Annotated in this window: 79 protein-coding genes and 1 pseudogene; 23 read left to right on the top strand and 57 right to left on the bottom strand. The window is 70.9% G+C overall.

The genetic code is table 11. The annotated features are described in order from the left end of the window. The first annotated feature begins 270 nt into the window (after positions 1–270). Entirely contained in the window at positions 271–891 is a 621-nt protein-coding gene (locus tag C6N31_RS33915) for a TetR/AcrR family transcriptional regulator (protein WP_138354863.1), read from the top strand. A 34-nt stretch (positions 892–925) separates the two neighbouring features. On the opposite strand, the gene C6N31_RS33910 is transcribed toward C6N31_RS33915, so the two are convergent. Then, a complete protein-coding gene (locus C6N31_RS33910) occupies positions 926–1,156 on the bottom strand; it encodes a hypothetical protein (protein ID WP_138354862.1) in 231 nt (76 codons plus the stop codon). A gap of 164 nt (positions 1,157–1,320) precedes the next feature. Further along, positions 1,321–1,719, bottom strand: a complete 399-nt coding sequence (locus C6N31_RS33905) for a hypothetical protein (protein WP_138354861.1) — start codon at positions 1,717–1,719, stop codon at positions 1,321–1,323. Positions 1,720–1,774: 55 nt separating this feature from the next. Between C6N31_RS33905 and C6N31_RS33900 the strand changes: the two genes are divergently transcribed. Then, positions 1,775–2,023 (top strand): hypothetical protein, encoded by a 249-nt coding sequence (locus C6N31_RS33900; RefSeq protein WP_187144811.1) that lies wholly within the window; start codon positions 1,775–1,777, stop codon positions 2,021–2,023. Here the strand turns inward: C6N31_RS33900 and C6N31_RS33895 are convergent. The 4 genes from C6N31_RS33895 to C6N31_RS33880 all read right to left on the bottom strand — a co-directional run bounded on the left by C6N31_RS33895 (position 2,005) and on the right by C6N31_RS33880 (position 5,839). After that, entirely contained in the window at positions 2,005–2,535 is a 531-nt protein-coding gene (locus C6N31_RS33895) for an NUDIX hydrolase (RefSeq protein WP_138354859.1), read from the bottom strand. The two genes, C6N31_RS33900 and C6N31_RS33895, sit on opposite strands and share 19 nt — an antisense overlap. A gap of 52 nt (positions 2,536–2,587) precedes the next feature. Further along, positions 2,588–3,925 carry an NsdA family TPR-like regulatory protein gene (locus tag C6N31_RS33890; RefSeq protein ID WP_138354858.1) on the bottom strand — a complete coding sequence of 446 codons (1,338 nt, stop codon included), beginning with the start codon at positions 3,923–3,925 and terminating at the stop codon, positions 2,588–2,590. Between the two features lie 386 nt (positions 3,926–4,311). Next, entirely contained in the window at positions 4,312–4,506 is a 195-nt protein-coding gene (locus C6N31_RS46000; RefSeq protein WP_138354857.1) for a YegP family protein, read from the bottom strand. A gap of 112 nt (positions 4,507–4,618) precedes the next feature. Beyond that, entirely contained in the window at positions 4,619–5,839 is a 1,221-nt protein-coding gene (locus C6N31_RS33880) for a PP2C family protein-serine/threonine phosphatase (protein ID WP_232485982.1), read from the bottom strand. Positions 5,840–6,133: 294 nt separating this feature from the next. Here C6N31_RS33880 and C6N31_RS33875 point away from each other — a divergent pair, with 294 nt between their 5' ends. Beyond that, positions 6,134–6,496 carry a YybH family protein gene (locus tag C6N31_RS33875; RefSeq protein WP_138354856.1) on the top strand — a complete coding sequence of 121 codons (363 nt, stop codon included), beginning with the start codon at positions 6,134–6,136 and terminating at the stop codon, positions 6,494–6,496. Between the two features lie 102 nt (positions 6,497–6,598). Here C6N31_RS33875 and pheT read toward each other — a convergent pair whose 3' ends face one another. From pheT to infC, 7 genes are all read right to left on the bottom strand, one after another. Beyond that, on the bottom strand, positions 6,599–9,124 hold the full coding sequence (gene pheT / locus C6N31_RS33870) for a phenylalanine--tRNA ligase subunit beta (RefSeq protein WP_198358959.1): 2,526 nt from the start codon (positions 9,122–9,124) through the stop codon (positions 6,599–6,601). Next, on the bottom strand, positions 9,124–10,260 hold the full coding sequence (gene pheS / locus C6N31_RS33865; RefSeq protein ID WP_138354854.1) for a phenylalanine--tRNA ligase subunit alpha: 1,137 nt from the start codon (positions 10,258–10,260) through the stop codon (positions 9,124–9,126). The genes pheT and pheS overlap by 1 nt, the downstream gene beginning before the upstream one ends. 123 nt (positions 10,261–10,383) lie before the next feature. Next, entirely contained in the window at positions 10,384–11,514 is a 1,131-nt protein-coding gene (locus tag C6N31_RS33860; protein ID WP_187144812.1) for a sensor histidine kinase, read from the bottom strand. Between the two features lie 41 nt (positions 11,515–11,555). Then, positions 11,556–12,419 (bottom strand): TrmH family RNA methyltransferase, encoded by an 864-nt coding sequence (locus C6N31_RS33855; protein WP_164297062.1) that lies wholly within the window; start codon positions 12,417–12,419, stop codon positions 11,556–11,558. A gap of 149 nt (positions 12,420–12,568) precedes the next feature. Continuing rightward, positions 12,569–12,952 (bottom strand): 50S ribosomal protein L20, encoded by a 384-nt coding sequence (gene rplT, locus C6N31_RS33850; RefSeq protein WP_138354852.1) that lies wholly within the window; start codon positions 12,950–12,952, stop codon positions 12,569–12,571. 111 nt (positions 12,953–13,063) lie between these two features. After that, the gene (rpmI, locus tag C6N31_RS33845) at positions 13,064–13,258 is read right to left on the bottom strand and encodes a 50S ribosomal protein L35 (protein WP_138354851.1); all 195 of its coding nucleotides are present in this window, start codon (positions 13,256–13,258) and stop codon (positions 13,064–13,066) included. Positions 13,259–13,366: 108 nt separating this feature from the next. Next, positions 13,367–14,155, bottom strand: coding sequence for a translation initiation factor IF-3 (gene infC / locus C6N31_RS33840; protein ID WP_138354850.1), 789 nt, complete (start codon positions 14,153–14,155; stop codon positions 13,367–13,369). Between the two features lie 354 nt (positions 14,156–14,509). Between infC and C6N31_RS33835 the strand changes: the two genes are divergently transcribed. Continuing rightward, positions 14,510–14,863 (top strand): DUF1844 domain-containing protein, encoded by a 354-nt coding sequence (locus tag C6N31_RS33835; protein ID WP_138354849.1) that lies wholly within the window; start codon positions 14,510–14,512, stop codon positions 14,861–14,863. Positions 14,864–14,894: 31 nt separating this feature from the next. On the opposite strand, the gene C6N31_RS33830 is transcribed toward C6N31_RS33835, so the two are convergent. Together C6N31_RS33830 and C6N31_RS33825 are read right to left on the bottom strand one after the other, a co-directional pair. Further along, on the bottom strand, positions 14,895–15,668 hold the full coding sequence (locus tag C6N31_RS33830; protein ID WP_138354848.1) for an MIP family channel protein: 774 nt from the start codon (positions 15,666–15,668) through the stop codon (positions 14,895–14,897). Positions 15,669–15,811: 143 nt separating this feature from the next. Further along, positions 15,812–16,546: an SseB family protein gene (locus C6N31_RS33825; protein ID WP_138354847.1), complete on the bottom strand. Its 735-nt coding sequence runs from the start codon at positions 16,544–16,546 to the stop codon at positions 15,812–15,814. Positions 16,547–16,666: 120 nt separating this feature from the next. Here C6N31_RS33825 and C6N31_RS33820 point away from each other — a divergent pair, with 120 nt between their 5' ends. Then, a complete protein-coding gene (locus C6N31_RS33820) occupies positions 16,667–17,599 on the top strand; it encodes a serine hydrolase (protein ID WP_198358957.1) in 933 nt (310 codons plus the stop codon). A 14-nt stretch (positions 17,600–17,613) separates the two neighbouring features. Here C6N31_RS33820 and mycP read toward each other — a convergent pair whose 3' ends face one another. Further along, entirely contained in the window at positions 17,614–18,834 is a 1,221-nt protein-coding gene (gene mycP / locus C6N31_RS33815; protein ID WP_198358961.1) for a type VII secretion-associated serine protease mycosin, read from the bottom strand. Then, positions 18,828–19,955: a hypothetical protein gene (locus tag C6N31_RS33810; protein WP_244809095.1), complete on the bottom strand. Its 1,128-nt coding sequence runs from the start codon at positions 19,953–19,955 to the stop codon at positions 18,828–18,830. Before C6N31_RS33810 ends, mycP begins: the two co-directional genes overlap by 7 nt. Positions 19,956–20,368: 413 nt before the next feature. On the opposite strand from C6N31_RS33810, the gene C6N31_RS33805 reads away from it, so the two are divergent. Further along, positions 20,369–21,571 carry an amino acid deaminase/aldolase gene (locus C6N31_RS33805; RefSeq protein WP_138354845.1) on the top strand — a complete coding sequence of 401 codons (1,203 nt, stop codon included), beginning with the start codon at positions 20,369–20,371 and terminating at the stop codon, positions 21,569–21,571. Between the two features lie 57 nt (positions 21,572–21,628). On the opposite strand, the gene C6N31_RS33800 is transcribed toward C6N31_RS33805, so the two are convergent. Further along, the gene (locus C6N31_RS33800; RefSeq protein ID WP_138354872.1) at positions 21,629–22,564 is read right to left on the bottom strand and encodes a DUF2510 domain-containing protein; all 936 of its coding nucleotides are present in this window, start codon (positions 22,562–22,564) and stop codon (positions 21,629–21,631) included. 168 nt (positions 22,565–22,732) lie between these two features. Then, positions 22,733–23,677 (bottom strand): LysR family transcriptional regulator, encoded by a 945-nt coding sequence (locus C6N31_RS33795; protein ID WP_138354844.1) that lies wholly within the window; start codon positions 23,675–23,677, stop codon positions 22,733–22,735. A gap of 71 nt (positions 23,678–23,748) precedes the next feature. On the opposite strand from C6N31_RS33795, the gene C6N31_RS33790 reads away from it, so the two are divergent. Then, on the top strand, positions 23,749–24,870 hold the full coding sequence (locus C6N31_RS33790; protein ID WP_138354843.1) for a TDT family transporter: 1,122 nt from the start codon (positions 23,749–23,751) through the stop codon (positions 24,868–24,870). On the opposite strand, the gene C6N31_RS33785 is transcribed toward C6N31_RS33790, so the two are convergent. The 3 genes and pseudogenes from C6N31_RS33785 to C6N31_RS33775 form a co-directional block, all read right to left on the bottom strand. Then, positions 24,839–25,552 (bottom strand): helical backbone metal receptor, encoded by a 714-nt coding sequence (locus tag C6N31_RS33785; protein WP_307811574.1) that lies wholly within the window; start codon positions 25,550–25,552, stop codon positions 24,839–24,841. The genes C6N31_RS33790 and C6N31_RS33785 overlap by 32 nt on opposite strands. A gap of 94 nt (positions 25,553–25,646) precedes the next feature. Then, entirely contained in the window at positions 25,647–27,470 is a 1,824-nt protein-coding gene (locus C6N31_RS33780; protein ID WP_138354841.1) for an ABC transporter permease/substrate binding protein, read from the bottom strand. Between the two features lie 10 nt (positions 27,471–27,480). Further along, a pseudogene (locus C6N31_RS33775) lies at positions 27,481–28,347 on the bottom strand (quaternary amine ABC transporter ATP-binding protein); the annotation flags it as partial. A 212-nt stretch (positions 28,348–28,559) separates the two neighbouring features. On the opposite strand from C6N31_RS33775, the gene C6N31_RS33770 reads away from it, so the two are divergent. From C6N31_RS33770 to C6N31_RS33725, 10 genes are all read left to right on the top strand, one after another. Continuing rightward, on the top strand, positions 28,560–29,507 hold the full coding sequence (locus C6N31_RS33770) for a 5'-3' exonuclease (RefSeq protein WP_138354839.1): 948 nt from the start codon (positions 28,560–28,562) through the stop codon (positions 29,505–29,507). Positions 29,508–29,714: 207 nt separating this feature from the next. Beyond that, on the top strand, positions 29,715–31,130 hold the full coding sequence (locus tag C6N31_RS33765; protein WP_138354838.1) for an ATP-binding protein: 1,416 nt from the start codon (positions 29,715–29,717) through the stop codon (positions 31,128–31,130). Further along, the gene (locus tag C6N31_RS33760) at positions 31,127–31,549 is read left to right on the top strand and encodes a roadblock/LC7 domain-containing protein (RefSeq protein ID WP_138354837.1); all 423 of its coding nucleotides are present in this window, start codon (positions 31,127–31,129) and stop codon (positions 31,547–31,549) included. The genes C6N31_RS33765 and C6N31_RS33760 overlap by 4 nt, the downstream gene beginning before the upstream one ends. Beyond that, the gene (locus tag C6N31_RS33755) at positions 31,546–31,902 is read left to right on the top strand and encodes a DUF742 domain-containing protein (protein WP_138354836.1); all 357 of its coding nucleotides are present in this window, start codon (positions 31,546–31,548) and stop codon (positions 31,900–31,902) included. The genes C6N31_RS33760 and C6N31_RS33755 overlap by 4 nt, the downstream gene beginning before the upstream one ends. Next, positions 31,877–32,491: a GTP-binding protein gene (locus tag C6N31_RS33750; RefSeq protein ID WP_138354835.1), complete on the top strand. Its 615-nt coding sequence runs from the start codon at positions 31,877–31,879 to the stop codon at positions 32,489–32,491. The genes C6N31_RS33755 and C6N31_RS33750 overlap by 26 nt, the downstream gene beginning before the upstream one ends. Beyond that, positions 32,488–33,732 (top strand): cytochrome P450 family protein, encoded by a 1,245-nt coding sequence (locus C6N31_RS33745; protein ID WP_187144813.1) that lies wholly within the window; start codon positions 32,488–32,490, stop codon positions 33,730–33,732. Before C6N31_RS33750 ends, C6N31_RS33745 begins: the two co-directional genes overlap by 4 nt. Next, complete coding sequence (locus C6N31_RS33740; RefSeq protein ID WP_138354834.1) at positions 33,729–34,961, top strand: cytochrome P450 family protein; 1,233 nt, start codon at positions 33,729–33,731, stop codon at positions 34,959–34,961. Before C6N31_RS33745 ends, C6N31_RS33740 begins: the two co-directional genes overlap by 4 nt. A gap of 171 nt (positions 34,962–35,132) precedes the next feature. Beyond that, positions 35,133–36,218, top strand: a complete 1,086-nt coding sequence (locus C6N31_RS33735; protein WP_198358955.1) for an alpha/beta fold hydrolase — start codon at positions 35,133–35,135, stop codon at positions 36,216–36,218. 100 nt (positions 36,219–36,318) lie between these two features. Further along, the gene (pgeF, locus tag C6N31_RS33730; RefSeq protein WP_138354833.1) at positions 36,319–37,035 is read left to right on the top strand and encodes a peptidoglycan editing factor PgeF; all 717 of its coding nucleotides are present in this window, start codon (positions 36,319–36,321) and stop codon (positions 37,033–37,035) included. Positions 37,036–37,223: 188 nt separating this feature from the next. Then, positions 37,224–38,075 (top strand): siderophore-interacting protein, encoded by an 852-nt coding sequence (locus tag C6N31_RS33725; protein WP_138354832.1) that lies wholly within the window; start codon positions 37,224–37,226, stop codon positions 38,073–38,075. A 103-nt stretch (positions 38,076–38,178) separates the two neighbouring features. Here the strand turns inward: C6N31_RS33725 and C6N31_RS33720 are convergent, their stop codons facing one another. From C6N31_RS33720 to C6N31_RS33650, 15 genes are all read right to left on the bottom strand, one after another. Next, the gene (locus C6N31_RS33720) at positions 38,179–38,958 is read right to left on the bottom strand and encodes an ABC transporter permease (RefSeq protein WP_198358953.1); all 780 of its coding nucleotides are present in this window, start codon (positions 38,956–38,958) and stop codon (positions 38,179–38,181) included. Further along, entirely contained in the window at positions 38,955–39,974 is a 1,020-nt protein-coding gene (locus C6N31_RS33715) for an ATP-binding cassette domain-containing protein (protein WP_138354830.1), read from the bottom strand. The genes C6N31_RS33720 and C6N31_RS33715 overlap by 4 nt, the downstream gene beginning before the upstream one ends. A 197-nt stretch (positions 39,975–40,171) precedes the next feature. Next, a complete protein-coding gene (locus C6N31_RS33710) occupies positions 40,172–40,858 on the bottom strand; it encodes a PadR family transcriptional regulator (protein ID WP_138354829.1) in 687 nt (228 codons plus the stop codon). Positions 40,859–41,035: 177 nt separating this feature from the next. After that, positions 41,036–43,852, bottom strand: a complete 2,817-nt coding sequence (locus C6N31_RS33705; protein WP_198358951.1) for a DEAD/DEAH box helicase — start codon at positions 43,850–43,852, stop codon at positions 41,036–41,038. A 105-nt stretch (positions 43,853–43,957) separates the two neighbouring features. Further along, on the bottom strand, positions 43,958–44,845 hold the full coding sequence (locus C6N31_RS33700; protein WP_138354827.1) for a diacylglycerol kinase: 888 nt from the start codon (positions 44,843–44,845) through the stop codon (positions 43,958–43,960). Between the two features lie 78 nt (positions 44,846–44,923). Then, the gene (gene tatC / locus C6N31_RS33695) at positions 44,924–45,850 is read right to left on the bottom strand and encodes a twin-arginine translocase subunit TatC (protein WP_138354826.1); all 927 of its coding nucleotides are present in this window, start codon (positions 45,848–45,850) and stop codon (positions 44,924–44,926) included. Positions 45,851–45,911: 61 nt separating this feature from the next. Further along, positions 45,912–46,193 carry a Sec-independent protein translocase subunit TatA gene (gene tatA / locus C6N31_RS33690; protein ID WP_138354825.1) on the bottom strand — a complete coding sequence of 94 codons (282 nt, stop codon included), beginning with the start codon at positions 46,191–46,193 and terminating at the stop codon, positions 45,912–45,914. 279 nt (positions 46,194–46,472) lie between these two features. Further along, on the bottom strand, positions 46,473–46,676 hold the full coding sequence (locus C6N31_RS33685) for a hypothetical protein (protein ID WP_138354824.1): 204 nt from the start codon (positions 46,674–46,676) through the stop codon (positions 46,473–46,475). 112 nt (positions 46,677–46,788) lie between these two features. Next, the gene (locus C6N31_RS33680; protein WP_138354823.1) at positions 46,789–47,049 is read right to left on the bottom strand and encodes a hypothetical protein; all 261 of its coding nucleotides are present in this window, start codon (positions 47,047–47,049) and stop codon (positions 46,789–46,791) included. 9 nt (positions 47,050–47,058) lie between these two features. Continuing rightward, positions 47,059–48,006: a helix-turn-helix transcriptional regulator gene (locus C6N31_RS33675; protein ID WP_138354822.1), complete on the bottom strand. Its 948-nt coding sequence runs from the start codon at positions 48,004–48,006 to the stop codon at positions 47,059–47,061. 14 nt (positions 48,007–48,020) lie between these two features. Next, positions 48,021–48,962 carry a helix-turn-helix transcriptional regulator gene (locus C6N31_RS33670; RefSeq protein WP_138354821.1) on the bottom strand — a complete coding sequence of 314 codons (942 nt, stop codon included), beginning with the start codon at positions 48,960–48,962 and terminating at the stop codon, positions 48,021–48,023. Between the two features lie 109 nt (positions 48,963–49,071). Then, the gene (locus tag C6N31_RS33665; protein ID WP_138354820.1) at positions 49,072–49,443 is read right to left on the bottom strand and encodes an FKBP-type peptidyl-prolyl cis-trans isomerase; all 372 of its coding nucleotides are present in this window, start codon (positions 49,441–49,443) and stop codon (positions 49,072–49,074) included. Between the two features lie 41 nt (positions 49,444–49,484). Beyond that, positions 49,485–50,498 (bottom strand): FKBP-type peptidyl-prolyl cis-trans isomerase, encoded by a 1,014-nt coding sequence (locus C6N31_RS33660; RefSeq protein ID WP_138354819.1) that lies wholly within the window; start codon positions 50,496–50,498, stop codon positions 49,485–49,487. Positions 50,499–50,654: 156 nt separating this feature from the next. Continuing rightward, entirely contained in the window at positions 50,655–52,016 is a 1,362-nt protein-coding gene (pafA, locus tag C6N31_RS33655) for a Pup--protein ligase (protein WP_138354818.1), read from the bottom strand. Between the two features lie 9 nt (positions 52,017–52,025). Next, complete coding sequence (locus tag C6N31_RS33650; protein ID WP_138354817.1) at positions 52,026–53,273, bottom strand: MFS transporter; 1,248 nt, start codon at positions 53,271–53,273, stop codon at positions 52,026–52,028. Between the two features lie 113 nt (positions 53,274–53,386). Between C6N31_RS33650 and C6N31_RS33645 the strand changes: the two genes are divergently transcribed. Continuing rightward, on the top strand, positions 53,387–54,406 hold the full coding sequence (locus C6N31_RS33645) for a LacI family DNA-binding transcriptional regulator (RefSeq protein ID WP_138354816.1): 1,020 nt from the start codon (positions 53,387–53,389) through the stop codon (positions 54,404–54,406). Between the two features lie 184 nt (positions 54,407–54,590). On the opposite strand, the gene prcA is transcribed toward C6N31_RS33645, so the two are convergent. The 6 genes from prcA to arc all read right to left on the bottom strand — a co-directional run bounded on the left by prcA (position 54,591) and on the right by arc (position 60,648). Next, entirely contained in the window at positions 54,591–55,340 is a 750-nt protein-coding gene (gene prcA / locus C6N31_RS33640) for a proteasome subunit alpha (protein ID WP_138354815.1), read from the bottom strand. A 64-nt stretch (positions 55,341–55,404) separates the two neighbouring features. Then, positions 55,405–56,250 (bottom strand): proteasome subunit beta, encoded by an 846-nt coding sequence (gene prcB, locus C6N31_RS33635; RefSeq protein ID WP_198358942.1) that lies wholly within the window; start codon positions 56,248–56,250, stop codon positions 55,405–55,407. Continuing rightward, positions 56,202–56,792, bottom strand: a complete 591-nt coding sequence (locus tag C6N31_RS33630; RefSeq protein ID WP_198358932.1) for an endonuclease VII domain-containing protein — start codon at positions 56,790–56,792, stop codon at positions 56,202–56,204. The genes prcB and C6N31_RS33630 overlap by 49 nt, the downstream gene beginning before the upstream one ends. A gap of 9 nt (positions 56,793–56,801) precedes the next feature. Further along, positions 56,802–57,020, bottom strand: coding sequence for a ubiquitin-like protein Pup (locus C6N31_RS33625; RefSeq protein ID WP_138354812.1), 219 nt, complete (start codon positions 57,018–57,020; stop codon positions 56,802–56,804). A gap of 108 nt (positions 57,021–57,128) precedes the next feature. Continuing rightward, positions 57,129–58,640, bottom strand: a complete 1,512-nt coding sequence (dop, locus tag C6N31_RS33620) for a depupylase/deamidase Dop (RefSeq protein ID WP_138354811.1) — start codon at positions 58,638–58,640, stop codon at positions 57,129–57,131. 241 nt (positions 58,641–58,881) lie between these two features. After that, positions 58,882–60,648, bottom strand: a complete 1,767-nt coding sequence (arc, locus tag C6N31_RS33615; RefSeq protein ID WP_138354810.1) for a proteasome ATPase — start codon at positions 60,646–60,648, stop codon at positions 58,882–58,884. Between the two features lie 252 nt (positions 60,649–60,900). Between arc and C6N31_RS33610 the strand changes: the two genes are divergently transcribed. After that, positions 60,901–61,200, top strand: a complete 300-nt coding sequence (locus C6N31_RS33610; RefSeq protein WP_138354809.1) for a ferredoxin — start codon at positions 60,901–60,903, stop codon at positions 61,198–61,200. A 45-nt stretch (positions 61,201–61,245) separates the two neighbouring features. On the opposite strand, the gene C6N31_RS33605 is transcribed toward C6N31_RS33610, so the two are convergent. The 3 genes from C6N31_RS33605 to C6N31_RS33595 form a co-directional block, all read right to left on the bottom strand. Beyond that, the gene (locus tag C6N31_RS33605; RefSeq protein ID WP_138354808.1) at positions 61,246–61,806 is read right to left on the bottom strand and encodes a hypothetical protein; all 561 of its coding nucleotides are present in this window, start codon (positions 61,804–61,806) and stop codon (positions 61,246–61,248) included. A 203-nt stretch (positions 61,807–62,009) separates the two neighbouring features. Continuing rightward, the gene (locus C6N31_RS33600; protein ID WP_232485981.1) at positions 62,010–63,002 is read right to left on the bottom strand and encodes a tRNA (adenine-N1)-methyltransferase; all 993 of its coding nucleotides are present in this window, start codon (positions 63,000–63,002) and stop codon (positions 62,010–62,012) included. A gap of 191 nt (positions 63,003–63,193) precedes the next feature. Next, the gene (locus tag C6N31_RS33595) at positions 63,194–64,405 is read right to left on the bottom strand and encodes a site-2 protease family protein (protein WP_244809099.1); all 1,212 of its coding nucleotides are present in this window, start codon (positions 64,403–64,405) and stop codon (positions 63,194–63,196) included. A 138-nt stretch (positions 64,406–64,543) separates the two neighbouring features. On the opposite strand from C6N31_RS33595, the gene C6N31_RS33590 reads away from it, so the two are divergent. The 4 genes from C6N31_RS33590 to C6N31_RS33575 are packed head-to-tail and all read left to right on the top strand — an operon-like array spanning position 64,544 to position 67,779. Further along, entirely contained in the window at positions 64,544–65,404 is an 861-nt protein-coding gene (locus C6N31_RS33590; RefSeq protein ID WP_138354807.1) for a RecB family exonuclease, read from the top strand. Between the two features lie 40 nt (positions 65,405–65,444). Then, positions 65,445–66,116 carry a response regulator gene (locus tag C6N31_RS33585; RefSeq protein ID WP_138354806.1) on the top strand — a complete coding sequence of 224 codons (672 nt, stop codon included), beginning with the start codon at positions 65,445–65,447 and terminating at the stop codon, positions 66,114–66,116. 52 nt (positions 66,117–66,168) lie between these two features. Further along, positions 66,169–66,744 (top strand): GNAT family N-acetyltransferase, encoded by a 576-nt coding sequence (locus tag C6N31_RS33580; protein WP_198358930.1) that lies wholly within the window; start codon positions 66,169–66,171, stop codon positions 66,742–66,744. A 51-nt stretch (positions 66,745–66,795) separates the two neighbouring features. After that, positions 66,796–67,779, top strand: a complete 984-nt coding sequence (locus tag C6N31_RS33575; protein WP_138354804.1) for a sigma-70 family RNA polymerase sigma factor — start codon at positions 66,796–66,798, stop codon at positions 67,777–67,779. Here the strand turns inward: C6N31_RS33575 and C6N31_RS33570 are convergent. The 11 genes from C6N31_RS33570 to C6N31_RS33520 all read right to left on the bottom strand — a co-directional run. Further along, entirely contained in the window at positions 67,690–68,118 is a 429-nt protein-coding gene (locus C6N31_RS33570; protein WP_187144814.1) for an STAS domain-containing protein, read from the bottom strand. The genes C6N31_RS33575 and C6N31_RS33570 overlap by 90 nt on opposite strands. Positions 68,119–68,221: 103 nt before the next feature. Then, complete coding sequence (locus C6N31_RS33565) at positions 68,222–69,340, bottom strand: MerR family transcriptional regulator (protein WP_138354803.1); 1,119 nt, start codon at positions 69,338–69,340, stop codon at positions 68,222–68,224. 155 nt (positions 69,341–69,495) lie between these two features. After that, positions 69,496–71,094 (bottom strand): ABC transporter substrate-binding protein, encoded by a 1,599-nt coding sequence (locus tag C6N31_RS33560; RefSeq protein WP_138354802.1) that lies wholly within the window; start codon positions 71,092–71,094, stop codon positions 69,496–69,498. 28 nt (positions 71,095–71,122) lie between these two features. After that, a complete protein-coding gene (locus C6N31_RS33555) occupies positions 71,123–72,724 on the bottom strand; it encodes an ABC transporter substrate-binding protein (RefSeq protein ID WP_138354801.1) in 1,602 nt (533 codons plus the stop codon). Positions 72,725–72,831: 107 nt separating this feature from the next. Beyond that, positions 72,832–74,172, bottom strand: coding sequence for an oligopeptide/dipeptide ABC transporter ATP-binding protein (locus C6N31_RS33550; RefSeq protein ID WP_232485980.1), 1,341 nt, complete (start codon positions 74,170–74,172; stop codon positions 72,832–72,834). Then, complete coding sequence (locus tag C6N31_RS33545) at positions 74,156–75,217, bottom strand: ABC transporter ATP-binding protein (RefSeq protein ID WP_138354800.1); 1,062 nt, start codon at positions 75,215–75,217, stop codon at positions 74,156–74,158. The genes C6N31_RS33550 and C6N31_RS33545 overlap by 17 nt, the downstream gene beginning before the upstream one ends. Further along, positions 75,214–76,317, bottom strand: coding sequence for an ABC transporter permease (locus C6N31_RS33540; protein ID WP_232485979.1), 1,104 nt, complete (start codon positions 76,315–76,317; stop codon positions 75,214–75,216). The genes C6N31_RS33545 and C6N31_RS33540 overlap by 4 nt, the downstream gene beginning before the upstream one ends. After that, positions 76,317–77,327, bottom strand: a complete 1,011-nt coding sequence (locus C6N31_RS33535) for an ABC transporter permease (protein WP_138354799.1) — start codon at positions 77,325–77,327, stop codon at positions 76,317–76,319. The genes C6N31_RS33540 and C6N31_RS33535 overlap by 1 nt, the downstream gene beginning before the upstream one ends. 73 nt (positions 77,328–77,400) lie before the next feature. Next, positions 77,401–78,960, bottom strand: coding sequence for an ABC transporter substrate-binding protein (locus C6N31_RS33530; protein ID WP_138354798.1), 1,560 nt, complete (start codon positions 78,958–78,960; stop codon positions 77,401–77,403). Between the two features lie 373 nt (positions 78,961–79,333). Then, positions 79,334–80,035 (bottom strand): HAD family hydrolase, encoded by a 702-nt coding sequence (locus tag C6N31_RS33525; RefSeq protein ID WP_138354797.1) that lies wholly within the window; start codon positions 80,033–80,035, stop codon positions 79,334–79,336. Between the two features lie 121 nt (positions 80,036–80,156). Next, positions 80,157–81,114 (bottom strand): vitamin B12 dependent-methionine synthase activation domain-containing protein (locus tag C6N31_RS33520; RefSeq protein WP_306665048.1); only part of this gene is annotated, 958 nt, incomplete at its 5' end.

The raw sequence follows: 81,114 nt of genomic DNA, 5'->3' as shown, positions 1-81,114 counted from the left end.
CGCCGAGGCCCGGCCGGGCACCGCTGACCGACAGCCCGTACTTCGCCGCCAGCTCAGCGGCCGACAGCCCGCCGTCCGGGCTGTCCAGGTCCTGCGCCGCCGCGGGGGCGTCCGTGTGCAAGGTCATGTGACGCGCTTTCGTTCGAGGCGAAAACGGGGAGTGAACACGACACGACGGAACGGATCCGTCTCGTCGTGTGGTCCGACGGTAGAGCATCCGTTGAATGGAACGCAACCGTTCCGTCGCCACGTCACGCTAGGCTCGGTGGCATGCCAACGGAGCCCCGAACCCCTCGTCGCGCCCCCGCGGGAGCCGCCGTGCTCCGGGAGGACGTGACGGACGCCATCCGCAGCGCCGTCTTCGACGAGCTGGCGGCGGTCGGCTACGGCCGGATGTCCATCGAGGGGATCGCCCGCCGGGCCGGCGTCGGCAAGGCCGCGGTCTACCGGCGCTGGCGTTCGAAACTGCCGCTGGTCCTCGACACGGTGTCCGCCGTGGCGGTCCAGGGCATGCCCGCACCGGACACCGGCTCGCTCCTCGGTGACGTCCGGTTACTGCTGGAGGTCACCGCGCGCGCCCTGCGGCATCCGGTCGCGTCGCAGATCATCCCGGATCTGCTCGCCGAGGCGGCGCGCAATCCGGAGATCGCCGCGGCCCTGCAGACGGCGCTGCGCGACACCCAGCGCGGTATCTCGGCGGCCGTCGTGCGCAAGGCGGTCGAGCGCGGCGAACTGGCGGCGGGAACCGACGCGGACCTGTCCCTTGACCTGATCGCGGGCCCGCTCTACTGGCGGCTCGCCGTGATCCGCTCCCCGCTGCCCAAGGGGTACCTCGACAGCCTCGCGGCGGCCACCGTGACCGCCCTGAAGGCGGCCGGGGCGGCGCGCTGACCGCGCCGCCCCGGCCCGCGGCCCGGCCGCCCGGTCAGTGCTCGGGCGACCGGATGGACACGATCTCGCCCTTCCAGAGCTGGAACCAGTGCCCTGCCGCGAGGAGCTCCTCGGAGGCGCTGTTGAGGGCCGCGACTCCGTCACGGGTGTGATGGCGGTCGGAGAGATAGACCTCGACCCGGCCGCGGCGTTCGCGGACGACCGCGCCGACATCGGGTTCGAGAGGGGCCAGGAGATAGACGATCCGGATCACGGTATTCCCCATCGATGGCACGCGCGGCCGGCCGAATCCAGGCACCGGATGCGCGTCACAGGGCAACGTACCGCCGGGTCCGCACCCCGACAACAGCTGTACCGGCCAACAACCGCAAGGGAATCCGACCCCGCGAGCGAGCCTCCGCGACCGCCCCGCAGCGCACCTTCCGGCGGCTACCGCTCCTCGGCCCGCGCCCGCTCCCACGCCTCGACCGTGGCGCGCAGCCGTCGGCGCTCCGCGGGCGGCATGGCCTCCGCGTAGGTGACGATGACGCGCATGTCGTCGTCGTAGCCCTGCACCTCGTCCGAGACCCAGCCGAGGAACTGCTCGGCGGCGGCCCGCTGCACGAGGGCGGCCGGCCGGCGCAGCGCGGCGGCGATGGCGCGCAGCTGGACGGGGCCGGGAGCGGTGGCGACCTGGCCGCGGGCGAGCTTGTGCAGATACGGCTTGGAGACGGTGGCCCCGGTCACCGGGTCGATGGCCCGGTCGGCGAGGTCCTGGTACGAGTCCCCGGCCGTCTGCGCCTCCTGGACCAACCGGGACAGCTGATCGTGGCGTTCACTGCCCACCATGCCCACCGTCCCAATTCGTAGACGAAACGTCTCTCAAGTGCTTCACTATTTTTACATGAGACCGGACCATCCCCATAGAGCACTCTCCCCCGTGATCCTCAGCCTCCCTCTCAGCACGCTCACCATCGTCGTCGGTGGACGCCGCGCGCTGGTGCCCGCGGTCGCCGTCGCCGCCCTCTCCCTCCTGCTGCTGATCGGCGCCGCCGCACCCGCCGTGTGGTCCCGCAGACCCGCACGGCGGGCGGCCGCACTCCACGTCCTGAACAGCCTGCTCGGCCGCGAACATCACCCCAGGCGCAGATGATGCAGCATCAGCAGCGCGGCGGCCATGTTCGACGCGGGGACCTCACCCCGCGCGACCATGTCCGGCACGGTCTTGAGCGGCACCCACTCCCGCCGGTCCGACTCGAAGTCGTCCTCCGGATGACCGACGTACTCCGCCTCCTCCGACCAGTAGACGAAGTGGCGTGCGTCGGTCAGGCCGTTGGAGGGTTCGACGGTCAGCAGGTGCTGCAGCCGCCCCGGTCGCCAGCCGGTCTCCTCCAGCATCTCCCTGGCCGCCGCCGTCTCGATGTCCTCGCCGTCCTCGACGACCCCGGCCGCGAGCTCCCAGCCCCAGCTGTCGGTGATGAACCGGTGCCGCCACAGCAGCAGCACCTCGTTCGCCTCGTTGACGGCGGTGGCCAGCGCGACCGGCCGCAGCCTGATCAGGTAGTGGTTGAGATGACGCCCGTCGGGGAGTTCGACATCTGCGAGATTGACGCGCATCCAGCGGTTTCTGTACACAGTTCGCTCACTAAGGTTCTTCCATTGCACGATTCCGCCACCTTCCTTTCGGATGGTGACAACATCGCAGCTCGCGTGAGCGTCACAACGGAACGCGGAGCAGCTCGTCGATGAGCCCTGCGGCCTGGACCGCCAGCACGCTGTCGTAGGCGGCCAGATGGCCGCGGACCGCCGCGAACCGGTCGCGCAGACGCTGCGATTCCATACCCCGCCCCTGCTCCACCATCCGGACCGCCAGCGTCGCGGCGTGATCGGCCTCGCCCCGGCGCAGCTCCACATGGGTCAGCACGGCCAGCCGGTGCACCCGTCCCCGGGCGTGCGACGGGGAACTCACCGCCTGGACGGCGTGTTCGAGGGCGGGCCGCAGCTCACCGAGGCTCAGGAACGCCTCCGCCAACTGCACGTCCACCAGCCCCGGTTGGACGTAGGCGGTCTCCGCGGGCTCGTCCTCGGTCCTGATCCGCTGCTCCGCGGTCTCGGCGAGCCGGCCGCAGCGGTGGGCGCTGGGCCGGTCGCCGAGCCGCCCGTACGCCTTGGCCTGCATCGCGTACAGATCCGCCGCCAGCGCGGGAGTGGCGTTGTGGCCCGCCGTGCGCAGCGCCGCCTCCGCGAACGCCACCGCCTGCCGGTAGTCCCGCAGATGGAGCGACTGGTAGACCAGCATGCCCACCACGCAGGCGCCCAGCCCCCGGTCCCCGGACGCCTTGGCCAGCCGCAGCGACTGGTGGAAGTAGCGCTGCGCGAGCCCGTGCGCGTCGGTGTCGTAGGCGCAGATCCCGGCGATCCCGACGAGCGCCCCGACCGCGCGGTGCAGCTGCCGGCCGAGGGGATCGGAGTAGCGGCCGCGCAGCAGCGGCGCGGCCTGGGCGTTGAGGAACCCGACGACGCGGTCCCGGGTCGCCACGCCGCCCGCTCCCCGGTACAGCTCCTCGTAGTGCGCGCGGGCGGCGTGCAGCATGGCCACGTCCGCGCCGGTCACCCGCTGCACCCCGGTCCGGGAGACGTCCATGTCCTCGGGCGGGTTCTCCCACTCCCACAGCGGCATGACCGCCTTGGGCCCGGTCAGTACGGGCGCGGTGCGCACATGGGGTCGCTGCTGTTCGTCGGCACGCCATAACGCCGTGGCGCGTTCCACGAAACCCGTCAGCGGGGTACCCGCCGTCTGGGCCACGGCTCCCCGGTCCATCCCGATGTCGGCGAGGGTCAGCGGGCGTTGCACCAGGCCGCCGAGCACCTCGCGGATCAGATCGGGCACCTCGCCGCGGGGCCGCTGGCCCTTGATCCAGCGGGTCACCGCGGTGCGGTCGTAGCGGAGCGGCATTCCCCGGGCCCGGCCGAGTGCGTTGATCCGGGCGGCCAGCCCCGCATGGGAGGCACCCGCCTCGTCGAGGACGGCGTCGAACAGCGTGTTGGGTTCCATCCGGTCCCCCTGGTTTCGCCCACTGCGCGCAGCGTAGTACCAGCCCGTTCACACGGGGTGTGAGCGGAGCACCCGCATATGCCGGTCGCACACGCTCCCCCGGGAGTTGGCGGCGGGATTGACTGTGCCCCGGGTCGCCGACTCCCCCTCGTGCATTGGCGGCGGCCCACCCCGCACCGCCCGCCCTGCGTTGCCAGGCACACCGCGGCAGGACGGGTGGTGCGGTCCGCGACGATCTCTGGGAGGCCGACCGTGACCGGTACATGCTTCCGCTGCGCGGCGAGCGGCGCCGAGACGACACGGGTCGGCACGCTGCGCCCGCGTGAGGGCGGCGACTATCCCGTCTGGGCCTGTGCCGAGTGCCTGCCCGCCGCGCCGGACCCCGACTACTGCTTCTTCGTGCCGGCGACTTCCTGCACCGCGGCGTCACCGGCGTTCCGCTTGACGGAGTCCACCCCGTTCATCGCGCCGGACGTGGACTCGTACGCCTCACCCACCGCGATGATCTCGCCGTTGCCCGCCTTGAGACGGAACCTCCACTTGTCGGCCTTGTCCTGGTAGACCTCGAACTCACCGGCCACTGCGAACACCTCGTTCCGTTGCGTCCCTGGCGTCCTTGCGAAGACGAGAGATATCCGCAAAGTACGACTTACCGGGACCACCCGCCACCGTAGCCCGCGGCCCTGGAGCGGCTCAGCGGCGCGGCGTTCCCGACAGTGCGGCGGAACGGTTCCGCAGCGGGACGCGGGCCACATCGCGGAGCAGGACGAGCAGGGCCATGTCGTCGGCCGGCCGGCCGCCGGTGTGCCGCAGGGCCGCGGCGCTCAGCGCGCGGGCGAAGGGCGCGGCGGCCAGTGCGCCGCCGATCCGCGCGGTGGCGGCCGCGGCCGCCACGGCTTCGGGGAGCGGGAAGAACGTCCCGGACGCGTTGCGGGCGTCCTGCAGCCCGTCGGTGTAGAGCACCAGGGCCTGGCCGGGCAGCAGCACGCCGCGATGGGCCGGCGCCGCCCGGTCGCCGTCGTCCAACAGGCCCAGCGGGGGCAGCGGTTCCCCCACCGCGAGCGGCCGCGGGCGCTCGCCGGTCGCGTACGGCCCGGTCACAAAGGGCTGCGGATGACCGCAGTTGACCGTCTCCAGCTTCCCGTCGTCGCCCAACTGCACCAACAGCAGGGTGACGAACTCCTCGGCGACCGGGTTCTGCGACTCGGTGTCCGCCACCGCCGGGTGCTCCGCGCACGAACGCTGCCGCAGATGGCGGTGGAGCGAGCGGTCCAGCCGGGACAGCACCCCGGTCAGCTCGGGCTCGTCGTGCGCGGCCTCCCGGAAGCTGCCGAGCAGCGCGGCGACCGAGTCGATCGCGGCCAGCCCATGGCCCCGGACATCACCGAGCACCGCGCGCAGCCCGTACGGCGTGGCCAGCACCTCGTACAGGTCGCCGCCGACCCGCGCGCCCAGGCTCGCGGAGAGGTACTCGCCCGCCACCGCATAGCCGTTCACCCGCGGCGGCAGCGGCCGCAGCAGCACCCGCTGGGCGGCGACGGCGATCTCCCGGGTGCGCTCCAGCTCCGCCGCCAGCACCGCCCGGCGGCCGGCCATCCAGAAACACAGCGCCACCACGGCGAGCACCGCCACCCCGGTGCCGAGCCGCTCCTGCACCTCACGGACGCCCTGGCCCACCAGCCCCGCCACCAGCGCCACGAGCGCGATGACACCGCTGACCAGTACACACTGCCGCTGACCGCTGCCCACGCACGCGATGGCGGGCGCCACGGCGAGCGCCGGCAGCGGGCTCACCCCGTCGGGCGCCACCACCGCGACCACCAGCACCAGCGCGATCCAGACACCGGGCAGCACGTACATCAGCACGGCCGGGGTGCCGTACGGCACCCCGAGAACTGCTCTGATACGGATCATCCCGCCGGCTCCCCCTCGCAGCCGTTTGGCGCGGTCGGCGACGGAACCGCCCCCACAGGGATCGGGCCCCCGCGTCGCGACCGATTCTGTCGATCCGTGCACCTCCCACGACACCCAGCCCTGCAGAATCACCCGATCGAGCGAAGAAACCTCCGCACGAGGACAAGCGCTTACCCATAACCGATACTTCTGCCGCTCATACGATCCATCTCTTCGACTTCTGCTCGATGGCGTCGCACCATGGGAGAGGAGAAACCAATCGACCAGTGACCCACGCGAAGAGAGCGAGCGACCATGACCACCACACGCGAAGCCGCCGCACAACCGGAGGACCTGGCCCGGCTGTTCGTGGAGCGGGCGAACGCGGGCGACGCCGAGGGAGTCGCCGCGCTCTACGAGCCGGACGCCGTGCTGGGGTTCCCGCTCGGCAGCGAGACCGTCGGCCGGGAGGCGATCCGCGGCGTCATCGAGCAACTGCTGCGGCAGGCACCGCGCTTCACGCTGGAGGAGTCGCTGCCCACCCTGGTCAACGGCGATCTGGCGCTGACCGCCACCCGGTCCGCCGACGGGACCGGCGGCCGCGCCCAGGTGGCGCGCCGCCAGCCGGACGGCAGCTGGCTGCGCATCCTGGACCGGCCCGAATCCCGTGAGCGATAACCGTACGACCGTGCCCCCCGCCGGGCCCGGACCGACGAATGGGGCGCACCCGGAGATCCGGGTGCGCCCCATCGGCGTTCGGTCAGGCCCGAAGGGCCACTGTCACGCGCCGCGCAGCACCGCGCCGGTGGCCGCGGTGGCCGCGGCGACGGCGGCGTCGCGGGCGGTGGTCGTCTCCTCGGCCGTCAGCGTGCGGTCGGCGGCCCGGAAGCGCAGGGCGTAGGCCAGGGACTTCTTGCCCTCGCCGACCTGCTCGCCGGTGTAGATGTCGAACAGCCGCAGCGATTCCAGCAGTTCACCGGCACCGGTGCGCAGTGCGGCCTCCACCTCGGCGGCCGGTACGGACGCGTCGGTGATCAGGGCGACATCCTGGGTGGCCACCGGGAAGGTGGACACCCGGGGTGCCGGCACCGGGCCGGAGGACGCCCGCTCCACGCGGTCCAGGTCGAGCTCCATCGCGGAGGTCTGGTCCGGCAGGTGCAGCGCCTTGACGACCCGCGGGTGCAGTTCACCGGCATGGCCGACGAGGAGCTCCTCACCGTCCACGACGGCGAGCAGCGCCGCGCAGCGGCCCGGGTGGAACGGGGCGTGCTGGTCCTGGCGGACGATCAGCTCGACCCCGGCCTCGCGGGCGACGGTGCGGCCGGCCTCGATGGCGTCCGCCCAGCTCGCGGCGGTGCCCTTGCCCCACCAGCCGGCCTGCTCGCGCGCGCCGGACAGGGCGACGGCGACCCGGCGCGGCTGCTCGGGCAGCGCGGCGTTCAGGGCCGCGATCTCCTCGTCGGTGGGCCGGCGGTCGACCGGCAGCCGCGGCGGCGCCGGCTCGGCGCCGGTGGGCCGGAAGACCAGACCGGTCTCGAACAGGGCCAGGTCGTGCGAGCCCCGTCCGATGTTGCGGCGCAGCGTGGCCAGCAGCCCCGGCAGCAGCGTCGTGCGCATCGCCGGTTCCTCGTCGGAGAGCGGGTTGACGAGCTTGACGGTGCGGCGGCGCGGGTCGTCCGCCTCCAGGCCGAGCTGGTCGAAGGCGGCCTCGCCGAGGAACGGCGTGTTCTGCACCTCGACGTAGCCGACTCCGGCCAGCGCCCGGCCGGTCCGGCGGCGCAGCTGCTGCGATCCGGTCAGACCGCGGCCGGACGGCAGCTTGGGCAGCGTCGACGGCAGGTTCTCGTACCCCTCGAGCCGGATGACCTCTTCCGCGAGGTCGTTCGGGTCGGTGAGGTCCGGGCGCCAGCTGGGCACGGTGACGACGAGCTCGTCGGAGCCGTAGACGTCACAGCCGACCTGCTGCAGCCGGCGCACCACGGTCTCGCGGCCGTACTCGGTGCCCGCGACGCGGTCCGGGTGGTCGGCCGGGATGGAGATGGTGCGCGGCGCGGACGGGGAGATGATCTCCGTGACGCCGGCCTCCGCGGTGCCGCCCGCGAGCAGCACCAGCAGGTCGGCGGTGCGCTGTGCGGCGGCCGAGGTGGTCTGCGGGTCGGTGCCGCGCTCGAAGCGCTTGGACGCCTCGGAGGACAGCTTGTGCCGGCGGGCGGTGCGGGAGATGGCGACCGGCTCGAAGTGCGCGGCCTCGATGACGACGTCGGTGGTGCCGCGCACCTCGCCCGTCGTCTCGTCGCGGACCGCGTCCGCGATCTCGGTGTTGGCCCCGCCCATGACACCGGCCAGGCCGATCACACCGCTGTTGTCGGTGATCACCAGGTCCTCGGCGTCCAGCACCCGCTGGGCGCCGTCGAGCGTGGTGAGCTTCTCGCCGGGCTGTGCGCGGCGGACGCCGATCGGTCCGTCGACCTGGGTCCTGTCGTAGGCGTGCAGCGGCTGGCCGAGCTCGAGCATCACGTAGTTGGTGACGTCCACGGCCAGGCTGATCGGCCGCATGCCGGCTTTCTGCAGCCTGCGCTGCAGCCAGATCGGGGAGCGGGCCTCGGGGTCCAGGCCGACCACGGTGCGGGCGGTGAAGCGGTCGCAGCCGAACGGGTCGCCGACCTGGACCGGGTAGCCGAACGCGTTCGGCGGCGGCACGTCGAGGAGCGCGGGGTCGCTGAGCGAGATCCCGTAGGCGATGGCGGTCTCGCGGGCGACACCGCGCATCGACAGGCAGTAGCCCCGGTCCGGGGTGACGGCGATGTCGAGCACCTCGTCGACGAGCTCCAGCAGCGCGATCGCGTCGGTGCCGGCCTCGTGCTCCGGCGGGAGCACGATGATGCCGTCGTGGTCGTCGCCCATGCCCAGCTCGGCGGCCGAGCAGATCATGCCGTGCGAGGTCCTGCCGTACGTCTTGCGTGCGGCGATCTTGAAGTCGCCGGGCAGCGTCGCGCCGGGCAGTACGACGACGACCTTGTCGCCGACGGCGAAGTTCCGGGCGCCGCAGACGATCTCCTGCGGCTCACCGGTGCCGTTGGCGGTGCCGACGTCGACCGTGCAGAAGCGGATCGGCTTCTTGAAGCCCTCCAGCTCCTCGATGGTGAGGACCTTGCCGACCACCAGCGGGCCGGTGAGGCCGGCGCCGAGCTGCTCGACGGTCTCGACCTCGAGGCCGGAGGAAATGAGCTTGGCCTGGACGTCACGGCCGGTTTCGCCGGCGGGCAGGTCGACGTACTCCCGCAGCCAAGAAAGCGGGATCCGCATCAGATCTCCATCCCGAACGGAAGGGTGAAACGCACGTCACCCTCGATGATGTCTCGCATGTCCGCGATGTTGTGACGGAACATCAGCAACCGCTCGATGCCGAAACCGAACGCGAAACCGCTGTACTTCCGGGGGTCGACGCCGCACGCGGTGAGCACCCGCGGGTTGACCATGCCGCAGCCGCCCAGCTCGATCCAGCCCTCGGAGGAGCAGGTCCGGCAGGGGCGGTCCGGGTTGACGGCCGACTCGCCGCGGCACGCGAAGCACTGCATGTCCATCTCGGCGGACGGCTCGGTGAACGGGAAGTACGCGGGCCGCAGCCGGGTGGTGAGGTCACTGCCGAACAGCGCACGGACCATGTGGTCCAGCGTGCCCTTGAGGTCGGCCATGGTCAGGCCCTCGTCGATGGCGAGCAGCTCGACCTGGGCGAAGACCGGGGTGTGCGTGGCGTCCAGCTCGTCGGTCCGGTAGACCCGGCCGGGGCAGATCACGTAGACCGGCGGCTCGCGGTCGATCATCGAACGGATCTGCACCGGGGAGGTGTGCGTGCGCAGCACCACACCCGACTCCGCGGAGTCCCCGTCGGAGCCGCCGGCCAGCGGCTGGACGAAGAAGGTGTCCTGCATCTCGCGGGCCGGGTGGTCCGGCGGGAAGTTCAGGGCGTCGAAGTTGAACCACTCGGCCTCGATCTCGGGGCCTTCGGCGACCTCGTAGCCCATGGCCACGAAGATGTCCTCGATGCGGTCCGAGAGCGTGGTGAGCGGGTGCCGGGCACCGGCCGGGACCCGGTCGTAGGGCAGCGTGACGTCCACTGCCTCCTCGACCAGCACCCGGGCGTCGCGCTCGGCCTCCAGCTCGGCCTGGCGGGCGGCCAGCGCCTTGTTCACCCCGCCGCGGGCCTGGCCGACGCGCTTGCCGGCCTCCGCCTTCGCGTGCGGCGGCAGCGCGCCGATCTCACGGTTCGCGAGGGCGAGCGGCGACCGGTCACCGGTGTGTGCCACCTTGACCTCGCGCAGCTCGTCGAGGCCGGCGGCCGCGGCGATGGCGGCGAGCGCCTCGTCCCGCATGCGCTCGATCTCTTCGGGTTTCAGTGCCTCGACCTCGACAGGGTCGTACGACTTGTTCGGTGCCGACATCTCTTCCCGTTCCGAATTGGGTGCTGTGAGCGGCCTGCCCGACCGGACACATGCCAAGGGTCGAGTCTACTGGGGCCGCGCTGATTGGCCGGTCACGCCCATCGGACCGAGCAGGGCCATGGCTCAGGCCATGAACGCCGGCGCCCCGACGGGCAGAATAAACCGGAACTGGGCGCCGCCGCCGGGAGCCCGGCCGACCGCGATCGTCCCGCCGTGCGCCTCGACGATGCCCTTGACGATGTACAGGCCCAGGCCGGTGCCGCCGCGCTTGCTCCCCCGCCAGAAGCGGGTGAAGACGCGGCTCATCGACTCCTCGGGGATGCCGGGGCCCTCGTCGCTCACCGTCAGTGCCGTACCTTCCGCGCGGTCCTTGTCGGGGGCGCCCAGAACGGCGGGTGCCACCTCGATGGTGACCTGTCCCTCGCCGTGCCGCACCGCATTTTCCAGCAGGTTGCCGAGGATCTGGTCGATCTTGTCGGGATCGGCCCACAGGGCGGGCAGCGGCTGGGTGACGTCGACCCGGAAGCGCTCCCTGGACTGCCCGGCGGCCACATGCGAGTCCACATGCCGCTGGACCATCGCGGCGATGTCGACCGGCTGGCGGCGCACCTCCAGGCGGCCGGAGTCGATCCGGGAGATGTCGAGCAGCTCGGCGATCAGCCGGGTGACGCGGTTGGCGTCCTGGTCGACGGTCTCCAGCATCAGTTTCTTCTGGTCGTCGGTGAACCGCTCCCACTTGGCCAGCAGCGTCGCGGTGAAGCCCTTGACCGAGGTGAGGGGCGAGCGCAGCTCGTGCGCGACGGTGGCGATCAGCTCCGCGTGACTGCGCTCGGTACGGCGCCGCGCCTCGGTGCCGCGCAGGGCGACGACGAGCCGGCGGACCGGACCGGTCGGGTGGGTGCGCACATAGCGCGCGGAGACCAGCACCTCACGGCCGCCGGGCAGCAGCAGATTCCGTTCCGGCTGGCCCACCCTGATCGCGAGCCCCTGGTACGGGTCGGTCAGCGACCACCAGCGGCGGCCTTCGAGGTCCTCCAGCGGCAGCGCCCGCTCGATCGGCGCGCCCAGCACATCGGCCGGGTGCAGCGCGGTGATCCGGGCGGCGGCGGAGTTGAAGCAGATGACCCGGCCGTCCTCGTCCGCGACGACGAGTCCGTCGGGAAGGTCGTCCGGTGTGAGTCCGTACTCGCCCAGGCCCGCCGCCCAGCCGGCGAGCATGGCAGGCGTGGTGCTCTCGGTAGCCGCGACGTCCATCTCCGCACCCCCCTTCTCAGGGCCCCCGGGCCGCAACCCTACTAGCTGGATGTGACGGAGCGGCACCCTCCGGGCGCACGCTGCGCCCGGGCGGAGGCATAGAGGCACACCGCGGCGGCCGTCGCGAGGTTGAGACTTTCGGCCTTGCCGTGGATCGGGACGCGCACCACCTCGTCCGCGAGTGCGCGGGTCTCCTCCGGCAGTCCCCAGGCCTCGTTGCCGAAGATCCAGCCGGTGGGGCCGCCCATGGTGCCCTCGTCGAGTTCGGCGTCCAGGTCCCGTACACCGGCGCCGTCGGCGGCGACCAGCCGCACTCCGGCCGCGCGCAGACCGGCGACGGCCTTCTCGACGGGCACTCCGACGGCGACGGGCAGATGGAAGAGACTGCCGACCGAGGCACGCACGCACTTGGGGTTGTACAGGTCGACGGAGGCGTCGGTGAGGATCACCGCGTCGGCCCCGGCCGCGTCCGCGCAGCGCAGCACGGTCCCGGCGTTGCCGGGGTCCCGGACGTGCGCGAGGACCGCGACGAGCTTCGGGGCGGACGCCAGGATCTCCTCGAACGGGGAGTCCAGGAAGCGGCAGATGCCGACGATGCCCTGCGGGGTGACGGTGTCGGAGATCTCGGCGACGACCTCGTCGGCCGCGGTGAGCACCGGGGCGCCGATCGCGCGGGCGGCCGCGACGATGTCGGCATGCCGCTCGGCGGCCTCGAGGGTCGCGTACAGCTCGATGAGCGTCCGCCCGGCGGCGCCGCCGGGGTGGCTGATGGCCTCCCTGACCGCCTGCGGGCCCTCGGCGATGAACCGTCGCTCCTTGCCGCGGAAGCTGCGCTTGGCCAGGCGGTGGGCCGCGGTGACACGCGGGGATCGCAAGGAGGTCAGCTCGGGCTCGGGGCTCGCCATGGGGAGTGCTCGCTTCTGGGGTGGATCCGGGAGGTGACGTAGTCCCTGGGCGCCGGGACAGCACACGGACCCGCAGGCTCAGCCTGCGGGTCCGGGGACTGCGTGGGGGTCACTCGGGGCGACCCCGGCAGCACCCCGTCGCGTCGTTCTCAGGCGGCCTTGGGCGCGTTGACGTCCGTGGGCAGCGCCTTCTTGGCGACCTCGACCAGCGCGGCGAAGGCGTTGGGGTCGTTGACGGCCAGCTCGGCGAGGATCTTGCGGTCCACCTCGATGTTGGCGGCGTTCAGACCCTGGATGAGGCGGTTGTACGTCATGTCGTTCTGGCGGGCAGCGGCGTTGATGCGCTGGATCCACAGACGACGGAAGTCGCCCTTGCGCTTCTTGCGGTCGTTGAAGTTGTAGACCAGGGAGTGGGTGACCTGCTCCTTGGCCTTGCGGTACAGGCGCGAACGCTGACCGCGGTAACCCTTCGCCGCTTCGAGGATTGCCCTGCGCTTCTTGTGGGCGTTTACAGCCCTCTTGACGCGTGCCACTTGATAACTCCTTGTAGGGGACCGCGGGGGGACTCACGCGGCCCGAAAGCGATGGGATCCCGGTTGGACGTCGCGCCCCTCGTTGTCCTCACGGACGATGGGGCGCGGCCGTCACAGGCCGAGAAGCTTCTTGATCTTCTTGGTGTCGGCCTTGGCGAGCTGGACCGTGCCGGCGAGGCGGCGCGTCTTGCTCGACGGCTTGTGCTCGAGCAGGTGACGACGGCCGGCGCGCTCACGCATGATCTTGCCGCTGCCGGTGACCTTGAAGCGCTTGCTGGCACCGCTGTGCGTCTTGTTCTTCGGCATGTCGCCGTAGTCTCCTCGTCGCTGGCCCTCCCGTCCGCAACAGGTGCGGACGGAGAGCGTCAGTACTGTCTTCCATCCCGGAACGGTGCCCCGGGGCCTTACGCGGTCTCAGTTGTCCTCGACCGGCTTGTCGGCAGGCTTCTCGGCCGATTCCTCGGCCGCCTCGACGACCGGCGCCTCGGCGGACTCCTCGGAACCCTCGGAGTTCTCGACGGTGCCGTCGAAGGACTCGTCGTGCTCTTCCGACTCGTCGTCGGAGCCGTAACCCTGACGCTCGGCCTTGCGAACGGCCGCTGCCTCGCGGGCTTCGGCCATCGCTTCGGTCTTCTTCTTGTGAGGACCGAGAACCATGATCATGTTTCGGCCGTCCTGCTTCGGATTCGACTCGATGAAGCCGAGTTCCTCCACGTCGGACGCCAGTCGCTGCAGCAGCCGGAAGCCCAGCTCGGGGCGGGACTGCTCGCGACCACGGAACATGATCGTGATCTTGACCTTGTCGCCCTGCTTCAGGAAGCGGACGACGTGGCCCTTCTTGGTGTCGTAGTCGTGCGGGTCGATCTTCGGCCGGAGTTTCATCTCCTTGATGACCGTGTGCGCCTGGTTCTTGCGCGCCTCACGGGCCTTCATGGCCGATTCGTACTTGAACTTCCCGTAGTCCATGAGCTTGCACACGGGCGGACGTGCGGTCGCTGCGACCTCGACCAGGTCGAGGTCGTATTCCTGCGCAAGCTCCAGGGCCTTGGCAAGCGGCACGATGCCGACCTGCTCACCACTGGGACCGACGAGTCGCACCTCGGGGACGCGAATGCGGTCGTTGATGCGAGGCTCGACGATGCGGGGCTCGGCGCTGATGGGGCCTCCTCGGTTGCACCACGCGGCCGCCTGGCGGACAGCCACGTAACGTCTGTGTCGTCCGACCCCTGCACGAGGAACGCAAAAAACGCCCCATACAGGTCACAGGCAGGGCTCCTCAAAACCGGGAGCACCGCCACGGAACACCGCGGGGCGCATCGGGCAGCACGTGCCTCACTTCGGTGTCCGGAAGAACCATCCACCGAAGAACGCTGCCTGACCGGACCCGCCAACCTCTCGGTCGGTCGGGTGGGAGATCGGAGCCTCCACTTGTGGGCCGGGCACAGGTGTGTCCGGCCGGTCGATTTGCAAGCATACCAGTGACCTGGGGAAGCCCGTAATCGGCGGGATCGTACCCGTCGACATCCGGCTGTGTCGCGGTCGCCTATCGTGAGGCCCATGAGTGACGAGAACCAGAACCCCGACTTCGACGCGATGACCCGCGACATCGCGGACGTCCCCGCCGTCGAGGTCATCACGACGGTGGCGGTCCACCTGATGAGCGCGGCGGCCGTCAACCTGGGCCTCGCCGAGGAGGGCCCGGAGCACAAGGACCTGGACGAGGCCCGGAAGCTGATCACCGCGCTGGCCGGCCTGGTCACCGCCGGCGCGCCGGAGATCAGCACCTACCACGCCGCCCCGCTCAAGGACGGTCTGAAGTCGCTGCAGCTGGCCTTCCGCGAGGCTTCCCTGGTGCCGGACGAGCCCGGCCACGGGCCCGGCGAGAAGCTCACGGGTCCCGTCTACAGCTGAACCGAAGCCGGGCGCGCCGCCCCGGGTCGCGTCAGGCAGGCTCCGGCCGTTCCGTCCCGGCGTCCCCGGCGGCATCGTCGACCTGGTCGGCGAGGTCGTCCACCCGGAGGCCGCCGTGCCGCGCGGCCGTCGGCGGGTGGGTCACATGGTGCACCAGAGCCGCCAGCGCGCCGCCGATCAGCGGCGCCACGATGAACAGCCACAGCTGCGACAGCGCGGCCCCGCCCGCGAACAGGGCGGGGCCGAGGCTGCGCGCCGGGTTCACCGAGGTCCCGGTCAGCGGGATGCCGACCAGGTGGATCGCGGCCAGCACCAGGCCGATCGGCAGGCCGTCGAAGCCGAACACCGCCACCTTGTGCGTGACCGAGAGCACTACGAACACCAGCAGGAACGTCAGCACCACCTCGACGACGAACGCGCCGCCGATGTTGATGCCGACCGCGGACCGGCTGCCGTAGCCGTTGGTGCCGAACGCCCCGCTGGTCTTCAGCCCCGGCACCTGCTTGGCCACCAGGAAGAGCAGCGCGGCGCCCGCGATGCCGCCCAGCAGCTGGGCGATCCAGTACTCGACGGCCGTCCTGACGCTGACGCGCCCGGCGACCAGCATGCCGAGGGTGACGGCCGGGTTCACATGGCAGCCGGAGATCGGGCCGAGCGCGTAGGCCAGCGCCAGCAGCGTGAAGCCGAAGGCGAGGGCGATGCCGAGGGTGCCGATGTACTCGCCCGCCAGCACCGCGGATCCGACGGCGAAGAAGACCAGCAGCAGCGTTCCCAGGAATTCACAGGTCACTGTCCGCTTGTCCATGGGGCCTCCTGGCGTCGATTACTGCCCGTATGCGTGCGCTGTCGGTCTGCTCTCGCATTCTCGGCCCCAGGACCACATCGCACACTTCGGCAGACAGTGGGGGCCTACCGGATGTCACTTGGCCGTCGGCCTGACCGGTCCGCTCAACGCGTGAAGAGCGGCTCGCCCGACACCTCGGCATCCGGCCCCAGCAGCGCGAGGTCGAGCCCGCGGACCAGCCGGGACCGCAACACCTCGTCGGCCGACAGGGCGGTAGCGATCCGCCGGGCCACCTCGGCCACGGCCGCGTCCGGGGCGAGGACCAGGCCGAGGGTGCCGTCCGAGGTGCCCGCCGGGGAGAGATACGCGCGCAGCACACCCGGTTCGGCGGCGACGGCCGCGCGTAGCGCGCCGAGCACCTCCGGATCACCGAGCGGATCCACGTGCTCGCGCCCCAGGGCGACGGCGCGCAGCGCCGGGCCGGTGAGGGCGTACGGGGCCGGGCCCGCCATGTCGATCAGCAGGGTGTCGGCCTTCTCGTGCGCGAGGGCCTGGAGCGCCTGGTGCAGCGGGACCGCGACCGGCCGGGCGTCGGGGCGCCAGCGGGCGAGGGATTCCACCGAGGTGAAGGCGGGCAGCGCCCGCCGTCCGTCGGCGGCCTGGATCGTGGGCACCGCCATGTCGCTGGTCTTCTCACGGCGCAGGCCGTCAGGGCCGGTCTCCACCTCGCCCAGTACGGCCACCACGGGGACCAGCAGACGGGCGCCGGGCAGCGCGGCGAGTACACCGGGCTCGGCCCGGCTGTCGTCGGCGTAGGCGGCGAGTGCGGTGGCCAGCGCCGCGTCGGCCGAACCGTCGTCGTCGGCGAAGCCCGGGTCGGGGATATTCTTGAGTGACACGCTGGGCAGCGTATCGGGACCCGGTCGGCAGCCGTCGACGGGCTCGTACGGCCCGCTTTCTCACGGTTTGTTCATCCGTGTCTCAGCGTGCCCGCAGGTTCGATTCCAATGCTGGTGGGAATGCGACCTCACAACCGGCACCGGACCCGTCATACCGGCCGCACCGTCATCATCGCGACCATCGCGGCCGTCGTACTGGCGGGCGGCGGGGTGGTGGCGGGCGTCCGCGCGATGGCGCGGCCGCCGGCCCAGGCACACGTGCGGCCGGCCGCCTCCTCCGACGCGGCGCAGCCGGCCGGGGAGGGTGGGGAGAGCGTGCAGACCGGGGCATCCGCGGCGGACCGCGACCAGGAGCTGAGCGACGCGCTCGGCACCATGGCCGACGCGACCGACGCCGACTTCTCCGTCGCCGTGCTGGACACCGCGTCCGGCGCGCAGGCGGTGTACGGGGACGGGACGTACGACACGGCGAGCATCGTCAAGGTCGACATCCTCGCGGCGCTGCTGCTGGCGGCGCAGGACGCCGGGCGCGGTCTCACCGCCGGGGAGAAGGCGAACGCCACCGTCATGATCGAGCAGAGCGACAACGACGCGGCGACCGCGCTCTGGCACTCCGTCGGCCGCGCGGACGGTCTCGCCGAGGCCAACGAACGCCTCGGGCTGACCGGGACCGAGGGCGGCGACGGCGACCTGTGGGGGCTCACCAGGACCACGGCCGCCGACCAACTGCGGCTGCTGCAGGCCGTGTTCGGTGACGACTCACCGCTGGAGGCCGCCTCGCGAACGTATCTGCAGGAGCTGATGGGGCGGATATCCGACGGCCAGGACTGGGGCGTCACGGCCGCGGCGGTGCCGGCCTCCGACACCGCGCTCAAGAACGGCTGGCTGCAGCGCAGCACGACCGGGCTGTGGGACATCAACAGCATCGGCCAGGTCGCCACGGACCGGAGCACCTATCTCGTCGCGGTCCTGAGCAGTGGGAACACCACTCAGGCCGCGGGGATCGCGCTGGCCGAGGACGTCGCGCAGGCGGCGGTCGGGGCGTTCGAGTAGGGATCGTCAGGTGTTCAGGTAGGGATTCCGTGCGTCGCCCGGCGTCGTGACCGGCCGAGGCGGGGGCGGAACCAGAGCAGCGCCGCCGCGCCGACCAGGACCCCGCCCAGCAGTGCGCAGGCGACCGCCACCCCGTCGCCGAGTCCGCCGCCGTCCGCGGCCGGCGAGAGCGTGATCGTCGGGCCGGCGCCGAAGTACCGCCGCGCCGAGGGTGCCGGGGTCGGCGCCTCGCCCGGGGGTTCGAGCTTCGCCGCCGCCTTGAGCGCCGCGGCCGGGTCCATCAGACCGGTGCCGACCGCGTCGCTGCGGCCGCCGGCCGGCCGCTCACGGGTGGTGCTCTCCAGGAGCTGCTTGATCTGCGCGGGGCCCAGCTTCGGGTAGGCGGAGCGGATCAGGGCCACCGCGCCGGAGACGTACGCCGAGGCGGGGCTGGTCCCCCACCCCTCGTAGTACTTGCGGTTGGGGTCGGCCAGGATGACGTCGACACCGGGCGCCGAGACGGAGGCGTACCAGCGCCGGGTGGAGAACGAGGCGTGCGCGCCGACCCGGTCCACGGCCGCGACCGCGATCACCCCCGGGTAGGCGGCCGGGTACGAGGCGCGGTCCGCCTGCTCACCGCCGTTGCCCGCCGACGCGACGACGACCACGCCCTTGCCGAGGGCGTACTGGATCGCGTTGTCGTAGTCCGCGGTGGGCGCGGCGGTCGCGCTGTCGTCGCCGAGCGACAGGTTGATGACGCCGGCTCCGTGGTCGGTGGCCCAGCGGATCCCGTCCGGAACGGCCTTTCCCCTGCTCGCGCGGGCTTCGTCGCGCCGGGGGTCCTTCTCCTCCAGGATCACCCGGACCGGCAGGATCTTGGCCCGTGGCGCGATGCCGAGGACGCCCTGCGAGTACCCCGGGCCGTGGCCGTGGCCGGCGATGATGGCGGCCATGCCGGTGCCGTGCTTGGCCCACGTGCTGTCGCCCGGACCGGATCCGAAGCCGATGAGGTCGTTGCCGGGCAGTACCTGTCCCGCCAGGTCGGGGTGGGTGCCGTCGACACCGGTGTCCAGTACGGCGACGGTGACGCCGGCGCCCTGGGTCGTGCGCCAGGCGTCGTGCGCGTGCAGGGCGTCCAGCGTCCATTCTGCGTCGCGGACCGAGTCGGCGCGGGCGGACGCGGCCGGCAGCACGGCGAGCAGGGCTCCCAGCAGAGCGGCGGCGGTACGCCCGAGGGCGGCTGATCTTCTCACGATGCTCCCTGGGAGGACGCGGGGTCGGTCGTGACGGCCTTGCGCAGCCGGGCGTCGAGGTCGGCGGCGAGGACGAGGACGTCGGTGCCGAGGCCGGCCTGCGCCGGGGCGGAGGTGGCGCCCGGCGCGGTGGCCGCGGCGGCCGGTTGTGGTTCGGGCACCGGACGGCCGTCCGCGAAGCCGCTCACCGCGTAGACCACGACGGGGAGGGTGGCGGAGACGCTCACCGTCCAGCTGGCCCGCTGCGCGTCGCTGAAGGAGGCCGCCGCGGTGCCGGGGAACGCGACCGGATGAGGCATCAGATCCAGCCGGGAGCCGAGGTGTTCGCTGTTCCAGCGGTGGTTCAGCGCGCTCATGCCGGCAGCGTCGCCGCCGGTGACGAGCAGGCCCACGGTGGTGACGCGGCTGGACGTGGCGTCGACGTAGGTGGCGCGCAGCACCTGCACGCAGCCCACCGGGGCCAGCACCTTCGCCAGCAGCGGGTCGAAGGCGCCCGCGCAGCCGGCGGCCGGGGCGACCCCGATCCGCGTGTAGGTGCGGTCGGCGCCACCGGGTCCCGCGCCCGGCCGGCTGACGACGGGCGGCAGGAGCGTGTCGACCGGCACGCTGTGCCACAGGTCGCCGGCGCGGGCGTAGGCGCCTTGGGTGGTCCCGACCGCCGCCGGGTCGTGGTTGATCAGGGCGCCGGTGGCGGCGCCCGTGAACAGGCCGAGGCCCAGGACGAGGCAGAGCGCCGACGCGGTCCGGCCGGCGGCCGTACGGGGACGGCGGGCGGGCGGCGCGGGCACCGCGAACGGCTCGGGTACGGCGGGTGGTTCGGGTTCCGAGCGCGTCCATGCCTGTTGCTGCGGTGCCTGCTGCGGCGGAGTGCCGGGGCGCGGTGGTTCCGGGTGCCGCGCCAGGAACGGTGACGCGGCGGCCGGTGGTGCGGCGGGCGGCCGCGGCACGGTCGGCGGTGCGGGCGTCCACTCCGCCGGCCGCTCCTGGGGGCTGCGCGCGGCGATCGGCTCACGGGCCGCCGGGCGGTGCACGGGCCGCGGCGGGGTTGTCGGGTAGAGCGCGGGGAAGGCGGGCGGCTGCGGAGGGGACGGCTGCCCCGCTCCGTTCTCGACCCCGGTGCTCACCCGTGCCCCCTCGCAATGTGCCTACGTGGTCCGGACCGTGTCTGCCGAATCTCCCCCAGCTACCGCTGGGAGGTGCCCCCACAACTACCGCTGGGAGGTGCCCCAACGGCTGCCGCTGGGAGGTGCCCCAGCCCGGGGCAGGTCCTGCCCTCCGGGCGGACGCCGCTATTCGTCAGAAACGGTCTGGCGCCACTCTACGGGCTCCGGCGATGCCGTGGATCGGGAGCGGCGCAGGTCGCGGGGGGTACTGCGGGACGGGTGCCGCGGCGGGTACCGCCAGACCCGGCGGTACCGGGATGATCCGCCCCGGAAGTGCCGTGGAAGTGCCTCCCGCCCGGCCGTGCGCAGCCCGGGACCTGCCCGTGACCCGCGACCCCTACCGTTCGGTAGTCACCGTCTGGCAAGCTGCGCGCATGTCTGATCCCGCAGCCGACCGCGTCCGGTACGACCGGGCCACCGCCCATCTCGATGCCCCGGTCGCCATCGTCGACCTGGAGGCGTTCGACGCCAACGCCGCCGATCTGACCCGCCGGGCCGGCGGGAAGCCGATCCGGGTGGCGTCCAAGTCGGTGCGGTGCCGGGCGCTGCTGGAACGGGTGCTGGCCCGTGACGGGTTCGCGGGCATCATGTCGTTCACCCTGGACGAGTCGCTGTGGCTGGCGCGGGCCGGCTTCGAGGACGTGCTGCTGGCGTACCCGTCCGCCGACCGCGACGGCTTCGCGGAGCTGGCCGGGGATCCGAAACTGGCCGCCGCCGTGACGGTGATGGTCGACGACATCTCCCAGCTGGACCTGATCGACGCGGCCCGCCACGGCGGCTCGGAGCGGATCAGGGTCTGTCTGGAACTCGACACGTCCCTGCGGATGCTGGGCGGCCGGGTACGGATCGGCGCGCTGCGCTCCCCGCTGCGGGAGCCCGAGCAACTGGCCGAGCTGGCACGGGCGATCGCCCGCCGGCCCGGCTTCCGGCTCGCCGGGATCATGGCGTACGAGGGCCATGTGGCCGGGGTCGGCGACGCGGTGGCGGGCCGGCCGCTGCGCTCGCGCGCGATCCGGCTGATGCAGGCCGCCGCGCGCAAGGAACTGGCGGTCCGGCGGGCCGAGGTGGTGCGGGCGGTGCGCGCCGTCGCTCCCGAGCTGGAGTTCGTCAACGGTGGCGGGACCGGCAGTGTGCAGCACACGGCGGCGGAGGACGCGGTCACCGAGATCGCGGCCGGCTCCGGGCTGTTCGTGCCGCGGCTCTTCGACAACTACACGTCGTTCCGGGGGCGTCCGGCGGCGCTGTTCGCACAGCCGGTGGTGCGCCGTCCCGGGGTGGGCATCGTGACCGTGCTGGGCGGCGGCTATCCGGCGTCGGGCGCCGCGGGCGCCGACCGGCTGCCCGTGCCGTACCTTCCGCAGGGGCTGCGCTACGACCCGCAGGAGGGTCCCGGCGAGGTGCAGACGCCGCTGCTCGGATCCCCCGCGGACGATCTGCTGATCGGCGACAAGGTGTGGTTCCGGCATGCCAAGGCCGGGGAGCTGTGCGAGCGTTTCGCCGAGCTGCAGCTCGTGGAGGGCGACCGGGTCACCGCGACGGTGCCGACCTACCGGGGCGAGGGCAAGACGTTCCTGTGAGCGCCCCGGCTCCGCCCGCCCCGCCGGCACCGTTTCCGGCGGCCGGCGGGCGCGCGGTCAGACGCCGGTGCCGCCCGTGCCGCCGGAGCCGCCGGAGCCGCCGGAGCCGCCGGCGGCCTTGATGCCCTTGGTGATCTGGTCCATGACGTCGAGCCCGGGGGCCTGCGCGTTGATGTCGAAGCCGTAGCGGACCACGACGAGCTGCTGCGGGCCGGCCGGTGACGGGAAGACCAGCGACTGGACGTAGCCGTCGTCGCCGACCTTCGTCACGACCTGCCAGCGCACCAGGTACCCCTGCTGCCCGGCGACGGTGACCGGCTGCGACAGCAGCTCCTTGTGGGAGGTGAGCCCGCCCTCGTAGGACTGGTCCGCGTTGAGCGGGATGTCCTCCTTGGCGGCGGCCTCGGGCGTCGTGCTCTTGAGCTTGTACGCCACGGCCGGCACGGAGAACACACCGCCGCGGACGCAGTTCTTGGCCGGGTCGGAGACGCACGGGTAGCCGCCGATGGTCAGGCCCGCGCCGCCGGCGCCGGTCTTGCCCTGCCAGCCGGGCAGGATCGGTAGACTGATCTTGTCCAGGGCGTCCACGACCACACCACTGGTCCGGGGCGCCTGGTCGGGACCCTGCGACGGTCCGTCCGAACCGCTCGGCCCGTCGCCCGGGGTGGTCGGCGCGCTGGTGGCCGCCTGGTCGGAGCCCTTGTCACCATCGCTGTTCTTCAGCATGACGACGCCGCCGACCACACCGCCGACGAGGACGAGGACCGCGATGATGCCGATCGCGATCACGCCTCCCCTGCGGGCCGGCCGGTCCGGCACGCCGCCACCGGGATAGGCCGCGTAGGACGGGATGCCGGGGGCCGCGGCCTGGTCGGCCGGGGCCTGGGCGGTCCGCGTGTACTCGCTCCACGCGGCGCCGTCCCACCACCGTTCCAGGGCCGGGCCGTTGCCTGTGTGCCCGGGCTCTGGATACCAGCCGGGCGGGGTCGTCATGGTCACGGCCGTCACCCTAAGGCCACAGCATGAGAATCCCGTAAGTACGGCGGTTACAGGCAGGTCACATGACCGGCAGGGCGGTGTGCCGGGCGGTGCCGCCCGCCCGGCACCCGTCCGCCGCAGGTCCCGCCGCTCGTCCTGTCGTGTATCCCGCCGTAGGTCCCGTCACGCCGGCCGGCGGGTGAGCGACAGCAGGTCGCGGGCGGGTCCCGTCGGGCGGTGGCCGGTGGGCCAGACGGCGCGCAGGACGCGTTCCAGCGCGATGCCCTCCACCGGGACCTCGACGAGCCGGCGGGCGGCCAGCTCGTCGGCCACCGCCAGTTCGCTGAGCACCGCCGGACCCGCGCCGCTCAGCGTGGCCCCCTTGAGCGCGGTGGTCGAGGCGAGTTCGAGCAGCGGTACGGCGAGGCCGCCGTGTCCGGCGAGGGCGGCGTCCAGCACCTGGCGGGTGCCGGAGCCCTGCTCGCGCAGGATGAAGGCGGTGGCGGAGAGCTCGGCCGCGGACAGCGGCTTGCGCCGCCGCGCCCAGCGGTGCGACGGCGCCACCACGACGACCAGCCGGTCGTGCGCGATGACCGCCGCGTCCAGACCGCCCGGCACATCCGTCCCCTCGACGAATCCGAGGTCGGCGCCGCCGCTGATGACACGTTCCGCGACGTCCGCCGAGTTCCCGGCGAACAGCGACACGGCGGTGTCGGGGTGCCGGCCGTGCAGCACGATCAGCCACCCCGGCAGCAGATATTCGGCGATGGTCATGCTCGCCGCGACCCGCAGCCGGGAGTCACGGCGGGTGCGCAGCGCCCGCGCTCCGGCGTCGAACGCCTCCGCCGCCTCCACGACCCGCCGCGCCCACTCGGTGACCAGCGCGCCCGCGTCGGTGAGGGTGGAGCCGGTGGGCGAGCGGTTCACCAGCGCGACGCCCAGCTGCCGTTCCACGGCCCGCACCCGGCTGCTCGCGGCCGGCTGGCTGATGCCCAGCTCGCGGGCGGCCCGGCCGAGGCTGCCGAGCCGGGCGACGGCGAGCAGCAGCTCCATCGCGCCGAGGTCGGGCACCCGGTGGCCCAGGCCCGCCCGGGGGACGCGGTCACCGGTGTCACTGTCTGAACTCATAAGCCCAGGTTATGCCCCCATAGACCTGCGCCGCCTTCCGGCCGGGCCGCCGGGCGGGGAACGTGGACAGCATGGCAACCACCCTCGCCCCTGTACGGGCCCGCGCTCTCCACGATCTGGAGATCCGCTCCGGCGCCCTGCGTCACCTCGGTCCCAACTGGTACGCCACCGTGATGGGCACCGCCATCGTCGCCACCGCGGGCGCCGCCCTGCCGGTGCGCGTCCCCGGTCTGCACACCGCCTGCACCGTCGTCTGGGCGCTCTCCGCCGGACTGCTGGCCACGCTGCTCACCGCCCGTGCCGCGCACTGGCTCCGCCACGGCGACCAGGCCCGCCGGCATCTGCTGGACCCGGCCGTCGCCCCGTTCTACGGCTGTCTGCCGATGGCGCTGCTCGCGGTCGGGGGCGGCACTTTGAGCCTGGGCTCCCCCGTGATCGGGCGGACCGCCGCGGTCGCCGCGGACTCCGTGCTCTGGACGGCGGGCACCGTCAGCGGGCTGCTGATCGCGGCGACGGTCCCGTATCTGATGATCACCCGGCACCGCGTCGAGCCGGGCAGTGCCTCTCCCGTCTGGCTGTTGCCGGTGGTGGCGCCGATGGTGTCGGCCGCGCTCGGCCCGGCGCTGATCGCGCATCTGCCCGCCGGCCAGTGGCAGGAGGCGATGCTGCTGGGCTGCTACGCGATGTTCGGGCTGAGCCTGCTGGGCACCCTGGTGATGCTGCCGCTGATCTGGGGCCGGCTCGTGCAGCACGGGCCGCTGCCGCTCGCGCTGACCCCGACGCTCTTCCTGGTCCTCGGCCCGCTCGGCCAGTCCACGACGGCCGTCAACCAGCTCGCCGACGCCGCACCGGGCGTCGTCCAGGCACCGTACGCGGCGGCCATGAGCGGGTTCGCCGTGCTGTACGGGGTGCCGGTGATGGGCTTCGCCCTGCTCTGGCTGGCGCTGGCCGCGGCGCTGGTGGTGCGGGCGGCACGCCGCGGGATGCCGTTCGCGATGACGTGGTGGGCCTTCACCTTCCCCGTCGGCACCTGTGTCACGGGCGCCGCGGGCCTGGCCCGGCACACCGGCCTCGACGCCTTCGCGTGGCTCGCGGCCGCGCTGTACGTCGTCCTCGTGGCGGCCTGGGCGGTCGCCGGTACGCGGACGGTGCGCGGGCTGCTCAGCGGATCGCTGCTCGCAGTGCCGCGCTGAGCGCGGCGGGCGCGGCCGTGAGCGAGGGGCCGTACCAGGTGAGGTGACGGCCGCCGACGAGCGCGGCGGGCAGGCCGGGGAAGGCTTCCGGGCCGTCGTCGGCGGTGAAGGCGTACGGCTCGTCGGGCAGCACCACCAGATCGGCGCCGGCGGCGCGCAGCTCCTCGACGGGGATCGCCGGATAGCGGTCGGCGTGCTCCGTGTACACGTTGTCCACGCCCAGCCGGGCGAGCAGATCGCCCGCGAAGGTGTCCCGGCCGAGCACCATCCAGGGCCGCCGCCAGATCGGGACGACCGCGCGCAGCCGCCGCCCGGGGACGGGCAGCGCGCGCCAGGCGGCCGCCGCCTCGTCGAGCCAGCCGGGACGTTCCAGGCCGCAGCCGTCGACCAGCACCCGGTGGAGTTCGGCGAAGGCCTGGTCGAGGTCGCGGATCTCGGTGACCAGGACCGGCACCCCGGCGGCTCGCAGTTCGGCGACGTCCGGTGCGCGGTTCTCCTCCTCGTTGGCGATCACGAGGTCGGGCGCGAGGGCGGTGATCCGGGCGATGTCCGGGTTCTTGGTCCCGCCGATCCGGGTCACCTCCAGACCGGCCGGGTGGCTGCACCAGTCGGTCGCGCCGACCAGCAGCCCGGGGGCGGTCCCCGCCACCGCCTCGGTCAGTGAGGGGACAAGCGAAACCACGCGCCGTACGGCAGGACGATGAGTCACCGGCCTACCGTACGGCGCGTGGTCGGGGCCCGGCGCGCACCGTCAGGTCGCGCGGCCGGGCAGCCGGTCAGCCCTTGGCGGCCGCCGCCGGCTTCTTCACCGGCGCGATCTTGTCGATCAGGCCGGGGTTCTTCTTGAGCCAGGCGCGCACGCCGTCCTGCTCATGGTTCTGTCCGGCGTCCTGGATGGCCGCCTCCAGACTGCTGAGTTGCGGCTCGGTGAGCTTGAAGTCCTTGAGCCACTGGGCGACCTGCGGCTCCTTGGCCGCGAACCCCTTGTGGGTCAGGGTGTGCAGGCCGTCACCGGCGCCCCAGGCGCCCATCGGGTCCTTGAGCTTCTTCAGGTCGTACTTGCTGTAGGCCCAGTGCGGGGACCACAGGGTGACGACGACGGGCTCCTTGGCCTTCAGCGACCGGTCGAGCTGGGCCAGCATGCTCGCGGTGCTGCCGGTGGTGACCTGGTACTCGCCCTCCAGGCCGTACTGCTTGAGGACCTTGTCGTTGAGCGCCTTCATCATGCCGGCGCCCGGCTCGATGCCGATGATCCGGCCCTTGAACTTGCCGCCCTGCCCCTTGAGGTCGGCCAGCGAGTCGACGCCCTTGACGTAGGAGGGGACGGAGAGTTCGAGGGAGGTCGGGCCGTACCAGGAGCCCAGGTCGTCCAGGCTGTCCTTGTACTTGTCCCAGTACGACTGGTGGGTGGTCGGCAGCCAGGCGTCGGTCTGGAAGTCCAGCTTCCCGGCGGACAGCCCGGTGTAGAGCGCACCGACGTCGTACTGCGAGAGCTTGGGCTGGTAGCCGCGCTCCTCCAGCGCTTCCTTCCACAGGAAGCTGGACGCGATGCCCTCGTCCCAGGGGATGTAGCCGATGTTCACCGAGCGGCCGTCGCCGACGTTCTTGCCCGCGGCGGCGGTGTTCGTGTCGGCCGAGCCGCCGAAGATGTTCATGCCGCCCGCCACGAGGGCGAGGACGACCACACCGACGACCGCGATGCCGGTCTGCGGCCGGTAGTTCCAGATGCTGGCACCGCGGACGGACGTCAGGGCCGCGGTGGCGCGGCGGCCGAGCGGTGAGACCCGGGTGCCGAGCGAGGAGGTCATCCGGTCCAGGTACATGGCCAGGATGACGACGGAGATGCCGCCCTCGAAGCCCAGCCCGATGTTGACCTGGCTGATCGCGGTGAAGACCGATGCGCCCAGACCTCCGCCGCCGACCATGCCCGCGGTCACGACCATGGACAGGCCCAGCATGATGACCTGGTTGATGCCGGCCATGATGGTCGGCAGCGCGAGCGGCAGCTGCACCCGCAGCAGGGTGTTGCGCGAGGTGGTGCCGAACGCCTCGGCGGCCTCGATGAGATCGCCGTCGACCTGCCGGATGCCCAGTTCGGTCATCCGGACGCCCGGCGGGATCGCGAAGACGATGCAGGAGATGACGCCGGGCACCTGGCCGACGCCGAAGAAGAAGATGCCCGGGATCAGGTAGACGAAGGCGGGCATCGTCTGCATGAAGTCCAGTACCGGCCGCAGCACCGCGCTGACGGTGCGGTTACGGGCCGCCCAGATGCCGAGCGGTATCGCGAGCACGATGGTGATCACCGTGGCGACCAGCACCAGCGACAGGGTCGCCATCGCCTGGTCCCACTGCTGGATCGAGTCGATGAGCGCGAAGCCGGCGAAGGTGAGCACGGCCGCGGTGGGCCCGCGCAGCCACAGGGCGACGACCGCGAGGATCCCCGCGAGCAGCAGCGGTGCCGGCGCGCCGAGCACGGCGTCCAGGCCGTCGTACATACCGGACACGACGTTGGTGATGATGTCGAAGAGCCAGGCGAAGTGGTCACGCAGATAGGTGACGGCGCTGTCGATCCAGTCGCCGAGTTGCAGCCTAGGCATCGGCCGACTCCTTTCCGAGGGTGCTGCCCGGGGTGCCGGCGGAGCCCGCGCTGACGCCTGCCAGCGCCCGGCCGCGGTCCACGTCCTCCATGAAGGAGGCGACGTAGTCGTCGGCGGGCTGCAGCAGGAGTTCCTCGACGGTGCCGTTCTGGACGATCCGGCCGTCGCGCATCACCGCGATCCGGTTCCCGAGGCGCACCGCCTCGTGGGGGTCGTGCGTGATGAAGACGATGGTCTTGTGCAGGGTCTTCTGCAGGTCCACCAGCTGCTGCTGCATCTCGCGGCGGATCAGCGGGTCCAGCGCGCTGAACGCCTCGTCCATCAGCAGGACGGGGGCTTCGGTGGCGAGCGCGCGGGCCAGGCCCACCCGCTGCTGCATACCGCCGGACAGCTGGTCGGGCCAGGACTTCTCCCAGCCGCCGAGCCCGGTCATCTCCAGTGCCTCGCCGGCCCGGCGCTCACGCTCGGCACGGGCGACGCCCTGCACCTCGAGGCCGTAGGCCGCGTTCTCCAGCACGCTGCGGTGCGGGAAGAGCGCGAAGTGCTGGAAGACCATGCTGATGCTGTGCGAGCGCACGCGGCGCAGCTCGGTGTCGTTCAGCGCGGTGAGGTCCTGGCCGTCGAACAGTACGCGTCCGGCAGTGGGTGGAAGCAGTCCGTTGAGCGTGCGCAGGAGGGTGGACTTGCCCGATCCGGACAGGCCCATGACGACGAAGACCTCGCCCTCGCTCACCTCGAAGGAGGCATCGATGACGGCTGGTGTGACACCGTCCTCGCGCAGCTCGTCGCGGTCCGCGCCCGCTTCGAGCCGGCGGACCGCTTCTTCGGGCTGTCGCCCGAAGACCTTGTACAGATGCTCAACTTGCAGCCTTGACACATATACCTCGCGGCTCGCAGGAAGAGCGACGCACAGCCCCCGCTTGTGGGTCGCTCACTTCAAGTCCGGCGGCTGCCCCCCCTTATGCAAACCAAACGCAACGGTGACTCAGGTCATATCTCGTCACATTCGGCGCAAGAGCACCGCGGGCGCCGTGCGGCCCGGCGCGGCGGCGCCGGAATCACCCCGCGCGGGCGTGCCATGCTGGCCGCGTGACTGACGCGCGCCCGAACAAGCTGCTCCTGCTCGACACCGCGAGCCTGTACTTCCGCGCCTATTTCGGCGTCCCGGAGTCGGTGAAGGCACCCGACGGCACCCCCGTCAACGCGGTGCGCGGGCTGCTGGACTTCATCACCCGGCTGGTCACCGACCACAGCCCGGACGAGATCGTCGCCTGCATGGACGCCGACTGGCGGCCGCAGTGGCGGGTCGACCTCATCCCCTCCTACAAGGCGCACCGCGTCGCCGAGGAGGCGCCCGAGGGTGCGTCGGGACCGGACACCGAGGAGATCCCCGACACGCTCTCCCCGCAGGTCCCCGTCATCGAGGCCGTCCTCGACGCCATCGGCATCGCCCGCGTCGGCGTCGCCGGTTACGAGGCGGACGACGTCATCGGGACGCTCGCCGGCCAGGCCCTGTGGGCGGTCGACATCGTCACCGGTGACCGCGACCTGTTCCAGCTGGTCGACGACGCCCGCGGCGTGCGCGTGCTCTACCCCCGCAAGGGTGTCGGCGACTGCGACTTCATCACCGAGGACGTCATCCTCGAACGCTACGGCGTCCGTGCCGACCAGTACGCCGACTTCGCGGCGCTGCGCGGCGACGCCAGCGACGGCCTGCCGGGGGTGAAGGGCATCGGCGAGAAGACCGCCGCGCAGCTCATCAACGAGCACGGCGACCTGGCCGGGGTCCGGCGTGCCGCCGCGGACCCGGTCTCCAAGCTCACCCCCGCCAAGCGCCGGGGCATCCTGGAGGCCTCGGACTACCTGGACGTCGCCCCCAAGGTCGTCACGGTCGCCCCCGACGTCCCGCTCCCCGCGTTCAACCCGGCCCTGCCCACCGAGCCCGCCGACCCCGAGGTCCTCGAAGCCCTCGCCGCCCAGTGGGGTCTGGGCAGTTCCCTGATGCGCCTGCTGGACGCGTTGGACGAGGCGCACTAGGGCGCGTTCCGAAAGGAGCGCCGTTCACAATGCCGAGGCGCAGTCCGACACTTCGGACAGAACTGACCCGCGAATGGCCAAATTCGAAAGGATCTTCCCTCAAAACAGTGCGGGATCAGTCGGTCGCGGTGTGTACTGTGCGGATCCGCTTTCGGGGCGGATGGTGCCCCGTTCCCCCCGCTCCCTGATCTCCCTGAGGTCCATTCGATGATCGAAATACCGGACCTGGCCGCCGGCGGCCTGGCCGCCGGGACCGTGTTGGCGTTCGTCCTGGGGGGCGGGCTGTTGCGCTCGCGCCGTCACCGGGCCCGGCAGGGCGAGGAGATCGCCGCCCTGCGCACCCATCTGGACGGCGCGCGGCAGGAAATCGGCCGTTCCGCAGACGCGTTCACCGCCGAGATCGTCCACTTGGCGAACCAGCGCATGCCGGCCGAGGCCACCCGCGCCGCCCACCCGCACATCCAGGTGCCGGGGCCGCTCCACCCGGAGCTCGCCGGCACCGGTCTTGGCGCGGGCCTGGACAGTGTCCTGGACGGGCTGCTGACCGCCATGGCGCAGGAGCGCAAACGGGTCGACGCGGCCGCCCGCGCGGGCATGCGCGGCGCCACCCGGGACATCCAGGCCGGGCTGTACCGGCTGCAGGACGTCCTGCGCGGCATGCAACAGCGCTACGACGACCCGGAGTTGTCGCAGACGCTGTTCGCCCTCGACCACGAGAACGAGCAGTCGCTGCGGCGCGCGCAGGTCACCGCCGTGGTGTGCGGTGCCTGGGTGGGGCTGGCCCGTGAGGAGTCCCATCTGGTGGAGGCGGTGACCGGTGGCCAGTCCCGGCTCGTCGGCTACCACCGGGTGCGGATCCACAACCACCTGGAGCCGGGCATGGCGCTCGTCTCGCACGCCGTGGAACCCGTCGCGATCATCGTCGCCGAACTCCTCGACAACGCGCTGCGGCACTCCGCTCCGGACACCGAGGTCACGGTGAACCTCGAACGCGCCCACCACGGCGTCTCGGTCACGATCGACGACGCCGGGGTCGGCATGGCCACGGACGAACGGGCCTACGCGCAGCGGATGGTGGCGGGACGTGACCCGATCCTGCTGTCCGAGCTGGGCGACCCGCCCCGGATGGGGCTGGCCGCGATCGGCCAGCTGACCCGGAAGTTCGACCTGTCCGTCGACCTGTCGTCGCCGTCGCCCTACGGCGGCGTCCGCGCGGTGCTGCTCGTCAAGAACCACCTGCTCAGCCGGATCGACCCGGTCGAACGGCCGCCCGCCGCCAGCACTCCGCGCTCCACCCGCCCGGAGGCGCCGGCGGAGGCGCGGCCCGTGCCGCACACGCGGACGCACACGGCCGCGCACACCACGGCGCAGCCGGCGGCCCCCGTCGCCGCGCGCGACTCCGCCGTCATCACCCATGAACCCGCGCCGGACGGCGACGCCCTGCCGCAGCGCCGCCGCAGGGCCCGCGCCGACGCCGTGCCCGCCCAGGCGGCGGCCGAGCCGGCCGCACCGCGGGTGCGGGAGCGGACCCCCGAGGAGGCGGCCGCCGCGCTCGGCGCCCTGCAGTCCGGGACCGCCGCGGCCCGATCCGCACTCGAAACCGAAGGGAACGACCCGCGATGACCAGCCGAGAAGCCGGTGACACGGCGTGGGTGCTCGACCCGATTCTGGAGATCCCGCACGTCCGGGCGGCCGTCCTGCTCACCAGGGACGGGCTGGTCTCCGGGTTCTCCGCGGCACTGTCGCAGGCCACCGCGGAGCGCACCGCCGCGATCACCAGCACGGTGCAGGGCGCGTGCCGGGCGGCCGCCGCGGCCTTCGCGGACCAGGACGACGCACAGATCCGCCAGATCGTCATCGAGTCCGACCACGGCTACATCCTGGTCGCGCCCACCAGGCACGGCTCGGTCGTGGCCGCCTTCGGCGACCCGGAGGTCCGGCTGGACCTGCTCGCCCACCGGGTGCACTCGCAGGTGGCACGGCTCGGTGAGAAGGCGATGGCCGCCGCGCCCCGGGGAGCCGATGGCGGCTCTCCGGTATGACGGGCCGCCGGAGCGGCCGCCCCCTGGTCCCCGCGTATCTGTCCACCGGCGGGGTGGCGCGGCCGAGCCGCAACAGCCTGGAGCGCCTCTCGGTGCTGACCGGCGGGGAGCACGTCCCCGACGGGCTCCCCGCCGCCCGGCACGCGCTGCTCAAGGCGCTGGACGGCGGCTCGCTGACCGTGGTGGAGACCGCGGCCCTGCTGGAGCTGCCGGTCTCCGCCGTACGCGTCCTCGCCGCCGATCTGATCGACCTGGGGCTGGTGAGCGCCCGCCCGCCGGTACCCCTGGCCGCCCTGCACGACCCCGACCTGTTGAAGAGAGTGGCCGATGGCCTCCGCGCCCTCAAGCAGTAGCACCGGCACCGGTGGCCTGCACCTGCCGGACAGCGCCCGCGATCTGGTGAAGATCCTGGTGGCGGGCCCGTTCGGGGTGGGCAAGACCACGCTGATCGACTCGGTTTCGGAGATCCGTCCGCTGCACACCGAGGAGCACATGTCCGAGGCGTCGGTCCAGGTCGACGACCTGGCCGGGGTGCGGGACAAGACCACCACCACGGTCGCCATCGACTTCGGGCGGATCAGCCTGGCGGGCGGCGTCGTGCTCTACCTGTTCGGCACTCCCGGCCAGGAGCGCTTCCGTTCCCTGTGGGCGGACATCGCCTACGGGGCGCTCGGCGCGCTGGTGCTGGTCGACACCCGCCGTATCGACGACTCCTTCGACGTGCTCGGCCTGGTGGAGGAGACGGGGCTGCCGTACGCCGTGGCGCTCAACACGTTCCCCGACTCGCGGCCGTACACCGAGGACCAGCTCCGCCGTTCCCTGGACCTGGATCCCGGCACGCCGATGGTGAGCTGCGACGCCCGGGACGCCAACTCCTCCATCGACTCGCTGCTCGCCCTCGTCCAGCACCTGATAGCCCGCGACCGTCCGGAGACCTGGTGAACCCCTCTCCCTATCCCGCCCCCGCCGAGACCTTCTCGCTGTCCGCGCCGGTGCGCCTGTGGGAGGACGGCTTCGCCGCCGACCCGCACGCCTACTACGCGACGTTGAAGGCCCAGGGCCCGATCGGCTGGGCCGAGCTCGCGCCCGGCATCCCCGCGTACGTCGTCACCGACCGGCGAGCCGCCCTCGAGGTGCTGCACGACCCCGAGACCTGGTCGCACGACCCCCGGCCGTGGGAGGCCACGGTCGCCGAGGACTCGCCGATCCTCGGCATGATGCGCTGGCGCCCCAACACCCTGTTCTCCGACGGCGACGCCCACATCCGCTACCGCCGCACCCTGGTCGACGCCTTCGACCTCGTGGAGCCGCACGACCTGCGTGAGCGGGTGCACCACGCGGTGGACGTCCTGGTGAACCGGTTCGGCCCGGCGGGCAGCGCCGACCTCGTCGCCGACTTCGCCCGCCCGCTGATGTCGCTGATCTTCAACAACCTGTTCGGCCTGCCGGACAGCGAGAGCGGCCGGCTCGAAGCGGCGCTGGGCAAGATGATGGAGGGCGGCGCCGACTCCGCCGAGGGCGAGGCCGAGTACGGCAGTTACGTCATGGGGCTCGTCGGCGCCAAGAGCGCGCAGCGCGGCGAGGACCTGACGAGCTGGCTGCTGGACCACCCGCTGGAGCTGACCCCGGAAGAGGTCGTCTGGCAGGTCTTCCTGACCCTGGGCGCGGGCCATGAACCCAGCGCGAACCTCGTCTCCAACGCGCTGTCCCGCATCCTCGGCAACCCCGCCTACTACTCGACGCTGACCAGCGGTTCGCGCCCGGTCATGGAAGCGGTCGTCGAGGTGCTGCGGTACGAGACACCGCTGGCGAACTACGGCATCCTCTACGCCCGCGAGTCGCTGAGCTTCCACGGTGTCTGGGTGCAGGCGGCCGTCCCCGTCGTCGTCTCCTACGGCGCCCTCGCGCTCTTCTCCGAGCAGGAGTTCGCCGGGGCCCACCACCCCCGCGACGCCTCGCATCTGTCGTGGTCGGCGGGCGAGCACGCCTGCCCCGTGAAGCAGCAGGCCCTGCTGATCGCCACCGAGTCCATCGAGCGGCTCACCCAGTGGCTGCCCGACCTGACGGCGACCACCCCGCGCGAGGACCTCAGCTGGCGCCCGGGACCGTTCCACCGCTCCCTGAAGGCGCTTCCCGTCCGCTTCACCCCGCGTATCCCCGACCAGCCTGGAGACCGAGCATGACCGTGTCCCCCCGTGTGGCCATCGACCCGTTCGGCGCCGACATCCCCGCCGAGAGCGCCCGGCTGCGTGCTCTCGGCCCAGTGGTGGCCGTCGAGCTGCCGGGCGGCATCCCCGCCTGGGCGCCCACCGGCTACGACACCCTCAAGGCGCTGATCCTGGACCCACGGGTCAGCAAGGACCCGCGCAAGCACTGGTCGCTGTTCCCGGAGATCGGCGAACACCCGGCCTGGGGCTGGATCATGGGCTGGGTCGGGGTGGTCAACATGCTGTCGACGTACGGCCCGGACCACACCCGGCTGCGCAAGCTCGTCGCCCCCAGCTTCACCGCCCGGCGCACCGAGGCGATGCGCGCCCGGGTGGAGCAGATCACCACCGAGCTCCTCGACCGGCTCGACGCCTCGGGCGCGTCGGGCGAGCCGGTCGACGTACGGGCCGGCTACGCGCACCCGCTGCCGATGCAGCTGATCTGCGAGCTGTTCGGTGTCCCGGACGAGCTGCGCGAGGACACCGGCCGGCTGATCGCCGCCATCATGGACACCTCCGATCCCAGCCCGGAGCACGCCGCGTCCGTCCAGCACCAGATCGGCACCGTGCTGCCCGCGCTCATCGGCCACAAGAGCGAGCACCCCGGCGACGACATGACCACGGAGCTCATCAAGGTCCGTGACGAGGAGGGCGACCGGCTCAGCGACGAGGAGCTGCTCTACACCCTGCTCCTCGTCATCGGCGCCGGCTTCGAGACCACCGTCAACCTCATCGGCAACGCCGTGGTCGCGCTGCTGCAGCACCCCGAGCAGCTCGCGGCGGTCCGCGCCGGCGAGATCGGCTGGGACGGCGTCATCGACGAGGTGCTGCGCGTCGCGCCGTCCATCGCGTCGCTCCCGCTGCGGTTCGCCGTCTCCGACATCACCATCGAGGGCGTGACGATCCCGGCGGGCGACGCCATCGTCACCACGTTCGCCGCCGCGGGCCAGGACCCGGAGCACTACGGGCCGGGCGCCGCCGAGTTCGACGCCGCCCGGAAGTCGGACGACCACCTCGCCTTCGGCATCGGCGTCCACCGCTGCATCGGCGCCCCGCTGGCCCGGATGGAGGCCCTCACCGCGCTCCCCGCGCTCTTCGAGCGCTTCCCGGACCTCCAACTCGCGGTCAAGGCGGATGAGTTGCGGCAGGTCCCGTCGTTCATCGCCTACGGCTGGCAGGAGATCCCGGTCCGGCTGCACGGATAGGGCCTGGGCCGCGGCGCTGCTCCCCCGGGAGTACGCGCCGCGGACCGGCTGCCGCGGACGAAGTAGCGCCGGCCCCTCCTCGCGCCGGACGCGGCGGAGAGCGGCCGGGGGCGAGAGTGTCCGTGGGGGCGGTCCGCCCCCGACGGGCCATCGACGACCGGGACAGCCGCCTTGGAACACGCACGAACGAACGAAGAGTCCGCCGCGGACACCGTCCCGCAGGCGCCCGCCGCCGATGCGCCGGCGGAGGTGCCCGCGGAGGCGCCGTCCGGTCCCGCCCCGGCCCCGCGGCGCTCCCGGCTGCGGTGGTGGGCCCGGCGTACCGCGCTGGTCTGTGCGGCGCTGCTGGTCACGGTGACCGCCGCGTCGTTCGTGTACAACGTGTTCACCTCCGACCGGGCCGCGCCGCCACCGGGGCTGACGTACGTCGAGGCGGCCGGTGTCCACACCCGCTACCAGGCGTGGGGCGGGACGGGCTCGCCCGTCGTCCTCGTGCACGGGGCCTTCGAGTCGGCCGACACCTGGTCGCGGCTGGCCCCGCTGCTCGCCCGGAACCACCGGGTGTACGCCCTGGACCTGACCGGCTCGGGGTACAGCGAGCGGAGCGGCCCGTACACCGTCGACCACTTCACCCGGCAGTTGCTGGGTTTCCTCGACGCCATGCGGCTGGGCGGTCCCGGTGAGCGCCCGATCCTGGTCGGCCACTCCAGCGGCGCGGCGATGGTCGCCGAGGCCGCGCTGCGCGCGCCCGGGCGGATCGGCGGGGTGATGCTCCTCGACGGCGACGCCCTCGACACGGGCGCCGGCCCGCCGCCCGCGCTGCGTTACGTGCTGATCGATCCGTACCGCACCACCCTGCTGCGGCTCGGGCTCGGCTCCGACCGGCTGATCCGCAAGGTGTACGACTCCCAGTGCGGGCCCGGCTGCCCGCGGCTGGACGGCGCGGGTCTCGACCAGTGGCGGCGGCCGCTGCGGGTGGCGGGCGCCGAGGGCGCCCTGTGGAGCATGCTGGGCGAGGGCGTACCCGGCATGTCCGCCGACCGGCTGGCGGGGCTGCGCCAGGTGGATGTGCCCAAGGCTGCCGTGTTCGGCGCGCAGGACGACGTGTTCAGCCGGCGGACGCCGGCCGAGACCGCCGCACGCATCGGAGCCCCCGCCCCGACACTGATCCCCGGCGCCCGCCATCTGACGATGATCTCCAGCCCGGACGCGGTCGCCGCCGCGGTGGAAGCGCTCGCCGGCCGTACCGCCGGGTGATCCGGCAACCGGCGCGGGCCCTCCGGGGCGGGCCGCCGCTCCGGCCGGTACCGGCCGGGGCCGTACGCTGCTGGCACAGGCCGACCGAGGGAGACCGCGCATGGAACTGGCACCGCGAGTGCGGTACGCCGTCACCGACCGGCACGGCGGGGTGAGCAGGGCCCCGTACGACAGCAGGAACCTCGGCGGGGCCACCGGCGACGACCCGGCCGCCGTCCGCCGCAACCGGCAGCTGACCGCGTTCGAGCTGGGTCTCGACACCTCACGGGTCGTCCACATGCGCCAGGTGCACAGTGCGACGGTGGCCGATGTGACCGCGCCCTTCGGCCCGGACGCGCCGCCGCTCGACGCCGTCGTGACCTCCGAGGTCGGCCTCGCGCTGGCCGCGCTGGCGGCCGACTGCGCCTCGGTGCTGCTGGCCGACCCGGTGGCCCGGGTCGTCGGCGCCGCGCACTCAGGACGGGTGGGAACGGTGGCCGGCGTCGTGCCCGCCACCGTCGACGCCATGGTCGCCAAGGGCGCCGACCCGGCCCGGATGGTCGCCTTCATCGGGCCGACCGCCTGCGGCGCGTGCTACGAGGTGCCCGACGCCATGCGCGAGGAGATCTGCGCCACGCTCCCCGAGGCGTGGGCGACCACCACCCAGGGCACCGCCGGACTGGACGTACGGGCGGGCATCGCCGGGCAGTTGACCCGCGCCGGCGTGGCCGAGGTCCGGCACGACCCGCGCTGCACCATCGAGTCGAAGGAACTGTTCTCGTACCGGCGGGAGCAGACCACCGGGCGGTTCGCCGCCTACGTCTGGCTGACGCGGTAGTCGTCGGCGATGGCGGTGACCGTGTCGGTACTCATGTGGATCATCAAAGGGAACCGGCGCTCCGGTGGCGGGAGTTCACCGGCCTAGTGATCATTCCGATATGCGCCGCCCAGGATATGGACCAATCAGTTAGGCTTACCTAAGTTGTGTCCGAGTTACCCAGGTGAACGAGAGGGTGGGAAGAGTCCATGGCGGACCGTCCGGCGCGCAGGACCCCGAAGCTCAACCGGGCGCGCGTACTGCGCACCGAACGCATCACCCCGCACATGATCCGTGTGGTGCTCGGTGGCGAGCAGCTCGCGGACTTCGGTGCGGGCGAGCACACCGATCACTACATCAAGCTGCAGTTCCCTGTGGACGGGGTCGCGTACCCCGAGCCCATGGACCTGGAAACGGTCCGCCGGGACTTCCCCCGCGACCAGTGGCCGCGCACCCGCACCTACACCGTGCGCGCCTGGGACCCGCAGGCGGTGGAACTGACCGTCGACTTCGTGCACCACGGCGACGAGGGCATCGCCGGCCCGTGGGCGGCCCGGGTGCAGCCCGGCGAGGAAGTGCTGTTCGGCGGCCCCGGCGGCGCGTACTCACCCGGCGAGGACGCCGACTGGCATCTGCTCGCGGGTGACGAGAGCGCCCTGCCGGCCATCGCGGCGTCCCTGGAGCGGCTGCCCGAGGGAGCGCTCGCGAAGGCGTTCATCGAGGTGGCGGGCCCCGAGGAGGAGCAGGAGATCATCCCGTCGGGGAAGGCGGACATCGTCTGGCTGCACCGCGGCGACCGGCCGATCGGCGCCGCGCTCGTGGAGGCGGTGCAGGCCCTGGAGTTCCCGCAGGGCACCGCACAGGCCTTTGTGCACGGCGAGGCGACGTTCGTGAAGGAACTGCGGCGCCACCTGCGGATCGACCGCGGCCTGGAGCGCGGGCAGCTCTCCATCTCCGGCTACTGGCGGCGCGGCGCCGACGAGGACGGCTGGCAGGCCTCGAAGCGCGAGTGGAACCAGCAGGTCGAGCAGGAGCAGGAAGCCGTTCCGGCCACTTCCTGACAGCGGCGTTGCTGACGGCGGGCGCACCACACGGCGGCGCGCTGAGCGCACACGGCGGCCGGGCCCGGATGTTCCGGGCCCGGCCGCCGTTTCCGTACCGTCCTCAGACCGACTTCTGGTACGCGCGGAAGGTGCGGGTGGACAGCCACACCGCGGCCACCGCCAGCGCCAGCAGCGCGCCGCCGCGGCTGAGCACCGAGCCCCAGTCGGGGTCGGCGGCCATCGCCGAACGGCCCGCCACCAGCGCCCAGTTGACCGGGTTGAAGTCGGCGATGTGCCGCATCCACGACGGCATCAGCGTCACGGCCATGAAGGCCGAGGACAGGAACGTCAGCGGCAGCAGCAGGAAGGTGTTGATGCCGATGATGCTCTCGCGCTGCCGCACCAGCATGCCGAGCGCGTTGGAGAACGCGCCGAACACCGTGCCGAGCAGGATCGACGCGATGACCAGGATCACCAGTCCGGTGACGCCGCCCGGGTAGTCGGCGCCGCCCAGCTTGCCCAGCAGCACGATCACCACGGACTGCAGCGCGGTGCTGATGCCCTGCTGCACCACGTTGGCGTTCATCAGCGCCGCCCGGCTGACCGGGGTGACGAGGAAGCGGTCCAGCGTGCCGCGTTCGATCTCCTCAAGGGTGCCCATGCCCGCCCACATGCTGGAGGACAGGGCGCTCATCACCACCACGCCCGGCACCAGGTAGTCCAGGTAGGACGTGGTGCCGAAGCCGCCCAGCTCGACGACCTTGCGGAACAGCGAGCCGAAGAGGAACAGCCAGATCACCGGCTGCACCAGGGTGATCACCAGGAACGCCGGCTGCCGCAGGATCGCGGTCAGTTGACGCTGCGTCATGTACCAGGTGTGGTTCAGGGTCGCCGTACTCATCGGGCACCTCCAGCGGTGGCCGGGACGGGAGCGCCGTCACCGGTGTCGGCGTCCGCGAAGCGGCGGCCGGCGTACCGCAGATAGACATCGTCGAGAGAGGGCCGGGCCACGGTCACCGAGGCGACGGCCGCGCCCTCGCGTTCGAGGACGGCGAGCACATGCGGCACCGCGGAGGGACCGTCGTCGGCGCGGGCCCGCAGATGACGGCCGTCGACGACCGCCTCCCGGACGCCCGCGAACTCCGACAGCGCCGTCTCCAGCAGCCGGGCGTCGAGCGGACCGGTGTCCTCCCGCAGCACGACCTGGACGGCGTCGCCGTGCAGTTCGCCCTTCAACTCGTCGGGGGTGCCCTCGGCGACGACCCGGCCGCGGTCGACGATCGCGACGCGCTCGGCGAGCCGGTCGGCCTCTTCGAGGTAGTGGGTGGTCAGCAGGATCGTCAGGCCCTCGTCACCGGCCAGCCGGGAGATCTCCTCCCACATGGCGGTGCGCGCCTCGGGGTCGAGACCGGTGGTGGGCTCGTCGAGGAACAGCACCTCGGGCCGGTGGACCAGCCCGATGGCCACGTCCAGCCGGCGCTGCATACCGCCGGAGTACGTCTTGACCAGCCGCTTGCCGGCATCGGTGAGATCGAAACGGTCCAGCAGCTCATCGGCCCGCCGGGTCAGCGCGGCGCCCCTGAGCCCGTAGAGCCGCCCCTGCAGAAGCAGGTTCTCCCGGCCGGTGGCGACCGGGTCGGCGCCGGACTTCTGCGCGACCACGCCGATGGCCCGGCGGACCCGGTCCGGATGGCGCAGCGCGTCATGGCCCGCGACGATCGCGGTCCCGGAATCCGGACGGGCGAGCGTGGTGAGGATCTTGACGGTGGTCGACTTGCCGGCGCCGTTGGGGCCCAGCAGTCCGAAGACCGTGCCCGCTCCGACGGTGATGTCCATGCCGTCCAAGGCCTTGATGCCGCCGGGATACGTCTTGATCAGATTGAGCGCCGCCACAGCGGGCGCGCGGGTGGTCGTCATGAGGTGCCTCCGCATATCGGTGTTCGGTGTCTGCCGAACCGATCGCGGGAAGGAGCCGGGCTATCCTGGGTGTGCCGCACCTGGATCGCCTGGCACCTGCTTCGCGCGGTTGTCCGGCCGATGGGTTACGCCTCCGGTGTCCGCTGTTCCCGCAGCGGGCGCCGGAGTTGTTGTTTCCGGGGGTGGTACTCCCGAGGTCAGAGCTCCTTCATGTGCTCCCTGAACTGTTCGCCGATCCCGGAGTCCGCGACCCGCTTCTCGATCTCCGCCCATTCGCCGGGGATCTCGCCGCTCTGCTGCCAGGACCGCCACTCGGCGACGCCGGAGACCGTTCCCGCGGCCAGCTCGGCGAGGAAGCCACGGGTCCAGGCGATCTCCGCCTCGACCATGTGGACCTGGTACTCGGTCTCGATGAGGAACATCCGGGGCAGGTCCCCGTCCAGCTTGCCGAGCACCCCGCGGATCGCCGCCACCTGGATCTCCAGCTTGGCGACCCGCTCCCCGAGCAGCCCGACCGCCTCGTCCGGCGGCAGCATCAGAATCAGCGAGAGCGCCGCCTCATAGGCCGGATACTCCCGCACCGGCACGGCCACCAGATCGGCGAGCCAGTCGTGCATCTCCACCCGCCCGGACGTGGTCAGGCCGTACAGGGTCCGCTCGGGACGGTTACCCTGCCGCTGCGTACCGGCGATCTCGACGAATCCGTGCTTCTCGAGGTTCTGGACGACGGTGTAGAGCGAGCCGTAATTGATCTTGATGCTCTGCTCCTTCCCCCGCTGCCGAAGCACCTGCGCAATCTCGTACGGATGCATCGGCCGCTCCCCCAGCGTGGCCATCACCGCCAGCGCCAACGGATTGGACAGCTTCCGCCGCTTCGCCATCATCCTCACCTCGCTTCCGGATATCCGTGGCCGAGCATATCGCGTGTACGCGAGTGCGACAAGCGCGATACATCGCGAGTTTGGCGCAGGGCTCGCAGAGCCTCGGGGCTCTGTCACGACACACCAAAAACCCCGCCCACCGGTGGATCCGGCGGACGGGGTGTCGGGTACGGCGTGGGCTCAGCCCACTGAGGAGTACGCCACTACTCCGCGGCGCAGGGCGTCGACGGCCTTGCGGGCGTTCTTGCGGACCGGGCTGTCGGTGGGGGCCGCGTCGGAGATCTGGCCGAGTACGTCGATGACCTGCTTGCACCAGCGGACGAAGTCACCGGCCGGCATCTCGGCGTCACCGAGGACCGCGTCCAGGCCGTGGCCCGACGCCCAGCGGTAGACCGGCCAGGCGAAGCCGAGGTCCGGCTCGCGCTGGCCGACGCCCTCGGTCTGGTGGATCCGGTGGTCCTCCTCCAGCGCGTCGAGCCGGCCCCAGATCCTGACCATCTCGGCGAGCGCCTCCTTGGCGTTGCCGGTCGGGAGCTTGGGCGCCAGCGCGTCGTCGGACTGGCGGGCCTCGAAGACCAGCGCCGAGACGCACGCCGCCAGTTCGGCCGGGCCGAGGCCGTCCCAGACGCCCTCGCGCAGGCACTCACTGGCCAGCAGGTCCAGCTCGCCGTAGAGCCGGGCGAGCCGCTTGCCGTCGGCGGTGACCTGCTCGCCCTGCAGATAGCCGAGCTCGGTGAGCAGCCCGCAGATCCGGTCGAAGGTGCGCGCGATGGTGTTGGTGCGGCCCTCGATGCGCCGCTCCAACTGCTTGGTGTCGCGCGCCAGCCGGTGATAGCGCTCCGCCCAGCGGGCGTGGTCCTCGCGCTCGTCGCACCCGTGGCAGGGGTGCGCGCGGATCTCGGTGCGCATCCGGGCGATCTCGGTGTCGTCGGCCGCCGCGGCCCGCGACTTGCGGTGCCGCTCCGGCTCGTAGTGCCCTGCCTTGGTCCGCATCGCGGAGGCCAGGTCGCGGCGGGACTGCGGGCTGCGCGGGTTGAACGACTTCGGGATCCGCATCCGGTCGACGGCTTCGACCGGCACCGGGAAGTCGATCTGCGCCAGCCGCTTGACCTGCCGTTCGGCGGTGAGCACCAGCGGACGCGGGCCGTCCTGATGGTCCTCGTGCCGCCGGTGGCCGGGGCTGCGGCCGGCCGGGACACCGGGTTCGAGCACCAGCGCGAGCCCGGCGTACTTGCCCGCCGGGACATGGATGATGTCGCCCGGCTTGAGCTTCTCCAGCGCGTCCGACGCGGCGGCCCGCCGCTGCGTGGCGCCCTGCCGCGACAGTTCGGCCTCGCGCTCCTTCAACTGGCGGCGCAGCCGCATGTAGTCGTCGAAGTTGCCGAGGTGGCAGGTCATCGACTCCTTGTAGCCGTCGAGCCCCTCCTCGTTGCGCTGCACCTGCTTGGAGATCCCGACGACCGACCGGTCGGCCTGGAACTGCGCGAAGGAGGTCTCCAGCAGCTCCCGTGAGCGGTGCCGCCCGAACTGGCCGACCAGGTTGACCGCCATGTTGTACGACGGCTTGAAGGACGAGCGCAGCGGATACGTCCGGGTGCCGGCCAGCCCCGCGACCGCGCCCGGGTCGAAGCCGCGCTGCCACAGCACGACGGCATGGCCCTCGACGTCGATACCGCGGCGGCCGGCCCTGCCGGTCAGCTGGGTGTACTCGCCGGGGGTGATGTCGGCGTGCGTCTCGCCGTTCCACTTCACGAGCTTCTCGAGCACCACGGAGCGGGCCGGCATGTTGATGCCCAGGGCCAGGGTCTCGGTGGCGAAGACCGCCTTGACCAGGCCCTTGAGGAACAGCTCCTCGACGACCTCCTTGAAGGTCGGCAACATGCCGGCGTGGTGCGCGGCGACGCCGCGCTCCAGGCCCTCCAGCCACTCGAAGTACTTCAGGACGTGCAGGTCCTCGTCCGGGATCGCCTTGGTGCGCTCCTGGACGATGGCCCGGACCCGCTCCCGGTTCTCGTCGCTGTTCAGCCGCAGCCCGGCGTACAGGCACTGCTGGACGGCCGCCTCGCAGCCGGCCCGGCTGAAGATGAAGGTGATGGCCGGCAGCAGCCCCTCGGAGTCGAGCCGGTCGATCACATCGGCGCGGCTGGGCGTCCAGACCTTGCCGCTCGACCGGCGCTCCCGCTCCCGGTCCGCCTCGTAACCGCGCTTGTGCCGGTCACGGGGGTGGACGGTCCGCTGGTTCTCCATCCGGGCGAGGCGTACGAGGTCCGGGTTGACCTCACGGCGGGCGGCCTCGGCGGCGCCCTCCTTCTCCTCGAAGAGGTCGTACATCCGGCGGCCGGCCAGCACGTGCTGCCACAGCGGCACCGGGCGGTGCTCCGAGACGATCACCTCGGTGCTGCCGCGCACCGTGTCGAGCCAGTCGCCGAACTCCTCGGCGTTGGAGACGGTCGCCGACAGCGACACCAGCGTCACGGACTGCGGGAGGTGGATGATCACCTCTTCCCAGACGGCACCGCGGAACCGGTCGGAGAGGTAGTGGACCTCGTCCATCACGACATAGCCGAGGCCGTCGAGCGCCGAGGATCCGGCGTAGAGCATGTTGCGCAGCACCTCGGTGGTCATCACGACCACCGGTGCGTCGCCGTTGACACTGTTGTCACCGGTCAGCAGACCGACCTTGTCCGCGCCGTACCGCTGGACGAGGTCGCTGAACTTCTGGTTCGACAGGGCCTTGATCGGGGTGGTGTAGAAGCACTTGCGGCCCTCGGTGAGGGCGAGGTGGACGGCGAACTCGCCGACAATGGTCTTTCCGGAGCCGGTCGGCGCGGCGACCAGCACTCCGCTTCCGGCCTCCAGAGCCTGACATGCCGCGATCTGGAACGGATCCAGGTCGAAGTCGTACAGCGCGCGGAACGGCGCGAGGGCAGTGGCCTGATCGGCCGCGCGACGCCGGTCTGCGGCGTAGCGCTCGGCGGGGGACATCTCATCGGTCATCTTGCCACCGAGCGTACCGGCCCCCACCGACACACCGCGTGATCTTTTATTCGTATCGACGCCCGGACCCGCGGCGGACGGGCGGCGGACCAGCGCGGTCGAACATCAGACCAGTAGCCGCAGGGCCCCCGGCACCGTCACGGCGGTCATCGGCAGCGGCCCCATCCGCTCACCGTCCGCGTATCCCGTCACCCCGTCCGCGGCGAGCCGCACCCGCGCCGCCCGGTGCACGGTGACCTTCGGATGGCTGGGATGCGTCCCCCGGTACACCCGGGGGAAGACCGTCAGGAGCGTGGTGCGGCTGCACGGCCCGACGACGGTGATGTCGAACAGCCCGTCGTCGAGGGCCGCGTCGGTACAGATCCGCATACCGCCGCCGTACGACGACCCGTTGCCGACCGCGATCAGGGTCGCCTCGATCTCCCGTTCCGGGCCGTCGTCGAGCTGGATCCGGTACGGGATCGGGCGCAGGGCGGCGAGTTCGGCGAGCATCGCGACGTCGTAGCGGAAGCGCCCGGTGGGCCAGCGCATCCGGTTGCCGCGGTCGTTGACCCGCGAGTCGAAGCCGGAGGCCAGTACGGTCCCGAACCAGCGGTCCCCCACCCTGCCCAGGTCGACGGCCCGGGTGCGCCCGTCCTTGAGCGCGTCGGCCACCGCGCGGCCGGCGGCCGCGGGGTCGCGGACCGGCAGCCCGGTGGCGCGGGCGAAGTCGTTGCCGGTACCCACCGCGATCACGCCCAGTGGGGTGTCGGTGCCCGCCACCGCCTGCAGCGCCAGTGAGACCATCCCGTCGCCGCCGACGGCCACCAGTGCGCCGGTCCCCGCGGCGACCGCCTCGCGAGCCCGTACGAGGGCGTCGGCGGCGTCCTGGCCGACGACGGTGCGGACAGTGAACCCGGCCTCCCGCAGCGCGTGGGCGGCCGGCTGCGCGGCCTGCGCGCCCCGGCCGCGCCCCGCGGTGGGATTGACGAAGAGCGTGATGTCGCTGGTCACGCGCGGACCCTACCGCGCGTGATCACCCGCGTCGAGGTCGAGCGGCGAGCGACGACGGTCGAGGTGCGACGGTCGGGATCAGGTGGCGTCGTCGAAGTCGTCGGTGGGACGCTCCGACGCGGCCGGGGCCGGTGCGGCGCCGACCTGCTCGGGAATGTGGTCGAGGCTGGACGCCTCGTCGTCGTCGAGCGAGAAGTCCGGATCGGCCTCGCGGCGGCGGCGCTTGCGGAGGTCGTTGAAGAACGCGATCCCCACGGCCCCGAAGTACAGGAACACGATGGGAGCGGCGAGCAGCGACATCGAGAACGGGTCGCCGGTGGGCGTGGCCACCGCGGCGAAGATCGTGATGCCGAGGACCATCACCCGCCACCAGCCGAGCATGCGCTTGGCGGTGAGCACTCCGGTGAAGTTCAGCAGCACCAGCAGCAGCGGCAGTTCGAAGGCGCAGCCGAAGACGATGATCATGCGCACGACGAGGTCGAGGTAGTCGTCGAGCGGGAACAGGTTGCGCGCGTCGTCGACCGTCAGGTCGATCATGATCTGCGCGGTCTGCGGCAGGATCACGTAGGCGAGATAGCCGCCGCCGAGGAAGAGCGGCACGCCCGCGGCGACGAAGGAGATCGCGTAGCGCTTCTCCTTGGTGTGCAGTCCCGGCGCGAGGAACGCCCAGAGCTGGTACAGCCAGATCGGCGTCGTGGCCACCAGGCCGGCCATCAGGGAGACCTTCATGGCGATCGCGAACGGGCCGGTCAGCCCGTTCACCGTCATCTCCGCGCACGGCTGGCCGTCGGCGCCCTTGATCTGGCCGTTGACGCAGCCCACGGACTTCAGCACCGGGTGCATGAAGAATTGGATGATGTCGCGGTAGAAGAACGACGCGACGATCGTGACGACGATAATCGCCAGTACCGACTTCAGCAGCCGGTTGCGCAACTCACGCAGGTGATCCGCGAGCGGCATGCGCCCTTCGGGATCCTTCTCCTGCTTGCGGGCAGACTTGAGCACCCACGTCCTCGTCTCGTGCGGCAGCCGTCAGCGGCTTGTTGCGAACCGGTACGGGCTGAGGTCAGCCCTGGGTGGTGTGGTTCGGCTCCGTCACCGGGCGGGCGCTGGTCACATCGCCGGGCGCGGCCTGGATCGTCTTCGGCGCGGCGGGCGTGGACTCTGCGGTGTGGGTGTCGGCCACCGGAGCCTCGTCGTCCTTCTTCATCGCCTTGGCCTCGCTCTTGAGGATGCGGGCCGACTTGCCGAGCGACCGGGCCATGTCGGGAAGCTTCTTGGCGCCGAACAGCAAGATGATGACGAGAAGGATGAGGACGATCTCGAGGGGCTTGAGATTGCCGAGCATAAGTGTCTACCTTCTCACCGAGGCGGCGTGGGTCCATGTCTTCGGCGACCCGGACGTGTGTCCGTACCGCCGTACTGGCTGTGATCGTAGCCTGCGGTGGTAAACGACCGGCAACCCGTCGGCAACCACCAGGTGCGACCCCTGCCGCTCATTCATGGGGCCACGTTACGCAGCGTACCCTCCGGGACGGCCGGGAACGAGAGCCGTTGTGTAACACCGGAGCGGTCCCGGTCCGCGAACCCGGGATCACGCCAGGTCCAGGGGCCGGCGGGTGGCGCGTCACTGCCGGGAGATGTCCCCCGCGCGCTCCGCGAGCGGCTCCGCGGCCCGGCTCAGCCGGTCGGCGGCGCGGGAGAGGTCGTCGGTGCTCCTGGCCACCTGCCGGGCCAGCCGCTGGACCTCGGCGAAGAGCCGGACGGCGAGTGCGCCGAGCACGAGGATGCCGGCGGTCGAGAGGCCGACGTACAGGTAGAGCCACCACATGGCACCGACCCTATCGGCTCGGCCGGCGCCCGGATGTCCTCGGGGCACCGGGGCACCGGGGCACCGCGGCCGGCCGGGCCTCCGGACGGCGGCCGTGGCGCCGGCGTCGGCGTCAGCAGATGTGCAGGCGCATGGTGCGCACCCCGCCACCGGTGAGCAGCTCGATGATCCGCTCCCCCGCCGGCTTGCGGACCGCCAGCCCGCACTCCGGACAGGTGAAGGAGTAGAACGTGGTCCGGTGGGTGCGGCCGATCGCCAGCCGCAGCTCCTGCGACGCCAGCTCGAAACAGCCGCGGCAGTCCGGGCACGCGGCCTTGAAGAGCACCGCGGACGGCGCCGGGGCCGTCATCGTCGAGGTCGCTGCCCCCGTCATCGTCACTCCCTATTCTCCGTACGCCGCCAGCGCCAGCACGGCGGCCTCCCGCGCCCGGTCCGCGAGGTCGGCCGGCGAGACGATCCGGCCGTCCCGGCCCAGCCGCAGCGCGAGCCGGCGCAGCGAACCCGGGTCGGGGGTGCGCAGGCTGATCCGCAGGCCCCCGTCGGGCAGCTCGTCGGCGCTGTCGTACGGGTAGTACTCGGCGACCCAGCGGCCGCCGGGACCCACCTCGATGACGACCTCCGGGTCGTCGCCCGCCGGCTGCACCAGCCCGAGGGACAGGTCGCGCGGCTCGATCCGCGGCGGGTCGGACGGCTCGTCGAGCAGTTTGATCTCCGCGACCCGGTCGAGCCGGAAGGTCCTGCGGTCCTCCGACAGCCGGCACCAGCCCTCGAAGTAGGTGTGGCCGACCGCGAAGAGCCGGATCGGGTCCACCTCCCGCTCGGTCAGCGCGTCCCGGGCCGGCGAGTAGTAGCGGATCCACAGCCGGCGCCGTTCGGCGATGGCCCGGTCCACATCGGCGAAGACGCTGCCCTCGGACTCGAAGGTCACCGAGAGCTGGGAGCTGGCGGCCGCCACCTCGCCGGCCGCGGTCTCCAGCTTCGCGGTGGCCCGCAGCAGCGCCTGCCGGTCGCTGTCGCGCAGCCCCGGCAGGTTCGCCACCGCCCGCGCCGCCACGAGCAGCGCCGTGGCCTCGTCGGCGGCCAGCCGCAGCGGCTGCGCCACATCGTCGACGTTGTGCCACCAGATCCGCTCGCCGTCGGTGTCGATGTCGAGCAGGTCACCGCCGCGGAAGCTCGTACCGCACAGCGGCAGCACGTTCAGGTCGCCGATCAGCTCGGCCTCGGTGACGCCGAAGGCGCGGGCCACATCGGTGACGCGGGCGCCGGGGCGCTCCCGCAGATAGGTGACCAGGGAGAGCATCCGCCGGGTCTGGTCGATCGCGTTCGCCATGTCGTGAAGTCCCGTCAGTCCTTGGCCACGGCACGCAGCCGGTCCACCACATCGGCCCGCAGTTCGGCGGGTTCCAGGACCACCACGTCGGGGCCGAACTCCACCAGCCAGGCGTCGAGTCCATGCCCGTACGGGATCTCCAGTTCGTCCCATTCGGCGTCCACCGGCTCGGACGTCACGGCCTTGGCGCGCAGCGGATAGCCCGAGTCGCGGCGCAGCCGGATCCGGGCGGTCGCGGTGGCGCCCTCGCCGGCCCAGCTGGCGACGGCGGCACGGACGTCCACGTGGTCGGGGACCGGGGCGCTGAAGGCACCGCCGCGGGAGCGGACCTTGCCGGAGATGCGGGAGAGCCGGAAGACCCGGACCGCGCCGCGGTCACGGTCCCAGCCGGCCAGGTACCAGTGGCCGCGCCAGCACTCCAGGGCCCACGGCTCGACCTGCCGCGGCTCGGGGCGCACCGCGTTCGCCTTGCGGTAGTCGAAGGAGACGGCCCGGCGCTCGCGCGTCGCGACCATCAGCGGCTCGAACGCCGGTTCCGGGGTGGGGATTCGCGGTTCCAGCGCGCTGTGGGTGTCCTCGAACGGCACGCCCGCCGCCCGGAGTTTCTGCAGCGCGCCACTGGCGGCCTCGGCCAGCCGGGCCTGCTGCCACACCTTGGCGGCCAGGCTCAGCGCGGCGGCCTCCTCGGCGTCCAGCGCGATCTCGGGCAGCCGGTTGCGGTCACGGCGGGCCAGATAGCCCACATCGCCGTCGACGCTCTCCACCGTCTCGATGATGAGCCCGAGTTCCCGCAGATCGTCCTTGTCGCGCTCGAACATCCGGTTGAACGCGTCGTCGGAACCTATCTCGTGATAGGCCTCGATCGACTCGCGCAGTTCCCGTTTGCTGACGGGACGCCGGGTGTTCATCAGGCACAGCGCCAGGTTCATCAGTCGCTCGGCCTTGGCAATCGCCATCGCGCACCCTTCGTCTTCAGCTCTCGATCGACGACCGTACCGCTCCGGGGAGCTGCGGCAAAAGCGAGGGCCCACGCCTGCCGGCGTGGGCCCCCGGACACGCGCCTGCTCAGACCGAGATCAGGTCCACGACGAAGATCAGAGTCTCGCCCGGCTTGATCGCCGGGGTGGGGCTCTGGTTGCCGTAGGCGAGGTGCGCGGGGATGGTCAGCTGGCGGCGGCCGCCGACCTTCATGCCCTGCACGCCCTGGTCCCAGCCCTTGATGACGCGGCCGCCACCGAGCGGGAAGGTGAACGCGGAACCGCGGTTCCAGCTGGCGTCGAACTCCTCACCCGTGCTGAACGACACGCCCACGTAGTGGACGCTGACGTTCTGACCCGCCTTGGCCTCCTCGCCGGTGCCCTCCCAGATCTCCTTGATCTCGAGGTCGGCCGGCGGCTCGCCAACGGGGAAATCGATCTCGGGCTTCTCGATGCTCACTGCGGTAACTCCTTGATACGTTGCGGACAACCCGGACAGTCTTACACTGCTCCGAGAATCTCCACGACGAAAACGAGGGTGGAGTTGGCCGGAAGGTCGGCTCCCTTGGCCTCGGCCTTGTACGCCTGCTCCGGCGGGATGACGAGCAGCACCCGGCTGCCGACCTTCTTGCCGACGAGGCCCTTGTCCCAGCCCTCGATGACCTGACCCTGGCCGATGACGGTGCTGAACGGCGCCCCGGTCTTCCAGCTGTCGTCGAACAGCTTGGCCGTGTCCTTGCCCTCGTTGGGCTTCCAGGCCGCGCCGCTGTACTGCATGTAGACCGTCTGACCGCTCTTGATCACATCGCCCGTGCCCTCGATCAGGACCTTGTCGACGAGCGTCTTCGGCGGGTCGTTCTTCGGCACCGTGATCTTCGCCGCCTCCGCCTTCTCCGCGTCCACCTTCGGCAGGTCGGACGGGATGGCGGACTGCGTGCCCGTGACATGGCTCGGCATGATCCGGTCGATGTCGAGCACGAAGACGAGGGTGTCGGTGCCGGTGATACCCAGCTCCTGCTTGCCCTGCGAGCCGAACGCGGCGGCCGGCGGGGCGACGACCAGGACGCGGCTGCCGACCTTCTGGCCCAGTACGGCGTCACTGAAGGCCGGGATGATCGTCGGCGAGCCGGCCGGGATGACCTGCGCGGCGCCGCCCTTGTCGTAGGAGCCGCCGATCTCCTTGCCGCTCTTCCAGATCTTGCCGGCGAACTTGGTGACCACCAGGTCGTTCTTCTTGACCTCCGGGCCGGTGCCCGCGGTCACGGTGCTCACGACGAACTTCCCGCTCGGGTCGCCCTTGGGGATGGTGATGGTCGGCTTCTTGCCCAGCTCACCGGCGACGGTGGGCATCGGCGCGGCCGACGACACCGGCTTGGGAGCCGCGTGCTGCGTAGGCGTCGCGGAGGGCTTGGGGGTCGGCGAGTCGGCCTTCTTGTCCGAGCCGTCCCCTCCTCCGCAGGCCGCGGTGAGCATCAGAGCCGGCACGATGAGCGCGGCAGCGAGTCGGCGTCGCACAGTGGTCCTCGGGGTAGCTGGGATGGTCCGTCAGTAGCGGTCACTCTACGGCCTGCCCCGCATCACAGGACCCCGGCATGCCAGGGGCCCCGCACGCCACAGCGCGCGGGGCCCCTGAACACGAGCCACTGCCGATCACGTTCCGGCTTTCGTCGATCACATTCCGGCGATGAGCTTCTCCACCCGGTCGTCGACCGATCGGAACGGGTCTTTGCACAGCACTGTTCGCTGCGCCTGGTCATTGAGCTTCAGATGCACCCAGTCGACCGTGAAATCACGCCGCTGTTCCTGCGCGCGCCGGATGAAATCGCCGCGCAGCCTGGCCCGAGTGGTCTGCGGAGGAACGGATTTCGCCTCGAAGATCTTCAGATCACTGCAGATCCGCTTGGCCTGGCCCTTCTTCTCCAGCAGGTAGTACAGCCCCCGGCGGCGGTGGATGTCGTGATAGGCGAGGTCCAGTTGGGCGACGCGCGGGTGGGACATCGTGATGTTGTCCCGGTTCCGGTAGCGCTCGATCAGCTGGTACTTCATCACCCAGTCGATCTCGGTGCCGATGGCCGCCAGGTCACCGCTGCCGATCGACTCCAGCGCGCGGCCCCACAGCTCCAGCACCTGCTCGATCACGCCGTTGCGGATCCCGCGGCGTTCGCAGAAGTCAACAGCCTTGGAGTAGTACTCCTCCTGGATCTCCAGGGCGGACGCCTCGCGGCCGGTGGCCAGCCGCACCTTGCGGCGGCCGGTGATGTCATGGCTGACCTCGCGGATCGCCCGGATCGGGTTCTCCAGGGTCAGATCCCGCATCACGATGCCCGCCTCGATCATGCGCAGCACGAGGTCGGTGGCACCGACCTTCAGCAGCATGGTCGTCTCGGACATGTTCGAGTCGCCGACGATGACGTGCAGGCGCCGGTAGCGCTCCGCGTCCGCGTGCGGCTCGTCACGGGTGTTGATGATGGGTCGGGAACGGGTGGTCGCCGAGCTGACGCCCTCCCAGATGTGCTCCGCCCGCTGGCTGACGCAGAAGACCGCACCGCGCGGCGTCTGCAGCACCTTGCCCGCGCCGCAGATCATCTGCCGGGTGACCAGGAACGGAATGAGGATGTCGGCGAGGCGGGAGAACTCGCCGTGTCGCGCGACGAGGTAATTCTCGTGACATCCGTAGGAGTTTCCCGCGGAGTCGGTGTTGTTCTTGAACAGATAGACATCGCCGGCGATGCCCTCTTCGTGCAGACGCCGTTCGGCGTCCACCAGAAGGCCTTCGAGGATGCGTTCGCCGGCCTTGTCATGGGTGACCAGCTCGGTCAGATTGTCACACTCCGGAGTGGCGTACTCCGGGTGCGAGCCGACATCGAGGTAGAGGCGGGCGCCGTTGCGCAGAAAGACATTGCTGCTCCGGCCCCATGACACGACACGGCGGAAGAGGTACCGCGCCACCTCGTCAGGAGACAGACGCCGCTGCCCCCTGAACGTGCATGTGACGCCGTACTCGTTCTCCAGCCCGAAAATGCGGCGGTCCATGACTGAACATTACGCCTGATGCGTGGTCGTGAAACCGGGTTCGACCCCACCGATTCGATCTTTTTCCAACTCGGTTTTCAGGTTTGGGGACGCGAGGAATCGGGCGGTCGCGACCAGCACCGCCAGTGCGATGAATCCACCGGCCGCCGCGACGGCGAATCCGGCGGCGACCCCGCCGAACTGCGCGGCGGGTCCCGCGGCGGCCGTTCCCAGCGAGGCGCCGACGCCGATCGCGGTCACCAGCCAGGAGAACGCCTCGGTCACCGTGCCGCTCGGCGCGTGCCGGTCCACCACCACGAACGCGCAGGCCAGTACCGGCGCCAGGAACACCCCCGCGAGCCCGGACAGGACCGTCATCGCGACCACCCCGGGGACGAGCACCAAGGGCGCGTAACAGACGGCCAGTCCGACGGTGAGCACCCGCAGCCGGCGCTCCGGCGTACCCGGCCAGGTCCTGGCGCCGTACGTCACACCGCCGATGAGCGCGCCGAGCCCGAGCGCCGACAGCAGATAGCCGTTCACCATGCCGCCGCCGTGCACATCCCCGTACGCGACCGCGGCGACCGCGATCGAGCCGAGCGCGACACCGACGAAGAACAGGCAGCCGATCAGCGCGCGCAGCCCCGGGGCGCGCAGCGGTCCGAGCCAGTCGGCGGCCCGCGGTTCCGCCCGCCACTCGCGGGACGGCGGGGCCGTCACGACGCCCAGCGCGCCCACGACGCCGACCGCCGCGATCCACAGCACGGCGGCGGCCTCGGAGAACAGCGCGACCAGGCCGGTGACGAGGACCGGGCCGATGGTGAACAGCAGCTCCTGGGCGGCGGCGTCCAGGGCGTAGGCGGCGTGCAGCCGGTCCTCGCTCTTGAGGACGCCGGGCCACAGCGCGCGCAGCCCGCCTTCCAGCGGCGGGGTGAACAGCCCGGCGACCGCCATCGCCACACAGGCCACCGGCAGCGGGTCGGGGCCCACCAGGGCGAACAGCACCATGCCGGCGGCCGACAGGACGGCCGCGGGGAGCATCACCCGCGGCTGGCCGTACCGGTCGACGATCCGGCCCAGCAGCGGCTGGCCGATGGCCGTGCCCAGCCCGTAGAGCGCGCCCAGCGAACCGGCGAGCGAGTAGCTGCCCCCTTCGGAGCGGGTCAGCAGCACGATGCACAGCGCGGCCGTCGCGTTGGGCAGCCGGCCGATCAGCGTGCCGCCGAGCAGCCGGCCGGCATACCGCGTCCTCAGAAGATCCCCGTACCCCGCCGCCATGCCGGCTCCCCTCCCCCGGTCGCCGCCCGTCGCCGCCGAAGTGTTACGTATAACTTGATGCGTCATACGTACCATGACGGCAGGCCGCGGGTCCATCCGCGGGGACCGGAAGGATGCCCGGAGTGACCGATACCGCACGCCCCACCTCACGGGACGTGGCGCGGGCCGCGGGTGTCTCGCAGGCGACCGTTTCGCTGGTCCTGGGCGGAAAGTCCCGCGGGCGGGTCTCCGAGCGCACGGCGGAAGCGGTCCGGGCGGCGGCCCTGGCACTGGGCTACCGGCCGAACCTCGCCGCCCGCAACCTCCGGCTCGGCCGCACCCGGACGGCCCTGCTGGTCGTCCCGGCCCTGACCAACGAGTACTTCGCCCGGGTCTACACCGGCGCCGCCCGCGTCGCGGCGGAGCACGAGTTCGGCGTGGTGCTCTACCCGTCACCCGACGGCATCGGGCCGGCCCGCGACCCCTTCGGCTCGGCCCGCGCCTCGCTCGACGGCGTCATCGCGTCCTCGATGGCCGCCGACGCGCTCGACGCCATCGGCGGCGGCGACCTGCCGCTCGTGATGCTCGACAGCGACCCCGGCGCGGCCGGCGCCGGCGCCACCGTCAACTTCGACATCGCCGACGGGATGCGGCAGGTGGCCCGCTGTCTGCTCGGCCTCGGGCACCGCCGGTTCACTCATATGGCCTCAGCGGTCGACACCTGGACGTTCCACGTCCGCGCCGCCGCACTGGCCGGCACGCTGGCGGGCACGGGCGACGTGACCCTGCACACCGAGCGCTCCGCGCACAGCGTCGAGGACGCACGGCTCGCCGCCGAACGCGCCCTCACCCGGCCCGGGCCCCGGCCCACTGCCCTGGTCTGCGACGACGACATCCTCGCCGCCGGTGCGTGCAAGGCCGCCCGCCGACTGGGCCTGCGGGTGCCGGCCGATGTGTCCGTGACCGGATTCGACGACCTCGCGCTCGCCACCGCGGTCGAACCGGAACTCACCACGGTCCGGCTCCCCGCCGACGAGATCGGCGGCCGGGGCATGGCGGCGCTGCTGGCCGTCCTGGACGGCCGCCCGGCGAACAGCGCCGACCTCCCGGTGGAACTCGTGGTCCGCGGTTCGACGGGGCCGCCGGCGGCGTGAGACACCCCCTCCGGCAGGCGGGAGCGAACGTGAGGGGGCCGGGTCCGCAGGGGTGGGGTTTCGAAATGCTGCCGAGCTATTTGTGGGCCGCCAGGCCCGTAAATAGTCGATTTCGAAGCCCCGCCCCGGAGGACCCGGCCCCCGTCACCGGAGCACCGGCACAAGCCACGCGGCGGGCCGCCGGCTACTCCTCTTCCTCGTCCGAAGGATCATCCGTCTTGGTGGTCGCAGCGCTGTCCGCCTCCAGGAGACGGGCCAGCTGACGACCCAGGATCCGCTTGAACTTGCGCTGCTGCGGTCGCGTCCGGTCCAGCACCGCGACCTCCAACTGCTCGGCGGTGAGCGTGCGTTCCCCGCCGTTGCTGTCCCGGCCGAGGGACTCGGCCGCCAGTTTCAGCGCCTCCGCGAGCGTCATGCCGTCGCGGTGCCGCTGGTCCAGATACGCGCCGATCGAGTCCGAGTTGCCGCCGACCGCCACCGCGCCGTGCTCATCGACGATCGAGCCGTCGTGCGGCAGCCGGTAGATCTGGTCGTCCTCGGCGGCCGCGCCGACCTCCGCGACGATCAGCTCCACCTCGTACGGCTTCTCGCCGACGCTGGAGAAGATGGTGCCCAGGGTCTGGGCGTAGACGTTGGCCAGACCGCGGGCCGTGACGTCCTCACGGTCGTAGGTGTAGCCGCGCAGGTCGGCGTAGCGCACGCCGCCGATCCGCAGGTTCTCGAACTCGTTGTACTTGCCCACCGCCGCGAACGCGATCCGGTCATAGATCTCGCTGACCTTGTGGAGCGCGCGGGACGGGTTCTCGGCGACGAACACGATGCCGTCGGTGTACTGCAGCACGACGACGCTGCGGCCGCGCGCGATGCCCTTGCGGGCGTACTCCGCACGGTCGGCCATGGCCTGCTGGGGTGAGACATAGAACGGCGTCGACACCGGCTATCCGTCCCTTTCTGTCAGGTGACGAGGGTCTTCTTCTCGATCCGGTCCTGCCGGACCGTCAGAGCAGCTCGGCACGCGGGCCGTCGGGCTGTTCCAGCCGGCGCTCGTGGATGGCACGGACGACGTCGGAGGACTCGTCCTCGGTGAGCCTGCGGAAGCCCTCGTCGGTGATGACGGTGACGATCGGATAGATGCGCCGCGCCAGGTCCGGTCCGCCGGTGGCCGAATCGTCATCGGCCGCGTCGTACAGGGCCTGTACGACCAGCGTGATCGCCTGGTCCTCCGTCAGATCCTTGCGGTACAGCTTCTTCATCGAACCGCGGGCGAAGACCGAACCCGATCCGGTCGACGCGAAGCCGTGCTCCTCGGAGCGCCCGCCCGTCACGTCGTAGGAGAAGATCCGGCCCTTTTCGCGGTCCACGTCGTATCCGGCGAACAGCGGAACGACGGCCAGTCCCTGGAGCGCCATCCCGAGGTTCCCACGGATCATCGTGGAGAGCCGGTTCGCCTTGCCCTCCAGGGAGAGCACCGCGCCCTCGATCTTCTCGTAGTGCTCCAGCTCCAGCTGGAACAGCCGCACCATCTCCACGGCCAGCCCGGCGGTGCCGGCGATGCCCACGGCCGAGTACTCGTCGGCCGGGAAGACCTTCTCGATGTCCCGCTGCGCGATGATGTTGCCCATCGTCGCGCGCCGGTCACCGGCGAGGATCACCCCGCCGGGGAACGTCGCGGCGACGATGGTCGTGCCGTGCGGGATCTCGACGGCGCCCTGGAGCGGCGGCAGGCTCCGGTTGCGGGGCAGCAGATCCGGTGAGTGCTCGCCGAGGAAGTCGATGAACGAGGACGAGCCAGGCGTCAGGAAGGCAGCCGGTAGACGCCCTGTGCTACGAGTGTTGGCTTCCACACGTTTCCTTCCAGGTAAGCGGCAGCCCGGCGGATGGCATCAGGCCGGTCTTTCAACTGCCCCAGCGCGGCATTGCAGCTGAAGCACAGTACGCCTCGGACCCTACCCGTCTCGTGGCAGTGATCCACATGTTCTGCCGAAGCGGCCAAACAGATCGGGCACACGCCCGCTTGAGAGGCGATCAGCTCGTCACGCTCGGATATCGTGATGCCGTACTTCCGCTTGAAGTAGCTCTCACGGTTGCGGCCGGCGCGACAGGGCCTGCAGTAGCTGGACCAGCCGTCAGGCGAAGTGGAATTGCGTTCCCAGTCCGCAAACGGCTTGATCGTTTCGCACTGCGGGCACCTCTTGGAGCCTTCCGGTACCTCGAACTTCGGCCGGACCGCACGGCCTTTGGCTTCTTGACGCTGCCGGCAATACTCGGCTGAGCAGTTCCGGCAGTACGCCTGAAGACCATCCTCCGTCGACCGATTGCCGGCGAAGGCGCCGTGCGGCAGCGTCCCTTTACACCGAGAGCAGCGCTTCGATTTCGCGTCGTTCATATACGTGGACTACTGTCCACCCTTCTGAACGAAGGACCTCACGAAATCCTCAGCATTGGCCTCGAGTACATCGTCGATTTCGTCCAGGATGTCGTCGACGTCCTCCGAGAGCTTCTCGTGGCGCTCCTTGAGTTCGTCCGAGGCTTGCGCGTCCTGCGCTACCTCTTCGACTTCTTCTGTGGCGCGTGTCGCCTTCTGCTGTCCGCCGTCGGTGTCCTTCGTAGCCATGACGCTCACCCCGCTCGGTTGCGTTTCCCACTTGATCAGACCCTACAAGCCGGGTCCGACATCGGCCCTGTTTCCGCTCACTTGCTTGATTCCCGGTTCTGGGCCATTTCAGCCGCCGGAAAGGATGCGGACCAAGTCTTCCGCCGTACGACAGCGGTCCAGGAGCTCCTTGACGTGGTTGCGGGTGCCGCGTAGCGGCTCCAGGGTCGGCACCCGCTGCAGGGAGTCCCGGCCCGGCAGATCGAAGATGACCGAATCCCAGGAGGCGGCGGCGACGTCGTCGGCGTACTGCTCCAGGCAGCGGCCGCGGAAGTAGGCGCGGGTGTCCTCGGGGGGCTTGGTCTCGGCCCGTACGACCGCAGGCTCGTCCAGCAGCCGTTTCATGCGGCCGCGGGCCACCAGACGGTTGTAGAGGCCCTTGTCGGGCCGTACGTCGGCGTACTGGAGGTCCACGAGGTGCAGGCGCGCGGCGTCCCATTCCAGGCCGTCACGGCGCCGGTAGCCCTCCAGGACCTCTTTCTTGGCGACCCAGTCCAGCTCGCCCGACAGGCTCATCGGGTTGTTCTCCAGCCGGTTCAGGACGTCCTCCCAGCGGCTGAGGACATCCTTCGTCTGGTCGTCCGCGTCGGCGCCGAACCGCTCCTCGACGTACTTGCGGGACAGGTCGAAGTACTCCATCTGGAGTTGTACGGCGGTCAGCGTCCGGCCGCTGCGGAGCGTGATGAGATGTTGCAGTGTGGAGTCGTGGCTGACCTGGTGCAGGGTGCGCACCGGCTGGTCCACGGCCAGGTCCACCTTGATGAAGCCGTCCTCGATCATCGACAGCACCAGGGCGGTGGTGCCGAGCTTGAGGTAGGTCGAGATCTCGGAGAGGTTGGCGTCCCCGATGATGACGTGCAGCCGCCGGTACTTCTCCGCGTCCGCGTGCGGTTCGTCCCGGGTGTTGATGATGGGGCGTTTGAGGGTGGTCTCCAGGCCGACCTCGACCTCGAAGTAGTCGGCGCGCTGGCTCAGCTGGAAGCCGTGGTCGTGGCCGTCCTGGCCGATGCCGACGCGGCCGGCCCCGGTGACGACCTGGCGCGAGACGAAGAACGGCGTCAGATGGCGCACGATGTCCGAGAAGGGGGTCTCCCGCTTCATCAGATAGTTCTCGTGGGTGCCGTAGGACGCGCCCTTGTTGTCGGTGTTGTTCTTGTACAGGTGGATCGGCTGGGCGCCGGGGAGCTGCGCGGCCCGTTCTGCGGCCTCGGCCATGATGCGCTCGCCCGCCTTGTCCCACAGGACGGCGTCGAGCGGGTTGGTGACCTCGGGTGAGGAGTACTCCGGGTGGGCGTGGTCGACGTAGAGCCGCGCGCCGTTGGTGAGGATGACATTGGCCAGGCCGATGTCCTCGTCGGTGAGCTGGCTCGAGTCCGCCGTGTCACGGGCGAGGTCGAAGCCCCGGGCGTCACGGAGCGGATTCTCTTCCTCGAAGTCCCAGCGGGCGCGGCGCGCCCGGTGCATCGCCGCCGCGTACGCGTTGACGATCTGGGACGAGGTGAGCATGGCATTGGCGTTCGGGTGGCCGGGAACGGAGATGCCGTACTCCGTCTCGATACCCATTACTCGCCGTACGGTCATGCGGCCCTCCTTGCCCGGCGCCGCCCCGTGCTGGGGCTGACGCTCAAGTACCGCTGCGCATATGGCCCGAGCGCGACTGCTGTTCCCTGAGCCGCACTGCATGGCGCGGTACGGAAGAGCCTAGAACGCGATGGCGGCGGTGGGGAGATCATTTCACTCATTGCTCCGGTCCTGGCCTACCTGTGGACAAACACTCCGGCTGCGGGAACCCGGTCGGGGCGCCCGCAGCCGGAGGTCTGCTTTACAGGTACTGCCCGGTGTTGGCCACGGTGTCGATGGAGCGGCCGGTGTCCGCGCCCTGCTTTCCGGTGACGAGCGTGCGGATGAACACGATCCGCTCGCCCTTCTTGCCGGAGATGCGGGCCCAGTCGTCGGGGTTGGTGGTGTTGGGCAGGTCCTCGTTCTCCTTGAACTCGTCGACACAGGCGGCGAGCAGGTGGGCAACGCGAAGACCGCGCTGGTTGTGGTCGAGGAAGGCCTTGATCGCCATCTTCTTGGCCCGGTCCACGATGTTCTGGATCATCGCTCCGGAGTTGAAGTCCTTGAAGTACAGGACCTCCTTGTCGCCGTTGGCGTACGTGACCTCCAGGAAGCGGTTCTCCTCCGTTTCGGTGTACATCCGCTCGACGACGGCCTGGATCATGGCCTCGACGGTGCCGGCCTTCGATCCGCCGTGCTCCGACAGGTCCTCGCTGTTGAGCGGGAGTGTCGGAACCAGGTACTTCGAGAAGATGTCCTTGGCCGCCTCGGCGTCCGGCCGCTCGATCTTGATCTTGACGTCCAGACGGCCGGGCCGCAGGATCGCCGGGTCGATCATGTCCTCGCGGTTGGAGGCGCCGATGACGATGACGTTCTCCAGGCCCTCCACCCCGTCGATCTCGGCGAGCAGCTGGGGGACGATGGTGTTCTCCACGTCCGAGCTGACACCGGATCCGCGGGTGCGGAAGAGGGATTCCATCTCGTCGAAGAAGACGATGACGGGGGTGCCCTCGCTCGCCTTCTCCCTGGCTCGCTGGAAGACCAGGCGGATCTGACGCTCGGTCTCACCGACGTACTTGTTGAGGAGTTCGGGACCCTTGATGTTCAGGAAGTAGCTCTTCCCCTGCGGCTGTCCCGTGACTTCGGCGACCTTCTTGGCAAGGGAGTTGGCCACTGCCTTGGCGATGAGGGTCTTTCCGCAGCCGGGGGGGCCGTAGAGCAGCACGCCCTTGGGCGGGCGCAGCTCGTACTCCTTGAACAGATCCGCGTGCAGATACGGGAGTTCGACCGCGTCCCGGATCTGCTCGATCTGACCGGCGAGGCCGCCGATCTGCTGGTAGTCGATGTCAGGGACCTCTTCGAGTACGAGGTCCTCGACCTCGCTCTTGGGGACCCTCTCGTACACGTAGCCGGAGCGGGGCTCCAGCAGAAGTGCGTCGCCTACGCGGAGAGCGCCGTCCAGGAGTGGCTCGGCGAGCCACACCACCCTCTCCTCATCGGTGTGTCCGACGACCAGGGCTCGTTCGCCGTCCTCAAGGATCTCCTTGAGGGTGACGATGTCGCCGACGCGCTCGTACTTCATGGCCTCGACCACATTGAGCGCTTCATTGAGCATGAGTTCCTGACCTCGCCGGAGGTCTTCAAGTTCGACGGAGGGGCTGACGTTCACCCGCAGCTTTCGGCCGCCGGTGAAGATGTCCGCCGTTCCGTCCTCGTTCGCCTGCAGAAAGACGCCGAAACCGGCAGGAGGCTGTGCGAGCCTGTCCACTTCTTCCTTGAGGGCCACGATCTGGTCGCGGGCCTCGCGGAGAGTGTTCGCGAACCGCTCATTCTGAGCGGACACGCCTGCCAGGTTGGTCTGCAGCTCGACGATCCGCTCTTCGAGAATCCTCGTGTGACGCGGAGAGTCGGCGAGCTTACGTCGCAGGACGGCGATTTCCTGCTCAAGAAAGGCGACCTGGCTCGCGGTGTCTTCTGAACCACGAGCGGGTCGGCCGCCACGGGTGATGTCGTCGTCGTGGGCCGCCACGGTCCTCACCTCCTCCAAGGGGAGCTGGACGTTTCCAGACCCTACCTGGGCCGGTGGGGGTTGAAACCCCTAGATCACAAAGACGGTCGGGGTGTGTCCGATCTTCACCCTTGCGTACGTCCTCACGCCAGGGGGATACCCACGGATCAACATCGGAAAGCGGCCGGTTGTATCGTCGGTTCGGTCAACACCCGTCAGGGACTGTTGCGGTCCGTGTCCGGGCCGATCCATGAACGGCAGGCGAGGTACCCCGTGAGTGACGTGTCCGAGGCCGGCGCGGAAGAGCTGGAAGTCTGGATCGACCAGGACTTGTGCACCGGCGACGGGATCTGTGTGCAGTACGCGCCGGAGGTGTTCGAGCTCGACATCGACGGGCTGGCGTACGTCAAGGGCCACGACGACGAGCTGCGGCAGGCGCCGGGCGCCACGGCGCCGGTTCCGCTGACGATGCTCACCGATGTGGTGGATTCGGCCAAGGAGTGCCCCGGCGACTGCATCCATGTCCGCCGCGTCACCGACCGGGTCGAGGTGTTCGGTCCCGACGCCGGGTGACAACCGGCGGGCGGCCGGTGACGGCCGGCAGCGCCGGGTGACGGCTCAGACGCTGTTCGCGAGCGCACCCGGCGTGGCGTAGTACCGCCCGGCCCGCCACTGCCAGGTGTACGCGCGCTTCTGGTCCGGGCAGCAGCGCGGCGTGGTGTCGCTGGAGTACCCGAGGACCGTCGCCCTGATGGTGCGGCCCTGGAGCCCGAAGCCGGTGATGCTGCGCTCCTCCGCCGGATCGACCAGCGTGGCGACGATGCGCGGCGCGCTGCCCGGCGCCGCGCCGGCCGTCAGGACGAAGACGCCGGTCGGCGGGGTGCCCGCCTCGGCCGGGCAGTGCACGACGACGACGGTCTCGGGCCTGCCGTCCTGGTCCAGATCCCCCGAGACGCGGCTGACGACGTCCACCGGGGCCCCCGCGCAGTCGAGCGGGTACACGGCCGCCTTCGGGTCCGGTGCGGGCCGTGGGGTGGCCTGGGAGGCGTGCGTGGAGGCATCGGCGGGCTGGACGAGGGCGCCGGCGCCGATGATCGCGCCGAGCAGCGCGGCGGTGGAGATCCAGTGCACCGAGCGGGCTCGGGTATGCGGAAGGGCCGGTCCTGCGGAGGGCTGCACTCGCCTGGCTCCTGGGGAGTTCGTTCGAGGGGGGTGGCCAGCATGGTGCCACACGTCACACTCGGGTGGAACAGCAGGTGCGGCCGGGAGTACCGGGACAGCGGAAATGCGGGAGGCGCCGGTGCCGGAACCCTTGCGGGGGTTCCGGCACCGGCGCCTTCCGTTGCTCTCGGCGGGCTCTCGGCGGGGCGGTGGGCCCGGTACTACTCGGCGGGCGCCTCGGGGGCGGCCGGCGCCTCGACGGCGGGCGTCTCGGCGGCAGTCACCTCAGCGGGCTCTGCCGAGGCGGCGGGCGCGTGCTTGCCCCCGCTTTCGCTGCCGGGGCCGGTGTAGTCCTCGCCGTACGAACCCTTGGAGGGCCGGCGGCGGCGCATCGGCGGCTCCACGCCGTCGGCGAGCCGGCGGGCGGTGAGCAGGAAGCCGGTGTGCCCGATCATGCGGTGGTCGGGACGGACCGCGAGACCCTCGACGTGCCAGTTGCGGACCATGGTCTCCCAGGCCGCGGGCTCGTTGAAGGTGCCGTGCTCACGGATGGACTCGACGGTGCGGGCCATCTGCGTGGTGGTGGCGACGTAGCAGCACAGGATGCCGCCGGGGACGAGCGCCTTCGAGACGGCGTCGAGGCATTCCCAAGGGGCGAGCATGTCCAGAATGACGCGGTCGACATCGGTGTCGGACAGATGGTCCTGGAGGTCGCCGACGGTCAGCTGCCAGGCGGGGTGTTCCCCGCCGAAGTAGCGCTGGACGTTCTGGGTGGCGATCTCGGCGAAGTCGGCGCGGCGCTCGTAGGAGTGCAGCATGCCCTGGTCGCCGACGGCGCGCAGCAGGAAGCTGCTGAGCGAGCCTGATCCGACTCCCGCTTCGACGACCCGGGCGCCGGGGAAGATGTCGGCCATCGCCAGGATCTGCCCCGCGTCCTTGGGGTAGACCACGGCGGCACCGCGTGGCATGGACAGGACATAGTCGGGGAGCAGGGGACGCAGCGCCAGGTAGGCGACGTTCCCCGTGGTACGGACAACACTTCCTTCGGGAGCACCGATCAACTCGTCGTGCTGGAAAGCGCCCTTGTGGGTGTGGAACTGCTTTCCGGCTTCGAGCGTGAAGGTGTAGTGGCGTCCCTTGGGGTCGGTGAGCTGGACCTGGTCCCCGACTTGGAATGGGCCGCGACGGCGGGCGGCACCGGTCGGTTCGGACATGTGAACAGCGTAGCTGGCTTTTTTGGGGCTCGGTTCGCCAGGGCGGGTGAGCCGAAGGGGCGCGTCGCTGTCGAACGGGAGAGCGCGCGGAGATCGTGAGGTACGAGCGATCGAGCACGGTCGGCCTCCCCCGAACCCCGTCCGGGGGGACCCATGGAGCGGCTGTAGCGCCCCGGAGGCGATCCGAGCCCCTAAGAAGCGGGCCTGGCCATCGCGGCCAGGAAGGCCTTCTCCACGTCCGCCGTGGACAGCACTCCGTAGATCTCGCCCGTCGGCTCGACGACCAGGTACTCCGTCGACGGCGTCGCCCGCAGGGTGTCGAGCAGGTCCTCGCCCGCCAGTTCCGTCGAGACCCGCATGCCCGGCTTGAGGTCCTGGGCCAGGCCGCTGACCGCGACCCAGGGGCGGCGGTGCTCGGGGATGCCGACGATGGCGGCCTCGCGGACGACCGCGGTCGGGTCCCCCTGGCCGTCCACGACGACCAGGGCACGGGCGCCCGCCTCGTTGGCGCGGCGCAGTGCCTCGGACAGCGGGGTGTCGGAGCTGACGGGCACGGCGCGCCGGGTGAGGGTGCGGGCCCGCAGGTCGGGGAGGCGTTCGCGCAGCCGGGCCATGCGCAGGCTGTTCCCGGCGCCGGTCCAGATGATGGCGGCCAGGATCGCGGCGAGCAGGGCGTCGGTGAGCGAGTCGAACCCGCTGCTGTCGGCGGTGTTGTCGTACGTGAGCAGGGGCAGTCCGAGGACGGCGATGGCCAGCGCACGGCCGGTCCAGGCGGCGGCGACCGTGCCGCTCATCGGCTTGCCGGTGATCTTCCAGACGACGGCCCGGAGCATCCGGCCGCCGTCCAGCGGGAGGCCCGGCAGCAGGTTGAACACCGCGACGATCAGGTTGCTGATCATGAGGCCGGCGAGCAGCACCCCGGGGACGGTGCCGGGCTCGACGACCTGCATGCCGCCGTAGAAGACACCGGCCAGCACCAGGGAGAGCAGCGGGCCGACGAAGGCGAGGACGAACTCCCGGCCGGGGGTCTCGGACTCCTTCTCGATCTCCGAGACACCGCCGAAGAACTGCAGCTGGATACGGCGCACGGGAAGGTCGAAGCGCAGGGCGGCGACGGTGTGCGCGAGCTCGTGGATGAGCACCGAGGCGTAGAAGGCGACGGCGAAGAAGAGCGAGACGAGGTAGCGGATGTTGCCGAGTTCGGGCAGCACCTTGTCGAGCTGGCCGCCGAAGACCCAGGTGATGAGGGCCGCGACCAGGAACCAGCTGGGAGCGACGTAGACGGGCACGCCGAAGATGCGGCCCATGAGGATGCCGCCGCCGGCTTCGCGCGGGCTCTTCTTCTGACCGTTCCCCGGCTGGGCCTGCGTGCCTTGGGACGGCGGCTGCCCGCTCTCGCTCACTGGTTCCCCTCGTTCATGTGTGAACCCTCGCACCGGCTGAATTGATCTTGCAATGCGAGGGGCTCTGCCATCGATGGTATTGCCCGGTGGTCCGCGGCCGACACCGGCTGTCGGCGGGAGGCCGTAGGGTCGTCTGCCATGGGCACCAGCACCTCAGACATCCCTCCCCGGCCACCGTCGTCGCTCTCCCCGTCACGGGCGTCGGACTTCATGCGGTGTCCTCTGCTGTACCGGTTGCGGGTGATCGACAAGTTGCCGGAGAAGCCGAGCGAGGCGGCCACCCGGGGCACCGTGGTGCACGCGGTGCTCGAACGGCTCTTCGACTCCCCCGCTGTCGAGCGTACGGCGGACCGCGCCCGTTCGATGGTTCCGGGCGAGTGGGAGAAGCTGCTGGCCGCCCGGCCCGAGCTGGCCCAGCTCTTCGAGGTGGCGGACGGACCCGGCCTCACCCGGTGGCTGGAGAGCGCCGAGCAGCTCGTCGACCGCTGGTTCACGCTGGAGGACCCGACGCGGCTGGAGCCCGCCGAGCGGGAGCTGTACGTGGAGACGGTGCTGGACTCGGGGCTGACGCTGCGCGGGTACGTCGACCGGCTCGATGTGGCGCCGTCCGGCGATCTGCGGGTGGTCGACTACAAGACCGGCAAGGCGCCCCGCCCGGAGTACGCCGGCGAGGCGCTGTTCCAGATGAAGTTCTACGCGCTGGTGCTGTGGCGGCTGCGCGGGGTGGTGCCGCGCCGGCTGCAGCTGGTCTATCTGGGCAGCGGCGACGTGATCATGTACGACCCGTCGGAAGCGGACCTGCTGAGCGTGGAGCGCAAGCTGCTGGCGCTGTGGGACGCGATCCGCGAGGCCACGGCGACCGGCGAGTGGCTGCCGCGGCGGACCAAGCTCTGCGGCTGGTGCGACCACCAGGCGGTCTGTCCGGAGTTCGGGGGCACTCCCCCGCCCTATCCGCTGCCGCTCCCGGGCCCCGCGCCGTCCGGTGACGACGTGATCTAGGCAAGAATGGGGCGGGTCCGGCAACGACGAGGGAGATCTTGTGGCGATTCGCGTCCTACTGGTGGACGACCAGCCGCTGCTGCGTACCGGCTTCCGCATGATTCTGGAGGCCGAGCCGGACCTTGCCGTGATCGGTGAGGCCGGGGACGGCCAGCAGGCTCTGGACCAGGTGCGGGCGCTGCAGCCCGACGTGGTGCTGATGGACATCCGGATGCCGCGGATGGACGGGGTCGAGGCGACCCGCCAGATCACCGGACCCGGGCGGGACGGACCGGCGAAAGTCCTTGTGCTGACCACCTTCGACCTGGACGAGTACGTGGTCGAGGCGCTGCGCGCCGGTGCCAGCGGTTTCCTGCTCAAGGACGCGCCGGCCGCCGAGCTGGTGCAGGCGATCCGGGTGGTCGCGGCGGGCGAGGCCATGCTCGCGCCCAGCATCACCCGCCGGCTGCTGGACAAGTACGCGGGACGGCTCCCCTCCGGCGAGGAGTCCGTGCCGCAGCCGCTGCACACCCTCACCGAGCGCGAGGTCGAGGTGCTGAAGCTGGTCGCGCGGGGGCTGTCGAACGCGGAGATCGCGGCGGAGCTGTTCGTCAGCGAGACGACCGTGAAGACCCACGTCGGGCATGTGCTGACCAAGCTGGGCTTGCGCGACCGCGTCCAGGCGGCGGTGTACGCGTACGAAAGCGGGCTGGTGCGCCCCGGAGCCGGCTGAGCGGCCGCGGTGGGCGTCGTGGCCGCGCCGCCGGGTCGGTAACGTCCCCGGCATGCAGACCACTCTCCACGGCGCGTCGGTCACGCTGCGTCCGGCCACCGCCGCCGACATTCCCGCGCTCGCCGCGATCCGCTCGACCCCGGAGGTCTACGAACGGTGGCACGGTGACCGGGAGCGGATGGCCGCCTCCGTCGCCGAGGACTTCGCCGAGCCGGACACCGAGGTCTTCGTCATCGAGCACGAGGGCCGGGTGGTGGGCGCGATCCAGTGGGGCGCCGAGGAGGAGCCCGACTACCGGCACGCGAACATCGACATCTACCTCGACCCCGCCTGCCACGGCCGCGGGCTGGGCACCGACGCCGTGCGGACCCTCGCCGGGCATCTGATCGCCGATCACGGGCACCACCGGCTGATCATCGATCCGGCGGCCGACAACACCGCTGCCATCCGCTGCTACACCAAGGTGGGATTCCGGCCGGTCGGCATCATGCGCGACTACGAGCGCGGCCCCGACGGAACGTGGCACGACGGTCTCATGATGGACCTGCTGGCCCGGGATCTTCCGGTTGAGGACAGAACCCGGCGTGGTCCGAGCGATCCCGGGCGCGCTGTCACACCCCCCGCCTAGGATGACCGGGACGGCTGGAGCTGACGGCCGACGGTCGACAAGGGGCCCTCGATGAGTGATCTCGCGGCAATGGACGGTGTGGCTTCGGAGCTGCAGCTAGAGCGGCACCGGGTGGAGCTGACGGGCTACTGCTACCGGATGCTGGGATCGGCGTTCGAGTCGGAGGACGCCGTCCAAGAGACCCTGGTGCGGGCGTGGCGCGGCTTCGACCGGTTCGAGGGCCGGGCGTCGCTGCGGTCGTGGCTGTACCGCATCGCCACCAACGTCTGTCTGGACATGCTCAAGGCGCGCGAGCGCCGGGCCCGCCCGATGGATCTCGCGTCCCCCGTCTCGTCCTCGTCCCCGTTGACCCCGGCGCTGCCGGAGGCGACGTGGATCGAGCCGATGCCCGACGGCCGGATGCTGCCCTCGGGCGGCGATCCGGCCGAGGTGGCCGCCCAGCGCGATTCGGTCCGGCTGGCGTTCGTCGCCGCGCTGCAGCACCTGGCGCCCCGGCAGCGCGCGGTGCTGATCCTGCGGGAGGTGCTCGCGTGGAAGGCGAGCGAGGTCGCCGAACTGCTCGACACGACGGTGGCGTCGGTCAACAGCGCGCTGCAGCGGGCCCGTTCGGCACTGGCCGCCAGTGATGTCACCGCCAGCGACCCGGCCCGGCCGATGGACGAGACGCAGCGCGCCCTGCTGGCCCGCTACGTCGACGCCTTCGAGCGCTACGACCTGGACTCGCTCACCTCTCTGCTGCGGGAGGACGCGACGCTGTCGATGCCGCCGTACGAGCTGTGGTTCCGCGGCCCCGCGGACATCCGCGGCTGGATGCTCGGCACCGGCATAGGCTGCGCGGGCTCGCGGCTGCTGCCGGTCACGGCGAACGGCTCACCGGCGTTCGGCCAGTACCGGCCCGCTTCCGACGGCGGCCACGAGCCGTGGGCGCTGCAGGTCATCGAGATCTCAGGGGACCGGATCACCGGGATCAACTCGTTCCTCGACACCGCGCACCTGTTTCCGCTGTTCGGCCTGCCTCCCCGGCTGGAGCCGTAACCCCGGCTCCAGGGGAAGCACGTCCCGCAGCCCCGCCAGGGCCAGCAGCCCGCGCAGCCGCCCGCCGGCGTTCCGCAGCCTTATCCGGCTGCCGAGCCGCCGGGCGGTGAGCTGCAGCCGGGCCAGGGCTTCGACGGTGACCGCGTCCGGGTCGGTGAGCGCGGCCACGTCGCAGGTGACCCAGCCCGGTTCCCCGCCGCGCAGCCGGTCCCGCAGGCATGCGCACAGCTCGGGTATGCCGGCGCGGGTGAGCGGGCCGGCCAGGACCCAGACGACCCCGTCCGGGCCCTGCTCCGGCTGCCGTCCGGCCCGCTCCGGCGCCTCGTCGGCTGCGCTCAACGTCGGCCTCCTGTCGTGGGTTCTCCTACGACAGACCTGCCGGCCGGGCAGAACTCATCGCCGGCGGGGTGTACCGGCCCTGCGGTACCCGGCCCCGCAGCGCCTAACGGGCCGGCCCGGCGGCCGCTTCGACGACGTCCGCGACGGCGCAGCTGACGTTGTCGGGCCCGCCGCCCGCGTTGGCCAGCGCGATCAGCTCGCGGACGGCCTGCTCGGGGTCGGTGACCGAGGCGAGCACCCGCTGGATCTCCGGGCCCGGCACCACGGTGGTCAGGCCGTCGGAGCACAGCAGATAGCGGTCGCCGGGGAGGGCGTCGTGCAGGCGCAGATCGGCGGTGGACGCGTCGCCGCCGTCGAGGGCCCGCAGCAGCAGCATCCGCTGGGGGTGCGACGCCGCCTCTCCCGCGCTGATGCGGCCGTCGTCGACCATCGACTGCACGAGGGTGTGGTCGTGGGTGATCTGGAAGAGCTCGCCGCCGCGCAGCAGATAGGCGCGGGAGTCGCCGATGTGGACGAGGGCGAGCTGCGATCCGGTCCACAGCATGGCCGTCAGGGTCGTGCCCGGCCCCTGGAGCGCGCCGTCGGGCCCGGCGAGGCCCCGCACCGCCTCGTTGGCCTCCTGCACGGCGTTCTCGAGGGCGTTGAGGAGACCGCCGGCGGGGACGCCGGGGCTCGTGGTGCCGGTGCGGGTGCTGTCGGCGAGGTCGAGGCGCTTGAGCGCGTCGATGGCGGCGGCGCTCGCGGGCGCCCCGCCGGCGCCGAATCCGTCGGCGACGGCGAGCAGCCGGGCGTCGGCGTAGGCCGCGTCCTGGTTGCTCTCGCGGATCAGACCGGTGTCGGTGAGCGCGGCATAGCGGATCGCCAGAGCTGCTCCGGTGCGTTCCATGACGGTGTCCTTCCGTGACAGGTGGTCGACGAGGAAGGTCGCGAGGTCCCGCCGGGCGTCGGTGTCGGACTCGACCTGTGCCCAGAACGCGGCGACGGCCTCCGCCGCCGCGGCCGGCGCCAGGTCGCACACCACCCGGATCCGGGCCAGCGGCATGCCGAGCCGGCGGAGCCAGGCCACCAGCCCGGCCCGTTCCAACTGCGCCGGATCGTAGAACCGGTAGCCGGTTAGCGGGTCGACGCGGGCGGGCGGCAGCAGTCCGAGTTCGTCGTACAGCCGCAGCGCCTTCGGCGACAGGCCGGACGCGTGTCCGAACTCCCCGATCGTCAGCAGCACCGTGCTCGCCTCCTCGTGCCGGGCGGTGTGCCCGGCTGCCCCGATGCTGTGGTCTGCCCCAGGGACAAGGTCAACCCCGGTCGCCCCGGCACAGCGGAACGGGCCCGGACGACAGTGTCGTCCGGGCCCGTTCCAGTGTCCTGATCAGCCCGTTGTCAGCCCGTCACACCTCGTCCCAGCTCCCAGAACTGGGTCGTGGAGGACGCGTTGAGGGTCCATTCGGTGCCCGTGATGTCGCTGCGGGCGGCGAGGTACTGCTTGCCCTGCCACAGCGGCAGCATCGGCACATCGGTGGCGATGATGTTCTGCATCTGGGTGAAGTCCGGGAAGGTCGCGCTGCGCTGCGTCTTCTGCCGGGTGGAGTTGATCAGCTGGCCCTGGATCAGCGGGTTCGCGTACGCCAGCTCCAGGAAGTTGTCCTTGCCGAGGAACGGCGCGACGTAGTTGTCCGGGTCCGGGAAGTCGGGGAACCAGCCCATCCCGTACACCTGGTACTGGTGCTTGCGCCCGCCGTCGGTGTACGTGTGCCAGTCGGCCACCGGCTGCAGCTTGATCTTGAACAGCCCGCTGGCGTCCAGCTGCTTCTTGAGCAGCTCGAACTCCGCCTTGGTCGCCTCGCCGTAGTGCTCGGTCGTGTACGAGAGCGTCAGCTCGACCGGCGTGGTGATGTTGGCGTCCTTGAGCGTCTTACGGGCCTTCGGCACGCTCGGCTCGCCGTAGGAGTTGTAGAACGAGGTGGCGTGGGCGGTGATGCCGGCCGGGACCATCGAGTACAACGGCTCGGTGGTGCGCTTGTAGACGTCGCGCGTGATGGCCTGCCGGTCCACGATCTGGGCGAAGGCCTCGCGGACCGCCTTCTGCTTCACGACCGGGTCGGCCGTGTTGAAGACCAGGTAGCGGATCTCGGTGCCGGCCGTCTCGGTCAGCTTGACGTTGCTGTCGGTGCTGATGTTGAGGCTGTTCAGCTGGTCGGGCGTCATCGTCCGGTTCATGACGTCGATGTCACCGGCCTTGAGCGCCTTCTCCATGTCCGTGGAGTTCTTGAAGAACTTGAGCTCGATCTTGCTGTTGTTCAGCTTGATCGTGCCCTTGTAGTGCGGGTTCTTCGTGAAGACGGCCGAGTCGCCCTCCTTGAAGGAGTCCAGCTGGTACGGGCCGGAACCCATGATGTCGAAGCCGGGGTGCTGCTTCTTCGCGTCGTACACCTCGCTGTCCACGATCGCCGCGGCGGGCGTGGCCAGCTTGTACGGGAAGGTGGCGTCGGGGTCCTTGAGATGGAAGACGACCGTGGCGTCGTCCGGCGTCTCGACCTTGTCCACGTTGGTCAGAAGGCTGTACGGGCCGTTCTCGTCCTTGATCGCGAGCATGCGGTCGATGGAGAACTTCACGTCCTTGGACGTGAGCGCGTGCCCGTTGGAGAACTCGAGGCCGTCCCGCAGGGTGCAGCGGTACTGCTCGCCGAGTCCGTCGGTGAAGTGGCACTCCTTGGCGGCCTCGGGCTCCGGGTCGGTACCGCTGCGGGGGTAGCGCAGCAGCGTCTGGAACGTGTTGTAGAAGACGTTCCAGGACTGGATGTCGTAGCCCGTGACGGGGTCGAGCGGGGCCGGCGCCTGCGGCGTGATGTGGAACTCGTCGGTGGTGCCGAAGACGATCGCCTTGCCGTCGTCCCCGCTGCCACTGCCGGATCCACAACCGGCGAGTACGGGCGTCATCAGACCCACGACTATCGGCAGCGCGAGCAGCTTGCGATTCATCCTCGACGTTCTCCCTTGTATGTGCTGATCAACTCGTCACGCCCCGCCCGAGCTCCCAGAACTGGGTGGTGGTGGAGGAGTTGAGCGCCCATTCCACACCGGTGATGTCACTGCGGGCAGCGATGTACTGCTTGCCCTGCCACAGCGGCAGCATCGGCACGTCCTGGGCGATGATCTTCTGAGCGGTCTCGAAATCACTGATGGTGGCGCTGCGCTGGGACTGCTGTCGGGTCTGCGGGATCACCTGGCGCTGGATGATGTCGCTCTGGTAGGGCAGCTTCAGGAAGTTGCCCTTGTCGAAGAACGGCGCGATGTAGTTGTCCGGGTCCGGGAAGTCGGGCAGCCAGCTCAGAGCGTAGGCGGCGTACTTGTGCTTCTTCACCTCGGTGAGGAAGACGTTCCACTCCTCGCTCTTGAGCGTGACGTCGAACAGGCCGCTCGCGTCGAGCTGAGCCTTGATCGCCTCGGCCTCCTCCTTGTTGCTGGAGCCGGCGAGGTCCTTGCGGTACCAGTAGTCGAACGCGACCTTGTCGTCGATCCCGGCCTGGTGCAGCAGCGCCTTGGCCTTGGTCACGCTCGGGTCGCCGTAGGTCTTGAAGAAGGAGTTGGCGTGCCCGGTGATGCCCACCGGGACGGGCGAGTACAGCGGATCGGCGGTCCGCTGGAAGACATCACGGGTCAGCGCCTGGCGGTCCAGGATCTGGGCGACGGCCTGGCGGACGGCCTTGGGCCGCACCGCCGGGTCCGTGGTGTCGAAGAACAGGTAGCGGGCCTCGGTGCCGGCCGCTTCGGTGAGCTTGACGTTCTCGCCGTCGCCGGCCTTGAGCAGCCGGTTGATCTGGTCGGGCCGCATGGTGCGGGTGGCGACGTCGACCGTGCCCTTCTTGAGCTCGGCCTCCATCGTGTCCGCGGACGTGAACATCCGCAGCTCCACCTTGCTGTTGTTCAGCTTCAGCGTGCCCTGGTAGTTCGCGTTCCTGGAGAAGACGGCCTTGTCGTCCTGCTTGAAGTCGTCCAGCGTGTAAGGGCCGGAGCCGACGATCTTGAAGCCGTCGTACGGCTTGTCCGCGGGGTAGACCTGGCTGTCCAGGATCGCGGCGGCGGGCGTGGCCAGCTTGAGCGGGAAGGTGGAGTCCGGCGCCTTGAGGCGGAAGACCACCGTCTTCTCGTCGGGCGCCTGCACGGTGGCGACGCCGGAGATCAGCGACGCGGGACCGTTGTCACTGTTGATCTTCAACATGCGGTCGACCGAGAACTTGACGTCCTCGGCCGTCAGCGCGTGACCGTTGGAGAAACTGAGCCCCTTGCGGAGCGTGCACTGGTACACCTGCCCGACCAGGTCGGTGAAGCCGCACTTCTCCGCGGCGTCGGGTTCCGGGTTGGTACCGCTGCGCGGGTAGCGCAGCAGCATCTGGAAGGTGTTGTAGAAGACGTTCCACGTGGCGCTGTCGTACGACGTCGCCGGATCCAAGGGTGACGGGTTCTCCTTGGTCAGCTTGATGCTGTCCGTGGTCCCGACGACGATGGGTTTACCGCTGCTGTCACCGCCACTGCCCGATCCGCCGCAACCGGCGAGGGCGGGTGCGACGACGCCGAGAAGCATCGCCGGCACCAGTAGCTTACGGTTCATCCTCGTCGTTCTCCCTTTGGTCTTTCCGTGCTCAGTCGATCCTTGGCCGTTCCCGGGCGGGCGACGCGACGCCTGCGCCGCCCGCCACCGTGTAGGTGATGATGCGGTTATCCGCCGGAGCCGGGGTACAGGTGGCAGGCCACTTGGACGTCCGTTTCCGGCAGCAGGTTGAGCCGCGGGTCCTGTGATGGCGAGAACTCCACCACGGCCCGGCCGCCTTCTGCGTGCATGGTGATCACGCCCCGCCAGAAGGGCTCGCGCGGCTCGGCCGCCGAGGCCTCCTCACGGAGTCGGCGGAGGTATTCCAGCACATCTTCCGCGCTGTGCCCCCTGCCGGGGGTGACTGCGGCGGAAGTGACCCCGGATTCGGAGAGCGCGTCAAGATCGCCGAAGAGCGCCCTTTCCTTGCCCGCCTCCGCCGGCGGCAGTTCCAGCCACCGGCGTTCCAGCAGGCCACGCAGGTCGCGGGCCTCCCAGCCGCAGCCGGCCAGGGCGACGGGGCAGCGGGGGTGGAAGGAACAACCGAGCGGCGGCTTGGCCGCGTCCGGAATCTCACCGCGCAGCAGCTCGCGCTCGACGGCGAGCGTCGGGTCGGGCTCGGGGATCGCCGCCAGCAGCGCCTTGGTGTACGGGTGCTTGGGGTCGGCGAAGACCTCAGCGGTGGGCCCGTACTCGACGATCCGGCCGAGGTACATGATCGCGATGGTGTCGCAGAAGAACTTCGCGCTGGCCAGATCGTGCGTCACATAGACGTACGTCAGGTCCAGGTCCCGCTTGAGGTCCAGCATCAGCTGCAGGATCTTGGCGCGGACGCTCATGTCGAGCATGGAGATCGGCTCGTCGGCGACGAGGAGCTCCGGCTCGGCGATGATCGCGCGGGCCAGCACGGCCCGCTGCTTCTGGCCGCCGGACAGGTCGCCGGGGAACTTCGTCAGGTACCGCTCGGGAGGGGTCAGGCCGACCCGCTCCAGGGCGTCGGTGACCTTGGCGTCGTACTCCGCGTCGCTGCTCACCAGGTTGTGGATGCGCAGCGGGTGGCCGACGGCGGTGCGGATGTCCATCGCCGGGTTGAGCGAGGCGTGCGGGTCCTGGAAGACCATCTGCAGCTTGCGGCGCAGCGGCCGCATCTTGCGCTCGCCGAACTCGGTGATGTCCTCGCCCCGGTAGCGGATGGTGCCGCCGGTGGCCCGGTTCATGCCCAGCAGGGTCCGGCCGAGGGTGGTCTTGCCCGAGCCGGACTCGCCGACCAGGCCGAGCACCTCGCCCTTGCGCAGCTTCAGGTTCACCCCGTCGACGGCCTTGACCGCGCCCGCCGCCTTGCCGGCGAGCCGGCCGAAGACGTTGCCCCGCATGCCGAAGTGGACCTCGAGGTCCTGCATCTCGACGAGGGTCTCGCGGTCGTCGAGAGCTACGACACCGCTCGCTTCTGTATCAGGCTTCGTCAGCAACGCTGATCTCCTTCACGGCGGCGAGCGGCTCGCGCCCACCCGTTCCCAACTCGTCGGCCATCGAGGGGTCGACCTCGATCGCCTGCTGCCAGCAGACGCTGTGCACGCCGGACGGCAGTACCACCTCGGGCGGCTCCACCTTCGCGCATCCCTGCATCGCCACCGGGCAGCGCGGGCTGAACCGGCAGCCCTCCGGGGGGTGCACCAGGTCCGGGGGGCTACCCGGGATGAAGTGCAGTCCGGTGGTGGAGAGCGAGATCGTGGAGCGGAGCAGCTCCTTGGTGTACGGGTGCTGCGGGTTCGCGAACACTTCGCGGGCATCGCCCTGTTCGACGATATGGCCCGCGTACATCACCGCGACCCGGTCACACGCTTCGGCGACGATACCGAGATTGTGGGTGATCAGCACAAGGGATGTGTCGAAGTTCTTGCGCAGATCGGCAAGGATCTTGATGATCTGTGCCTCGACGAGGACATCGAGCGCCGTCGTGGGCTCGTCCGCGACGATGAACGCCGGGCGCAGCACGAGGGCGAGCGCGATCATGATGCGCTGGCGCATACCGCCCGAGAACTCGTGGGGGTAGCTCTCGTACCGGCTGGCCGGGATGCCCATACCGCGCAGCGCCTCGATGGCGCGCTCGCGCAGCTCGTTCTTCGAGAGGTCCTTGTGGTGCGTGTGCAGGGCCTCCTCGAAGTGCTGGGAGATCCGCATCAGCGGGTTCAGCCGGGTCATCGGCTCCTGGAAGATCAGCCCGAGGTCCGGGCCGCGGAGCTTCTGCAGCTCCTTGGCGGGCAGGCCCACCAGGTTGCGGCCCTTGCCCCCCTTGCTGTTCAGGATCACTTCACCGTCGACGGAGGCGACGGTGGGCGCCAGGCCCAGCACACCGCGGCCGAGGGTGGACTTGCCACAGCCGGACTCGCCGACCAGGCCGAGCGTCTCGCCGGGGCGTACGTCGAAGCTGACGCCGTCGACGGCGCGGACCGGTCCGCGTTCGGTGCCGTACCAGACGCGCAGGTCGCGTACGGAAAGGACAGGTTCGGTCATTTCGCGGCCTCCCCTTCTTCTGCGGTTGCTGCGGTAGCTGCGATTGCTGCGGATTCCGCGGTCGCCGCGGTCTTCGCGGTCTCCGCGGTGACGACTCGGCGGCGGCTGAGCGCGGGCAGCGCCACCTTGGTGATGCGGCGGCGGCGCATGGTCGGGTTGAGGACGTCGTTGAGGCCCTCGCCGAGCAGCGTGAAGCCGAGGATGGCGATCACCATGGCGATGCTCGGGTAGAGGCAGGTCCACCACATTCCGGCGTTGACGTCGCTGATCGCGCGGTCGAGGTCGTAGCCCCACTCGGCGGCGTCGGTGGGCTGGATGCCGAGGCCCAGGAAGCCCAGGCCGGCCAGCGTGCCGATGGCGTCGGCGGCGTTCATCGTGCCGATGACGGGCACCGACTGGATGACGTTGCCGAACAGGTACTTGCGGATCACCACGGAGGGCTTGGCGCCCATCGCGCGGGCCGCCTCCACGAAGGTGGCCTCACGGGCGGAGAGCGCCGAGGCGCGGACCACCCGGAAGTACTGCGGGATGTAGACCACGGTGATCGACAGCGCGGCGGTCACCACGCCCCCGCCGGTGATGCTGGCGAAGACGAAGCCGGCCACGATGGCGAGCAGCAGGTAGGGGAACGCGAAGAGCGCGTCCATCACCAGCACCAGGATGCGGTCGAGCCAGCCGCCGAAGTAACCCGCCAGGAGGCCCAGGAGGACCCCCAGGATGAGCGAGAAGACGACGGCGAGGACCATCACCTCCAGCGCGGTGCGGGCGCCGTAGACGGTCCTGGAGACCACGTCCAGGCTCTGCACGGTGGTGCCGAACCAGTGGTCGCCGTCCGGCGCGCCCTGCTTCGGGAAGGTCTTGCCACCGGACTGGTACGTGTCGAAGTCGTACGGGGCGATCAGCGGAGCGAAGATCGCGGTCAGCACGAAGAGCAGCGAGAGGATCGCGCCGGTCCACAGCATGAACTTGGGCACGCCGTGGGCCTGCCGGACCGCGATCACGATGCGCCGCAGACCGCCGAAGCGGACGGACTTTCCGGGACCCGGAGCCCTGGGGGTTATCTCCGGGTCGAGCGGAGCGGGGAGTGTCGTCTGGGCCATCAGTACCGCACCCTCGGGTCGATCAGCGCGTTGATGAAGTCGATCAGCATGCTGATCACGACGACGACGAGGGCGAAGACGGTGACGATGCCCTGGACGGCGACGTAGTCGCGCTGGTTGATGTAGTCGATGAGCTGGCGACCGATACCGGGCCAGGTGAAGATTCGCTCGGTGAGCACCGCACCGCTGAGCAGCATCGCGACCTGGAGGCCGAGGACGGTGATCACCGGGACCATCGCGTTGCGGAAGGCGTGCCGTCCGACGACGGCGGTCTCCTTCACGCCGCGGGCGCGGGCCGCCTCGATGTAGTCGCCCTGGAGCGACTGGATGAGGTTGATGCGGATCATGCGGATGAAGACACCGACGATCAGCAGGCCCAGCGCGATCGAGGGCAGGACCAGGTGGTTGGCGATGTCGCCGACCGCGTCCCAGTCGCCCACGATCATGGCGTCCACGATGAGGATGTGGGTCTGCGTCGGCACGTTCAGCTGCACCAGTGGGGAGGCCTGGCCGGACGTGGCGCCGAAGGCGAGCATCAGCATGGGCGCTGCGACGATGACCGGCACGGCGTAGCTGAGGATGCCGAAGAGCCGGCCCGCCACGTCGATCGTGCTGTCCCGCAGCCGGCCCGCGAGCAGGCCCACCGGGATACCGATGACGCTCGCGAAGACCAGGGCGCCGAAGGTCAGGGTGAGGGTGGCGCCGCCGTTCTCGATGATGATGTCCCGCACTTGGCGGTGGTCGGAGAACGTGGTGCCGAAGTTCAGGGTGACGACGGACTTCAGGTAGTCCCAGAACTGCTGGTACATCGGGGCGTCGAAGCCCGCGGCATGCCGTCTCGCCGCGAGTTCCGCCGCGTTGAGCTTGCCGCCCTGGGAGGCCGAGATGGGGTCACCGGGGGCCACCCGCATCAGGACGAAGACCAGGACCAGCAGGATGAGAACCATGGGGATTGCGAGCGCGATCCTGGTGAGGATGTAGCGGCGCAGCGACCCGGACTGCTTACTCATGGAGGGGTGTCTTTCTTAGCCGGAGTGGCGGCCGGCCCGCGGGGGAGAGACTCCCCCACGGGCCGGCCGGCCGTCACTTGCCCGTCGAGAGTTCGTAGAAGCGGAACATCGTCGGGTCCAGCGCCTTGTCCACGCCGGTCACACCGTCACGCACGACAGCGGTCTGCTTGCCCTGCCAGACCGGGATGATCGGGGCGTCCTCGGCGACGATCTTCTGGATCTCGGCGAAGGCCTCGTTGCGCACCTTGGGGTCGTTGGAGCCCTGCTCCTTGACCAGCAGCGCCTGGATCGCCGGGTTGTCGTAACCCGTGCCCAGGAACGGCGACTTGCTGAGGAACGGCGACACGTCGTTGTCGGCGTCCGGCAGGTCAGGGAACCAGCCGATCATGTACGAGGCGTAGCTGCCCGCCTTCTCGTCCTTCTGGTACTGCTGCCACTCGGTCGAGCTCAACTTGACGTTGAACAGGCCGGAGGCGTCCAGCTGACGCTTGATCGCGGTGGCCTCGTCGGCAGCCGCGGCACCGTAGTGGCTCGGCGTCCAGGTGTAGGACAGCGCGACCGGGGCGGTGATGCCGGCGGCCTGCAGGATCGCGGCGGCCTTGGCCTTGTCCGGAGCGCCGTACTTGTCCTTGAACGCGTCGGTGTGACCGTCGATGCCGTTGCCGACCATCGAGTAGAGCGGGGCGACGGTGCCGTTGTAGGCGTCCTTCGCGATGCCCTCGCGGTCGATGACCTGCGCGACGGCCTGGCGGACCGCCTTCTGGTCCGACGGCTTCACCTTCGCGTGGAAGACGAAGTAGCGCTTCTCGGTGCCCGTGCCCTCGACGACCTTGACGCCCTGGGTCTTCTTCAGGTCGGCGGTGTCGGTGGGCGACAGGGTGCGGAAGGCCGCGTTGACGGTGCCGTCCTTGACGGCCGCCTTCAGCGCGGACGCCTCGGCGAAGTACTGCAGAACGAACTGGCTGTTCTGCGCCTTGACCGGGCCGCTGTACTTCGCGTTGACCTTGAAGGACGCCTGCTGCTTCGCGGTGTACTTGTCCAGGGTGTACGGGCCGGAGCCGATCACCTTGGTGCCCGCGAGGAGCTTGTCGGCCGGGAAGGTCTTCTCGTCGACGATCGCACCGGCGTCGGTGGCGAGGACCGACGGGAAGGTGGAGTCGGCGCTCTTCAGGTGGAAGATCACCTGGTCCGCGCCCTTGGCCTCGGTCGACTCCAGCGTGCCGAAGAGGCTGGACGGCCCGTTCGGGTCCGCGATCTTCAGCATGCGGTCGAACGAGAACTTGACGCTGGCCGAGGTCAGCTTGTCACCGTTGGAGAACTGAAGACCGGACTGCAGGGTGCAGGCGTAGGTCTTCGGGTCGGTGAAAGCACACGACTTGGCGGCGTCCGGCTCAGGCTTGGTGCCGCCCGTCGGGAAGCGCATCACCTTCTGGTAAACGCTGTCGATGACCTCCCAGGAGCCGTAGTCGTACGCTCCTGCGGGGTCGAGTGACGACACCGAGTCGATGGTCCCGACGATGACGGCGCCCTTGCTGCCGGACGCCGAATTGTCCTTGTTGCCACCGCACGCGGTCACACCGACGGCCAGGAAGGCCACGGCAGCTGCGGCGACGACACGCTTAGTACGTGACATCTAGTGATTCCCCTTGCTCAAATGCCGATCACTCGATTCGGCATTGACCAGTCAGGACACTAGTGGGAACGCTCTCCTTGCCCAGAACACGGAGAAGTTGAGGCAAAATCACATCCCGATAACGGCACTGCAGGTACCGATATGCGGACGATGGAACGATCCGCCCCTCTGTGTCGCAACCCGGACACAACGTCGCGTTTGTTGCCCCGTTTCACGCAAACGGATCATGCGCGTCCGTACCTGTCGACCAACTGAGGGGTGACAAAAATCACGTGACCAAAAATTGGAGCGGGGCGGAATTCAGCCAGCGCATTCGTGACGCGGAATGAGCAGCCGGGCGCCCAGAGTTTCCAAGCTATTCAGCGGCATACGCTCAGTGAACAGTCGCATTCAGAGAGCGCAGAAAAGGCACGCTCAGCTGCTCCAGCGAGCCCACCACCGTGCGGCCCGGCGCCGCCTCGATCGGGACGATCGAGGGCACCGCGACCACCTGGCAGCCCGCCGCCTCGGCGGAGGCGACCCCGGTCGGGGTGTCCTCCACGACCACGCACCGGGCGGGCTCCGCGCCGAGCCGAGCGGCCGCGAGCAGATACGGATCCGGGAACGGCTTGGTGCGGGCGACCTCGTCGCCGGCGAGGGTGAACGCGAAGTGCTCCGCGCCGAGCGTGCGCAGCACCGAGTCGATGATGTGCCGGTGCGAGGCGGACACCAGCGCGGTGGGCACCTGGTGCGCCGCCAGCTCCGTCAGCAGCCGCCGGGCGCCGGGCATCAGCGGCACGCCCCGGGCGATCAGCTCGACGAAGCGCGCGTTGATCGCGGCGGACAGCTCGGGCAGCGTGACCTCGGTGCCCGTGACGGCCATCAGGTGGCCCAGACTGCGGGCCATCGGGCCGCCGACCACGATCGCGCGGTGTGCGCCGTCCAGGGCGTGGCCCAGGGCCGCGAAGACCTCCACCTCGGCGGCCCACCAGATGTCCTCGGTGTCGACCAGGGTGCCGTCCATGTCGAGGAGCACGGCGTGCAGCCCGCGGCCTTGGGCCGGACGGGTGTCGACGGCGGGAATGCTACTGGTCATGCGCACCACTCCTCAGCTGGGCCAGGGGGGCACAAAGGCCGGTCGCGACACACTCCTGATCGGAGTGCGGCGACCGGCCTGTGCCGGACCGTCCAGTGTACGTCGGGTCGCTGGCGAACGCTTAGCGGGCGTTGAAGTACTTCGCCTCGGGGTGGTGAATGACGATCGCGTCGGTGGACTGCTCCGGGTGCAGCTGGAACTCCTCGGACAGCTTCACGCCGATCCGCTCGGGCTCCAGCAGCTCGGCGATCTTCGCCCGGTCCTCCAGCTCGGGGCAGGCCCCGTAGCCGAGCGAGAAGCGCGCGCCCCGGTACTTCAGGGCGAACATGTCCTCGACCTCGTTCGGGTCCTCACCGGCGAAGCCCAGCTCGCTGCGGACCCGGGCGTGCCAGTACTCGGCCATGGCCTCGGCGAGCTGGACGGACAGTCCGTGCAGCTCCATGTACTCACGGTAGGCGTTGGCGGCGAACAGCTCGGCCGTCGCCTCCCCGATCCGGTTGCCGACCGTCACGACCTGCAGACCCACGACGTCGATCTCGCCGGAGTCCTCCGGGCGGAAGAAGTCCGCCAGGCACAGCCGGCGGCCCCGGCGCTGGCGCGGGAAGGTGAAGCGGGTGCGCTCGCTGCCGTCGTCGTTGAGCAGGATCAGGTCGTCCCCCTTGGAGACGCACGGGTAGTAGCCGTAGACCACGGCCGCTTCCAGCAGGCCGTCGGTCTGCAGCCGGTCCAGCAGGCCGCGCAGCCGGGGCCGGCCCTCGGTCTCCACCAGCTCCTCGTACGTCGCTCCGCCCGCGCGGGCCTCCTTCAGGCCCCACTGGCCCTTGAAGAGCGCGCCCTCGTCGACCCAGGACGCGTAGTCCTTGAGCGGGATGCCCTTGATGACGCGGCTGCCCCAGAACGGCGGCGTCGGGATCGGGTTGTCCACGGCCACGTCCGAGCGGATCTGCCCGAGGTTGATCTCGGGCTCCTCCTCCACGACGCTGGCGCGCTTGGCCACCCGGCGCTGCTTGAGCTCCGGCAGGACGGCGCCGGGGACGCCGCGCTTGACGGCGATCAGCGCGTCCATCAGCCGCAGGCCT

The sequence above is a fragment of the Streptomyces fildesensis genome (assembly GCF_016107395.1).
Classification (GTDB): Bacteria; Actinomycetota; Actinomycetes; order Streptomycetales; family Streptomycetaceae; genus Actinacidiphila; species Actinacidiphila fildesensis.
This window is presented reverse-complemented; position numbering and strand designations above follow the sequence as displayed.

Coding starts and splice junctions, on each gene's coding strand:
- C6N31_RS33915 (WP_138354863.1), top strand. CDS start 271: ATGCCAACGGAGCCCCGAACCCCTCGTCGCGCCCCCGCGGGAGCCGCC.
- C6N31_RS33910 (WP_138354862.1), bottom strand. CDS start 1,156: ATGGGGAATACCGTGATCCGGATCGTCTATCTCCTGGCCCCTCTCGAA.
- C6N31_RS33905 (WP_138354861.1), bottom strand. CDS start 1,719: ATGGTGGGCAGTGAACGCCACGATCAGCTGTCCCGGTTGGTCCAGGAG.
- C6N31_RS33900 (WP_187144811.1), top strand. CDS start 1,775: ATGAGACCGGACCATCCCCATAGAGCACTCTCCCCCGTGATCCTCAGC.
- C6N31_RS33890 (WP_138354858.1), bottom strand. CDS start 3,925: ATGGAACCCAACACGCTGTTCGACGCCGTCCTCGACGAGGCGGGTGCC.
- C6N31_RS33880 (WP_232485982.1), bottom strand. CDS start 5,839: ATGATCCGTATCAGAGCAGTTCTCGGGGTGCCGTACGGCACCCCGGCC.
- C6N31_RS33875 (WP_138354856.1), top strand. CDS start 6,134: ATGACCACCACACGCGAAGCCGCCGCACAACCGGAGGACCTGGCCCGG.
- pheT (WP_198358959.1), bottom strand. CDS start 9,124: ATGCGGATCCCGCTTTCTTGGCTGCGGGAGTACGTCGACCTGCCCGCC.
- pheS (WP_138354854.1), bottom strand. CDS start 10,260: ATGTCGGCACCGAACAAGTCGTACGACCCTGTCGAGGTCGAGGCACTG.
- C6N31_RS33860 (WP_187144812.1), bottom strand. CDS start 11,514: ATGGACGTCGCGGCTACCGAGAGCACCACGCCTGCCATGCTCGCCGGC.
- C6N31_RS33855 (WP_164297062.1), bottom strand. CDS start 12,419: ATGGCGAGCCCCGAGCCCGAGCTGACCTCCTTGCGATCCCCGCGTGTC.
- rpmI (WP_138354851.1), bottom strand. CDS start 13,258: ATGCCGAAGAACAAGACGCACAGCGGTGCCAGCAAGCGCTTCAAGGTC.
- C6N31_RS33835 (WP_138354849.1), top strand. CDS start 14,510: ATGAGTGACGAGAACCAGAACCCCGACTTCGACGCGATGACCCGCGAC.
- C6N31_RS33830 (WP_138354848.1), bottom strand. CDS start 15,668: ATGGACAAGCGGACAGTGACCTGTGAATTCCTGGGAACGCTGCTGCTG.
- C6N31_RS33820 (WP_198358957.1), top strand. CDS start 16,667: ATGCGACCTCACAACCGGCACCGGACCCGTCATACCGGCCGCACCGTC.
- C6N31_RS33805 (WP_138354845.1), top strand. CDS start 20,369: ATGTCTGATCCCGCAGCCGACCGCGTCCGGTACGACCGGGCCACCGCC.
- C6N31_RS33800 (WP_138354872.1), bottom strand. CDS start 22,564: ATGACGACCCCGCCCGGCTGGTATCCAGAGCCCGGGCACACAGGCAAC.
- C6N31_RS33795 (WP_138354844.1), bottom strand. CDS start 23,677: ATGAGTTCAGACAGTGACACCGGTGACCGCGTCCCCCGGGCGGGCCTG.
- C6N31_RS33790 (WP_138354843.1), top strand. CDS start 23,749: ATGGCAACCACCCTCGCCCCTGTACGGGCCCGCGCTCTCCACGATCTG.
- C6N31_RS33780 (WP_138354841.1), bottom strand. CDS start 27,470: ATGCCTAGGCTGCAACTCGGCGACTGGATCGACAGCGCCGTCACCTAT.
- C6N31_RS33765 (WP_138354838.1), top strand. CDS start 29,715: ATGATCGAAATACCGGACCTGGCCGCCGGCGGCCTGGCCGCCGGGACC.
- C6N31_RS33760 (WP_138354837.1), top strand. CDS start 31,127: ATGACCAGCCGAGAAGCCGGTGACACGGCGTGGGTGCTCGACCCGATT.
- C6N31_RS33755 (WP_138354836.1), top strand. CDS start 31,546: ATGACGGGCCGCCGGAGCGGCCGCCCCCTGGTCCCCGCGTATCTGTCC.
- C6N31_RS33750 (WP_138354835.1), top strand. CDS start 31,877: ATGGCCTCCGCGCCCTCAAGCAGTAGCACCGGCACCGGTGGCCTGCAC.
- C6N31_RS33740 (WP_138354834.1), top strand. CDS start 33,729: ATGACCGTGTCCCCCCGTGTGGCCATCGACCCGTTCGGCGCCGACATC.
- pgeF (WP_138354833.1), top strand. CDS start 36,319: ATGGAACTGGCACCGCGAGTGCGGTACGCCGTCACCGACCGGCACGGC.
- C6N31_RS33725 (WP_138354832.1), top strand. CDS start 37,224: ATGGCGGACCGTCCGGCGCGCAGGACCCCGAAGCTCAACCGGGCGCGC.
- C6N31_RS33720 (WP_198358953.1), bottom strand. CDS start 38,958: ATGAGTACGGCGACCCTGAACCACACCTGGTACATGACGCAGCGTCAA.
- C6N31_RS33715 (WP_138354830.1), bottom strand. CDS start 39,974: ATGACGACCACCCGCGCGCCCGCTGTGGCGGCGCTCAATCTGATCAAG.
- C6N31_RS33710 (WP_138354829.1), bottom strand. CDS start 40,858: ATGATGGCGAAGCGGCGGAAGCTGTCCAATCCGTTGGCGCTGGCGGTG.
- C6N31_RS33705 (WP_198358951.1), bottom strand. CDS start 43,852: ATGACCGATGAGATGTCCCCCGCCGAGCGCTACGCCGCAGACCGGCGT.
- tatA (WP_138354825.1), bottom strand. CDS start 46,193: ATGCTCGGCAATCTCAAGCCCCTCGAGATCGTCCTCATCCTTCTCGTC.
- C6N31_RS33685 (WP_138354824.1), bottom strand. CDS start 46,676: ATGTGGTGGCTCTACCTGTACGTCGGCCTCTCGACCGCCGGCATCCTC.
- C6N31_RS33680 (WP_138354823.1), bottom strand. CDS start 47,049: ATGACGGGGGCAGCGACCTCGACGATGACGGCCCCGGCGCCGTCCGCG.
- C6N31_RS33675 (WP_138354822.1), bottom strand. CDS start 48,006: ATGGCGAACGCGATCGACCAGACCCGGCGGATGCTCTCCCTGGTCACC.
- C6N31_RS33670 (WP_138354821.1), bottom strand. CDS start 48,962: ATGGCGATTGCCAAGGCCGAGCGACTGATGAACCTGGCGCTGTGCCTG.
- pafA (WP_138354818.1), bottom strand. CDS start 52,016: ATGGACCGCCGCATTTTCGGGCTGGAGAACGAGTACGGCGTCACATGC.
- C6N31_RS33650 (WP_138354817.1), bottom strand. CDS start 53,273: ATGGCGGCGGGGTACGGGGATCTTCTGAGGACGCGGTATGCCGGCCGG.
- C6N31_RS33645 (WP_138354816.1), top strand. CDS start 53,387: ATGCCCGGAGTGACCGATACCGCACGCCCCACCTCACGGGACGTGGCG.
- C6N31_RS33630 (WP_198358932.1), bottom strand. CDS start 56,792: ATGAACGACGCGAAATCGAAGCGCTGCTCTCGGTGTAAAGGGACGCTG.
- C6N31_RS33625 (WP_138354812.1), bottom strand. CDS start 57,020: ATGGCTACGAAGGACACCGACGGCGGACAGCAGAAGGCGACACGCGCC.
- dop (WP_138354811.1), bottom strand. CDS start 58,640: ATGACCGTACGGCGAGTAATGGGTATCGAGACGGAGTACGGCATCTCC.
- C6N31_RS33600 (WP_232485981.1), bottom strand. CDS start 63,002: ATGTCCGAACCGACCGGTGCCGCCCGCCGTCGCGGCCCATTCCAAGTC.
- C6N31_RS33590 (WP_138354807.1), top strand. CDS start 64,544: ATGGGCACCAGCACCTCAGACATCCCTCCCCGGCCACCGTCGTCGCTC.
- C6N31_RS33580 (WP_198358930.1), top strand. CDS start 66,169: ATGCAGACCACTCTCCACGGCGCGTCGGTCACGCTGCGTCCGGCCACC.
- C6N31_RS33575 (WP_138354804.1), top strand. CDS start 66,796: ATGAGTGATCTCGCGGCAATGGACGGTGTGGCTTCGGAGCTGCAGCTA.
- C6N31_RS33560 (WP_138354802.1), bottom strand. CDS start 71,094: ATGAATCGCAAGCTGCTCGCGCTGCCGATAGTCGTGGGTCTGATGACG.
- C6N31_RS33555 (WP_138354801.1), bottom strand. CDS start 72,724: ATGAACCGTAAGCTACTGGTGCCGGCGATGCTTCTCGGCGTCGTCGCA.
- C6N31_RS33545 (WP_138354800.1), bottom strand. CDS start 75,217: ATGACCGAACCTGTCCTTTCCGTACGCGACCTGCGCGTCTGGTACGGC.
- C6N31_RS33540 (WP_232485979.1), bottom strand. CDS start 76,317: ATGGCCCAGACGACACTCCCCGCTCCGCTCGACCCGGAGATAACCCCC.
- C6N31_RS33535 (WP_138354799.1), bottom strand. CDS start 77,327: ATGAGTAAGCAGTCCGGGTCGCTGCGCCGCTACATCCTCACCAGGATC.
- C6N31_RS33530 (WP_138354798.1), bottom strand. CDS start 78,960: ATGTCACGTACTAAGCGTGTCGTCGCCGCAGCTGCCGTGGCCTTCCTG.
- C6N31_RS33525 (WP_138354797.1), bottom strand. CDS start 80,035: ATGACCAGTAGCATTCCCGCCGTCGACACCCGTCCGGCCCAAGGCCGC.